The organism is Amycolatopsis sp. NPDC004772, from assembly GCF_053601215.1.
This window is the reverse complement of sequence record NZ_JBSGBK010000012.1, coordinates 1-113,158: the sequence shown is the minus strand read 5'-3', so window position 1 is coordinate 113,158 and position 113,158 is coordinate 1. Positions and strand designations below refer to the sequence as shown.

The following is a 113,158-nucleotide window of genomic DNA, read 5'->3' as shown; positions in this document are numbered from 1 at the left end:
GGCCGTACGAACGATCGACTTGCGCAATGGCCCACGACTGTCCTGCACGTGGCAACGACGGCTGAACCGGCTGCCGACGTTCAACGAGCGAATCCCACAGCCGACGCAGCTCTACAGTCTGATCACCCTGACGTTCGTACTGCACGAGCCAGATCCCGCCACGGGTGATTGCGCCTGCTGCGAGTCGGCATGGCCATGCGAGACCGTTCGGCTGGCCTACCGACTGCGCGAAGGCTTCTAGAGATCGTGACCGCCGTCTTCACCAGTTTCAGCGGTTCTGGCACTTCCTCAAAGAGCGCGGTCTCGCCGCGACGCCGGCCGAGACATTACGACCGGTGCCTGGCTACATCCGCTCGCCGGAACCGGAGCCGAGGTATGACGATGATGACAGGACTCTCACTTGAGGACCTCTTCACCGAGCTACGCCGCCGCAAGTGGACGCTCTACCTCTTCGGCCGACCGGACGCGCCGGACCTGTACGCCGCGACGTTCCGTTGGCCGACCTGCGCCAATGTCCTCATCATCCGCGACGAGCACGGTGCCACCGCGTACCGGACACCGAGCTTCCCCGGGGACGGACGTCTTCCGCCCGTCGGTGGTCTTCTGGCAGTACGGCGCGGACCCGCTGTGGACCCTGCGGGCCGTGCTCACGATCGGAGCGCCAGGCCACGCCGACGCCCCCTTCCAAGTTCTTGCCCCCGCATTGGGCTCCGGGGTTCCCCCCGAACTCGGTCGGCCGGTCACGATCCGACCAGTCGGCCTCATCCAAGACCCCACGCCGAACACGACGTGGCGATAGCGAAACGGAGAAGTAGAGCATGACGACCCGTATGTCACTCACCGACGCGGACGAGCGTTTTGGACTCGGAGTCCTCCGGGGATTTGTTCCGACGGCCGAGCCCGTCTCGGACACGGAGAGCACCCCATTCGGTCTGACGCTGCGGACCGCCCCCGCCTCTCGCAACGTCGTGGTCCTGCGCACTGGAACCGGTGCCACGATGGCCACCGAGAGCGTGACCGAACAGTCCACCGACGGCCAGGACGAGGGCGACACCCGCTACGACGTCGCCAACGACATCTGACGCCACCGACGAAAGACGAAGAAGGACTCGCTAACACCATGAACCCCAAATCAGACCCCGCCACCGGCACCGTGCTGGTACTGACGGAGCCGACAGATACGTCAGCCGATCTCGTCGTCCGAGAGCTGGAGCGCCGGAACGCACCAGTATTCCGGGCGGACACCGGCGACTTCCCGCTCTCGCTGAGCGTGAGTGCCTGGTTTGACGGCTCCTGGGACGGCGAGATCCGCAGTCCGGACGGCTCGGTCGGCCTGCGCGACATCCGCAGTGTGTATGTCCGCAGGCCGACGGCATTCACCTTTCCGCCGTCGATGAACGACGCCGAGCAACGATTCGCTGCGCGAGAAGCCCGGCGAGCAGTGGGCGGGCTACTCATGAGCCTGCCCTCTTGCTCGTGGGTGAACCATCCGTCAAAGGCGGCAGACGCGGAGTACAAGCCGCTGCAGCTCGCCACTGCCACGACGTGCGGGTTGGCCGTACCGCGCACCGCCATCACGAACGTTCCCGGTGATGCCGCTGACCTCAGCGATCGCCTGGGCGGCCCGGTCGTCTACAAGACGCTCTCGGGCGCCTCGGTTCCCGATGGCGAGCGAGTGTCACTCGTCTACGCGACACCGGTCACGGTCGCGGACATGTCCGATGACCGGGTTGCGCTCACGGCGCACCAGTTCCAGGAGCGCGTACCGAAGGTCCGAGACGTGCGGGCGACGGTGGTCGGCAAGCGCGTGTTCGCGGCAAACATCCTCGTGGACGACGGGACCGCCGACGAATTGCTCGACTGGCGCGCGGACTATCAGGCACTGCGCTACGAACCGGTGAGCCTTCCGGAAGGCGTCGAGTCGGCGCTCTTGAAGATGACTGAGCAACTCGGGCTGACCTTCGCCGCGGCCGACTTCGTCGTCACCGCCGACGACACCCACTACTTCGTCGACTTGAACCCCAGCGGACAGTGGGGCTGGATAGAGGACGCGACGGCCCTCCCCATCGCGGACGCGATCGCCGCCCTACTCACAGGAGAAGATCAGTGACCAACGTGATCGAGCAGGACAGCGGCCTCAGTGAGCTGGCCGTCAGCCTCAACCACGCCCTCATCGAGCGCCTCACGGCCTCCGAAAAGCTTGTCACGCGCGCATGGAGGACGGCGTTCGAGGACGTTCCTCGCCACCTGTTCGCGCCGCGGTTCACCCTGCCGGACAACCTGGGCGGTCACGCCCTGGACATCGCCGACAGCGCCCACCGGATGGAGTGGCTGCGCGCGGTCTATCACGATGAGGCGCTCCTGACGATCTTCGACGAGTGCGACATGGCGACGACGTCGTGTTCGGCGCCATCAGTCGTGGCGATCATGCTGGAGGCCAGCCAGGCGACCGAAGGGGACGCCGTGCTGGAGATCGGTACCGGAACGGGCTGGACTGCAGGCATGCTTTCCCACCGTCTCGGGTCGGATGCCGTCACCTCCGTCGATATCGACCCGCGGTGCGTCGCCGAGGCCCGGGAACGCCTGGATCACCTCGGCTTGAACCCGACGCTCGCGGTCGCGGATGGCTACCTCGGCTACCCGACACGCGCGGACTACGACCGGATTATCGCCACAGCGTCCCTGCGGAGGGTGCCCCCAACCTGGCTGCGCCAGGTCCGGCCCGGCGGCACGATCCTGACCGATCTGCGCGGCGACTTCGCCGGCAACCTCGCCCGCCTCACCGCGAACGAGGACGGGTCCGCGAGTGGCCGCTTTCTGCCGGAGCGGGCAAACTTCATGCCGCTTCGCAGCGACGAGGAGCACCTCGACGAGCTGCCCGGCCTGGCATCTCGCGCCGTCAGCGCTCCGGGCGCACCTCGGCGGACCGACCTCGGCCCTGCCGCCCTCCGAAAATGGGAGTTCGCCTTCCTGGCACAGCTGTCGATGCCCGGAGCGCGAGCTGGCCGGATCAGGATCAAGGGCGGCCCGATGTACTTCTGCCTGACAGACCCGCGCAGCGAGTCATGGGCGCGCGTTGATGTAGATGCCGACGAAGCCGAGCGCGAAGTCACACAGGGTGGAGACCGACGCCTCTGAGACGAGCTGGAGACCGCATACGAACTTTGGGCCCGTCTGGATCAGCCAAGTCCCGTGGACTTCACGATCAAGATCTCGCCGGACGGTAGCCAGACCGTGACCCTCCCTGCCACCGATAAGCAGTGGTCTCTGCCCTTGTAGCCGCTCTGGCTCGAAGCAGCGTAGAACGCGCCATAGCCGTTGGGCTTGAATCCTGCAGGTCAGCGGCGCGCAGGGCCGCCAGACATCGATGCCCCGCACAACTCGCAGCCGATTACTCCACACGACCAAGCCAGGTGAGCATGCAGATTCCCACAAGCAAACTGGCGCTGCTCGGTGGTCCACCGACCATATCGGCACCTGGCCCTAACTTCAGCTGGCCGCCGCTCGACGAGCGGACCGACCTGCGCGTTCTGGCGCAGTTGCGGCGTTCCATCTCGATCGACGACGGATCCGGCGTCATCGCCGAACTAGAGACGGCGCTGCAGGACTACTTCGGCGTCCGGCATGCCGTGCTAACCAGCTCCGGGACGGCCGCGCTGCACTCGACGTATGCGGCAGCCGGCATCGGACCGGGTGACGAAGTCATCGTGCCCGCCTACACCGTCCCCTCGACGGTAACGCTGTTGCTTCACCGCGACACCATCCCCGTACTGGTTGATTGCGACGAGACGGGCAATCTGTCGGTGAGCGACGTCGCCGCCCGGATCACGCCGAAGACGGTAGCGATCATGGTGACGCACCTCTGGGGCATCCCCACCGACCTGACCGCGCTACGTGCGCTCGCCAACGAACACAACCTCCTACTCATCGAGGATGGCTCGCACGCTCACGGCGCTGAGGTTGCTGGCCGCAAGGTCGGCAGCGTCGGCGACATCGCGGCCTTCTCCATGAACGGCCCGAATCCCCTTTCGGCGGGCGAAGGCGGATTTGTGCTGACCAACAGCGACAAGGTCTACTACCGGCTCCTGCTCCAGAGCCACTGCAACAAGCGCTGCAAGACCGAGATACCGCCGAGTCATCCTTTGCACCGCTTCGCGGACACCGGCATGGGTCTGAAGTTCGCGATCCACCCGTTGGCGGCGGCCATCGCGCTGGAGCAACTTGAGCGGTTGGACAGCTACCTGATCGGACGCGCGGACGTTGCGAGTGTCCTATCGGAAGAGCTATCCGACCTGGACGGCGTCGCCGTGCCACTGGTCTCCGAAGACGTTCGCCCAGCTTGGCACAACTATCCGCTGACCATCGCCCTCGACAGGCTCGGCGGCGTTCCCATCGAACGCTTCAAGGAAGCGCTCGTCGCTGAAGGGCTGGTCGAAGTCGACCGACCCGGCTCAACCTGCCCGCTGAATCTCCTTCCGCTGTTCAAGGATCCGCGGCCGCTGTTCCCTCACCATCCGTACTTTGACCAGATCAGCTACAGACCGGGTCAATACCCCGTCGCCGAACAGCTCCACGCCCGGATGTTGACGTTGCCGGTCGGGCACCTGCCGCAGGACATGACGCTCGCCCGTCAATACGCCGCTGGCATCCGTAAGGTGGTCGAACTCCACCACGAGCTCGAAGGATGAGCATGGCTGACTCGACACTCCTGGCACATCTCGTCGCCGACGCCACCGAAGAGGGCATCCAGCAGTTCGTCGTCGGCGCCGCGGTGCGTTCGCAAGACGAGATTCTTCTGCTACATCGACCGAGCGACAAAGCGGCAAGGTCGAACCCGGCGAGGATCTCGACGAGGCGCTTCGCCGGGAGGTGAGTGAGGAGACCGGACTCAGAGTCACGGCCATCCAGCGCTACCTCGGTCACTTCGACTACACGTCAGGCAGCGGCAAGGCCAGCCGGCAGTTCAACTTCGCCGTGGACGTCGAGGCGACGAAGCCAATCGAGCTCCAAGAGCACGATGTCTACCAGTGGGCCCGCCTCGATGACGATGTGCCCGTGACCGAGGCCGTCAAGACGGTCATCAAGGCGTACCCGGCACTCGGCGAGGTCGACGAATGGTCTGCTCACGCAGAGCAGCAAGGTTCGCACCAGTCAGGGGAAAGCCCGGACGCCGACGGCGGTGTTCAGGCCAAGCCCACAGGGGTTCAATAGCCACCGCAAGGGGCGTGAGCCGGGCGGGTTCCGGGGCTGCTTCTTTCAGCCCCGGAACCCGCCCTCCTTGTTCGTTCCTGCTTGGATCAGATGAGCCGCGCCCGACCCGCCTGGTAGCGGCTCAATCGCAGCAGCCCGATGAGGCCAACGAGTGCGGTGCCAGTGGCCGCCAGCGCGACCGAACCAGCCAGCAAGATGCCGCAAATGACGATCCCCAGGACCGCCAGCAGCACCACGGATCGCCAGGCGTGTCGGGGCTCGCCGAGCAGGATCTGGCACAGCAGGGCCCAACCCGGATGCAGTCGACCATGCTGCGCGTTGTGCGGCGTGTTCCGGCATGCCAGCTCCAGCACGAAGCCTGGTGTTGCCAGCTCACTGACCGGCTCGGCCGTGGCGTCGAAGAGCTCGTCGAAGCCGACGCAGTCATGATCTTTGCTGAATGTGAGCCGATCGGGGGATCGTCGCTCTGGCATGTCGCCACCCCGCGGCGGTAGCGTCGACATGTTCGTTGCCCTTCTCGATCTATGCGTGTCGGGTGGTGCTCGGGCTACTAAGCGGCTCCCAGTGACAGCTGGGGGCCGCGTCTCACGTCATAGGGGATGCCCCGATGACGCTCTCGCCATCTTGGCGAAGGTCTCGAAGTTACGGCTCGGTAGGCAGCCGATTTTCGCGATTATTCGCCGACAGGTATTTCCCGAACGACGAACGATCCGCGACGTCATCCTGCGTGACTTTGCGCTGGTCAACTACCGCATCAGAGTACGGATCGCCAACCTTTAGAGCTATTTGACGCTCGACAGATAGGTTGTTTTGAGAATAAGTTTGAGCCTAAAACTCTTTCGAGTGAACACTGATGGGAAGCTCCGTACCCCGAGCGGGGCGGCCAGTAATCAGGAAGTGCGGATGCTCGTGCAGGTGCAGCGGCAACTGCACGGACCCGGCACGTAGAGGAAGCTCCTCGCGGCGCGGCCCGCATCTCGAAGCGCCGCCGTTAGACACCGAAGCACTGCCACTGCGCTTGCAGAGGCTTGAGCCAGGCGGCCACCGCGGTGGGCTCGCACGAGGACAGATCGCGATCTGGCTGTTCTCCGACCGCCGGACGCAGCAACGCTGCCGATGGCACTCCGGGCTCGTTCTCGGACAGACTCGAGCAGATGCGTGAACAGACGCCAACTACGACATACGGGTGATCCAGCATGGTGCCGGACCACCGGCCACCGGCGGCGGCCGGGAAGGGCCGTTAGGCTTCCTGCCCGCACCCAACTGACGCACCTGGGGGATGTCGTTCGTGGAAGCCAACACGTTGACGCCGCAGAAACTGTTCGAGCCGCAGGTCCGCTACGTCATTCCGGTCTTCCAGCGTCCATACGTCTGGGACATCGAGAAGCAGTGGGAACCCTTGTGGGACGACGTGCGGGCAGTTGCCGAAGAGCTGCTTGAATCCAGCCAACAGACGAAGCCCTCCGAGGTGACCGCCCACTTCCTCGGCGCCGTCGTGCTTGACCAGCAGCCCAACCCCGCTGGCTTCATCCAGGTCAGGCATGTCATCGACGGCCAACAGCGGCTCATCACGCTGCAGCTGCTACTCAACGCCACGCGTCAGGTCGCGACCAAGCACGGTCGACAACGAGATGCTGCCCTGCTCACCACGCTGGTGCGGAACCCGGAGCACATCGTCGACAGCGATGACGAGATCCTCAAGGTCTGGCCGATCAACGCCGACCGCCCGGCGTTCCAGGCGGCTATGGACGACGATGAGGCCAACGACCAGACTGAGCACCGCGTCAGCCAGGCGATCGTGTTCCTGCGCGAACGCATCAGCAGCTGGGCGCACGACGCCTCGACGGGCGACGGCAGCTCGCCGTCGGATCGGCTACGCGCACTCACCATGGCGCTCGCGCTCAACCTCAAGCTGGTGGTCATCAATCTGGAGCCAACGGATAACGCCCAGGCGATCTTCGAAGCCCTCAATGACCGCGGTGCGCCGCTGCTCGCGGCGGACCTGGTCAAGAACGCCGTCTTCCAGGCTGCGGAACGACAGAACGTGGACGTCGACAAGCTGGATCGCGACTACTGGGACATGCTGTCTGGCGACTTCTGGCGCGAAGAGCAACGGCAAGGCCGGCTGAATCGGCCGCGGATCGATATCTTCTTGAACTACTGGCTGACCATGCGTCGGGCGCACGTCGTGCCGTCCGACAGGATCTTCACCGACTTCCGCGACCATGTGCTGCAACCGGCCGACGACGTACTGACCGTGATGACCGAGTTGCGAGCCGATGCGCAGACGTATCGCCACCTCGCCGACTTCCCGCCCCATTCGGTCCCCGGCACCTTCTACTACCGCGTCATCCAGGTCATGGACATCGCTGCCACCGTGCCGCTGCTGCTGTGGCTGGCCCGTCCAGCGTCAGGCGTTCCGGATGTTGCCCGCGACCAGGCTCTAGCCGCGATTGAGAGCTGGCTCGTCCGCCGCATGCTCTGCCGAGTCAGCATCGCCGACACCACTAACTTAGTCGTCGAGCTCCTCCGCCGGTTGCGTACAGCGAACTCGGCTGAAGTCGGCAAGATTACCGTTGCGTTCCTGACCGAGCAGACGGCCGACACTCGTCGCTGGCCAACCGACGAGGAGGTCATCGACTCACTGCAGCGGATCCGCTTCTACAACGCCATGACCCCCACGCCGCCGCGCCCGCATGATCCTCGAGGCACTGGAAGACAGCTAGCGGTCGCCGAAGACCGAGGAAGCCCACTGCCGCCGCGGCGATCTTACAATCGAGCACCTCATGCCGCAGAGCTGGCAGGAACACTGGAGCAACGGCTACTCCACCGATCCTGCTGCCATCCAGGAGCGCAACCATCGAGTCCAGACGCTCGGCAATCTGACGCTCGTGACGGCGAGGCTTAACCCAGTCATCTCGAACAGCCCTTGGCCACCGACCGCCGGCGCTCCGAGCCCCGAGGGCAAGCGGGTTGGCATTAATGCCCACAGCGTCTTGCTCCTGAACAAGCGGCTCGTCGATGAGCACCCCGACGAGTGGACCGACCAGGCGATCGACGAGCGCACGCTTGTGCTGGGCGAGCGGATCACTGAGATTTGGCGACGCCAAAGCTGACGCTGCCCCACTGCGGCGTCACCCGTCGATCGGCCAGCCGTGATCTATTTTGCGCTGTGGCACCACTTCAGCTGCGCCCGACGAATCAAGGCCCGAACGGTCAGCGATCGCTTGAAGTACCAAACCCCAGGTCAAGCCCGTCAATCTGCATGGCAACAGCTTGGCCGCCCTCGCCAGAACGCTCTGCACCAACCGCGTGCTCGTGAGGCTGCGTGATGCCGCCCCGCGAGATTAGGTCAGTTCGACAGATCCTTCCAAGAGAAGTAATCAAAGGTGCAAGCTGCCGTGTGATCGGGCCCGTTGAGATCTGGTCCACCGAGGACCACCAGATCTAGCACTTCGGCCGGAGCAGGAACCGTGGCTTGTGAAGGAGCACGACCCCCGGTCGATGATCCACCGACAGATACCGGAGCCGACCGAGAGGCATCGATCGCCAACTGATCCTTCAAAACGACTCGATCGTTTACTAAAAAAGTGACTAAGTTACCTGATCGATATACGCCCAACTTGGTCCAGTAGTCATAGTCCCAGCCAGCCATCGACGATCGGCCAACAAAAGGGTACTTCAACGTAGCCTTCGGACTCCAGAGGAAATACCCGGATATCGATTCGTATTTGACGCCGTAGTTGAGTCCATCCCGCAGGAGACCGCCTCCGTTATCGTCTCAGACTGGAGTGATCCCAAAAATGCCACGCTCCTTTAAGGAGCCGAACTCTATCCCGCATGCACCCATGGAAGAACCCGCTTCGGCATGAAACCGAGTTTCGGCATAGTACACTTTTGGCCTATATTCCTGGTGCTTGTCCGCGACTACCGGAAGAGGGTAGTGCACGACACTGGTCCGGTCAGACGAAGACGCCATATAGAGACTTCCCGCGTGGACTTCACAACGACTCGGCTCGGCGAAGCTGCTCGCAAGCGGATCCATAGCCCCATAGTCAGTGCAAGGGCCATCACCGAAGTTAACATCGAGAACACCTTCAGCACCTTGCCGCCAATCATCCAAGCTCGCCGAACTGAGTCGTGGAGTGGCTTTACGAGATTCGTCGATCAAGCGGCCATACCCGGTCTTAGTCAAGAAGAAAAATACTAACAAACAGGCGACAAAGAACCACAAGATGCGCCAAACAGGCCGCCAATAAAAGGCCAATAAGCCCGCCGAGACAAGTACCGACGTTACCGTCAATGCGATCGTCCATGGATTTCGAACGGGCGACCATGTTTGAAACGAAAATACCAGGGGAGAGAATACGACAGTCAGGTACGCCACGAGGACACTGACGCCAGTCACCAGACCAAATGCTAAAGCCCGCGTGACCCGTCTACTTCCCCCCTTGCGCCGCTGCTCCACATCGGTCGGATCATCCGCCGGCGAACTCTCCACAACCTCTGACGCGGACGCCCCAGAGAGCAGCGTGTCGTCAACCGAGCCCGTGCCCGCCAGGTCGCCAACAAGTGGACACTCAGGTAGAGGCGGAGCCCAGTTGACCAGTCCCCAACTCCTTGAAAATTCGTGCTCTGATCCCTCTTCGACCCTCGCCGTCGAGGTAGAACTTCCTTCATCAACCTCGTCTTCTGCCCAATTATCGCCGCCCTCTTCGTGCGCGATCGCCGACGTTGAATCGGACTCGATTGCCTCCAACAGTTCACGGCGTACTTCTTCATCGCGTAGGTGAGCGACAACAGCGTCCACGAGTGCCGCAAACCATACACCTTGATTTCGCTGAGACGTTTTCTCTGAAATGTCACCGAGCCAGTACGCGGCGCGGCGTCGGCGGATCAATAGTTTTGGATGTCCGGCGATGGCGTTCGCAGCCTCATCGTCAAGCTTCTGCTTTTTGATTTCCTCGTATATTTCATCACGTCGCAGACGCATCTCGTTGAACGCATCCGGCTCCGTCAGACCTAAGAGCTCGCACGCCGCTACCGCTAAAAAGATGGGATGCGTCGCCTCGTCCACCGAACCACGCCCCAAATGCGCAAGCGTCTGAGCTGCGAGGTGGCGTGCAACATCGGCCAAGATCGTTTCAAGCATCTCGCCAGCCCCGGACTCCGAGCACGCGCCGACGCCAAGTTCGCCGGAAACGAGAGCCTTCAGAGCGACGCAGTCCCCCAGCGTCCTTGGCGGAACGCCCTTGCGGATCAGCTGGCCGAGTTCATCAGCTGCCGCCTTACGCGACTCCAGCAGCAGCGTTTCTTCCACCTGGAGCACTCCTTTCGCGGGCAGAGCGTTGCCGGATGGGCAAGTCTACCGAGCGACAAGGACGCAACAGTCCCTCTTGTTCCCGTAGTGATGTCGTTTACTATTGCAAATTTGTTATAATTATGTTATATTTAGTTTGGGTCGACCTCCTTGACTTTGGAGGTCATCATGAGTTATGCCACGATTTACAATGCCGTCTACGGCTCGTTCCATGAGTATGCGATTGATCAACCGACCGAACGCATCCGCGAACTCATTGGTCATGAGCCGAAGTATTTGGCCGACTTCATTGAAGCCTGGTTGCTCAACGGCGGCGGCATGGACGTGTGCCACGGTGACTACACCACGTTCCTGACGGCCACGATCGTGATTGTCAACATCTGGCTGGGCGATCCAGGCGTCACCGACTACGTCAAGCACCCTGAGGACGACGGGCAAACACTCGACGAAGACGACGACACGTTTGAAATTATCGAACGTCGCGTGCAACGCGTCCAGCGAAGTGATGAACTCAGCGGCCCTTTCCTCTTCGATCAGTACTACTTCGAATGCCTCCGGCGCCGCGCCGAGCAAATGAAGAAAAGCTAGCAGAACCATCAACACATCGGTCGACCCACCGTGGCCCGCTTCCCTCGGAAGCGGGCCGGTTCATACCCAGGATATGTACGGCTCAGCGCGGACTGTCGCCTCCTGTCGCGTGCTGTCGTGTCCCTGTGTCCGCATGCTCTGAACTGCGCAGACGTCGAGACGCGCCGGACAAGAGCCGACAGCAGACGACTTTCTTGCGGACCGAGCCAGCCTCTGGTTAGCGTTGCATTGCCGATCGGGAGACACCGAATTAGTTCCCATATTTCCCGGCATTCACCTGCAACCAAATCCGAGCCGGAAGGCATTTCTCGTGCTTGAACTTATCCTGTCCAATCGCGGCGTACTCGAGGCTGCCCGCAACAATCGTGCCGCCCTTGAGCGGGCTCGTGGCCTGCACCAGTACGCAGCGCAATCAGTCATGTACGCAACCGACATCCACCGACGATGCCAGGTTCTCGCCAGGGGCGACGACGAGCTGCGAGCCAAGCTCCAGTTCATCCAGGAGAACTACGTCCTGGATGTCGTGTCGACCGGGCACAACCTCGCGAACGGCTACGTGTGATGGACGACCTCATCGAGCTGCTGGTCAAGGTCTTCGTGGCCATCGCGGTGCCGATCGTCGGCCTCATCATCATCGTCCACTACCTGGGGATCGCGCTGCGCTGGCTGCGCGACTTCCTCGCCGACAACTGGCCGTACCTGCTGGCCGGCGGCAGTGCCATCGCAGTGGCTATCGCCGTTGCTCTGCTGCTCAACCTGTGGGTTCGGCAGCTGCTGGCCGTCTGGGCGGTTCGCCGTATCAACCGCAAGGCGATGCGCACCCTCGACGAGCAGTACCGCGCGGCGGTGCTCGAGGTCGATCGGGTCGCCATGCAGCACACCCGTGTACCACGCCCGCCGGACATCGATGGTGACATCGCGCCTGGTCAGGACCAGATCGAAGGTGGGCAGCCGTGAAATACCGCCTGCCTCGTAACCCGCTCGAAGACGCTCGCAAGAAGGCCATCGGCGTGCTGCTCTTGCTGCCGGCCCTCAACGTGGTCGGGGTGCTCCTGCTGTTCGTGCTTCGGACGCAGAGCCACCTGATCAACCTGTTCGCCTGGATCGCGATCGACCTCTTGCTCCTCCGGCTGCTGGTCGCCCTGGCCCGCCGCTGGTGGGAGCGCCGCCACTAGCGGCCGGAAAGGAAGACAAGGTCATGACCAGGCATAACCTGACCGGCCGTGCTCACCAGCGTCGTTTCACGTCGCTCATGAAGCGCTGGCGTCGGATCTCCGAGGACGCTGCCGAGCAGCCAGCTCGGCAGCGGGCCCTGCGTCGTCGGGTGCTCGACGAACTGCGGGCCCTCGACCGTGAGGCCGGCGACCACTTCTAGACACCTACCGAGTGAGGGTGCTGCGGGATTCGCAGCACCCTCACCTGTTCTGGGCGCCGCTGTAATTTCCACGGCTCGACTTTCGCTCGCGCCAGCTCAATAACCAGAGGAGGGAGCTCATCCGTGTATTCGGCAGTTTCGACCGCTTGCGCTGCTCAAGCCAGCCGTCATCTAACCCATCGAAAGGCTCCCTATGAACGATCCCAACAAGAAAATTCGCGTCGTCGGAGAACCACGCCCTGAGGTTGACATCCATCTACTCGCGCAGGCACTCGTCGCCTTCGCTATGCATCAGGTCGCGGCCGAGACGCCCGACCTGAAGCCGAGCGTCGCAGACGACGAACCTCAGCAGGAGGCGTCGTGAAGGCCGCCGTTCTCGTCGCCTTAGCGATCGTGGCGAGCGCCCTGGTAATCCTGCTGGCCATCCTCGCCGTCCGCTGGATCCACTGGGCGCTCTGGCGAGACCGCCTGGTCGCCTACCGGCTGCGTCTACCTGCGGGTTTGCGCGCGGACCACGTCAGCCAGTGGCTCAGCGTGCTGGCCGCTGACACACACCGCTGGCCCGTGAGCTTCGAGCTCGTCGCCGACCACACCGGTATCTCGCACTACCTGCTGATGTCGTCGTCGCACGCCGCCAGCACGCTGGCCCGCTTGCGCTCGGCATTGCCGGGCGTCCGTACCGACGAAGCACCTGACTACCTCGACGCCACGCCGGCCATCCGCGGCGCGACGGAGTTCCGGCTAACCACCCTCGACCGACCGCTGGCCCACGACCGTGCCGAATCCAGCACCACGGCGCTCCTCGCCAGCCTGTACCCGCTGGCCCGAAACGAGACCGTGCACGTCCAGTGGATTCTGTCCGGAACTCGGGCGCTCAGTCCAAGCCCAGATGCGCCGAGCGAACTGGCCAAGGACATGCGCGCGAAGAACGCCGCGGCGATGTTCAGCGCAGTGGCTCGGGTCGTGGTCAACGCTCGCAGCCGCAAACAGTCAAACGCGCTGCTCACGCGGGTTTGCAGCGCCTTTCGCACCCTGAACACGGCCGGCGTCTCGGTACAGCGAAGGATGTCGTCGAGTTCCACCGTCGCCGGTCGATTCACCGACCGATCGCTCCCGCTGACCATCTGGCCAATGCGGCTCAACACCGACGAACTGACCGGCCTGCTCGGCATCCCGCTTGGCAATGTTCACCTGCCCGGCATCGAACTCGGCCGCGCTCGACAGCTACCGCCACCAGGCGATATGCCGCGACACGGCCTGACGCTGGCGATCAGCAACTTCCCGGGCGCCGCGGACCGGCCATTAGTGCTGCAGACCGAAGACCGACTGCGTCATCTGCACCTCATCGGGCCGACTGGTGTCGGTAAGTCGACATTGATCGCCAACTTGGCCCTCCAAGACGTCGAGCGCGGCGATGGGGTCATGGTCATCGACCCCAAGACCGACCTCGTCCGCGACCTCTTGGCCCGTGTCTCCGAGGACCGGACTGAGGACGTCGTCGTCCTGGACCCGTCCGCCACTGACTACCCCGTTGGCTTCAACGTCCTCCAGGTCGGCCACAACGAGCACGAGCGAGAGCTGGTAGTGGATCATGTTGTCCACGTCTTCTCAGAGTTGTGGCGCTCGTCCTGGGGCCCGAGGACCAGCGATGTCCTCCGTACTTGCCTGCTGACCCTGACCCACACCACCGCGAACGACAGTTCGGCCTTCACGCTGTGCGAAGTCCCCGAGCTGCTGCTCAATCCCGCCTTCCGCCGCTTCGTCACCGCGCAGGCCGACGTGCCGGACACTGTCCGCTCCTTCTGGACGGCCTACGAGAACATGAGTGAGGGCGAGCGCGCCCAAGTCATCGGGCCGAGCCTCAACAAGCTACGCAGCCTGACCACCCGCACGCCACTTCGACTCATGCTCGGCCAGAGCACCGGCATCGATCTGACCGAGCTCTACCGCCAGCGCCGCGTCATCCTGGTGCCACTCAGCAAAGGCACGGTCGGCACCGAGACCGCGCACCTCCTCGGCTCGCTCCTCATAGCCGCGCTCTGGCAGACGACCCTCGCCCGGGCGAGTCAGGCCGCCCAGGGCCGTCGGTCGGCTTGGGCCTACCTCGACGAATTCCAGGACGTGGTGCGACTCGGCACCGATACCGAGCTGGCAGATGCGCTTGCGCAGGCCCGCGGTCTTGGGCTTGGCCTCACCCTGGCTCACCAGTACCTCGACCAGCTGCCTCGCCCCGTCCAGTCGGCGGTGCTCGGCACCGTCCGCTCGCAGCTCGTCTTCCAGCTCGACTTCGACGACGCCCGCACCCTCGAACGGCGGTTCGCGCCTGCCCTGGCGGCTGCCGACCTCATGGGCCTACCCGCTTACGAAGTCGCGCTCCGACCCAGCGTGCATGGCCAGACCAGACCGCCGACTACTGGCACCACCCTGCCGCTCCCGGATGCGCTCCGTGACCCCGACGCACTGGCCGAAGCCTCCCGTCAGCAGTTCGGCACGCCCCGGGCCGACGTGGAAGCAGCGCTCAAGGCCCGGCTCGAGACACCACTCGCCTCCCCTATCGGTCGGAAACGACGCGGAGGCGCGGCATGAGGCGCGCCCGCTGGACTGTTGGTTTCGCCGTTGGCGTCGCTGTTGGTCTCGCTCCGCACCTCGTTTCGCATCGACCGACGTCACAACCCCATGTTTTCCATATAGCGCCAGCGAAACACCCTGTCCTTCAGCATGAGGACAACGCATGACTGCCGCACGGCGCCACGGCAATCGAGCCAGCCGAGTCCGAACTGCACACGTCATGGAGCTTGCTGAGACGCTCAGCCAGCGTGAGTGGCAGATCATGGACAGCGCCAACCGGCTACGCCTTGCAACCGGTCGCCAGCTGGAACGACTGCACTTCAGCGAGCTGACCGGCAAGAGCCGGTCTGTCGTTCGGTGGCGGGTCTTGAAGCGGCTGGTCGAAGCCCGTGTTCTGATGCCGCTGTCGCGACGAGTCGGCGGCAGTCTTCGCGGGTCGGCTCAGCTGGTCTACGCCCTGGACGTCGCCGGGGAACGCCTACTTCAGCTTCGGCGCAACCTACGCCAGGCCGACGAGCGCATCCGCCGGCCTGCACCTATCGGGGATCGCTTCGTGCGCCACACGCTGGCGACCAGCGAGCTGTACGTGCAGCTCGTCGAGCAGTCCCGGGCGCGCGGCTTCCGGCTGACCGATTTCCTGGCCGAACCCGGCTCGTGGTGGCCCGACGGCGTCGGCGGCTGGATGAAACCGGACGCTTATGCCGCGCTGTCCTCGACTCGCGTCGATGATCACTGGTGGATCGAGGTAGACCTGGCCACGGAGGCCGTGCCAACGCTCCGCGGCAAGTTCCTCGCCTACCTCGACTTCGTGCACTCCGGCCAGGCCGGGCCCGGCGAGGTGGTGCCGCGTGTCCTGGTGACGGTGCCATCCGAGGCCCGCTTCGACGTCGTCACTGCCGTCCTCGAGCGACTACCCGCACCAGCTGATCAGCTCTTCGAGGTCGCGTTGCACACCCGAGCTGTCGACCTGCTCGTTGAGGAGCTCTGGCTGGCCCACCAGGACGCCGCCAATGGATAGCTCAGCTCGGCCGCGGGACTGGTGGGTCACGGCGGGGATGACGGTCACCGCGGTCTCAGCGGCGGTCAGCAGCTTCTCGGGGCTACGGTCCTTGGCGGCTGCCACTGGCTGGCCCAGCGCGCTGGCTCCGCCGCTGCCGCTCACAATCGACGCATACGCCATGACCGCCACGCGCGTCTGGCTGTCGGGCAGAACGAGGTCGGCGGAGGCTCGTCACTTCGCCCGCTGGAACGCGATACTGGCGATCGCGCTATCACTCGTCGGCAACGGGGCCTGGCATCTCGTCGCCGATGGGACCGTTCCGCTGGGCGGGCCGATCGTCGTATGCGTCGGCGCCGTCCCGCCAGCCGTTCTCGGTCTGCTTTCGCATCTGGCTGTACTGCGCGGCCAGGACGCCGAGGACGCGACACCACCAGTCTGTCCTGATGAGAACGAGCACCAGGACGACGGCGCCACGGTCGATGAAGATGCACGGCTGCTCGAAGCGGCTCGGGCCGCCGACGCGGCGCACCGCACCGCACACGGCAAGGCCATCACCCGGGACGAACTCCGGAAGGTTCTGCACGTCAGTACCGAGCGGACGAGTCACATCCTGCGGCGGCTTCGGCAGAAGTCGCCATCAACCTCAGACGACAAGTGATTGTTGTAAATTCCACTATTCCCAAAGATCGCATTACAGCCAACAATGGGCACTAGACCACCAAGTCATAACAACGAAAGGGTCCACTGCATGAAGCACGACCAAAACAAACAAGCAGACGACACGCCGGTGACACTCGGAGCACACATACGACAAGCCCGCGAGCGGCAGAGAATAACGGCTCGCAAGCTATCGAGCGATCTACATATGCACGGCTCCTACATATCGCGCGTCGAAACCGGATGCTTCAAACAGCCTTCACCTGAGACGCTCCAGCGAATCGCCGAATACCTACGGCTCGACTTTTCGGATCTGTGCGCACTCGCCGGGTACAGCCTGCCCGGCCTACCCGCGTTCGCACCGTACCTGCGCATTCGCTACGACATGAGCGACAGCGATGCACGTTCACTGACCGAACACTTCGAGCGCCTACGTCAACGACACCACATCACCGAGAAGGTAAAGCCCCAACTCAAAGTAGATCAAGATGACAATGAAACCGAAGAACTAAGAAGCATGCGAGAAAGCATCGACTGGGCTGCCTAAGCGATCGGGCTGCCCCCAAACTATCTTGCAGTGGATGGGACAACCGAAGGAAAATATATGAACCAGAAGTCAATCATTCAAGAAGTCCGAAGCATCATGCCAACATCGACGCTCCATCTCCTGGAACGGCCGCTCACCGAGCGAGAAGCCAGAACTGTTGCCGAGCGGCAAGCGGCCAAGCTGCTTGAGCTATTAGAGATCAGCAAGCCCAGCGTCGCGATCGAGCTCGTTATAGACCTACCCGAGATCGAAGTTGAAGTCGTGGCCGGCCTGCCATGGTCAGGTCATACGACATGGCAGCGCGGCCTGTGGCATGTCCAGATCAACGAGAACGACAGCCTGTGGCGCTCGAGGGCGACACTCGCTCACGAGTTCAAGCACATCCTGGACGATCCGTTCCGCGAGCAGCTCTATCCCGGCTGGTCACGCGATGACAGCACACAGCCACCTGCCATGGCAGAGCGAGTCAGCGACTACTTCGCTGGGTGCGTACTCGTGCCAACACCATGGCTGCATCGCGCCTGGCAACTCGGCATCCGCAGTCCGGCCAAGCTAGCGACCTTGTTCGACGTGTCAACGCGCCTCATTGAGGTTCGCATCAGACAAGTCGGCCTAAGCAAAGCTGCGAAGCCCCCAAAGCTGCTGGGCTACATGCGCCAAGCAGCCCCACCTATCGCGGCTTGATCAGCATAAATAACGAAGATCGGAGAAACCCATGAACACTGCTAGCACGAATCTATCAACCACGGGATCCAAGGCTGGAAGCGACGCGCAAGACGGCCTGCTTACCGTTAAGGAGGCCTGCGACGCGTTGCGCGTCGGCCGATGGACGCTATACACCCTTTATCCACTCTGGCGAGCTCACCACCGTCAAGCTACGAAGCCGACGCCTGATTCCCCGTACTGCGATCCAGGAGCTTATTAGGAAACATCAGATTGAGGCCATAACCTGATGGCTGGTCGCAACGCCAACGGTGAAGGGACCGTGTACAAGCGCAAAGGCGGGCGCTGGGAAGCCGCCGTGTACCTGCCGACGGTCAGCGGCCGGACCAGACGGCTGCGCGTCTACGGTCGCACTCGCAAGGATGCTCATGACAGGCTGACCGCCGCCACGGCTCGCGTTCAGGCCGGTCAGCCCATTGCTGACAAGACATGGCGGCTCGACTGCTACCTCGACCACTGGCTCACGGTTGAAAAACGTCGGCCCTTGACCATGCGCCGGCACGAATCGATGGTGCGGCTGTATTTGAAGCCAAGACTTGGCCGCTTCCAGCTTGAGCAGCTGTCTGTGCAGATAGTGCAGGCCTTCATCAACCAGCTCGAGCACGACGAGGTTCCGCTCCCGACGATCCACCAGGCTCGCAAGGTGCTGAGCAGTGCGCTGACCTACGCGCTTCGGCAGGAGATCATCTTCCGGAACGTAGCGCGACTGGTTGAGATGCCGCGCTACAAGCCGAAGGAAGCGGACCACTGGTCGGCTGACGAGCTGTCGAGGTTCCTCGAGGCGGCGAAGTCCGACCCGCTCTACCCGGCATTTGTGTTGCTCGCCCTCTACGGTCTGCGACGCGGGGAAGTCCTCGGCATCCGGTGGCGTGACGTCGACTTTGATCACGGTGTGCTCCGTATCCGGCAGCAGATCCAGCGCATCGACGGCAAGCTGCAGCAGGTCGAGCTCAAGACCGACACAAGCGTCAGAGACGAACCGCTCCTCGCTGTGGCCCGAACGGCGCTTCTCCAACAGAGCTCAACCCAGACAGCTCATCGAACGGCTGCGGGCGACAGCTGGCGGGGATGCAGCACCGCTGACGAACTCGTGTTTACGACCAGATTCGGCACGCCCGTGGAGTCACGCAACCTATACCGCTCGTTCCTGCGGATCTGCGCGGCCAACGGCCTGCGGATCATCACCATCCACGGACTGCGCCATACCAACGCGACGACACAGAAGAGTCTTCAGGTACACGACCGCGACATCTCAGCGATCCTGGGCCACGGCGATGTACGGACAACCGGGATCTACGAACACGTTGACATGGACAGTAAGCGGACCGCTCTCGAAAAGGTCCAACAGCGATTGTTCGCGGGTGACCTCGGGTACACTCGAGAGCGTAGCCGTCAGACTTCGCCGTCAATCCGTGATTTCGTTGTAAAAAATGCTATAAGTTTCTTTGGTGGCTCCTCCCAGACTCGAACTGGGGACACAAGGCTCTTCAGGGAAGCTGAAGCTACCTTAGAAGAGCAGTTGACCTCTATAGAAGTTGAAGGTCGGCGTCGCATCTTCTTGCAGAAACTCGGCTGCATCGCCGTCCACTTGGCCGTCAAGGATCAGCCGCAAACTGAGCCCGTCGCGTCGTCCTGGCGCGACATCGAGCTGCCAGACCGATCGACGAGGGAGGCGGCATGAACCATCGACGACGCAGCGACCGCGGCCCTCCACGATCCCGGATGCGCTCCCTCCTACCTCCGACTCGAAAGGAGCTGGCCTTGCACCCGCTCAAACCGACCATCCGACTTCCACCAGAGAGGCGACGCCATGCGCATATTCACCGACGTTCTCCAAGGCATCGACCTTGGACAACCGCTCCCGGGCGGGCTGAAGCTCGCCGTCAGCTACCTCAGGGTGTCCACGCCCGAACAGGCCGAGACAGACTACGACGCCGAGGGCTACTCCATCCCAGCGCAGCGTGAGGCACACCAACGTGAGGCTCAGAAGCTTGGTGCGGTCATCGTTGCCGAGTTCGTCGACATTGGTGAGTCAGCGAAGACCGCCGACCGACCCGATCTTCAGAAGATGCTTCAGTTCATCCGCGAGCTTGGCTGCATCAGCTACGTGATCATCCACAAGGTTGACCGCATCGCTCGCAACAGAGAAGAGGACGTCGCGATCAACATCGCGATCCGCCAAGCAGGAGCGCGTCTGGTGTCTTGCATCGAGAACATCGACGACTCACCCTCAGGCAAGCTGCTGCACGGCATCATGGCGACCATCGCCGAGTTCTACTCCTCCAACCTCGCAATGGAGGCGAAGAAGGGTATGCGACAGAAGGCCAAATCAGGCGGTACGCCCGGGCTCGCGCCGCTCGGTTACCTCAACGTCCGCGCCAAAGTGGACGGCCGTGAGATTCGAACAGTGGCTGTCGATCCCGAGCGGGCACCGCTGATCCAGTGGATGTTCGAGGCCTACGCCACGGGCGAATGGACCATGACCCAGCTACGCGACGAGCTCGACCGGCGTGGGCTTCGCATCCCGGCGACACGCAAACGGCCGGCGCGGCCGGTCAGTGTCCAGCACATCGACAAGATGCTCGCCAATCGCTACTACACGGGCTTCGTGAAGTTCGAAGGCATCTGGTACGAGGGCCGCCACAAGCAGCTCATCGACCCCATCGTGTTCGACCAAGTGCAAGCCATCAGCGACGCGCGAGCCGCCTCGCGAGAGAAGCCGCAGAAGCATCCGCACTACCTCAAAGGCTCGGTCTTTTGTGGCCGATGCCGCAGTCGGCTTGGCATCACCTACGCGAAGAACCGGCGAGGCACGATCTACCCGTACTTCTACTGCATCGGCCGCACTCGCCACAACAAGTGTCAGCAGTCCGCCGTCCTCATCACCGACGTCGAAGCGGCCGTGGCCGACTACTGGACGCGCGTATCGATCACCGAAGGACGGATGACCGCTGTCCGGCACGAGGTCATGGGCGAGCTGATGCGCCGACACCGGAGCAACCAAACCGACCTAGAACGACAGGAGAAGCGCAAGAAGGACCTTCAGAACCAGCAGGTCAAGCTCATCGAGATGCGCTACGCCGAGGCCATCACCCTTGAACAACTCAAGTCAGAGCAGGAGCGGATCGCCCGAGAACTGGCCGGCACGGAGCAGCTCATTGAGACCTACTCGATGCGCATCGAGACCGTGCTCGCCGCCGTCGAAGAAGCCCTACTGCTGTGCGCGGATGCGCATCGCCTCTACCTAGCGGCACCGCCCGACGTCCGTCGCCAGCTCAACCAAGCCGTCTTCGAGCGGTTCTGGATCGTCGACAACAAGGTCCACGGCGCCGACCTCACCGAAACGTTTGGTCAGCTCCTAGCCCCGGAACTCGACGATCGGCTGGCCGCCGGTGACGGTAGCGAGCTGACTGTGGGGACGGCTATCGAACGACTACTCGGCCAACGGCCACAAGTGGAGAAGACACCGGACCCAGCCGTTGAAGGCTGGCGTCCGCGGGACTTCATCCAGCGTCCAAACGGCCCACTACCCGAAGAAACAACAAACCCCGATCCTTGTCGGGACCGGGGTTTGAACGTCCATACTCTGGTGGAGCTGAGGGGAATCGAACCCCTGACCTTCTCGATGCGAACGAGACGCGCTACCAACTGCGCTACAGCCCCTTGGTCGTGCTCGTAGAGCTTAGCAGTGCCCCACGAGCACCCCACGCAGGGGGGTCACTCGCCCACCGCACGCCGATATGGCCCGGTCCCAGGCTCGTCCAGCTCCTCGAACGCGGGGTCCTCGTCGTCCAGGTCGACGACCACCGCGCTGCGGCGGACGCGGGATGTCGGGGTCGGGCGGCGCTCGACCACCTCGCGGCGGACCGGCTCCACGACCTCGACGTCCTCGACCTCGGCGCGTTCCTCTTCCACCGGAGCCGAAACCGAAGGAGCTTGAACAGACGGGCGCCGCGGCGCTCGGGTGCCGTTGAAGCGGGCGAGCCGGCGCTGGCGGATCTCCTCCTCGATACGTACCTGGCGGCGCAGGTACACCAGGTACCCGACGAGCACGACGTCGATCACGCCGTGCCCCCACCAGGCCAGCGGGAAGACGAAGCCGGCGACGGCGCCGCTGATCACCGCGATCGCGAGCAGGATGACGACGATGCGCTGCCGGAAGCTGTACTTGGCCCGGGCCGCGATTTCGGCGGCTTCGGGGTCGAAGCCGCCGCGGCCAGGCCGGTAGCCGGGGCGGTCACGCTCGGCCCGGCGGCCGTGGGCCGGCTGCGGGAGCGGCTCAGGCTCGGGCTCCGGCTCCTCGACGTCGTCATCGAGCTCGAGCTCGGCCTCCAGCTCGGCGAGGTCGTCCTCCACCGATGGCCGGGACCTCCCGGGATCGTCGGACATGGCGAATTCCTCCCGGTCTTCGTTGCGTCCACTGCGCACGACCCTGGCCGCGAGCGCCGAGTCGGCCGTCCTCGCGACCTGCTGCCGCCTACGCGCGACCATGGGCACGAGTACGACGAGCCATGCCGCGGCGAGCGCGACGATGATCACGGAGCTGGGCATCTCCCGTCACCTCCCCCGATCCTTCCACCACGAATCACGTTAGTCACAGGAGTAACAGATCAGGCGGAGGCTCGCCGGGTTCGATCACGGAAAAGCCTCACCGGATTAGGTGAAACTCACAGCATGTGGTAACGCGACTACCGACCCGGGTGGGTAATCACGTTCAGGCGTAGTCGGCGCGGCCCGCCGCGACCAGCCGCGACACCAGCCCGGGACCGGTTTCCTCGCGTGTCACGGCGTAGCAGAAGTGGTCCCGCCAGCCGCCCGCGACGTCGAGGTAGCGCTCGAACAGACCCTCCCGCCGATAGCCCGCCTTGGTGAGAACCCGCAGGCTGGCGGCGTTTTCCGGACGCACGGTGGCCTCCAGCCGGTGCAGCCCGGCCGGGCCGAAGGCGTGGTCGGTGACGAGCGCGACGGCGGCCGTCGCCACCCCGCCGCGGACCACTTCGGACGACACCCAATAGCCGATCCAGGCCGATCGGAGCGACGCCCGGATGACGTTACCCACAGTGATCTGTCCGACGAGACGACCGTCCAGGGTGATGGTGAACGGGAGACACTGACCACGGCGAGCGAGCAAACGCAGCGCCGCCCACTGCGACGGCCACGACCAGAAGGCGTTGCGTTCCGGCCACGGGCCGACGCCGGTGGGCTCCCACATTTCGAGGTGCGCGCGGTCCCGGAGCCGGATCCGGCTCCACTCGCCGGCGTCGCGCAGCCGGACCGGCCGGATCGCGACCTCGCCCGCGGGCACCCGCAGCGGGCCGAGCCGCGCCGGCCAGCCCGGGTGCCGGCTCTCCACCGGATAGGACACGCCCGACACGGAGTTCATCAGGCCCGTTGCGCCAGGAAGGTGACTTGGACCTGTTCGCCGGCGGGGACGTCGGTCGCCTCTTCCGGCACGTTGATCAGGCAGTTCGCCTCGGCCAGCGACGCGAGCAGGTGCGCCCCGGACTGGCCGAGCGGCTGGACCAGGTACTCGCCGTTGGCCTCGTCGCGCAGCAGCTGGCCGCGGAGGAAACCGCGCCGGCCCTGGGTCGAGGTGATCGGCGACAGCAGCCGCGCGCCGACGATCCGCCGGTGCGGGTTGCGGGTGCCGCGCGCCGCGCGGATCAGCGGCCGCACCAGCACCTCGAACACCACCAGGGCGCTCATCGGGTTGCCCGGGATCAGGAACGTCGGCACCGAGTCGGGGCCGAGCCGGCCGAACCCCTGGACCGACCCGGGGTGCATCGCCACCCGCGTCATGTCGATCCGGCCGAGGTCGGACAGCGCGGCGTGGACCTCGTCGCCGGTGGCGCCCCCGGCGCCGCCCGCGACCACGACGATCTCCGACATCAGCAGCCGTCCCTCGACGACCTCCCGCAGCCGCTTCGGCTCGCTCGGCACGATGCCGACCCGGCTGACCTCGGCGCCCGCGTCCCGGGCGGCCGCGGCCAGCGCGTAGGAGTTGACGTCGTAGACCTGCCCGACCGACGGCGTCCGGTCGATGTCGACCAGCTCGTCGCCGACGGACACGATCGACACCCGCGGCCGCGGGTAGACCAGGACCTTCGCCCGGCCGACCGCGGCCAGCAGGCCGACCTGGGCCGAGCCGATCGTGTCGCCGCGGCGCACCGCGACGTCGCCGATCTGGACGTCCTCGCCGGCCCGCCGCACGTACCCCGCCGACGGCACCGAGCGGTGCACCGTGACCTTGGCCTGGTGCCCGTCGGTGTAGGCGAGCGGCACGACCGCGTCGGCCAGCGTCGGCAGCGGCGCGCCGGTGTCGACCCGGACGGCCTGGCCGGGCTGGAGCCGCCGCGGCTGGCGCGAACCCGCCGCGATCTCCCCGACGACCGGCAGCTGCACCGGCTCCTGCCCGGCGTTGCGCACGTCGACGCTGCGCACCGCGTACCCGTCGATCGCGGCCTGGTCGAACCCGGGCAGCGCGTGCTCGGCGACCACCTCCTCGGCGCAGAGCAGGCCCTGGGCCTCGGAGATCGCCACGCGCACCGGCTGCGGCCGGACGGCGGCATCCAAGGTCATGGAGATCTGCGCGTCGACCGAGCGCAGCTCGGCCTCGTCCCCGGCCGCCTCGGGCCGTGCCGCGTCGAGGGATTCCGTCATGGGCGCTCTGTCCCGATCCGTTCCGTCAGCCACGCCCGTAAAGATGGACCGTACTCGGGCGTTTCGAGCGCGAAATCGACCGCGGCGCGCAGGAAACCACCCGGATTCCCCAGGTCGTGGCGTCCACCGCGGTGGACGACGACGTGCACCGGGTGCCCCTCGCTGATCAGCAGCGCGACCGCGTCGGTCAGCTGCAGCTCGCCGCCGCTGCCGGGGGTGATCCGCTTGAGCGCGTCGAAGATCGCCCGGTCGAGCAGGTAGCGCCCGGCCGCGGCGTAGGTCGAGGGCGCGTCCTCCGGCTTCGGCTTCTCGACCATCCCGTGCACGCGCTTGACGTCGTCGTCGTCGTCGGTGTCGGTGACGTCGAAGACGCCGTACGGGGAGATCTCGGCCTTCGGGATGTCGAACGCGCAGAGCACGCTGCCGCCGAACTGCGCCCGGACCGCGCTCATCCGCTCGAGCACGCCGGTCGGCAGCACCAGGTCGTCGGGCAGCAGCACGGCGACGGCTTCGTCGTCGGGCTTCAGGTTGGGCTCGGCCTGCGCAACGGCGTGGCCGAGGCCGAGGGCCTGCTCCTGAATGGCGGTTTCGACGGCGAGGAGGTCGGAGCCCCGGCGGACCTTGGCGAGCAGGTCGGTCTTGCCCTTGCTTTCCAGGTTCTGCTCGAGCTCGGGCTGCTTTTCGAAGTACCGGACCACGGCGTCCTTGCCCGGTGAGGTCACGATGACCAGGCGTTCCGCGCCGGCGGCGGCGGCCTCCGCGGCGACCAGCTCGATGCCCGGGGTGTCCACCACCGGCAGGAGCTCCTTGGGCACGGCCTTCGTCGCCGGGAGGAACCGTGTCCCGAGGCCGGCGGCAGGCACGATGGCGGTTCTGAACGTCTGGGTGGTTGCGGCGCCCGTCATGGGCGCAGAGCCTAACGTGAGGTCATGCACGCACTGGGCAATGAGCACCTGAGCAAGACGGAGTGGCGTGACCGGGTGACGCGCGCCCGGGCGGGGCAGGCAGCCGAATCGCACGCCCGGGAGGCTTCGGCGCTGGTCAGTGCGGTGTCGAAGGTCACAGCGGGCACCGTGTGCGCGTACCTGCCGTTCGGCACCGAGCCGGGCACGACGGCGTTCGTCGACGCGCTGGTGGCGGGCGGCGCGCGCGTGCTGCTGCCGGTCATCCGGTCGCGGACGGAACCGCTCGACTGGGCCGAGTACACGGGCGAGGCCGACCTGGTGCCCAGCACGTTCCGGGGCATCCGCGAGCCGGGCGGGAAACGCCTGGGTACCGCCGCTGTGGGCGAGGCGGAGCTGGTCCTGGTGCCCGCGCTGGCCGTGGATCGCCGGGGCGTCCGGCTCGGGCGCGGGGCCGGCCACTACGATCGCTCGCTGGTCTTCGCCGCGGCCGGCGCGGCGCTGCTGGCCGTCGTCCGGGACGAAGAACTGGTCGAACGGCTGCCCGGGGAGCCCCACGACGTGCGCATGACCGGGGCCCTGACACCAGGGCGAGGCGTGGTCGACCTGCCGGTGTGAGCAACCAGGAATTGCCTTCCGGGAAGGTTTTCCCGCACAATCGGGTTAGCACTCAGGTCGGATGAGTGCCAGCAAAGGAGCCGTCAGTGCCTACGTACCAGTACGCCTGCAAAGAATGCGACCACCGGTTCGAAGCCGTGCAGTCGTTCTCGGACCCCAGCCTGACCGTCTGCCCGCAGTGCTCCGGGGTGCTGCGCAAGGTCTTCAGCTCGGTCGGCGTCGTCTTCAAGGGGAGCGGGTTCTACCGCACGGACTCGCGTGACTCCAGCAAGTCGAGCACCGCGGCCGCCCCGGCGAAGACCGAGACCAAGACGGAGTCGAAGTCCGACACGAGCTCGGCATCCTCCTCTTCGACCACGACGAAAACGGCCGCCGCGGCGTCCTGACCCGCAGGTTATCCACAACACCCCGGTTGTCCACAGATGCCGGACGTGGCCCTTCCGGCGGCCCGTCCGGCTTCCCTAACGTCGATCTCGTGCGGCACCCCGCCGCACCCGATCCGGCCGAGGGGGCCCGTGGACATCCTGCCGAAGCTCCGCGCACTTCATCCGACCCGGCTGCCGAGCCGGCGGGCCAGGCTCATCCGCCGCTGGCTCGCCGCCGGCCTGCTCGTCCTGGGCGGCCTTTCGCTCGTTCACCCCGGTTCCGCACGAGGCGCACCGACCGTCCTCGCGGCACACGACCTTCCTTCCGGAGCGGCGCTGAGCGCTGCCGACGTCCGGCTGGCCGACCTGCCCGGCGAAGCCCGTCCGAACGGCGTGCTGAGCACCTTCGAAGCCGTCGAGGGGCGCCTGCTGGCGGGCGCGGTCCGGGCCGGTGAGCCGCTGACCGACGCCCGCCTGGCCACGGCCCCCGCCCGGGGTGATCCCGGCACGGCGACCGTGCCGGTCCGGCTGGCCGACGAGGCCGTCGCGGACCTGCTCCAGCCCGGCCAGCGCGTCGACGTCGTCGCGGCGCCGGAGCAGGCAGTGCCGGCCTCCGTGCTGGCCGCCGGGGCGACGGTCGTGACGGTCGGGCACCGGCAGCCGGCCACCCCCAAGGGGCCGCTGGTGCTGCTCCGGCTTCCGGAAGCGGCCGCGACAACGGTGGCGGCGATTTCACTGGAGCGTCCGGTAACGGTTACTCTCCGCTAGCCCACGCCCGCCGAGACGGGCCGGGCGTCCCCTTCCGGTTCGTGGCTCGTGAGGAGAGCAAGGTGTTCAAAGGCTTCAAGGACTTCCTGATGCGCGGCAACGTCGTCGACCTCGCCGTGGCGGTGGTCATCGGCTCGGCGTTCACGGCGATCGTCACGGCGTTCACCAACGGCCTGATCAAGCCCCTGATCAGCACGATCGGCGGCACCGACGCCGCGAACGGCCTCGGATACCAGATCTTCGACAACAACAAGGCGACGTTCCTGGACTTCGGCAGCGTGATCAACGCGGCGATCAACTTCGTCCTGGTCGCGGCGGTGGTCTACTTCGTGATCGTGCTGCCGGTCAAGAAGGTGCAGGAGCGCCGCAAGCGCGGCCAGGAGCCGGGTCCCTCGGAGCCGACGGACGTGGAGCTGCTGACCGAGATCCGCGACCTGCTGCGCGCCCAGCAGACCAACCAGCGCGGCGCCGACCGCGACTGACGAGGTCAGCGATCGTGGTGCGGTGGCCGGTTCTCCCGGTACCAGTCATCCGGGAGACCGGTGCGCCGCTCGGGATCACGCTCATCGGAGGTCGTCTCGGGCAGAACGTCCCCGAAGATCTCATCAACCCGGCGCCGCTGCTCGCCGGTCTGAGGTTTCCGCTGTTCGCCCGCCATGCCTCGAGTATCCCACGAAGCGCTGTTTGACAACTCCAGAGCGAAGAACCCCTGGCGACTCCACCCGCCGACGCGCCACCGCGGCGCGATCTCAGCCGAGCGCATCGAGCCGCCCCAGCTGCTCAGTACTCAGCACGAGCCCCGCGGCGGCAACGTTCTCCTCCAGGTGCGCAATCCGTCCGGTGCCCGGAATCGGCAGCACCACCGGCGACCGGGCCAGCAGCCAGGCCAACGCCACCTGGGCCGGGGTGGCGCTCACCTCCGCGGCGACAGCGGCAACCACAGCGGCGCCGGACGCAGCCGGCAGAACGGGCCGCCAAGGCAGGAACGCGATGCCCGCCGAGGCGCAGGCCTCGACCACCGGCTCGTGCACACGGTCGAGCACGCTGTACCGGTTCTGGACGCTGGCGATCTCGGCGAGCTCTCGCGCCCGTGCGAGCTCGTCGGCGGTCACTTCGGACAGTCCGAGCAGGCCGACCTTCCCGGCGGACTGCAGCTCGCACAGCGTCCCGAGCTGGTCGGGCAGTGGCGTTTCCGGGTCGATGCGGTGCAGCTGCAGCAGCTCGAGCCGCTCCACCCGGAGCCGGCGCAGGGCTTGGTCGACCTGGTCACGCAGGATTTCGGGCCGGGCGTCGAGCCGCCACTCGCCGCCGGGCCCGGTCCGCGCGACGCCGACCTTGGTGGTGATCAGCAGCTCGTCCGGGTACGGGTACAGGGCCTCGGCAAGCAGTTCCTCGTTGGCCCCACCGCCGTAGAGGTGCGCGGTGTCGATGAGCGTGACACCCAGCTCGACCGCCCGCCGAGCAACGGCGATCGCCCCGGCCCGGACGGCCCCGGCTTCGGTCGGCAGGTGCATCGCCCCGAAACCGAGCCTCCGGACGGTCAGCCTGCCGCCGATCCGGAACTCGAGGGTCACGCCGAAAGCTCGTCGATCAAGAGCGAGGTCAGCGTCGCCATCCCCGAGCGGACCGATGCCCTACCCGACGAGAAAGTCAGCCCGCCACCGATCCGGGACCCGGGCTTCACACCTCTTCGAGGCCCGAAAGCTCGTCGATCACGTGCGGCACGAGCGAGGTCAGCGTCGCCATCCCATCGCGCACCGCGGACCGCGACCCGGCCAGGTTGACCACAAGCGTGCTCCCCGAAACCCCGGCGAGCCCGCGCGAGATCCCGGCGTCGACCGCGCCGGCGGCCAGCCCGGACGCGCGGATGGCCTCGCTGATGCCCGGGATCGGCCGGTCGAGCACACCGGCGGTGGCGTCCGGCGTCCGGTCACGCGGCAGCACCCCGGTGCCGCCGACGGTGATCACCAGGTCGGCGCCACCGATCACGGCGGTGTTGAGCGCGTTGCGGATACCCGCGGTCTCGGCCTCGACCACCACGACACCGTCGACGATGAAGCCCGCTTCTTCGAGCAGCTCCGTGACCAGCGGGCCAGTGGTGTCCTCGTGCTCGCCGTGCGCCACGCGATCGTCCACGATGACCACGAGGGCCCGGCCCAGCCGTTGTGCACTCCGTTCCATGGCGCCCACCGTAGCCGGTTTCGGCGGCCGGGCGCCGGGAGGTTCCGGGTGAGTTCTGACGATTCGGTGACGTGCCGCGGTGAGCGTCGGCGAGCCCCGCCGAAGCCCCCTAGCGTGGCCGGTGTGCGCGTACTGGTCACCGGCGGAGCCGGGTTCATCGGGTCCCACATCGCCGACCTCCTCGCCGACGGCGGCGACAACGTCGTGGTGCTGGACAACCTCCTCCCCACGGCCCACGGTTCCCGCACCCCGCCGCCGTACACGGGCAGGCACCGGTTCCTGCGCGGCGACGTCACGGACACGGAAATCGTCGCGGAGCTGCTGGACGGCGTCGACGCGGTCTGCCACCAGGCGGCAGTGGTCGGCCACGGCATCGACCCGTCCGACGCACCGTCGTACGCCCTGCACAACGACTACGGCACGGCGGTGCTCCTGGCCGGCATGCACGCGGCCGGCGTCGGAAAACTGGTCCTGGCCTCGTCGATGGTCGTCTACGGCGAAGGCCGCTACACGTGTCCCGACCACGGCGTGGTGGCACCCTCGCCACGCCGCCGGTCCGATGTGGACGCGGGCCGGTTCGAGCCGCGCTGCCCGTCCTGCGAAGAGGAGCTGAGCTGGCAGCTGGTGCCCGAGGACGCGCCGCTGAACCCACGCAGCACGTACGCGGCGACGAAGCTGGCCCAGGAACACCTGGCCGGTGCCTGGGCCCGCCAGACGGGCGGCACGGTGTGGGCCATGCGCTACCACAACGTCTACGGCCCACGGATGCCCCAGAACACGCCGTACGCCGGAGTCGCATCGCTCTTCCGATCGGCACTGGCCCGCGGCGAAGCCCCGCAAGTCCTGGAGGACGGCCGCCAGCAGCGCGACTTCGTCCACGTCCACGACGTCGCCAGGGCGAACGTCCTGGCCCTCCGGACACCCGGCCCGAACGACCTCACCCCGCTGAACATCTGCTCCGGCACCCCGCACACGGTGGGTGACCTGGCAACAGAGCTGGCCCGGGCCTGCGACGGCCCGGCACCGAAGGTGATGGGCGGCGCCCGCCCGGCCGACGTCCGCCACGTCGTCGCGGACCCAGCCCGAGCCCGTGAGCTGCTCGGCTTCACCGCGGAAGTCGGCTTCGCCGAGGGCATCGCCGACTTCGCGACGGCCGAACTCCGCGAGCCGGTCTCACCCTGAAACCAGGTCGGCTCCCGCGGCCCCTGAGCCGAACGCCGCGCTGCGTCCGGCTTCGGGCCGCCCGCGCGACCGGACATCACCTGCCGCGGTCCCGGATCACAGCCACAGTCGAGGTATCCCTCGATCCCGGGCCGGCCCGCGCCACGCGGAACCCGGACCAGCCGCGGCCTACGGCATCGCGAGCGGCAGGCGCACCTCGAACCGGCACCCCGGCCCGTGGTTCTGCACCCCGATCCGCCCGCGGTGCGCCTCCACCAGCCCCTTCGCGATGGCCAGCCCGAGCCCGCCCCCACTGGTCGTCCCACCGCGCTCGGGCGTCCGCGCCTGCGTCCCGCGGAAGGCCACGTCGAACACGCGGTTGATCTCGTCGTCCGGGATGCCGCCGCAGGAGTCGTCGACGGCGAGCAGCGCCTCGTCGCCGTCGACGCCGATCTGCACCGCCACCGTCCCGTCGGGCGGGGTGTGCCGGATCGCGTTGGACACCAGGTTCCGCACGATCCGGGCCAGTTCCGGGTCGCTGCCGGTCACCACCGGCCAGGTCGACGCGTTGGCGAGCACCTGGACCCGCTTCCGCAGGGCCACCGGCGCCTGGGCGGCGACGGCGTCGCTCACCACGTCCCGCAGCGGCACCGCGGACATCGTGAGCTCCAGGGCGCCCGCGGTGATCCGCGAGAGCTCGAACAGGTCGCCGACCATCGCGGACAGCCGCCGGGTCTCGCCGCCGATCCGCTGGGCGTAGTCGGCGACCTCGTCGCGTTCGGACACCACGCCGTCGGCCAGCGCTTCGGCCATCGCCTGGATGCCGGCCAGCGGGCTGCGCAGGTCGTGGCTGATCCAGGCGACCAGTTCGCGCCGCGACGCCTCGGCGGCGCGTTCCCGCTCCCGCGCCTCGCGCTCCCACACGCTGCGACGCGCGATCGCCCGGCCGAGGATGATCGCCGCGGGCACGGTGACCAGCGCGACGAGCAGGCAGACCAGCAGCATCGTCGTCAACGCCGGGGTGAACATGAACCCGCTGATGCCCAGGACGCCGGCCAGCGTGGCGAGCACCGGGATCAGCACCAGCACCGTGAGCGTGGTGGCCAGCGAGCCCCGGCGCAGGACGTACAGCGCCACGCCGCCCAGCGCCGCAACCGGCAGCGAGAACAGCAACGCGAACGGCAGGATGTGCCAGAGATGCGTCAGCATCTCCGGCACGGATTCACCCGACCCGATCACGGCTGCTCCCGATCGTAGCGGTAGCCGACACCCCACACGGTCGCCACCCGGGTCGGCTTGGCCGGGTCGCGCTCAATCTTCTCGCGCAACCGTCGCACGTGGACGGTCACTGTGGACTGATCGCCGAAGTCCCAGCTCCACACCTTCTCGAGCAGGTCGGCGCGCGAGTAGGCGACGCCCGGGTGGGCGAGGAAAAACGCGAGCAGGTCGAACTCGCGGGTGGTGAGTGGCAGCTCGCGGCCGCCGAGGGTCGCGGTCCGGGCCTTCATCTGCAGGCGCAGGGCGCCGTCCACGAGCTCGGCGGCGGCCGGCTCCGGGCGGGGCATCCGGGCGCGGCGCAGCACCGAGGCGACACGGAGGGCGAGCTCCTTGGGGCTGAACGGCTTGGTCACGTAGTCGTCGGCGCCGAGCTGAAGCCCGGCGATCCGATTCTCCTCCTCGCCAAGGGCGGTGAGCATGACGATCGGCACCTGGCTCACCTGACGCAGCCGCCGGCACACCTCGAGGCCGTTGATCCCCGGCATCATGACGTCGAGCACGACCAGGTCGGGCTCGTGGGCGGCGAACCGGGCCAGGCCCTCGGCACCGTCGCCGGCCATGTCGACGGTGAACCCGGCCACCTCGAGGTAGCGACGGACGACGTCGCGGACCGTCTCGTCGTCGTCGACCACGAGCACGTGCCCGGTCTGATCGCTCATCACGTCTCCCTCACCAGCCCGTCAGCAGCAGGTGATTGACCGCGAGCGCCGTCGCCGCCTGCGCGGCCAGCCACCACCGGCGACCGGGCCGCGGGAGCAACGCCGTCATCGGCAGCAACCACACCCCGAACGGTAGCCAGATCCGCTCGGTCTCGGCTTTCGACAGGCCCGAAACGTCGGCGAAGAGGATGGCGGCCAGGGCGGCGAGGCCGAGCAGGAGCACCGGGTCGGTGAGCAGGGCCCGGCGCGGGGACGCGACGCCGCGCCGGACGGCGGCCACGACCGCGGGGCCGAGGGCGACGACGACCGCCGCGAGGTCGGCCCACACCCAGTACGAATAGGGCCGGACCAGCGCGACGCCCTGGTAGTAGCGCTCGACGACCAGGTGGTAGCCGTCGAGCCACCAGAAGCCGGCCCAGGCGAACACGCCCACGACGGCGAGCGCCGCGACGATCGCCAGCGCCGCCGACCGCCACTGCCGGCCGAGAACGGCGACCGCCACCGCGAGCACGCCGAGCAGCACCAGGCCGTACGACAGGAAGATCCCGAAGCCGAGCAGCACCCCGGCGGCCAGCCCGGCCGGGACGGCGTACCGGCGGCCGTGGGCGAACCCCGTCGCGGACAGCGCGAGCAGCGCCAGGCCGGTGGCCGTCACGCCGGCGAACAGGCCGTCCGCGGACACGCCGATCCACACCGCGCCGGGGGTGAGGACGGCGAACGGCAGCACCGTGCGGGCCGCCTCGGGCCGGCCGAGCAGCGCGACCGTGGCCGGCACGGCCACCGCAACCAGGCTGCCGGCGAGCACGACGGCCGTGGCCGCCCACGCGCCGCCGTGCAGGCCGAGCCGGTCCAGCCAGACGAAGACGAGCGTCGCGCCCGGTGGGTGGCCCGACACGTGCGTCGTCCACGAATGCGGCTGGAAATCGAGGATGCGGGAGGAGAACTCGCGCAGCATCCGCGGGATGTCGGTGATGCCCGGGACCTCGTGGAGGTACTCCTGCGGAATGGTGAGGTGCCCGGCGAATCCGCGGTCCCAGCCGTCGACCATGGTCAGCGAGAAGATCCAGGCGAGCGAGGCGAGGTAGCCGGCGGCGAGCGCGCGGCGCCACGGCAGCCGGGCGGTCAGCGTGGGGCCGTGCAGGACGACCGCGATCGCGATGAGCACCGCGAACACCGAGCCCGGGCCGACGTGCGGCAGCCAGTCGGCGAACAACGGCGGCGCGGACACGAAGATGATCACGCCGGAGTGCGGCCGGTTGTAGTACAGGCCGACCGCGGTGGCCGTGGCGACGAGCACCGCCGCCGCGGCGACGGCGAGGAGGTCGGCGCGGCGGCCGGTGACCGGGGCTTCGGGTTCGCGGGCAGGCGGCTCGGCGAGCCGGGCTGCCGGGTTCGGCTCGCTCATCGCCGCCCACCCTAGGTCCGCGGCGGCCGGTCCGCGCCCTCGGAGCGGAAGCCGTAACGACGCGGTAAGAACTCACCGGACGTCATGATTCGGTAAGCGCCGCAAGGGTTCTACGCCAATCCCGGACGGACTTACGGTCGGCGGCGTGACTGACTTGGAAGTGGACGTCGTCCTCCCCTGCCTCGACGAAGCGGCAGCGCTGCCCGGCGTGCTGGCCGGCCTGCCACCCGGCTACCGCGCGATCGTGGTCGACAACGGCTCGTCCGACGGCTCACCCGAGGTGGCGGCCTCGCTGGGCGCGAAGGTCCTCCACGAACCGCGTCGCGGCTACGGCGCCGCCGTCCACACGGGGCTGGAAGCCGCCACCGCGGACATCGTGTGCTTCGCCGACGCCGACGGGTCCCTGGACCTCGCCGACCTGCCACAGCTGGTGAGCGCGGTCGGGCACGGCGCGGACCTCGCGGTCGGACGCCGGGTGCCGACCGGTCCCGGGGTGTGGCCGTGGCACGCGCGAGCGGGCAACGTCGTGCTGGCGACGCTGTTGCGCAGCCGTGGGCTGCCGGTGCGGGACATCGCGCCCCTGCGCGCCGCGGACCGGCGGGCGCTGCTCGGCCTCGGTGTCGCCGACCGGGCCTTCGGCTACCCCCTGGAGCTGCTGATCAAGGCCCAGCGAGCCGGGTGGCGGGTCCGCGAGTTCGACGTCCGCTACGGCGAGCGCGCCAAGGGCACGAAGTCGAAGGTGTCCGGGTCGGCACGGGGGACGCTGCGCGCGGTGCGCGACTTCGGGCGGGTGCTGGCCCGATGACGCCGTTCGTCCTGCTGGTCGTGGCCAAGGCGCCGGTCCCCGGATTCGCGAAGACTCGGCTCTGCCCACCCGCGACCCCGGCTCAGGCGGCCGAGATCGCCGCGGCCGCACTGCTCGACACGCTCGACGCCGTCTGCGCGGTCCCCGGCGCCTTGCCCGTCGTCGCGATGACCGGCGACCTCGGCGCCGCGGCCAGGTCCGACGAAATCGGTGCGGCGCTGCGGCCCACGACCGTCATCCCCCAGCGTGGCCGGGATTTCGGGACGCGGCTGGCGAACGCCCACGCCGACGCCGCCGCGGTGCACGCGGGTCTGCCCATCCTCCAGATCGGCATGGACACGCCACAGGTGACGCCGGAGTCCCTCACCGCGGCGGCCGCACCGGTCCGGCACGGCAGCCACGACTCGGTGCTCGGGCCGGCCGAGGACGGTGGCTGGTGGGCGCTGGGACTCGCCGAGCCACGGCATGCGCAGGTTCTCGTGGACGTCCCGATGTCCCGCGACGACACCGGCGAGCGCACGTTGCGCGCCCTCGCCGACCGCGGGTTGCAGACGAGGCAGGCATTCCGCCTGTCCGATGTGGACACCATGGCGGACGCCCGTTCGGTGGCGGCGGCGTGTCCGCGAGGCCGGTTCGCCCACGCCGTCGCGGCCGTCGGCGGACAGGCGGTGGCGTGATGACGGCCCCGGCGAGCGCCGGCCACGAGTTCGACCTCGGCCTGCTCGGGCACCGGTGCTGGCTCGAACTGGCCAGCGGCGAACGGATCGAGCTGGCCGTGGAACGCTGGGCGGAACCGTCCGAGGGCGACGACGTCCTGCTCGACGCGTGTTCCGGCCCCACCATCGACCTCGGGTGCGGGCCCGGGAGGCTGACCGCGGCGCTGGCCGCGCGCGGGGTGGTCGTGCTGGGCGTGGACAGCTCGCGCACAGCCGTCGGGCTGACCCGGCGGCGCGGCGGAAGTGCGTTGCAGCGCAACATCTTCGACCGTCTGCCCGGCGAAGGGCGGTGGCGGCACGCCCTGCTCGCGGACGGCAACATCGGCATCGGCGGCGACCCGGTCACCCTGCTCCGGCGCACGACGCGGCTGATCGCCCCCGACGGCGACGTGCTCGTCGAACTGGAGCCGCCCGGCCGGGGACTCCGGCACGAGCGCGTCCGGCTCCGGCCCGGCCACGCCGACGTCGCCTGGTTCACCTGGGCTTGGGTGGGGGTCGACGCGATCGCCGAAGTCGCCGCGCGGGCCGGGTTGCGCGTCGACCGGACGACCCGGCACGGCCACCGCTGGTTCGCGCGATTGGAGCGATCGTGAAACTCCCGATCCCGGCGGAGGAGCAGTTCCGGGCGCCGGCGCACCACGAGCGGGTGACGTCGAAGATCGGTCTGGCGCTCGCGATCACCTTCACGACGTGCTTCGTGACGGGCTTGCTCAGCCACCTCATCCAGCACCCACCCGGGTGGTTCTCCTGGCCGAGCCGGCCGGTCGGGCTCTACCGCGTCACGCAGGGGTTGCACGTGATCTCGGGCGTGGCTTCGATCCCGTTGCTGCTGGCGAAACTGTGGAGCGTCTACCCGAAGCTGTTCGGCCGGCCGCTCGTCCGCTCGCTGCCGCACGCCCTGGAGCGGCTGTCGATCCTGGTGCTGTCCGGGGCGGCGTTCTTCGAGCTGACGACCGGGCTGCTGAACGTCGCGCAGAACTACCCGTGGGGCTTTTACTTCCCGCAGGTGCACTACGCGGTCGCGTGGCTGGCGATCGGTTCGATCCTGGTGCACGTCGCGGTGAAGCTGCCGATCATCCGCCGTGCCCTGAGCCGGACCACCGTTGAGGAACCACCGGCGGAAGGGCTGTCGCGACGGGGTTTCCTGGTGACCACCGGGCTGGCGACCGGCGTCGCGGTCGTGGCCACCGCGGGCGCGACGGTCCCGTTCCTGCGCGGCGTCTCCGCCCTCTCCTGGAAGACCGGCAAGGGCACTCAGAGCCTCCCGGTCAACCGCACGGCGGCGGCCGCCGGTGTCACGTGGTCGCCGGCCTGGCGGCTCTCCGTGGTGACTGCGCGCGGCACGACGAAGTTCTCGCTCGACGACCTGCGCGCCCTGCCCCAGACGACGGCCGAGCTCCCGATCGCCTGCGTGGAGGGCTGGAGCCAGTCGGCCACCTGGCGTGGAATTTCCCTGCCCACGCTGCTGAAAACCGTCGGCGCGGCCCCGGGCACGGCGGTGCGGGTGTCCTCTTCGGAGCGTGGCGGACTGTACGGCGTCAGCGTCCTCCCCGGCGAGCACACGGCCGACGACCTGACGCTGCTGGCCCTGGAGCTGAACGGCGAGGTTCTCGCCCCCGACCACGGCTTCCCCTGCCGGATCATCGCCCCGAACCGGCCGGGTGTGCTGCAGACGAAGTGGGTCACGAAGCTGGAGGCGCTGTGAAGACCGCCCGCGCGCTCCTCGCGCTGCCCGGCCTCGCGGCGCTGGCCTGGGGCGTGGTGCTGTTCGCCGAGTACGCACTGCCCCTGCGTCCCGATGTCTTCGGCACGGTGGGCTGGATCATCGGCGGCCCGCTCCTCAACGACGCGGTCATCGCCCCGCTGACGGCCCTGCTCGGCTTCGCCCTGTCCCGGCTCCTCCCGCCCCGCTGGCGAACCCCGGTCATCGCGGGCACGGTCATCACGGCCGCACTGGCCATCCTGGCGTTCCCGCTGCTCTGGCGCCCGTACGGAACCCCACCGATGCCCGGCCTCCACGACACCAACCCGGCCCCGGCCCTGGCCATCACCCTGGCCGCAGTCTGGCTCACGGTGGTCCTGACCGCCCTCCGCCACCGTGTCCTCCCCCCAATCACACGTGATGCCCCTCCAATCACGAGTGATACCCCTCCAGACACGCGAGGTGCCCGCCCCGGCACCCCAACCGACCCTCCGGGCACGCGCACCGCCCCTCCCGGCACACCAGCCGACGGCCCGGGCACGCGACCAACCCCAGCCGCTCCTCAAGGCACACCGGCCGCCCCTCCGGACACGCGGCCTACCCCGCCGCGCGACCCGGCCGACCTTCCAGACACGCCAGCCGACCCTCCAGACACGCGGCCCGCCGAGTCCGCCTTCCCGGCCAACCCTCCAGGCACGCAAGCCGACCGCCCCGGCACGCCGGCCGACCGTCCCTGAACCGGGCACAAATGCGGCCACGCGCGACCGGCATCGAGTGCCTGGTCGCGCGTGGCCTTGTGGGTCCGGCCCCGGATACGGGGGTCGAGCCGAAGTTGGTCTCGGCCGCGCCAGGGCGGCCGAGCGTCTGGATCAGCGATCAGTTGGGCTGGACGGGCTGGCCGCCGAAGGTCACCTCGACCGTGCGGCCGTCGGCGAGGGTGAACGTCGCCTTCTCGTCCGGGGCCCGGGTGCGGACCGCCGCGACCAGCGTGTCGGCCGAGTCGATCGGGCGGTCGTCGATCTTGGTGACGACGTCGCCCGCCTTCAGGCCGGCCTTCTCCGCCGGGCTGCCGGCCTTGATCGCGCCGAGCTCGGCGCCGCCCTGCGGGGCGTCCTTGACCTCCGCACCGATGTAGGTCTGCACCGCCTGGCCGGTCTTGATGATCGTGTCCGCCGTGCGGCGGGCCTGGTCGATCGGGATGGCGAAGCCGATGCCGACGTTGCCACCCTCGGACGCGCCCTGGCCCTGGCCACCCGACTGCGGGCTGTAGATCGCCGAGTTGATGCCGATGACCTGGCCGGACATGTTCGCCAGCGGACCACCCGAGTTACCCGGGTTGATCGCCGCGTCGGTCTGGACCGCGTCCATCACCGTGGTCTGGTCGCCGCTGCTGCCGCCCGCCCGCACCGGCCGGTGCAGCGAACTGACGATGCCCGACGTCACCGTGCCGGCCAGCTCGAACGGAGAGCCGATGGCCACCACCGACTGGCCGACGCGCAGGTCGTCGGACCGGCCGAGCTCCACCGGGGTCAGGTTGCCGACGCCGTTGACCTTGACGACCGCGATGTCGGTCGTCGGGTCCCGGCCGACGATCTTGGCGGCGGCCTTCTTGCCGTCCTGGAACACCGCCTGGATCTGGCCGCCGTTCGCGCCGACCTCGACGACGTGGTTGTTCGTCAAGATGTAGCCGTCGGTGCTGATCACGAAGCCGGAGCCTTCGCCGGCCGCCTGCTGGCCGCTGACCTGCAGCTCGACCACGCTGGGCGACAGCTTCTGCGCGACGGACTCGACCGAGCCGGCGGGCGCGTTGCCCGTCTGCTGGGCCGGCTTCGGCGCGTCGAGAGCGTTGCTGGACGCGCCGGACGACCCGCCGGTCAGATACCCGACCGCCCCGCCCGCGACGCCGCCGACCAGCAGCGCGACCAGCGCGACGCCGGCGAGCAGCTTCCCGCCGGAGCGCTTGGGCTCGGGCGGCGCGGCCACCGGGTAACCGCCGGTGGCGGGCTGCCCGTACGGGTTCGGCGGCGGGTAGACGCTCTGCTGGGTTTGGCCGGACGGCATCTGCGCGCCCTGGGCCGACCACGGGTTCGCATTCTGCCCGCCGTACGCCGGATCGGCCCCGGTCACCGCGTGGTAGGACGGCTCCGAGTACTGCGGCGCACCGCCGGACTCGGGCTGGGCCTGCTCACCGTACGGGTTCCCCGCCCAACCGCCCTGCGCCGGCTGCTGGCCGGTCTCGGGGTGCCTCGGCGCCGCGGGGTCGTGTGCGCTGGGGTCGTTCTCGGTCATGTCCTCACCTTGCGCGATGGTCCTGAGAGGTTCCTGAGCCGAACCTGTGCATCGCAGATGAGTATGGCCGCTCAGCCCGCCGCGCGGAGCCGTTCCGCGATCTGCTCCGGCGTCGCGTCGTTGATCCACACCGCCATGCCCGATTCGGACCCCGCCAGGTACTTCAGCTTGTCCTTCGCGCGCAGCACGGAGAACAGTTCCAGGTGGAGCCAGCCGAGCTCGCGGTCGCGGCGCACCGGCGCCTGGTGCCACGCGGCGATGTAGGGCAGCGGCCGGTCGTACAGCGCGTCGCAGCGGCGCAGCACGTCGAGGTAGACGTCGGCGAAGTCGTCGCGCTCGGCGTCGGTCAGCGCGGGGATGTCCGGGACCTGCCGGTGCGGCACGATCTGGACCTGGACCGGCCAGCGCGCCGCCGGCGGCACGTACGCCGTCCAGTGCTCGCCGGAGATCACCACGCGCGCGCCGGACTTGCGTTCGGCCGCGAGCACGTCGCCGAGCACCGGGCGGCCGTGTTCGGCCTGGTAGGCGCGGGCGACGTCGAGCATCCGCTCGGTCTTCGGCGTGACGAACGGGTAGCCATAGATCTGCCCGTGCGGGTGCGACAGCGTGACGCCGATTTCCTCGCCGCGGTTCTCGAACGGGAAGACCTGCTCGACGCCGGGCACCGCGGAAAGCCCGGTCGTGCGGTCCGCCCACGCGTCCACCACGGCCCGCACCTGCTTCGCGCTCAGCTGCGCGAAAGAACCGTCGTGGTTGCTGGTGAAGCAAACCACCTCGCAGCGGCCGCGCCCGGGCCGCACCGGCACCAGCCCGAAACCATCCACAGTGGACGGCTCGCCGACGACGTCCTCGGCGAAGGACGGGAACCGGTTCTCGAAGACGACGACGTCGTAATCGCTTTCCGGGATTTCGCTCGGTTTGCCGGGCTTGCTCGGGCACAGCGGGCACAGGTCGGCCGGCGGCTTGTAGGTCCGCGTCTGGCGGTGCGCGGCCATCGCGACCCACTCACCGGTCAGCGGGTCCCGCCGGATCTCCGACGCGGCCGAAACCGGCGGCAGGTCGCGGGTGTCCTCGGCGACACGGTCGGGCGCGCCGGGCTGGTCGAAGTAGATGATCTCCCGGCCGTCGGCCAGGTGTCGTACGGTGCGCTTCACGCTTCTTGGGCCTCGTCCGTCTCCGCCGTCTCGGCGATCATGAGTTCTCCCGCCCGTTCGGCGAGAATTTCCTTGGCCTCGTCGGGAATCCCGTCATCGGTGACGACGACGTCGGCCTCGTCCAGGTCGGCGATCGTCGAGATCCCGACGGTGCCCCACTTGGTGTGGTCGGCGAGCACGACCAGCTTGCGCCCGGCCTCGACCAGCGCGCGGTCGGTCTCGCTCTCGGTGAGGTTCGGGGTCGTGAAGCCCGGCCCGTCGGCCATCCCGTGCACGCCGAGGAAGACGGCGTCCAGGTGCAGCGACCGCAGGCTGTGCACGGCGACCGGCCCGACCAGCGCGTCCGACGGCGTCCGCACCCCGCCGGTGAGCACGACGGTGCGGTCCGGCTGCGTCGACCCGCGGAGCACGTCGGCGACCTGGATCGAGTTGGTCACGATGGTGAGCCCGGGGATGGCGTCGAGCGCCCGCGCCAGGGTCCACGTCGTGGTGCCGGCGGAGAGGCCGATCGCGGTGCCGGGCCGGACCAGCGTCGCGGCGAGCTCGGCGATGGCTTCCTTCTGCGCCCGCTGGCGCACGGACTTGGCCTCGAAGCCGGGTTCGTCGGTGCTCTTGCCGACGACCGAAGTGGCGCCGCCGTAGACCTTCTCCACGAGCCCACGCCCGGCGAGGACGTCGAGGTCGCGGCGCACCGTCATGTCGGACACGCCCAGCCTGGTCACGAGGTCGCTCACGCGGACCGCACCGGTTCGGCGTGCCTCTTCCAGGATCACCGCCTGTCGCTGACGCGCCAGCACCGTTCACTCCGTCCGTCGAGCCTCAACCACACAAAATCCTACACGATTCAACACGAGATCCGCAGGAGCAGCGTGGGTGAACTTCGAAACAACAGGTCAGGGCAGGCGCGCGCCGACCAGGGTGCACAACACCACCAGAGGGAGCGCGAACAAGCAACAGCCGACCGCCCGCGGGCGGATCTCAGCCGGGCGCCCCCGGCAGCCGGATCGTCATCAACGCGCCGCCTTCGGGCGCCCGCGAGGCGTACACCGCGCCGCCGTGCCGCTCGGCCGCGTGCTTCACGATCGCCAGGCCGAGGCCCGAGCCCGGCAGCGTCCGCGCCTCCGACGAGCGGTAGAAGCGGTCGAACACCTTGGGCAGGTCCTCTTCGGCGATGCCCGGCCCGGCGTCGGCGACCTCGACCACGGCGGTGCCGTCGCCGAGCGGGTACAGCCGCACCCACACCGTCGCGTCGGGCGGCGAGAACTTCACCGCGTTGTCCAGCAGGTTCAGCACCGCGCGCTCAAGCGAGCTGTTGTCGCCGGTGAGCACCCACGGCTGCAGCGAGACGTCGAAGTTGATCTCGCCCGCGCGCCGCCGGGCCCGGTCGAGCGCCCGCTCGACGACCTCCAGCAGCTCGACGCGCTCGAAGCGCTCGCGCGGCTCGTCCTGGCGCGCGAGCTCGACCAGGTCACCGATGAGCTGCGTCAGCTCGTCGAGCTGCCCGCTGATGTCCGCGACGATGTCGACGCGGTCTTCGTCCCGCAACGGCGGCGCGCCCGGCTTGCTGGCGGCGAGCAGCAGTTCGAGGTTGGTACGCAGCGACGTCAACGGCGTCCGCAGCTCGTGGCCGGCGTCGGCGACCAGCTGGCGCTGGCGTTCCTGCGAGTCCGCGACCGTGCCGAGCATGGTGTTGAAGGACTGGGTGAGGCGTGCGAGCTCGTCGTCACCGCTGACCGGGATGGGCCGCAGGTCGCCGGTCTTGGCGACGCGCTCGGCGGCCGACGTCAGCCGGTCGACCGGGCGCAGGCCGGCGCGCGCCACCGCCGTCCCCGCCGCGGCGGCGACCAGGATGCCGGCGCCGCCGATCAGGAAGAGCACCAGCGCGAGCTCGTTCAGCGTGCGCTTGGTCGGGCCCATCGACTGGGCCAGCACGATGGCCTCGCCGTGCCCGGTCGGCAACGCGACCACGCGGCTGTCGGAGCGAAAGTCCGTCCGCAGCGACTCCGCGGAATCGCCGTTCGCGACCGCCAGCTCGTCCTGCCCGAACGGCGGCGGCGAGCTCGACAGCGGGTACGTCATCACCGCGTGCTGGACGTCGGGCGCCGCGTTGAGCTGCCCGATCTGCAGGTCGGCACTGGCGAGGAAGGCGCCGGGGACCTGCCGCAGCTCGGTCTGCACCTGCGGCGAGTCGGCCGCCGCCTGCGCGCGGGCCAGCAGGCTGTCGTCGAGCTGCTGGTACAGGTTGCTGCGCACGACCATGTACGCGCCGATCGACACCAGCGCGACGGCGCCGGCGACACAGGCGGCGGCGAGCAGCGTCACCCGGCCGCGCAGCGAGAACCGGCGGGCTCCCCAGCGCGTGCCGCGGGGATCGCCGGGTTCGGTCACGGCGGGGTTTCCCTCAGGACGTACCCCACTCCCCGCACCGTGTGGATCAGCCTCGGCTCCCCCTCGGCCTCCGTCTTGCGGCGCAAATAACCGACGTAGACCTCCAGCGCGTTGCCCGACGTCGGGAAGTCGTAACCCCATACTTCCTCCAGGATCCGGCCACGCGTGAGGACGTGCTTCGGGTAGGAAAGGAACAGTTCCAGCAGGGCGAATTCGGTCCGGGTCAGGCTGATCTCGCGGCCGCCGCGGCGGACCTCCCGCGTGCCGGGGTCGAGGGTCAGGTCCGCGAAGGACAGGACCTCCGACGCCTGGCCGTTCTGCCCCTCCGGCATGGCGCGGCGCAGCAGCGCCCGCAACCGGGCGAGCAGCTCCTCGAGCGCAAAGGGCTTCGGCAGGTAGTCGTCGGCGCCGGCGTCCAGCCCGGACACCCGGTCGGAGACGGTGTCGCGCGCGGTCAGCACCAGGATCGGCAGGTCGTCACCGGTGCTGCGCAGGCGGCGAGCGACCTCCAGGCCGTCGAGCCGGGGCATCATGACGTCGAGCACCATCGCGTCCGGCCGGTCGGCGATGATCGCCTCCAGGGCCTGCGCACCGTCACTGGCCAGCTGGACCTGGTAGCCGTTGAACTCCAGGGACCGCCGGAGCGACTCACGGACGGCGCGGTCGTCGTCCACCACAAGGATGCGCATGGCGCTAGTTTTACGCAGCGTGCTGAGACCCGCCTAAGAACACACGCAGAACTCACAAAGGATTTCTCACTCGGGACCCCGCGCGACCGGCGCGTTCCAGCGCCGCCAGAGCGCGACCATCCTGACGGAAACCACGACGGCGGCCGCGACGACGGTCACCGGGCCGCCGGGCAGTCGCACAGCGTGACCGACGGCGACGAGCGCCGAGCCGGCCAGCGCGGCCACGGCGTAGATCTCCTTCCGCAGGACGAGCGGGATTTCCCGGAGCAGCAGATCCCGCACGGCCCCGCCACCGATGCCGGTCGTCATCCCGATCAGACACGCGGCGTAGACGGTGGCGCCGGCGTTGAGCGCGATGGTCGTCCCGGCGGTGGCGAAGACACCGAGCCCGAGCGCGTCGGCCAGGAGAACGCCCCGCCGCAGCCGCGCGACCTGCGGGTGGAAGACGAAGACGGCCAGCGCGGTCCCGGCGCAGACGGCGAGGTAGGGCCAGTTCCGCAGCGTCGTGGGCGGGTGGATGCCGAGCAGGACGTCCCGGATGACCCCGCCGCCGAGAGCGGTGGTGAGCCCGACCACGACGACGCCGAAGACATCGAGCCGCGCCCGCACCGCGGCGAGCGCCCCGGACGCGGCGAAGGCGACGAGCCCGACGAACTCCAGCGCCGTGAGCAGCATTTATTGGTCGAGCAGCCCACCGCGGTAGGCCAGCAGAGCGGCCTGCACCCGGTTGGCGGCCCCGATCTTGGAGAGCACGGCGGAGACGTACCCCTTGACGGTGGCCTCCGAGAGGTGCAGCCGCCCCCCGATCTCGGCGTTGGAGAGGCCCTGCCCGATGAGCGCGACGACCTCGCGTTCCCGTTCGGACAGCGACGCGAGCAGCTTCCGGGCGGGCTGAGCAGCGCGTTGTTCGTCCCGGTGGGACTGAACCATCCGCGCGGCCACCCCCGGATCCAGCACGGCGCCCCCGCGCGCAAGGTCCCGGACGGCCCTGAGCAGCGCCGCGGGATCGATGTCCTTGAGGAGGAAGCCGTTGGCCCCGAGCCGCAGAGCGAGACTGACGTACTCGTCGATGTCGAAGGTGGTCAGCATGGCCACGGTGGGCGGATCCGGAAGGGCGAGGATGGCCCGGAGAGCACGAATGCCGTCGTCAGGGGCCCGCATCTTGATGTCGAGCAGGGCAACATCGGGGTGGTACCGCCGGGCGACCTCCACCGCGGATCTGCCATCGCTCGCCTCGCCCACGATCTCGATGTCCTGGGCCCCGGACATCATCGCGCGCAACCCCGAGCGCACCAGTTCCTCGTCGTCGGCGAACATGAGCTTGATCAACGAAGCCCTCCGCAACAGCCGGTGGGAGCGGCTCCCCGCGTCCCGTTAACGAAGGTTACCTACTGTTGTTCAGCAGTTCGAAACCAGACACGACCAGGTGAGGCACTGGTCCGTCCAGGTCAGGTCGGGTCCGCCGTCCGGCTGGGTGTATCCGCGATGTGGGAGACCCGTGAGAACCACTCACCTGGGTGACGACGAGAGTCGGGCGACCTCTTCGAACACTTCGGCCAGTTCGGCGATCCCCACCCGGTCCGGGTGACCCGAAGTGGTGATCGCTTCCGCCAAGTGCGCACGTTCGTCGGCGGGCACCTCGGCCAGCGTCGAAGCCGTCGCTTCCGGCCCGGCCGTCTCCAAGAGAACGAGGAACTGTTCGGTGACGCCGAGCAGCCCCTCACGGGCATCGAGGTCTTCGAGAGCCAGTTCTCCGCGCTCGACCAGCCACTGCGTCGCAATCGGACCCAATGCCGGGTCGACGCGTAGACCGTGGAGCACCGCGTCGCCGTCGTCGGACAGGGAATCGACGAGGATCCGGAGCATGACGGACGCCCGCGTGCGGAACGGGCACCTGCGGACGGCGTCCAGCAGCATCGGCAGTCCCGTGTCCCGGCCACCGTGCGCCGCCAGCCAGCCGTCGATCTCCGCTCCCGCCCAGTCTTCACTGAAGTGCTCCGAGACCCCGCCCAGGATGGCGGCGGGAGAGGCGCCGGCAAGCTCACCCACCAGTGGCGCGAAACGGCCTTCTTGCAGCAGCCGTTCCCGGACCGCCCAGGTCCCCAGCGGAGTGAGGGAGACCATCTCGAGCGAAGGCGCATCGGGAGCGGCCCGCAAGCGAGGCCTCGTGGTCAGCTCGACCGCTCCGAATTCGGCCAGGACGACGAGCAACCGGCGGAACTCGCCCATGAGCCCGTCTCGCCAGATCGCCTCGATCGACGGTTCGAGATCGACATAGACACTTTCGGCACAGGCCAGCCAGACACTCTCGGCGAGCCGGGCCACGGGCATCGGCTCGGGCAGGCCGTAAACCGCGTTGAGCACGTCCGGCAGCACGAAGTCGAGACAGTCGTCGAGCAACAGGGCGTAGTCGGGGCCCCAGCCGCTGTCCTTGACCAGCAGACCCCGGCCGGGAAGCGCGTCGAACGCCGTCCTCCACAGGGCGAGGGCGTTGTGGAGTAGTGGCGCCGCCTTCGCCACGCGGACCAGCTTGCCCTTGACGACCCGCACGATCCGCACGCGCTTCGCGAGTTCGAACAGGATGGCGAGGTTCGGCAGATCGGCACTGCTGCGGACCGGCTGGACCTCGCCACCCAGATCCCACTCGAGCCGATCACCGGTGTCCAGCAGCGGCACGAGCTGGCGCGCATCGGCGAGCTTCAGGGCACCGGTGCCGGTCAGCGCCCGGCCGTCACCCACCCACTCGACGAAGTTCCGCAGCTTGACCACGAGCGAAGAGCGCTCGGCGGCAGCGGCGAGTTCCGCCTCCGCAGGCAACGACACCGGCAGCTGCGGAAGCGCCCGTCCGGTCCGCTCACCGAGGTGCTTGCCGGCAAGCCCGGCGACCAGTTCGGCGTCGTACGGGTGCTGTCCCGCCCGCACCTCGGCGAGAAAGGCATTCATGGCCTCGGAGTCCGCGGGATCGACCCCGTTCCGCATGGCGGTCATCACCCAGTACTTGGCAATGCCGAAGTTGCGTTCATCGGCCATGGCGGCCGGAAACTCGGCCGCTGCCTCCCCGACGGCGTCCTCGAGCTCGGCGAGTGAGTCGCCGGCGGGATCGGCCAGCTCGGTCGCGTGCAGGTACCGGAGGAACAGGCGCAAGGTCTCGGGAAAGAGCACGGCGTCGTCGGCCTCGGCGGACAGAGTGCGCGGAGCGTAGGAGAGGAGGAAGTCCCGAACCAGCGCGGCAGTCCAGTAAGCGAGCCGCCCGTCAACCGAGGTGTGCCGGAACTCCAACGCCGACACGACGGCATACGGATCGACCTCCCACCCCTGCGCGGCCGCCCGGCCGGAGAAGCGCCGGACCAGCAGATCTTGCCCCGACTCGTAACCCTCGTGGTCGTCCTCGTCGTAGTAGGTCCGCACCCCGGCTCCCGTCTTGTCGACCGCCGAACACGGTAGCGCCGAGAACGACCCCGGCCGTGCCGGGATGACTCCCCCCGCCAATCGCCGCACCTCAGTTCACCACAACGAGTAACGCATCGTCACCGATCGCAGTATCGGTCCTGGGAGCTCGGCGCTCGTCCGCAGGCCCCACCACCCGGTGTGGCAACTGTCGGGTAACCTGTCCGAGGTAAGCAGGCCCTCGTAGCTCAGGGGATAGAGCACCGCTCTCCTAAAGCGGGTGTCGCAGGTTCGAATCCTGCCGGGGGCACAACAGCAACGACACAGGCTCTACTTTCAAGGTACACGTGTGCGTCCTACGCCCGTACGACAAACCGGACGGGCCTCAGCAGTAGCTCACGAGCCGCGTCAAGGTCCGCCAGCCGGGTTGCCAGCGTGGCCATCGCCAGGCGATGCGGCAGCGCATCGGAGAACTTCAGGCCGGCCAGTGCCCGCTCATCCACATCGGGCAAGCAGATGCGGTCGAGCGTCTCTTGTATGCCCGCGTTCCAGGATTCACGAGTCAAGTCCGCGCGCCCCTTGGGCCAAGGCGAAGCTGTCCCCGCTGACGCCCGGTGTCAACCAACGCGCTCGGCCGCCCCCATCAGTCCCCTCAACAAAACAGCGGCGACGCTTCCAATCGATCCAAGTCACTTTCCAACTCCGACCCCCAACAAGAGCAAACGGGGTCCATCCACATTTTCGGTTAGCAACCGCGCCTGAACTTGCGTTCGGTCCTCTGGGCCGATGAACATCAGATGTCCGTCGCGCTCGATGAATTCTTCGTCCAGAAGATGACGAAGAATAGGCTCGTTGCGCCGATCGAACGGCACATGGCTGTTCCACGCCTGCCCCCATTCGTCCCCGATCGCATGCTCCTGCAGGCACAGGGCGAAGAGCTGCTGAGCGACGAACACCCGGACGCCTCACGCATAGTCGCCAATGCCTGCTGTCACATTACGTAGTTACCTGCCGCGGTGCTGCGAGCCGCTCGGTGGCGACAGTGATCACCTGAATTCGGCCGCGCTGATCAGATGCCTGCCCGGTCGATGCGCTCGATGAGGCTGGGTTTGCGCGCGTGTGTCTGCCGCAGTGCGTTGACGCGGGAGGCGAACACGTCGTCGCGGTCCTCGCGCTCGGCGAGCGCTTGGAGATCGGTGAGCAGAGTGATCGCGGCGTCGTAATCGGCCGGTTTGCGGGTGGCGATCAGCGCGTCGACACGCGACCACGCGGCGTCTCCTTCGTCGGCAAGCCTGTCGAGTCGTCGCTCGCGAGCCCGGGACCGGGCTTGTTCCCGGTGTGCCTCTTCGTCGGCACGTTCGAGGGCCAGGCGACGCTCGCGGTCGGCCCGCCGGCGCGCTGTGGCGTCGAGCAGGTCGGCCACGGTCCGGCGGACCGGGCGGGTGATGGCCGGAGCGGTGTCATCGCGGTAGCGGCGCAGCACCTCCATCCGCACCCGCCTGGCCTCTCCCAGCACGACCCGGGCCAGGAGCCGGTCCTTTTCGGCGGCAGGCAGACGGCTCACCCAGCCGGCGAGATCATCGGGATTTTCGGTGGTGTCCTCCAGCGGCGGAGACGCCTCGGCCACTGTGGCGAGGAGGTCGTCGTCGACGCGCAGGAAGTCCGCGAGCGCTCGCTGCGACGCAGTGAGAGTGCTCAACCCGGCCGGAACCGGCGGTTCGAGATCGTCGTCGGCGTCGCGGTCGAAAACGTCCTCGTCGCGCTCCCAAGCGCCGTAGGCCGCCAGCCAGGCGAGGTAGAGCGGCCGGAGGTCACCCGCGGCGAGTTCCGCGCGAACTCCGACGATCCCCGATAGCAAGCTCTCGGGGTCGTAGTCGAAGTCGAACTCACCGACGTCGTCCTCGCTCGTGAAGTCGAGCACGATGAACTCGCCCGTGACCCAGGCGCTCGCCGCGTGGCCGACGCAGTAGTCCTCGACGACGTCCGGGTCAAGCAGATCACGGGGCAGGCGGAACATCACGTGGTGGGTACCCCAGTTCGCGACGTACAGATGCGCGTCGTAGTACCGCTCCATCAGACGGCGCGGGTCACCCTTGAAGTCGCCCCAGTGGTACTCGTTCACGAAGCTGGTGGCGCTGATCCTCGCCCGAGTGGACAGGGACCTGACCTCGGCTTGCTCGCCGTCGTCCAGTGGCCGGTCGATCGCCAGGAACTCGTAGTACTGATATTCGCTCACGGCTCGTCCAGTTCCTCGGCGCCGGTGAACGGCTTCGCCCGGAAACTCGAATCGTCGCCCAAGTGGAAAAACAGATGTCCCTCGATCGTGTCGTCGTCGACCAGGACCGCCCAGCCGCGGCCGCTGACCTGGTCGCCCTCGTCGACGCCTTCCCAGGAGAACTCGACGCCGGGCAGGCCGCCCCGCTCGACCGTGCGGCAGTCCAGCCAACCTTCGACAGCGATGAAGCCGAGCCGACCTGTACCGTCACGGGCGAATTCGATGAGACCCGGCTCGACCAGGTCGATCGCGTCACGATCCCAGCCGCTCATGCTGATGATGCGCCACCGGCCGAGCAGCCCGGCCGGGGGTTTCCGGACATTGCGTGCCACGAGGCGGCAGGGTAACGACCGCGGCTAGCATCGCCGACGAGCCCCACGACCTCCGAGAGCCGATGGATTTCGACGACCTTGACTTCCTGCGCCGCAACGACCCGGCGTGGCGGTTGCTGCGCGCCGACAACGCGCCGCTGGTGCTCGGGTTCCTCCGAAAGGTCTTCGTCGACGACAATGTCCGGTCGATTTCGGCCACCGAGCTGGCAGGCCGTCTCGACGACGAGCTGTACGCGCTCAACGAGCGGCTCGGCGAAGGCACCTTTCCCAAGGCGGCCAAGGCCTACCTGGACGACTGGGCGGCATCGGCGAACGGGTGGTTGCGCAAGTACTACCCGACCGGTTCCGATGAGGTGCACTTCGATGCGACTCCGGCGGTGGAGAAGGCGCTGGCCTGGGTCGATTCGCTCCAAGCGCGCTCATTCGTGGGTACCGAGTCGCGCCTGAACACGATCTTCGAGCTGCTGCGCCAGATGGCCTTCGGGGCGGAGACCGATCCGGATGTCCGGTTGGCGGAGCTGCGCCGGCGGCGCGCCGAGGTCGATACCGAGATCAATCGGGTGGCTGGCGGTGACTTCACTGTCCTCGACGGCTCGGCCCAGCGGGACCGCTACCAGCAGTTCGCCGCGACCGCGCGGGAGCTGCTGGCCGACTTCCGCGAGGTCGAGGCCAACTTCCGCGGGCTCGACCGGGAGCTTCGGGCACGCATCGCCGGCTGGGAGGGCAGCAAGGGGCAGCTGCTCGACGAGGTGGTCGGCAACCGGACCACCATCGCCGACTCGGACCAGGGACGCAGCTTTCAGGCGTTCTACGACTTCCTCCTGTCGCACGAGCGGCAAATCGAGCTCACCGAACTGCTCGAGAAGGTGCAGTCGCTGGACGCCGTCGGCGAACCCGACCCGCGCATGCGGCACATCCACTACGACTGGCTCGACGCGGCCGAACGCACCCAGGCGACCGTGCGATTGCTGTCGGAACAGCTGCGGCGGTTCCTCGACGACCAGGTGTGGCTGGAGAACCGCCGGGTGATGGACATCCTGCGCAGCATCGAGTCGTCGGCGCTCAAGCTCCGCGAGCACCCCGCGCCGGACCTCACCTGCGAACTCGACGGTACGGCCCCGGTCATCGCGTTGCCGATGGAACGTCCGCTCTACACCCCGAAGGAGAAGGTTCCGCTGGACAGCGCCGGCATCGCCGCGGCCGACGAGGACCTCGACGCCTCCGCGCTCTTCGAACAGGTGTACGTCGACCGTGAGCGACTGTGCGGCATCGTGCGTGGGGAACTGCGCGAACGTGCCCAGGTCGGGCTGGGCGACGTCCTGCGGCGGCGACCGCTCGAACAGGGCATGGCCGAGCTGGTCGGCTACCTTTCCTTGAGCGACCCGATCTTCCAAGTCGTCTTCGACGAGAAGACCCGTGAACAGGTGCGCTGGACCGACGACGCCGGCGTGGAGCGGGTCGCGACCATACCGAGGGTGACGTACACCCGCACCGCGAGCGGCAACGGTTCTGTCGGTGGGCGCCTTTAGCATGGGCGGCGTGTCCACATCGTTGCGCCGGGACGAGCTCGACCTGCCGCTGGTCATCACGCACCTCATGAAGGGGGTGGTCTACGCGGACAGCCACGAAAAAGCGTGGCGCCACCTGTTGCCCCTGCAAGCCCAGGTGCGTGATTACGTCGGTGTGATGGGCCTGACCGTCATCATCGATGAAGCGGAGGGTTACGCCTTCCTGCGCTCGAAGCCGGACGACGAGGAGGAAGACGGGAAACTACCGCGACTGATCCCGCGGCGCGCGCTGTCCTTCCACGTGAGCCTCATGCTGGCCCTGCTGAGGAAGAAACTCGCGGAGTTCGACGCGTCCGGCGCCGACACGCGACTGATCCTCACCCGGGAGCAGCTCGTCGAGATGGTGCGGATGTTCCTGCCCGAGAGCAGCAACGAGGCACGTCTGGTGGACCAGATCGACGCCCAGCTCACCAAGATCGTCGAGCTCGGTTTCCTGCGCCGGATCACCGGTCAGGAGGCCGCGTACGAGGTGCGGCGCATTCTCAAGGCGTTCGTGGACGGGCAGTGGCTGGCCGAGTTCGACCAGCGGCTCGCCGAGTACGCCGGGCAACTCGGCGGCAGAGAGGATCAAGACTGATGGGCGGCCTCTTCAGCGCGGCCGGACTCGACACCGAGGCGGCCGAGCTCGCCGGTTACCGGCTGGAGCGCCTCGAGGTCTACAACAACTGGGGCACCTTCGACCAACGGGTGTGGACGTTCCATCCCGCGGGGCGCAACAGCCTGCTGACCGGCGACATCGGCTCGGGCAAGTCCACCATCGTCGACGCGATCACCACGTTGCTCCTGCCCGCCCATCGCATCTCCTACAACAAGGCGGCAGGGGCCGAGGCGAAGGAGCGGCACCTCCGCTCGTACGTCCTCGGTTACTACAAATCCGAGCGCAACGAGGCGACCGGCGCCTCGCGACCGGTCGGACTGCGAGACCGCCGGTCGTTCTCGGTCATCCTCGGTTCGTTCACCAACCGCGGCTACGACTCGACGGTCACCTTGGCCCAGGTGTTCTGGTTTCGCGACGCGTCCGTCGGTCAGCCGGACCGGTTCTACGCGACCGCCGACCGGGACTTGACGATCGCGGGCGACTTCGCCGGCTTCGGCGGGGACATCGCGGTGCTCAAGCGGAGGCTGCGCAAACAAGAAGTCCGCGTCCACGACCACTTTCCCGCTTACAGCAAGGACTTCTGCCGACGGCTCGGCATCGACTCCGAGCAGGCGATGGAACTGTTCCACCAGACCGTTTCGATGAAGTCGGTCGGCAACCTGAACGATTTCGTCCGCTCCCACATGCTGGAGCCGTTCGACGCCGCCGACTGGACCAATCGGCTGGTCGACCACTTCGAAGACCTGACCAAGGCGCACGAAGCGGTCCTCAAGGCACGTACCCAGCTCACCCTGCTGGAACCGCTGCTCGCCGAGTGTGACGCTTACGACGAGCTCGACGCGCGGATCACGGCCGGCAAGGCCGCGCGCGAAGCCCTTCGGTTCTACTGCGCGGATCGCAAGGCGGCCTTGCTCGGCGACCGGCTGACCGCGCTCGGCGATCAGATCAGTGCACAGCAGAATGCTCTCGCGGGCGCGGAGATCGAACTGGACCGGCTGCGCCGGAAGGAGCGGGACCTTGAGATCCAGCGCGCCGGCCGCGGTGGCGACCGGATCAGCCAGCTCGAAGCCGAGATCGCCGCCGAGGAGAAGGAACGCGACCGGCGGAAGGAACAGGACGACCGCTATCGAGCACTCCTGACCGCAGCCCGCCTGCCCGCGGTCGCCGACCCTGCGCAGTTCACCGCCCGGCAGCGTGCCGTTGCCGAAATGCGGGGTTCTCTCGACCAGGAACAGGCCGATCTGCAGAACCAGCTCACGGACCTCACCGTCGAACGCCGCGATCTCGATGCCGAAGCCGCGGAGCTCAACACGGAGCTGCTGAGCTTGCGGGAGCGGCGCAGCAACATTCCCAAACGCAGCCTGGACGTGCGGGAGGCACTGTGCGCCGCCCTGCGGGTCGACTCTGCCGAGCTGCCCTTCGCCGGCGAGCTCATCCAGGTGCGCGCGGACTGCGCCGCCTGGGAAGGCGCCGCCGAGCGCCTGCTGCACAGCTTCGGGTTGTCGATGCTGGTCTCCAGCGAGCACTACGACGCCGTTTCCGAGTGGATCAATGACCGGCACCTCGGTATCAAGCTCGTCTACTACCGGGTGCCCGAACGGCTGGGACAAACTCCGTCCCCGCCGCTGTCGGAGCAATCATTGTTCACCAAGCTGGAGATCAAGGACTCGCCGTTTTCGGCGTGGCTGGATCGTGAGCTGACCCACCGCGCCGACTACGAGTGCGTGGACACCATGACCGGCTTCCGGCGGGCCGCGAAGGCCATCACCCGGGCCGGGCAGGTCAAGGGTGCTCGCGGCAGGCACGAAAAGGACGACGCCCGCCGGATCGACGACCGCCGGCACTACGTACTGGGCTGGGACAACCAGGCCAAGATCGACGCGCTGCTCGACCAGGCGAATCGTCTTCAGCTTCAGCTGCGTGGCCTGGACGGCCGGACGCAGACGGTCAAAACCGAGCTGAGCGCCAAGGGCAAACTCGCCACCACGCTGACCATGCTGGAACAGTTCGGCGGGTTCACCGAGATCGACTGGCAGGCGTCGGTGAACCGCATTGCCGAACTCGCCGGCGAAAAGAGCCGCCTGGAACAGCAGTCGGACGAGCTGAAACGGCTGACCGCCGAACTGGAAGCCGCCGGCAGGCAGATCAAGGCGGCAGAAGAGGCCAAAGGGGCGGCCCAGACAGAGCTCGGAAATCTTGGTGGCCAGCGCAAAGCCGCGGAAAAGCAGCTACGCGAAACGAAGACCATGCTGGACGAGCCGGCGGCTGCGACCACGCGAGCGTCTTTTCCTCTCGTTGCCCAGCGCGTCGGTTCCAGAAGCCTGGCCACTCCGGAAGACTGCGACGCGTGCCGCATCGAGGTGAACGACGAGATCACCACGGAGATCGATCGGCTCACCGGCAGGCAGAACAAGGTCGCGGCGCGGATCGTCGGAAAGATGAGCGACTTCCGCAAGGCGTACCCGCTGGAAACCGAGGAGTTCGACAACTCGATTCAGTCCGTGGGCGAATACCGCGCGCTGCACGACCGGATAGCGTCCGACGACCTGCCCCGGTTCGAGGCCGAGTTCAAGACCTACCTCAACACCAACACCATCCGCGACATCGCGGGATTCCATTCGCAGCTGACCAAGCAGGCCGAGCTGATCAAGCAGCGGATCGAGACCATCAACGACTCGCTGGTCGACATCGACTACAACCCCGGCCGGTTCATCCGGCTCGAGCCGCATCCCACGGTGAACGTCGAAATCCGTGACTTTCGGAAGGATCTTCGGGAGTGCACCAGCGGATCGCTCGGCGGCGACGACTCGAACCAGTACTCCGAGCAGAAGTTCCTCCAGGTGAAGTCCCTGATCGAACGGTTCCGCGGGCGCGAAGGGCAAACCGAACCGGACCGGCAGTGGACCCGCCGGGTCACCGACGTGCGCAATTGGTTCACGTTCTCTGCCTCCGAGCGGTGGCGCGCCGACGACACCGAGCACGAGAACTACACCGACTCAGGCGGCAAGTCGGGCGGCCAGAAGGAGAAACTCGCCTACACGATCCTCGCTGCCTCGCTGGCCTACCAGTTCAAGCTCGACTGGGGCGTGAGCAAGTCGAAGACGTTCCGGTTCGTCGTCATCGACGAGGCGTTCGGCCGCGGTTCCGACGAGTCGACCCGCTTCGCGCTCGGCCTCTTCCAGCGGCTCGGGCTGCAACTGCTGATCGTGACGCCGTTGCAGAAGATCCACGTCATCGAGCCGTACGTCGCCGCGGTCGGGTTCGTGGACAACAAGACCGGTGACAGCTCGCGGTTGCAGACCCTGACCATCGAGGAATACCAGCAACGCCAGCTCGCGCACGCTCTCGGCGCCGCATCCGATCAGGGCGCGTGACGCGGTGCCGACCGGCTGGACCACGCCCGGTGACGTGCTGGGGAAACTGCGGCGACGATGGGATCGCGGCGAGTTCCTGGCCCAGCTCGCCGCAGGAAACCCATGGGAACCGCTGGCGATCGGATTGCGGGGTCCGAGCGCTCAGGACACCGCTGAGCACCTCGACCGCGCACGCGCTTGGATAGACCAGTGGCAGCGGCTCAGGCACCTTCGTGTCGAGACGAGAACGGTCGGCGGCCGGGTCGCCGGAACGAACGAGATCCCCAGCCGGATCTGGGTCGACTCCTACGAACAGCTGTGGGCTTTTCTCGGCGTGCGGCCGGACGTGCGCGCGTTCACCACCCTCCTGGAAGCGACGCGGTCCCGGGCCCCGGTCGTCGCGGACTGGATGTCCGCCAAGCCGATGGAAGTGCTCAAGCACCGGGATGAGTGGCCCCGGCTGGTCGACACCGCGTTGTGGATCGAGGCTCATGCACGTCCTGACATGTACGTCCGGCAGGTCGACGTGCCCGGCGTCGACACCAAGTTCATCGAGCGGCTCCGCACTATTCTGGCTGCGCTCCTGGACTGCCTGCTCCCGGAACACCGCATCGACCGCACGTGCCCACCGTCGGACTTCGCCGGCCGGTACCTTTTCCGCAAGAAGCCCGCGTACGTCCGGTTCCGCCGCTTGTCCGCCGGTCACGGATTCAGCGAGGTGGCCGTGCGGGTGCCCGAACTGGCCGCGGCGCCGCCCGCGGAACGCACGGTGTTCGTCGTGGAGAACGAAATCACCTACCTGGCGTTCCCACCCGTCGAGAACGCGATCGTGATCTTCGGCGAGGGATATGCGGCTTCCCGGCTGCAGCCACTCGAGTGGCTGGCCGGCAAGAATCTCATCTACTGGGGTGACATCGACACCCACGGCTTCGCGATCTTGAACCGGGTTCGCCGCTCGTTCGAAGACACCCGGTCCATGCTCATGGACCGGGCCACGCTCCTAGCCCATGAGGGACAATGGGTCAGCGAACCCAATCCCACCAGCGAACACCTCGAAGCGCTCTTGCCGGATGAGGCAAGCCTCTACACCGATCTCGTGGAAGATGTGCTGGGCAGATCCGTGCGGTTGGAGCAGGAACGCGTCTCGTACGCAGCCATCCAAGGTGCCTACCGTTGTTACACTGAGTAACTCTTCGGCATGCTCGGCCAGCCACCTCACTACATGCAATCAATTCTGGGACGCTCTGGACCATACCCATCGATCGGCGCCGGGCCGTCGATGCCGTGATCGCTGCGCTCACCGCAGTAGGGATTACGGCTGCAACGTGGACGGTTTCACCTGCTCGCCGCCGATCGGATTGTGGCGGCCGCCCGCGAAGTGCTCCGCGAGCAAGGCTGGAGCTGGCTCGATCTCCGTGGCCATCTGCACCTTTCCGGCCCAGGTGTCCTCGTCGATACCGCAGTCCCTGCAGCACCTGACTTCCCACGCCCGGTCGACCTGTTCGCCGGCAAGGTCACACTAGAAGTTGTCTGCGCCCTGCTTCTCAACCCGAAACATCCAGGTTGCGTCCGCCAACTCGCACGGGAACTCCGCCGGTCACCCAGTTCGGTCTCTGCTGCGATGAACTCTCTACGAGAGGCTCAGCTCATCGATTCCGACAGTCTTCCGGTCACTCCGGAGCTGTTCTGGGAGACGGCGAGCGCCTGGCGACCAGCACGAACAACGGTGGCGCGTGTGGCGCTCCTTGACGACCCCACGATCGCAAGTGCGTTGCACACTGGCTGGGATGAGCCGACGACCGGCGTCGGCTGGGCCTTGACAGACACGATGGCTGCTGCCGCCTTCGGCGCTCCCGCTGGCGTCCGGACCGACTATCCGTCAGACTTCTATGTCCCCGACGCGACGACGGCCCACCGGGCCGAAGCCCTCTTGGGCGTGCCGACATCGGAAGCCGCTCGCGGGGCGACCATCCGGATCGCGCCGGTGCCTCAGGTGTGTTCCTTGAGGTTTCCAGCATCGCCAGACGGGCCACCGTGGCCGCTGGCACATCCACTTTTCGTGGCTCTCGATCTGGCCGCCGACCCCGGCCGCGGCCGGGAGATCCTCGAAGGCTGGAACCCACCGCAAGAGGTAGCGCGTGTCTGGTGACCAACCCCGGGTAACGGACCTCTTCGGTCCGGTCACGACGTCGCTGGTCGAGGCGCTCCCGGAGATCGAGCGGCGACTCGATCGGAGAATCACCCGTGGTCGGCGGCCTCGCCGTCCTGTCCCGTCTCGGTTCCGCCGCGCATCGGGTGACCAGTGATGTCGACACGGTCAACCGACGGCTCGGCGGCGAACCAGGCCAGCTCGATCTCCTGCTCGCCACCGGGGCGACCGCAATCGACGAATCGGGCGCAATGGTCACCACGCATCCATTACTACCAACTTCACGGCGACTATCAAGCGCGCGTCAGCCAGAAACAGACAATCCAACCACGGGGATTTCTCCGGCCGTGGTGGGCTGTCGCTGGGGCAGCTCACCACGGTTGGTCTTGAACGAGGACCGGGCCACAAAGCCCTACCTCGCTGATCGGCGACCACCCTGCCGGCGACGTTCAGCAAAGTGGGGCCCGGGCCAGGTCTATTCCCACCCTTCGCCAGTCCCGCGGAGCTCGAATGGTTCTCCGCATTCCCGCGCCCTCAGATCGAGTCGAAGAAGCTAGTGTGCACGGTGACCTGCTCGACCAGTTCGGTGGAGATGCCCAGTTTGTGCTCGCGAAGGAGCTCCACCAGTTCCTCGCCGTCGATGAGGTCGAGCGGTGGAGCGCCGTCGCGGGTGGCTTCTGCACGAGCCGCCGAGGTGAACGTTCCGGTGGTGATGAGCAAGCCCTTCTCGCCTCGGCCGATCATTGCTCCGCGGAAGTCGCGGACCTGTGAAGATCCGACCGAACCGACATAGCGCTTGCATTGGAAGAAGACGGGGAACGAGACCAGCGACATGCGGTAGGTCCCCACGCCGTCGATCCCGCCGTCGCCGGTGCGGCCGGTGACGGCGACGTTGATGAATCCGGCTTGGCGCAGGAGGCGTTGGCATAGCCGCTCGAAAGCGTCCGGCTTCATCGCTTGGAGCGCGGCCAGCGCCGTAGCCTGCCAGGCGTGTTCGGCATCGTCGTCGCCATCGAGAACGGCCTCGACCTCGTCGGCTGTGTCGGCGGAGAAGGACGCGCCCTCCGGCACGGCGCTCTTCTTACGATCACGCGCGTGCATCACGCGGCGGCGCTTGACCTCCGCCTCGTCGACTTCCTTGCCGTCCTTGGTCAGCGCCCACACGCCACGGCTGACGGTTTCGACCAGACCGCGTTTCTTCGCCATCGTGCGAGCCCAGCGCAACCGGTACGGAAGCTCCAGCCCGTTGCGACCGTCCAATTGCTGCTGTTCATCGGTGAAGCCTTCGAGCTCGGCGACCTTGTCGTCTATCTCGTCGATCCGCCCCGAGCCGCCCAGCTCTCGCAGCGCGCACACGACCGGCCAGACCAGCGAGCGCGCCGACGGAATCTCCACGTCTGTACCTGCGATGGTCACCGATCAAGCTTCCCGGTTCCTCGATCCTCCAGTGCGGTCGTCCATCGTCGCACGGGTGCTCACCGGTCCTCCGCCCACCGGGCCCCGTACACCAGCCCGGGGGTGAGGTGGCGGAACTGCAGGTGGACCTCCCCCGCCGCGTCCACCTGCAGCTTTCGTCCCCGGTAGCCCGGGTCCTGGACGTCCCTCTCGAACGCTCCGTCCAGTGCCAGTACCTCCGGTGGGGCCTTCTTTCCGAACCGCAGGCGCAGATCGAATACTTCGCACCGGTGCCGGGGGACGAAGACCATCCGGGACGGCGGCTCCACCGGGAACACCGCCGCGAACTCCCACGAGCCGCCGCGGGGTAGGGGTGCTGGTAGGTCCATTGTTCCCGAAGAAGACAGCTTTCCGCCGTACAGCACCATGCCCTCCGTCGAAGGAACCGCCAGGTCGAACGTCCGGAGTCCGTCCTGGTCGGCCACCACTCGGTGTTGCTCGAACACGCACGGTTCCTCGATCACCAGCGCCAGCGTCAACGATGCCGTGTGCCAGCGGCCCGGGGCCGGCGGGGACAGCGGTGTGGCCAGCTCGGCCAGCAACTCGATCGCCTCGTCCACGCGGCGGCGGACCGTGCGCGGGTCCCGGTCGACGCGCTCTGCCGCCCACTTGACTCTTTCCTGGTACAGCGGCTGGCGGGCCTCCGGTGTGATCGCGAAGGCCGCCAACGCCGCCAAGCGGAGGTCCTCCGGCAACTGCTCCGCCAGCTCCGACAGCCTGCCGGACACCTTGGCGCGGATCGCCACCATTCCGTCCGCTTCCACCACTCCGCACGCCGCCCGCAGGCACGGGCCCACCCGGTCGTGGAGCCTGCTCGCCTGCAAGCCGCGGCCCTTCCGCACCGTCTTCAGCTCCGCCACCAGCTCAGCGCGCTCCACCGGCTTCTCCTTCAGTGCGTTTCCATGGCAACCCCTTTGCGCGCCCCCGTGCCGACAGGGTGCGGTCGGCCGGTGGACGGGAAGTGGACAGAACGTGCATCACCGAGGCGATCAGCGCCGTGCCCATGCGGACGCCGTCGCGGCTCAAATACGTGCGGAACGTTCCGATGCGGCCCAGCGCCTCCTCGTCCGCGTCGCCCAGGCCGAACGTCACCACCCGGGGACACCGCGGCCACGCCGGGTCCGCCAGCGACGCGTACGCCGACGGCCAGGTCACCGGGTCCGTCGGCTGGCCGTCGGACAGGAAGAACACCAGGGGGCGGTGGACGCGGACGCGGTGGCGGCGCAACACCGAGACCTCGCGGTCGATCTCGGCGCGCAGGAAGGTGAACACCGGCCCGAAGTTGCTGCCCGCGCACGGACCGGGTTCCGGCAGCTCAGCGAGGTCGTCCATCGGCAGCAGCGACTGGACCACCCGCGGCCGCTCGCCGAACCCCACCACGCTGCAGAACACGCGGCCGGCCACCGACGCGTCCGCGTGGACGGCGCCGCGGAACTCGCGCAACCCCGCGTTGAGCTCGTCGATGTGGTCGGTCATCGACAGCGAAACGTCGCAGGCCACGTAACACGGCAACACGTCGGACCCCATATTCGTTTCTCCTTCACCCCTGGTCGACCGGCGGAGTGTGCCAACGCCTTGTGCACCGAACGTGGAAGAAATGCGGATTCGCGAAACCCGGACGGCCGATTGCGCGACATCAAAAGAGGACAGCAAGCTGACGCCGGGGAGGCCGCGTGGAGTTTCGGATGCTCGGCCCGCTGGAGGCGTGGCACGACGGCGTGCCGGTGCCGCTGGGCGACCAGCAGCAGCGGTTCGTCCTCGTCGTGCTCCTCCTGCACGCCAACAAGCCCGTCACGCCCGCCCGGCTCGCCGAGATCGTCTGGGCCGATCGCGAAGCCAAACCCACCCTGGTGCGCAGCTACATCAAGCGGCTGCGGGACGTCGTCGGGGACGCGACCATCGAGACCACCCCGACCGGCTACCTGCTGCGGATCGCCGACGACCAGCTCGACACCGCCCGCTTCAACCGGCTGCGCGCCGAAGCCGCGGACGTCCGCGCCGACGACCCCCGCCGGGCGATCGCGCTGCTGCGCGAGGCCGCCGGGCTGTGGCGTGGGAAGTTCCTCGAAGACATCGACATCGACCGCGTCGGCGGGCCCGAGGTCATCTCGCCGGACGAGAGCTACCCGGACGTCGTCGGTGACCTGGCCGAACTCGAGCTCGAATCCGGCGACCACCGCTCGGCGCGCGACCGGCTGCGGCCGCTCGTCCAGGCCGATCCGGCCAGCCAGAAGCACGCCGAACTGCTGATGCGCGCGCTGCTCGCCGGCGGCGACCGGGTCGCGGCGCTGCGCGTCTTCCACGGCACCCGCGACGCCCTCACCGCGCTGCGGATGGCGCCCGGGCCGGTGCTGCGCAAGCTCGCCGCGCGCGCCGAACAGGGCGATCCGCCCAGTTCGCTGCCGTCGCGGCCCGGCGGGTTCACCGGCCGGACCGGCGAAATCGCCGCGATCGAGGCGGCTGCCGCGGCCGGGCGGCGCGCGGTCTGGGTCAGCGGTGCGCCCGGCGTCGGCAAGACCGGGCTGGTCGTCGAGGCGGCCCACCGGCTCCGCCGCCGGTTCCCCGACGGCCAGCTGCTCGCCCGGCTGAACGGGTTCACCCCCGGTGTCGAGCCGGCCGACGTCGGCGACGCCCTCACCGAGCTGCTGGTCGAACTCGGCGTCCCCGCCGAGCAGATCCCGGCCACCGTGGGCCGGAAAGTGACGCTCTACCAGGCGACGCTGTGGGGCACGCGCACGCTCGTCGTGCTGGACAACGCCGCGTCGCCGGAGCAGATCCGGCCGCTGCTGCCGGAGGCGGACGGCTGCCTGGCCGTCATCACCAGCCGGCGGATGGGCGACGCCGACACCGGCGAGCCTCTCCGGCTCTCGCCGTTGCCCCCGGAGGAGGCCGCCGAGCTGTTCCACGTGCTCGCCGGGCCGTCGCGGCTGCGCGGCCGGGCCGCCGACGTCGACGCGGTGGTCCGGCGGTGCGGCTGCCTGCCGATGCCGATCCGCGTGGCGGCCGCGCTGTTCCGGCGGCACGACCGGTGGCCGCTGGAGCACCTGCTGCGCCTGCTCGAGGAGAACGGGCCGTGGGGTGAGGCCGACGGCATCGCCGCCGTCCGGGTGTCCTACCGGCAGCTCGGCGAGCCGCAGCGCACCTTGTTCCGGCTGCTCGGCAGCCTGCCCGGCCCGGACGTGGACGTCGCGGGCGGCGCCGCGCTGGCCGGCTGCGGCGTCGCCGAGGCGCGAGCGCTGCTCGACGACCTCCACGAGGTCAGCTTGCTGGAGGAGGCCGCGACCGAGCGCTACCAGATGCTCGACCCGCTCAAGGAGTTCGCCGCCGAAGAGCCGGCCCCCGAGCCCGCGCTGGTGCGGCTGCTCGACTACTACCTCGTCACGCTGGCGGCCGCGGTCCGCGCCGCCTACCCCTTCGACCGGGCTCAGCTGCCGTCGACGACGGACCGGTCCTGCGCGGTGACGCCGGGCTTCGCCGACGCCGATGCCGGGCTACGGTGGATCGTCGCCGAACGCGACAACCTCGTGGCCGCCATCCGCTACGCCGCCGCGCACGCGCTGCCCGAGCACACCTGGCGGCTGGCCGTGCTGCTGTGGCGGTACTTCAACACGACGAACCAGTTCGAAGACTGGATCGGCACGCTCGAACTCGCCTGGAAGATCGTCGCCTCCGACGCGGGCAACGACTACGGCCAGGCGCACGTCCTGCTGCGGCTGGCCACCGCGCACGACCGGCGCGGGCAGCTCGCCGAGGCGCTGGAACTCGCCGCCCAGGCGCTACCCAAGTGGCGCCGCCTCGGCGACCCGCGCGGCGAGGCGGCGACGCTGTGCGCGCTCGCCATCCCCACCATGGAACTGGGCCGGCACGACCAGGCGATCGCCCACCTCGAGGCCGCGCTGGCCAAGTACGAGCAGACCGAGGACCGCCGCGGCGAAGCCCACGCGCTGGGCATGCTCGGCTACCTCAACGAGCTCCACGGCAACCTCCAGGTCGCGTTGCGCCAGCACGAATCCGCCGCGCGGATGCTGCGCGAGATCGGCCACGTCCAGGGCCTGGCGCACACGCTGAACAACCTCGGCTCGGTGCAGGAACGGCTCGGTCTGCTCACCGAAGCGCTGGCCAGTTACACGGAGGCGCACGGGCACGCCGCCGAAGTCGGCGATCACTGCGTCGAGGCGTACGCGCTGAACAACCTCGGGAACGTGCACCGGCAGCGCGGCCGGTACGCCGAAGCCGTCCGCTACCACGACAAGGCCCGCGAAGTGGCGGCGAACGTCCCGGACGCGGACCTGCGCACCCAGCTGTACCTCGACCGCGGCGCGACGGCGCTGGCCCGCGGCGCCCGGCAGGAAGCCCTCACCGCCGGCAAGTCCGCTCTGGACCTGGCCGACGGCAGCGGCAACCGCGCCTACCGGGCCCGCGCCCACCGCGGCGTCGCCGAAACGCTGCACGCGATGGGCGACCACGAAAGCGCCGTCACGCACTGGGCCGCGGCCGAGGACGAGTTCGCCGAGCTCGAGCTGCCGGAAGCCGGCGAAGTGCGCGAAGTGCGTTCGGCGTTGAGCTGCGCCTGCGCGCCGCGGTGAGCCGTGAGTGGCGGCGCCACTCACGGCCGCGGGTTCCTCAACCGTGCCAGGGGTTGCCGTCGGTGGTGGGGGTCGGCGTCGGCGTGACGACCGGGGCGGCCGGCGCCCCGCCGTCGTCCGCGGACGCGGTGGTGGCGCCGATCAGCGGCAGCGCGGCGAGCGCGCAGACGGCGAGCACCGGACCGGCGATTTTGACCAGCTTTTTGGACATGGCGAATCCCTCCTCGGGAATGGTGATTTGATCCGGGCGCTTCGGAGAATTCCGCGCCCACCACCGAGGATTCGCGCCGCCGCATTCAGCGACAAGGGGTTTCCTGTTTCATAAACGAACAGGAAACAGCGAGCGCTCCGGCCAAGAGCACGCCCGCGGCCGTGAACAGCGCGATCGACGTCGTCGTCGCGGCCGACAACGCACCCAGGATCGCCACCCCGAGGGCCGCGCCGGTCTGGCGGGAGGCGTTCAACGCGCCGCCCGCGATGCCGGTCAGCTCGGGCGGGGCCGCCGTGACCACCATGGCCAGCAACGACGGGATGGCCAACGAGACGCCGAAGCCCAGCAGGGCCAGCGCGGCCACCGACAGCGCCGCCGACGTCGTGGCCGCCTGGAGCAGCGCGCCTCCGGACATCAGGGCGAAGCCCGAAACCGCCGGGATCCGCGGGCCGGAACGGGCCACCAGCCGGCCGGTGAAAATCGGGTTGAACGCCGTCGGGATCGTCAGCGGCAGGAAGGCCAGCCCGGTTGTCGACGGCGGATATCCGCGGGTTTTCTGGAAATACAGCGACAGCACGAACAGCACCCCGGACAACCCGAAGTTCACGATCGCGCCGGCCGCCAGCCCGAGCGGGAACGCGCGGACGCGGAACAGGCGGGCCGGGAGCATCGCCTCCGGGTGACGCTGGGACCGCACGAACACCGCGGCCGCGGCGACGGCGAGCACCAGGGCACCCCACGACCGCTCGATCAGCGCGTATGTCAGCGTCGACAAGGAGACGACCGCCGACACCTGGCTCACCACGTCGAACCAACCCGGTCTCGCCGGGGTCGACGGTGCCGAGCGGGACAGCGCCAGAGCGACCAGCGCCACCGGGACGTTGACCAGGAAGATCGCCCGCCAGCCGAACGCCTCCGTCAGGACGCCGCCCAGCACCGGGCCCGCCACCAGGCCGGTTCCGCTCACCGCGGCCCACACCCCCATCGCCTTCGCCCGCGCGGACGGTACCGGGTTGGCCACCGCGATCAGCGACAGCGACGAAGGAACCAGCAAGGCGCCCGCGACGCCGAGCAGCGCCCGCAGCGCGATCAGCATCGGTGCCGAAACCGACAGCGCCGACAAGCCGGACAGCGCCGCGAACGAGGTGAGACCGAGGAAGAACACCCGGCGGGCGCCGAACCGGTCCGACCACGCTCCCGCGGTGAGGAGGAACGCCGCGAACGTCAGCGTGTAGCCGTTCGAAATCCATTGCTGCGCCGGCAAAGACGGTGAGAGGGCCGGCAGGGCGACCGTCACGATCGTCGTGTCCAGCATGACCAGGAAGTAACCCAGCGATAAGCCGGTGAGGAGTCTTGCCACACCGGAAGCCTGGACGCTCGGTGACCTCGGCGGAAGCAGGGAGTTACGATGGCGGGTATCGGGAACGCCGATGGGGGATGCCATGGAACTGCGCCACCTGCGCACCTTCCGCGTCGTCGCGCGGACGCTCAACTTCACCCGCGCCGCGGCCGAGCTGCACTACGCGCAGTCCAGCGTCACCGAGCAGATCCAGGCCCTGGAAGCGGAACTCGGCTCGAAGCTGTTCGAACGCGGGCGCCGGCTGCGGCTCACCGCTGCCGGGGAACGGCTCGTCGGCTACGCGGACCAGGTGCTCGAGCTCGTCGAGGAGGCCCGGGCCGCGGTCGACGAGGAGCGCGGCGAACCGGAAGGCGACCTGACCATCGGCGCCTTGGAAACGTTGTGCGCACAGCGAATCCCGGCCCTCTTCGGCGAATACCGGGCGAAGTGGCCGCGCGTGCGGCTCGCCCTCCGGGAGGGCAGCCGCGGGGAGCTCTACCAGGCCGTGCAACGGTCCGAAATGGACGTTTGCTTCACGTTCGGCGACGCACCCGCCGACCCGGCGCTCGCCAGCGCGTCGCTGGGCACCGAGCCGCTCGTCGTCCTCGTCCCGCCGGCACATCCGCTGGCGCAGCGGGAAGAACTCCGGCCGGGCGATCTCGACGGCGTCGGCTTCCTCGCGACGCCGCGGGGGTGTGGCTTCCGCGAGATGCTGGACCGGATCGACGGACCGGTCGTCGAGGCGGAGGTCGGCAGCCTCGCCGCCCTCGCGCGGTGCGTGGCCGCCGGGCTGGGGTGCGGGCTCGTGCCCGCGCTCGTCGAGCACCGAGGTGCCGTCGCCGTCCCCCTGGCCGGAGCGGCCACCGACGTCACCATGACGTGGCGGCGGCGCGACGAGCACAAGCCGAGTGTCGCCGCGCTGCTCGCCGCCGCCTACGCGTTGTCCAATACGGACAGCAGCTCGTCCGGCAGCTCCAACGTGAACGCCGGGGCGATCGACTCGTAGTGCTCCCACGTGCGCGGCCCGATCAGCGGGATGACGCCGTGGTGCAGCAACCACGCCAGGGCCACCTGGTTGCCCGACGCGCCCAGTGCCGACGCCACCTTCGCCACCGCGGCGAGGCGGGCTTCCGAATCCGGGCCCGCGTAGGACCGCCAGACCGGAGTGGACTCACGGTACGCGGCGTCGTCGTAGATTCCGCGCAGCAGTGAGGAATACGCCGCCAGGGAGACGTCCGGGTGCAGGGACAGCCAGTCCAGGAGCTCGGCGCCCGCGATCGACGGGACGTCGGCGCCGGTGGGGCGCAGGTACGAGTGCTGGACCTGGACCGCCGCCGGGGCGGCCCAGCCGTTGGCCAGCGCCAGGGACCTGATGCGTTCCAGGCGCCACGTGCGGACGTTGCTCCAGCCGATGTACCGCACCTTGCCCGCCCGGACCAGACCGTCCAATGCGGACAGTGTCTCCTCCAGCGGGACGCGGCGGTCGTCGACGTGGATGTAGTAGAGGTCGATGTGGCCGGTGCCCAGCCGCCGGAGGCTGTGGTCCACCTCGCGCTCGATCACCGCCGCGCCCGCTCCCTCGAACGTGCGCTCCACCCCGGCCCAGTCCACCGTGCCGTCCGGATGCCGGGCGGCGCGGGCCGCCGGGAGGTCCGTGATGCCCGCCGACACCTTCGTCGCCAGGAACACGCGGTCGCGGCGGCCCTTCAGGAGGCGGCCGAGGAGGGACTCGCTTTCGCCGCCCGTCGCGTCCGGGGCCCACCAGGCGTAGCAGTTCGCCGTGTCCAGGAAGTCGCCGCCCGCGTCGAGGTAGGCGTCCAGGATGCGCTTCGACGTCGGTTCGTCCGTCGACGTGCCCATCGTCATGCAGCCCAGCGACACCTGGCTGACGTGCTGACCGGTCAGGCCCAGTTCCACCTTCTTCATACGACCACGCTAAGGCCGGATCGGTCCGGTACTACAGTCCAATATCGTGGCGGGATCACAGACCGATTGGGGTGTGCTGCTGGAGCCGGCCGGGCCGGGCCCGAAGCACGAACAGCTGGCCAGGGCGTTGCGCAAGGCGATCCGGGACGGCGTTCTGACCGGCGCCGTCCCGCCCAGCCGCCGGCTCGCCGCCGATCTCGGGTGCTCGCGGTGGGTCGTCACGCAGGCCTACGCCCAGCTCGTCGCCGAGGGGTACCTCGCGGGGCGCACCGGGTCGGCCACCCGGGTCCGGCCGGTGGGTGACGCGGTGGCGCCGCCCGAGCCGGCGCGGGTGCCGGCACCGCGGTACGACCTCGCTCCCGGCCTGCCCGACCTGCGCAACTTCCCCCGCCGGGCCTGGGCCGAAGCGGTCCGCGAAGTGCTCGCGAACGCGCCGCACCCGGACTTCGGGCTGCCCGAGCCGGGCGGGCACCCCCGGCTGCGCCAGGTCCTGGGCGAGTACCTCCGGCGCGTCCGCGGCGCCGCGCCCGGCACCGTGCTGGTCTGCGGCGGCGTCACCGACGGCGTGGCCGGCGTCTGCCGCGCGCTGGTCGAGCGCGGCAACACGCGGCTCGCCGTCGAAGATCCTGGGTGGACGCGGTTGCGGCGGACGGCCGAAGACGCCGGGATGACCGTCCACCCGGTGCCCGTCGACGGCGAAGGCATCGACGTCGGGCGGATTCCGGCGGGCGTGCGCGCCGTGCTCGTCACGCCCGCGCACCAGTTCCCCACCGGCTCGGTCCTTTCGCCGCGGCGGCGCGCCGAGCTGCTGGCCTGGGCGCGGGACGTCGACGGCCTGATCCTCGAGGACGACTACGACGCCGAGTTCCGCTACGACCGGCGGCCCGTCGGCACCGTCCAGGGCACCGATCCGGGGCGGGTCGCGCACTTCGGTTCGGTCAGCAAGACACTCAGTCCCGCGCTCGGACTCGGCTGGGTCGTCGTTCCTCCACAGTGGACAGTTCGAGCGCATCCGCCGCCCGTGCTCGACCAGCTCGCGCTGGCGGGCTTCATCACCAGCGGCGGCTACGACCGGCACCTGCGGGCGGCCCGGCTGCGCTACCGCGCGCGGCGCGACAAGCTCGTCGACGCGCTCGGGCCGGCGCGGCTCTCCGGGGTCGCCGCCGGGCTGCACCTCGTGCTCCACCTCGACCAGGACGCCGCGGCCGTCGTCCGGAAGGCGAGGGCGGCCGGGGTCAAGGTGACCGATCTCGACGGCTACCGGACGACGCCGGGCGAGCCCGCGCTCGTCCTCGGCTACGGCAACCTCGCCGACACCGGCGTCGAGGCCGCCGCGCGGCTGCTCCGGCAGGCCATGACAACGGTTTGACCTGGTTGCCGCCTTCTCAAATGTTCGCGGATGTGAAAAGCTGCCAGACAGTCCGCTTCTGACAACGTTGTCACCTGGGAGGTGCGCGCCCCATGGGGTCGCCAAGCAGACAACTGATCGCCGCGGCGGCCGCCGCGCTCGTGGTCGCCGCCACGACCCAGGCCACCGCCCACGCCGCCGCGCCGGTCGATCCGGTGGGCCTGGTCAACCCGTTCGTCGGCACACAGAACTTCGGGAACACCTTCCCCGGCGCGAGTGCGCCCTTCGGAATGGTGCAGGTCAGCCCGGACACCGGCGGCCAGGGCGGCTACGACTACCTGCAGAACGCGATCTACGGCTTCAGCCAGACGCACCTGTCCGGCGTCGGCTGCGGCGTGATGGGCGAGCTGCCGATCATGCCCACGACCGGCGCGGTGGACAACGTTGACAAGGACGCCTACAAGTCCGGGTACAGCCACGACGACGAGCACGCCGAGCCCGGCTACTACCGCGTCGGCCTGAAGAAGTACGGCATCAACGCCGAACTGACGGCGACCGCGCGCACCGGCTGGCAGCGCTACACGTTCCCCTCGACCGGGCAGGCGAACGTCCTGTTCAACACCGGCCAGGCCAACCAGTCGGTCAAGGACTCCGAGATCCACGTCATCGGCGACCGGACGCTCGAAGGGCGGGTCAAGGCCGGCGGGTTCTGCGCCGGCCACGACGAGCACACCGTCTATTTCACCGCCACCTTCGACCGGCCGTTCAGCTCGTTCGGCACCTGGCGCGGCTCGACGCGCACGCCGGGCGGCCGCGACGCCGCGGGCACCGGCGGCAACGGCGCCTGGGCCGGCTTCGACGCGAGCACCGACCACGACGTCGTGCTCAAGGTCGGCCTGTCCTACACCGGTCTCGACGGCGCCCGGAAGAACCTGGCTGCCGAAACCAAGGACTACGACTTCGACGCCACGCGGGCCGCGCTGCACCAGCAGTGGGCCGACCGGCTCGGCGCGATCAAGATCGCGGGCGGCACGACCGAGCGGCAGACTGCGTTCTACACCGCGCTCTACCACGCGCAGCTGCATCCGAACCTGGCCGGCGACACCGACGGCGCGTACACCGGCTTCGACGGCAAGGTGCACACCGCGAGCGGCTACACGCCGTACCAGAACTTCTCGCTGTGGGACACCTACCGGCCGCAAAACCAGCTTCTGGAGATGCTGGAACCGCAGGTCGCGCGGGACGTCGCGCTGTCGGTCGTCGCCATCGGCCGCGACGGCGGGTGGCTGCCGCGCTGGGCGCTCGCCGAGAGCGAAACGAACATCATGACCGGCGACCCGGTGACGCCGTTCCTCGTCGAAGCGTGGTCGAAGGGCCTGCTCGCCGGGCACGAAGAAGAGGCGTACGCGCTGCTCAAGAAGAACGCGACGAGCACGCCGCCCGCCGATTCGCCGTACAACGGCCGCTCGGGCGTCAACTACTACAACGAGCGCGGGTACCTCCCGAGCGGGCTCGAACTCGGCACGGACTGCGCGGCCAAGGGCGGTGACAACGACTGCGAGCACCCGGCGTCGGCGACCATGGAGTACGCCGCCGCGGACGCGTCCCTCGCGCTGATGGCCCGCGGCCTGGGCCACCAGGCGGACGCGCGGATGTTCGCCGACCGCGGCCAGTGGTACCGCAACCTGTGGGACTCGTCGATCCAGCAGTTCCGCCCGCGCACGGCCGAGGGCACGTTCGTGACGCCGTACAACCCGGTCGACGCCGGCCACCAGTTCCACGAAGGCGGCGCCTACCAGTACCAGTGGCTCGTGCCGCAGGACCCGGCCGGGCTCGTTTCCCTGATGGGCGGCCGGACGGCGACCGAGAAGCGCCTGGACTCCTTCTTCGCCTACGGCAACCTCCTGAAGGACCCGGCCGGCACCGCGCGGAAGGACTGGATCGCCAGCCCGTACGACTACTACGGCAAGGCGACCTACAACCCGAACAACGAGCCCGACCTGCTCGCGCCCTACATGTACAACTGGGTCGGCGCCCCGGCGAAGACGGCGACCGTCGTCCGCGCGGCGATGACGCTGTTCACCACCGGCCCCGACGGCATGACCGGCAACGACGACCTCGGCACCATGTCGGCCTGGTACGTCTTCTCCTCGCTCGGCCTGTACCCGACGATGAGCGGTGCCAACTTCCTCGCGCTGTCGAGCCCGCAGTTCGAGTCGGCGACCGTCCGCATCGGACAGTACGGGTCCGCCCAGGGCGGGACGCTCACCGTGTCGGCGCCGGGCGCGAGCGACGCGAACCGGTACATCCAGAGCGTGTCGCTCAACGGCCGGGACGTCCGGAAGACGTCCCTGGACTGGGCTTCGCTGGCGCACGGCGGGACGCTGTCGCACAAGCTCGGCTCGAAGCCGTCTTCGTGGGGGACGTCGTCGTCCGCGGCGCCGCCTTCGGTGAACAACGCGACCGGCGACCAGCGGCGGCACGTCGACGCCTCCCTGCGGCAGACGTCGGTGGTGATCCCGTCGGGGGCGGCCCGGCAGGTGCACCTCGACCTGGACGTGGTGGCCCAGAACCCGGGCCTGCAGCCGGTGACGGTTTCGGTCACTTCGCCGTGGAGGTCCCGGGTCCAGCCGCTGCTCCTGCCCTGGTCCGGACGGCTGCCGGTGCAGCAGACCGTGCCGATCACGGTGACCGTGCCGGCGGGCGCGGCGCTCGGGACGTACCCGGTGGAGGTCAAGGTCACCGGGCTGGGCGCGAACACGGTGACGCGCTCGGCGACGGTCGAGGTCCGGACGCCGTCGGCGTGCGTGACGACCGGCCCGCAGTGCGCGGTCGACCTGACCCGCGACCGCAACCACGACGGCACGGCCACGGTGGCCGCGTCCGACCAGGGCAACTTCGACGGCGGCGGCTGGAGCTACGACGCCGACCTGCTCCCGGCGGCCGGACCGGTGGTCTGGGACGGCGTCACCTACGCGGCGCCGGACGCTTCGGGCACTTCGCCCAACTTCGTGGAGGCCCGCGGGCAGTCGCTGTTGCTCCCGGCCGGTCAGCACACGGCGGTGAAGCTGGTCGGGGCGTCGCACAACGGCCCGGTGTCGACGTCGGTGACGGCGCACTACACCGACGGGACCAGCGCCGATCTGGCGGTGACCTTCGGCGACTGGGCGGGGTCCGGGAGTCCGGTGCTGCTCGAGATGCCGCACCGGATCAAGGCCGGCAGCGGGGTCGACGGACCGCCGGTCCGGCTGTTCGGGATCGCGGCCGCCCTGGACGGCGGGAAGACCGTGCAGTCGGTGAGCCTGCCGAACGACCCGCGGGTGGAGATCTACGCGCTGACCCTGGCGTGACGCGTCAGCCGCGGGCTTCGGGCGCCTGAGGCGGGCGGTCGAGCTTGCGGAATTCGACCCACTGGCGGCTGGTTTCGTCCCAGACGACCTGGTGCTTGGCGAAGAATTCCGCAAGCCGGCCGCGGCTCAGCTCGACCGCGGGGGTGGTGACGATGTAGTAGTCCAGCTCGTCGCGGAGGCGGTTGAAGCGGTAGCGCGTCTCCGTCATCAGCACCCAGCGCGAGCGCCAGTTGAAGAACGTCTCGAGGCCGCCGAGCACGGTGACCAGCGCGACCATCGGCAGCGCGATCGACGCGCGGGCCGGGATCTCCTGGATGCCGAGCACCACGGTCGACGCCGCGGTGAGCAGCAGAGCGCTCACCCGCACGATCGACGCGTGGCGGCGGAACTGGCTCTTGCGGCTGTCCACCCAGGCCATGTCGGCCGAGATCAGGTCGCGGAACCCGAGGAACTGGTCGCGCAGCGGGCGGTCGGGATCCCGGCCGGCGACTTCGAGGAAGCCGCGTTCGGAATCCAGGTGGCCGGGTCGCTGCGACGGGGACGCCATCGGGCCAGGGTCGTGGAATCCCCGCACCCCGGCAAGGGGGTCAGGCGACGATCCGCGGTTCGGACGCCAGCCGCGACAGGACGTGCGTCAGCCGCCGGGCGGCCACGTCCCACTCCTCCAGCGCGCTGCCCCGGCCGAGCGCCGCCGTGCGCAGGGAGCGGCGCAGTTCCGGGTCCGCGTACCAGCGGTGCAGTGCGTCCGCCAGTGCGTACGGGTCGTCCGGCGCCACCAGCAGGCCCGGCATCTCGCCGTCGGCGTCGACGCCCAGTGCGTCGTACACCCCGCCCACCTCGGTGGCCAGGACCGGGATGCCGCGGGCCAGTGCCTGGGCCACGAACATGCCGGACGTCGCCGCGCGGGCCGGGATGACCAGCAGGTCCGCCGCGTTGTAGGCCGCGCCGAGGTCGACCGCGTCGCCCGCGAGCGTGATCCGGTTGCCGAGACCGAGCCGCTCGATCGACCAGCCGAGCTCGCCGACGAACGCCGGGTCCGCCTCCAGCGAGCCGGCGAACACGCACGACAGCGCCAGGTGGTCGACCTCGCCGAGGGCCTGGACCAGCACGTCGTGGCCGTTGCGGCGGGTCACGTCCCCCACGCAGAGCAGGCGGGACACGCCGTCCGCGCCCGCCGCGAGCGGGGCCGCGTCGGTGCCGGGCTTGGCGACGTAGACGCGGGCCGGGTCCAGGTCGTGGCGGTCGATCAGCAGCCGGGCGAGCCAGGGGCTGGTCGCGACGACCATGCCGGCCATCCGCAGCGTCTCGCGCTCGCACGCGTCGAGCTCCGCGGCGTGCGCCGGGGCGAGGCCGGGCTCGTCGGCCAGCGCCTGGTGCACCAGCACGGCCAGCCGCAGCCGCCGCGCGTGCGGGACGACGATCTCGGGCACGCCGGAGGCGATCATGCCGTCGAGCAGCACGACCGTCCGGTCCGGCAGCGCGGCGAGGGACCGCGCCAGTCTCCGTCTCGACGTCGCGTCCGGCTCCGGCCAGTCGCCGGCGATCGGCAGCTCCAGCACCGGCTGGCCGACGGCGGGCAGGTTCTGGCACATCCGCTTGTCGTAGGTGTCGCTGCCCGGCGGCGCGGCCGGGAGGATGAACACCATCGGGTCGGCGGGCCTCATCGCGCGCGCCGGAGCAGGCGGGGTTCGGAAACAGACACGGCTACCTCCAGCGTGGGTCGACGGCGGTGACGGCTCATACGTCACACGCACCCCGCGCCGGAACGGTTCAGCTCTGTGCGTCGATCATCCAGACGCCGTTCTGCTGGACGAGCGTGAAGGTGTCGTTCTCGGCGTTCCCGCCGTCGTAGGTGACCCGCGCGGTAACGCGGCCCGGCCCGACCTCCCGGGGGTTGCTCACCTGGACCGACTTGTACCGGCCCCAGAAGTTCTTGTACGTCTCGTACGTCTGGTTGCGCGAGGCCTTGAAGTGCGGCGTCAGCAGGTTCCACGCGGCCGCCGGGTTGCTCGGCAGCAGCCCGTAGTAGGCGGTGAGGGCGTCGACGGCCGTCTTCGAGGAGGCCACCGTCGAGACCGTCGGCGAAGTCGGGGCGGTCGACGGCGCCGACGTCGGCGGCGAAGAGGGCGCGGGCGTAGACGGCGGGGTCGAGGGGGCCGCGGACGCCGAGGTGGACGGCGTCGGCGACGGCGGTGCGGCGACGTTGTCCTGCGGCGGCTTCTGCCGCACGACCAGCAGGATCGCCACGACGACGGCCACGCACAGCAGCGCCGCGCCCGCCCCGACGGCGATCAGGCCCTTGCGCGCCCCCGGCGACACCGCGGTGACCTCGCCCGCGGGCACGGTGACGGCGGCCGGCACGACCGGCACCGCCGGGGGCTCGGTCTCGGGGACCGTCGCCGCGAGCACCGAGTCGCCGGGCTCCGCGTCCGGCAGCAACGCCAGCAGCTCCTGCTCGACCTCGTCCATCGACGGGCGCTCGGCCGGTTCGGAGGCGAGCATCCGCACCAGCAGCGGGGTCAGCCGGCCGGCCTTCTCCGGCGGCACGATCTCGCCACTGGAGGCCTTGTAGAGCAAGGCGATCGGGTTGTCGGCGGTGCCGTACGGCGACTGCCCCTCGACGGCGGCGTACAGCGTGGCGCCGAGCGAGAAGACGTCGGCGGCGAAGTCCGCGTCCTCGCCGCGGGCCACTTCGGGCGCGAGGTACGCGGGCGTGCCGGCGATCTCGCCGGTGGCCGTCAGCTTGACGTCACCGATCGCGCGCGAGATGCCGAAGTCGGTGATCTTCGCCGTGCCATCCTCGGAGACCAGGATGTTGGCCGGCTTCACGTCGCGGTGCACGACCCCGGCGCGGTGCGCGCCCGCGAGCGCCGAACTGATCTGCACGCCGACGCGGATGGCGTCGTCCACCGTGGCCGGCTCCTCGCCGAGCACGAGGGCCAAGCTCTTCGACGGCAGGTACTCCATCACCAGCCACGGCCGGTCCTCCTCCTCGAGGACGGCGAACACGGTGATCGCGTGGGAATGCTGCAACCGGGCGGCGATCCGCGCCTCGCGCATCGCGCGGTTCTTCGCCTCCTGGGTGCGTTGCTCGTCGTGGTCGTGCGGGAGCAGGAGTTCCTTGATCGCCACGGTGCGGTCGAGCTTCTCGTCCTGGGCCCGCCACACCGTGCCCATCGCGCCGCCGCCGATCGGCTCGACCAGCCGGTACCGATCGCGGATCCGGCGACTTTCCACGAGCATCCACCATTCTCCGAAGTGGCCGACGAGATCCGGTCAGCATGCCAGGCTGGGCGGCCGACCGGTACCAACGTAACCGAAAACCTTGCGCGGACAGCGCAAACGAGCGCTGTGGCGCCGCCCACGGTGTACCCCGGAATCCTAACGAACAACCCCGTACGCGCGATCAAGTGCGTCCACGATCTCCTTGCGCAGCCCGGCGCCGACGGCGATCGTCGCCGCGGAACCGACCGTGTGCTCGGTGCCGTCGCGGTCGACGACGACGCCGCCGGCCTCGCGCACGAGGAGCACGCCGGCCATGGTGTCCCACGGGTTGTTGGACAGGATCAGTGCGGCGTCGAGCTTTCCGTCCGCCACCCAGGCGAGGTCGATGGCCGCCGTGCCGAGCATCCGGATCTTCTGCGCCCGCGCGCCGAGATCCGACAGCAGGGTCAGCCGCGCACGGTTCTTCTCTTCGGCGAGCTCGCCGATCGCGAAGTCCCCGACGGCGATCATCGCGTCGGAGATTTCCGTGGCGGTGGAAGCGCCGACGCGCTCTCCGTTCGCGAAAGCACCTTCACCGCGCGCGGCGGTGTAGGTGACTCCGAGGTACGGCAGCGTGATCGCGGCGACCGTGCTGTGTTCGCCGTCCACGAGCGCCAGGGAAATCCCGCACAGTGGAATTCCGCGCGCGAAGTTCGCCGTCCCGTCGATGGGGTCGAGCGCCCACCAGCGGCCACCGCCGTCCCCGCTGCGGCCGCGCTCCTCCCCGAGGATCCCGATCTCCGGCGTCTCGGCGGTGAGGAACGCCCGCAGCGCGTCCTCGACCGCGGTGTCGACGTCGGTCACCAGGTCGCGATCGCCTTTCGCGGAAACCGAAAAACTCGGGCGCGACCGGACGATCTCCGTCGCCTTCGCCACGGCCTCGCGCGCGATGTCCAGTAGTGCGGCATGCTCGGTCATGCCACCAACCTAGTGAAGGGCCGCGGAGATGACCGACCTGTTCCCGCTCGCCACCACCGCCGACGAGCAGCAACGGCGGGCGTCGGTCGCGGTGCTGCCGATCGGCAGCTTCGAGCAGCACGGCGCCCACCTGCCCCTGGCGACCGACACGGTGATCGCGGCCACCCTGGCCCGCGCGGTCGCCGCCGCGTACCCCGTCCTCCACCTGCCGCCGATCACGATCTCGTGCTCGCACGAGCACGCGGGGTGGGCGGGCACGGTGAGCATTTCGGCGCGCACGCTGCACGCGGTGGTCACCGATGTGGCCGCGTCGCTGAAGGCGTCCGGGGTGGAGCGGCTCGTGCTGGTCAACGGGCACGGCGGCAACTACGTACTGTCCAATGTGGTCCAGGAAGCGGCGGGCGCGATGGCGCTCTTCCCCGGCGTCGCGGACTGGCAGGCGGCGCACACCGCGGCCGGCCTGCGGACGTCCCTGGACGACGACATGCACGCGGGCGAGCTGGAGACGTCGATCCTGCTGCACGCCCACCCGCACCTGGTCCGGCCCGGACACGAAACGGCCGACCACGTCACCGACCGGGAGCACCTGCTGACGCTGGGCCTGCGGGCGTACACGGAGTCGGGCGTGGTCGGCCGTCCTTCGCTGGCGAGTGCGGCGAAGGGGCACGTCGTGCTGGACACGCTGGTGCAGCGCTTCGCCAACGTCCTCGAGGTGCTCACCTTGTCGTGAGTGGTAAGGAGGGTTCTAACCCTCCTTACCACTCACGAGCCGGCGAGGGCCTGGTCCAGGTGCGGCAGCAGGTGGGCCATCCGCTCGGCCTTCGTGCGCAGGTACCGCAGGTTCTCCGGATTCGGCGGAACCAGCAGCGGAACCTGCTCACTGATCCGGATTCCGTAGTGCGTCAGCTGTTCGACCTTCTTCGGGTTGTTCGACAGCAGCCGCACCGAGCGGATGCCGAGGTCGGTCAGGATGCCCGCCGCCGCGTGGTAGTCGCGGGCGTCGACCGGCAGGCCCTGCGCCACGTTCGCGTCGACCGTGTCGAGGCCTTCGTCCTGCTGCAGCCGCATCGCTTCGAGCTTCGCGAGCAGGCCGATCCCGCGGCCTTCGTGGCCCTGGACGTAGACGAGCACGCCCGAGCCTTCCTCGACGATCCGGTCCAGCGCCGCCGCCAGCTGGTCGCCGCACTCGCAGTGCGTCGAGCCGAAGACGTCGCCGGTCAGGCACTCGCTGTGCACCCGGGTCAGCGCCCCGAGCGGGGAGACGTCGCCGTAGACCAGCGCGACCTGCTCGGTGCCGGTGCGGTCGAGGTAGCCGACCGCGCGAAACGTCCCGTGCCGGGTCGGCAGCCGGGTCTCGACGACTCGTTCGACCACGGCCCGGCGCGGCAGATCCCCGACGACCTCACTTACGGTCATGACTGTAACCCCACTTCCGATTCGATCCCGGTGCCGGCCGCGACGCGCGGAGCGGGCACGGCACCGGTGTGCGGAGCGCGGGTCACGCGGAACCCGGCGACACTCCGGACGAGCAGGACACCGGCGCCGGGCAGGCTCGCGACCAGCGTGAGCACGCCGTAGACGACAGCGACGGTGACACCTTGGGCGGCCCCCAGACCGGCCGCGCCGAAGAGCAGGGCGCAGACGCCCTCGCGCGGGCCGAAGCCGCCGACGTTGAGGGGCAGGCCCATCGCGAGCAGCGCGAGGACCATCAGGGGCACGAGCTGCCACACCGGCGCGGCCACCCCGGCGACGCGGGCGGCGACGACGAACAGCGCCAGGTGCCCGGCCAGGGTCGCGACCGACAGGAAGCCCACGCTGGGCCAGGTCTCGCGGGTCAGCAGGCCGAGGCGGACGTCGGCGAGGGTGACGGCGAAGCCGCGGCGCCACTTCGACGGGCTGTGGATCCAGCGCCCGCCCAGCAGGCGGCCCACCACCAGCGCGGCGACGGCGGCCAGCACGACGACCACCCCGGCCACCACGACGACCTCGCGGAACGCCGCGGGCACGACCGACGGCGACGCGAGCACCACGGTGACCGCGGAGGCGATCAGCACGACCTGGCCCGCGGTGCGTTCCAGGACGACGGCCCGCACGCCGCGCGGCACGTCCCCGCTGTCGCGGCCGTGCTGCACCGCGCGGTGGACGTCGCCGAGGACGCCGGCGGGCAGCACGCCGTTGAGGAACAGCGCGCGGTAGTAGTCGCCGACCGCGGCGCGCAGCGAAAGCCGCAGGCCGAGCCGGGTGGCGACGATCTGCCAGCGGCCCGCGCTGAACACCGTCGTCGCGAAGCCGATGGCGAGGGCGGCCAGCACGCCGGGCGCGCTGATCCGGCCGAGTCCGTCGAGGAAGGCAGCGCTGCCGAGCTGCCAGACGAGGACGGCCAGGATGCCGACGGCACCGAGGATCCGCAGCCAGGCCAGCGCCCGCTTCACGCCGCCACCTCCAGGCTCGGCGGCAGGACCAGCAGGTCGCCGTGGTGGATGACCGCGTGCAGCTCGCCGGCCGCCGCCATCTCGAGCCGCCGCTGCAGGTAGACGTCGGCGACCGGGCGCAGCTCGGGCAGCTGCTCGACGGCGGCGCCGACCCAGCCCTCGAGCCACTGCCGCTGCAGTTCCGCCTGGTCCGGGCCGAGCCGCCAGGCGCTGTCCGCGCGGACGACGGTGGCACCGAGCCTGCCGAACGCGGTCGCGGCGACGTCCACGGCGTTCGGGCCGAGCAGCCGCCGGCCGTCTTCGGTGACCCGCCGCTGGTGGGCGTTGAACGCGGCGGCGAGCGCGGGGTCGAGCGGGTCGGCGGGCGAGAGCTCCACCTTGCCGGTGACCGACAGCATCAGCAGCGCCGCGCAGCCCGCTTCGACGACCGCCGTGGCGAGCGCGGTGATCTCGTCCCGGGTCAGCAGGTCGAGCAGGGCGGACGCGGTGACCAGCGACGTCCCGGCGAGGTCGGCGGCCCGCAGCGCGGTGATGTCGCGCCGCTCGGCGACGACGTCGACCGGGCTGCCGTCGAGCGCGGTGCCCGGGAGGCTCGCCTGCGCGTGGGTGAGCAGCGCGGTGTCGTGGTCGTGGAGGATCCAGTGCTGGGTGCCGGGCAGCCGGGCGGCCAGCCAGCGGCCGAGCGAGCCGGTGCCGCAGCCGAGGTCGCGGACGACGAAGTCCTCCGGCAGGAAGTCGCGGAGCGGGTCGACGAGTTCGGTCGCGCGAGCCGCGGCGTCCGCGGGTTCGCGTAGGTAGAGCCAGTCCGGCTCGAACGCGCTCATGCCGCCGCCTCCTGCCGGAGGAGGATGTCGGCGATCCGGCGGGCGGTGTCGTCCCAGCCGCTCAGGGTCTCGCGGCGCAGCTTGGCCGACGCCCGGAGCCGGGCGCGCAACGCCGGTTCGGTGAGCCAGCGGCGCAGGGCGGCGCCCAGCGCTTCGACGTCGTCGCCGGGGACGAGCATCCCGGGCACCGAGCCGTCCGGCGCGACGCCGACCGTGTCGGGCAGCGCGTCGACGTCGGTGGTCAGCACCGGCACGCCCCGGGCGAGGGCCTCGGTGACGACCATGCCGAAGGTCTCGGCGCGCGAAGGCAGCACGAGCAGGTCGGCGGTGTGGTAGGTCGCCTCGAGCGCCCGGCCGGTGCGCGGGCCGGTGAGGGTGAAGCGGGCGCCGAGCCGGTGCTCGCGCAGCCGCTCGACGTACTTGGTCTCGCGGCGGATCCCGCCGACGCATTCGCACGTCCAGCGCAGGTCGGCGACCGTCTCGAGGGCCTGGGCGAGCACGCCCTGGCCCTTGCGCGGGGTCACGTTGGCCACGCAGACCAGCCGGGAGACGCCGTCGGTGCCCACGGCGAGCGGCGCCGGGTCGACGCCCGGCGTCACCGAGTGCACGCGGTGCGGGGCGAGGCCGTGGTGGTCGATCAGCCGGCGTGCGGCCCACTCGCTGGTCGCGACGACCGAGCCGACCGCCCGCAGCGTCTCGCGCTCCAGCGCGTCGAGCTCGGCGGCGAGCGCGGGCGGCAGGCCGGTCTCGTCGGCCAGCGGCAGGTGCACCAGCACCGACACCGACAGCCGCCGCGCCGCCGGGACGACGACCTCGGGCACGCCGCAGGCGACCAGGCCGTCGAGCAGCACGGCCGAGCCGGTGGGCAGCGCGGCGAGCAGGTGGCCGAGGACCGCGCGGGCCTCGGTGTCCGGCCGTGGCCAGGTGCCGGCGACGGCGATCTCGTGCACGTCGAAGCCCGCGGCGGCGAGCCGGTCGCACATCCGCCGGTCGTAGGTGTTGCCGCCACTGGGGACGGACGAGTCGTCGACGTCTCCGGGGAGGATCACGTAAAGGGAGTTCACAGTGCACGCTCGTAACTCGCCCACGCGACGTGCGATTCGTGCAGCGAGACGGCGATCCCTTCGAGGCCGCGCGCGCCTTCGCCGAGGCGTCCGGCGTGGACGGCGTCGGCCAGGCGGTCGGCGATGACCTTCGCGAGGAACTCGGTCGAGGTGTTGACGCCCTTGAACTCCGGCTCGTCGTCGAGGTTGCGGTAGTTCAGGTCGCTCAGCACCGCCTTGAGCTCTTCCGTGGCCTTGCCGATGTCGACGACGATGTTGTCCTCGTCGAGCTCGGTGCGGCGGAAAGTCGCATCCACCAGGAAAGTCGCGCCGTGCAGGCGTTGCGCGGGACCGAAGACTTCCCCGCGGAAGCTGTGGGCGACCATCACGTGGTCACGGACGGTGATGCTGAACACCAAGACCTCCGATGCGTTCGGGTGGACGTGGTCACTGCGGCTGATACATGACACGGAGGCACAGGGCGGAAAGTTCATTTGCCGCCAGCCGGGGTAACACGGAAGGAAGATCTTCAAACATGCACTCGGCGCTGACCAGGGCTTCGAACGCCGGATCGGCCAGGAGTTCGAGTGCGACGCCGAGGCGCTCGGCGTAGTCGCGGTCCGGTCGCGCGACCGTCCCGACCTGGCTGCTGCGGATCACCAGGCGTCGCGAATGGAAGTTCTCCCCGAGCGGGACGCTGATCCGGCGGTCGCCGTACCAGGACAGCTCGACGACTTCCCCTTCCGGCGCGAGCAGGTCCAGGGCCTTGGCCAGGCCGGCCTCGGACGCGCTGGCGTGCACCACGAGATCGCAGTCGCCCAGTGCTTCTTCGGGAGTCGAGAAGTCGACACCGAGCGCCACCGCGATGTCCGCTTTGGCCGGATCGACGTCGACCAGCTGCACTCTCGCCGCCGGGAAGCCACTGAGGAGCTTGGCGACGCTCGCGCCGACCATCCCGGCCCCGATGACGGCGATCCGGTCACCGAGCCGCGGGCGCGCGTCCCACACGGCGTTCACCGCGGTCTCGACCGTGCCGGCGAGGATCGCGCGACCGGGCGGGACGTTTTCGGGCACCGGTGTCACCGCGCTCGCCGGGACGACGTACGCGGTCTGGTGCGGGTAGAGGCAGAACACGGTCTTGCCCCGGAGGTGCTCCGGCCCGTGTTCGACGACGCCGACGTTGAGGTAGCCGTACTTGACCGGGCCGGGGAACTCACCTTCCTGGAAGGGGGCGCGCATGACGTCGTGCTGGCTCGCCGGGACACCGCCGCGGAAGACGAGGGTTTCGGTGCCGCGGCTGACGCCGGAGCACATCGTGCGGACGAGCACGTCGTCCGGTCCGGGGTCGGGCAGCCGCTCCTCGCGCAGCTGTCCCGCGCCGGGACTTTGAACCCAGAAAGCCTGTTCCACGTGTTTCTCCTCAGCGGGCGACCGGAGGCTGGTGTCGCCACCCTATGAGCAATTCGCGGAGTCGACGATGATCAAACAGGACCTTCTCCTGCGTGCGGTGATCCCGGCGCCGGTGCTCGCCGCGGGGGTCTTCGCGGGCGGTTCCGCCCCGCTGGCCTGGGCGACCGGAGCCGTCTACGGCCTCGCGCTGGTGCTGCTGACCGAGTGGGGGCTGCGCCGCAGCGGCCGCCCCGCCTTCGGGCCGGCGGACTGGATCACCTTCGCCCGCGCGATCCTCGTCGGCTGCGCCGCGCAGCTGATCGCCTCGGGCGATTTCTCCCTCGGCTGGCTGGTCGGCCTGGTCGGCGTCGCGCTGCTCCTGGACGGCCTCGACGGTCAGGTGGCCCGCCGCACGGGAACGACGTCGGAGTTCGGCGCGCGGTTCGACATGGAGGTCGACGCGTTCCTCATCCTGCTGCTGTGCATCCAGGTGTCCCGCACGCTGGGGCTGTGGGTGCTGGCGATCGGCCTGATGCGGTACGTGTTCGTCGCGGCGTCGTGGGCGATGCCGTGGCTGACCTCGCCGCTGTACCCGAGCATGGCGCGCAAGACGGTGGCCGCGGTGCAGGGCGTGGTCCTGGTGGTCGCGGTCTCGGGCCTGTTGCCGGGTGTCCTGACGTACGCCGCGGTGGCGGTCGCGCTGGCTTCGCTGGCGTGGTCGTTCGGCCGGGACGTCGTCTGGCTGGCCCGCCACCGCGTCGAGCAGCCGCCGGCCCGCATCGTGACGTTCACCCGGGCGACCCTGCGCCGCCCCCTGGGCTACGGCCACAACCAGGCCGCCTGACCCGCTACGAACTCGCCTCACGAGCCGCCCGGGCGCGGCGTTTCCCCTCGTGCATCGCCACCACGCGGGCGATCGGGATGGTGTGCCCCTCCTCGACCAGGTCCGCGGGCAGCACGAACGGCTCCGGCATCTCCTCCGTCCACGGGTCACCGTCGCCCAGCAGGGCCGGGACCGTGTGCACCGTGAAGTCGCCCGGCTTGACGTCGGCGACGTCGGCCCAGCGGACCGGGTACGACACCGGGGCGCCCGGGCGGTGGCGCGGGCTGTACACCGAAACGACCGTTGCGCCGCCGGCCCGTGTGGAGTCCAGGAACACCTTGCCCTCCCGGCGCTCGACCACGAACTCCGTCGTGCCCAGGGCCGGGTCGATCCGCTCGGCGCGGGCCGCCACCGCGCGGGTCGCCGCCGCGATGTCCTCCGTCGACTGTCCGGGCGCGAGCGGCACGAAGACGTGGACGCCCTTCGAACCGCTGGTCTTCACCGCGCCGTCGAGACCGTCCTTGCGCAACGCCTCCCGCACCAGCTCGGCCGCTCCCACGGCCAGCGAGAAGGGTGCGTCCGCGGGCGGGTCGAGGTCGAGGATCAGGTGCGTCGGCCCGCTCGCGGGATCGCCCCGGAACAGCGTCGTGTGGTACTCGATCGCGCGCTGGTTGCCGAACCACAGCAGCGTGCGCAGGTCGTTGCAGAGCGCGTAGGTGACTTCGCGCCGCGAGCGGTCGGCCCACAGCGCCCGGCGCTCGACCCACTCCGGCGTGTACTTCGGCAGGTTCTTCTGCATGAACGGCTCCTGGCCGCGCAGCACCCGCACCACGCTCAGCAGCCGGTCGTGCAGCTCCGGCAGCATCCGGCCGGACACCGCCTCGAGGTAGTCGAGCAGCTCCCGCTTGGTGACCCCCGCGTCCGGGAAGACCTCCTGGTCGAGACTGCTCAGCTTGACGCCGTGGCGCACCTCATCACCGCTCATGGGCCCACCCTCGCGCCCCCGCGGGAGGCGGTCAACTCCCCACGAGCGGGCGGCCGGTCCGCAACCGCCACCGCAGATCCACCAGGCAGAGGTTGAACGGGAACCGCCGCAGCGGCCCGGGCAGGACGCGGACGACCCGGCCGAGCGCGGCGAGGAGCGCGGCGAACCGGCGCTGGTCGGCGGCGGTCCAGGGCAGCCGCATCTCGTCGCGGAAGCGCTGCGGGAGGAACCCCGTGGTCACGAACCGGTGGAACCGCCGTCCCGGCACGGCGAACACCGGCGGCAGGAACTCCAGGTCGACGATCCGGGTCAGGTACCGGCGCACGGTGTCGTCGACGCCGATCGCGGCCAGCCCGCCGGCCCAGTACTCCTCGAAGGCCGCCCGGTCGCCGGGCCACATCTCCGGACGCACCTGCAGCGTGGTCCCGAGCGCGGCGGCCTCGGCGTAGAACCGCTCCGGCTCGCCGCCGACGAACGCCAGGTAGACGTCCTCGAAGCCCTTGTACAGGCAGGCCGCGACCCACAGCTGGAGGTCGGTGTCGAAGGCGTCGTACGCGACCGGGCTCGACGCGGTCGAGTGCACCTGAGCGTGTGCCCGGTTGACGCCCTGCCGGTACGCCGCGCGCTCGGCGTCGGTGCCCATCGTCGCGACCGCCAGGTAGGTCAGCGTGGTGCGCGTCCGCTTCGCCGGGTGGCGGAAGAGGTTGCCGCTGTCGACCCGGCTCTCCAGGACGCCGTGGCCGACGGGTGCGCGGGACAGCTGCATGATCACGTTCGCGCTGCCGGCCAGCAGCCCGGCGCCGATGACGGCGTCGCGAAGGGCGGTCTCGGTCATCACCTGAGGGAACGCTCCTGTTGACGACCTGTCAAGAATGCTGAGCCGCCCGGGCGAACGCGATCAACGCCCGCGCGGCGGGACTCAGCGGCCCCTCCGTCCGCCACGCCAGCGCGAGCATGCCCCGCAGCCCCGGCCCGCGGAGCCCGACGACCTGCAGCTCCGCCTGGTGGTACCGAGCCAGCGACGCCGGCACGATCGCCACCCCCAGCCCCCGCGTCGCCAGCTGCACCAGGAAGTTCGGATCGGCCGCCTCGAACGCGATCCGCGGTGTCAGCCCCGCCCGGGCGAAGGCCGCGTCCAACGCCGTGCGCAGGCCCGTCCCCTTGGGCAGCGCCATCAGCGGCAGGCCGTCGAGGTCGGGGATCGCCACCTCGTCCCGCCCGGCCAGCGGACCGGACGGCGCGGTGACGGCCAGGAACGGCTCTTCGAGCAGCACTTGCGTCGCGATGCCGGGCGGCGGAGCCGTCGAGATGCCGACGACGGCGAGGTCGAGCCGCCCCTCGCGCAGCGCCGCCAGCATCGTGTCGGAGTCGGCCTCCGAGAGCGTGATCTCGACCGCCGGGTACCGCTCGTGGAAGCCGGCCAGCAGGTCGGGCAGCCCGATCGGGCCCACCGACGTCACCATGCCGATCGCGACCTGCCCACGGACCAGCCCGGCCAGCTCCTCGACGGCTTCGCGCACCCCCTGCACCGCCGCGAGCGCGGCCCGGGCGTGCGGCAGGGCCGCCGCGCCGACGTCGGTGAGCCGGACCGTCCGGCCGGAGCGGTCCAGCAGCTCCTGCCCCAGCTCCCGCTCCAGGCGTTTGACCTGCGCACTCACCCCGGGTTGAGCCACGTGCAGGCGCTCGGCCGCGCGGGTGAAGTTGCCTTCTTCCGCGACGGCGACGAAGTAGGCGAGCTGATGCAGTTCCATAAGCACCGATTCTAGTCAGCAGAAAAACCAGATCTTGGACTTCTGATCGGGCTCGCCCGAAGCTGGAGGCATGAACCTCCTCCAGCCCGGCCAGGACGGGTACACCGAAGAAATCGCCGGATTCCAGACGGCGGTGCCGACGTCACCCGCGGCCGTCGTCGCCGCCGAGAGCGCCGAAGACGTCGTCGCCGCGGTGCGCTACGCCGCCGAGCACCGGCTGCCCGTCGCGGTCCAGGCCACCGGGCACGGCCTGACGGCCGGCACCGACGGCGTCCTGATCAGCACCCGCCGGATGACCGGCGTCGAGATCGACGCCACGGCCCGGACCGCCCGGGTCGAGGCGGGTGTCCGGTGGGAAGCGGTCATCGAAGCCGCCGGCGCGCACGGCCTGGCGCCGTTGAGCGGCTCGTCGCCGGACGTCAGCGTCGTCGGCTACACGCTCAGCGGCGGCTTCGGGCTGATGGCCCGCCGGTACGGCCGGGCCGCCGACCACGTCCGTGCCCTCGACGTCGTGACCGCCGACGGCGAGCTCCGGCGCGTCGAGCCGGGCTCGGACCTGTTCTGGGCCCTGCGCGGTGGCCGCGACGGCTTCGGCGTCGTGACGGCGATCGAGTTCTCCCTCCTGCCGGTCGCCGAGCTCTACGGCGGCAGCCTCACCTTCGACGGCGCCGACGTGCCGGCCGTGCTGCGCGCCTGGCGGACGTGGTCGGCGGCCGCGCCGGACACGCTGACGACGTCACTGGCCATGATCCAGTACCCCGACCTGCCGGTGGTGCCCGCGCCGGTGCGTGGCCGGCACGTCGCCCAGGTCCGGATCGCGTACCTCGGCGAGGACGGCGACGACGTCGTCGCGCCGCTGCGGGCCGTCGCCCCCGCGCTGGCGGACACGCTGCGGCGCATGCCGTTCACCGAGTCGGGGTCGATCGCGGCCGAGCCGCGGCAGCCGCACGGCTACCACGGCACCAACGCGACCGTTTCCCAGCTGAACGAGGCCATGCTCGACGCGATCGTCGAGCACGCGGGCCCGGGCGCGGCCGCGCCGCCGGTGCTGATCATCGACCGGCTCGGCGGTGAGCTCGCCCGGACCCCGGAGGTGCCGGGCGTGGGCTGGGACTCGGCGGCCGAGTTCGTCGTCCGGGCGTTGACGGTGGTCGGCGACGACGGCGTCGCGGCAGCCCGGCGCGTGCACGCGAAGCTGTTCGACGCGCTGGCGCCGTGGACGACCGGCCGGCTGCTGCCGTTCGTCTACGGCGAGCACGCGCCGGACGAGGTCGCGGAGAGCGTCTTTTCCGGCGCCGACCTGCGGCGGCTGCGGGAGCTGAAGCGCCGGTACGACGCCGGGAACGTCTTCCGGGCCGGGTGAGGCGGGCAGAAGGCCGGGGATCGGGGGCCATATACTCGGCCGGCCTGATCACACCGATAGGGGAACCGTCTTGCGCACGATGAGTCACGAGGACTACCTCGGCATGCGGCGGTTCCCCGGGCTCGACGGCCTGCGCGCGCTCGCCGCGACGATGGTCATCTTCTTCCACTTCGGCGGGCCGAACTGGACGTGGCTGTCGGGCTGGGTCGGCGTCTACCTCTTCTTCGTGCTGTCCGGGTTCCTGATCACCACGCTGCTGCTGCGCGAGCAGGACCGCAACGGCCGGATCTCGCTGTCGAACTTCTACATCCGGCGCGTGTTCCGGATCCTGCCGCCGTACCTGGTGATCCTCGGCGGGATCGTGGCGTTCGTGATCCTGCGCGGCGAGTTCTACTCGCGCGACTTCCCGCAGGCGCTGAAGTACTACCTGACGTTCCTCAACGAGTTCCTGCCGGCGGCCACCACCGGCACGGACAACTTCTTCAGCGGCTCGTGGACGCTCGGGATCGAGGAGAAGTTCTACCTGGTCTGGCCGTTCCTGCTGGTCGCGATCGGGATCGGCGCGGCGAAGCGCAAGTTCCTGCTGGTCGGCACGGCGATGATCGCGCTGCTGGCCCTGGTCCCGCTGACCACCGGCGGCTTCGTCCTGAACGAATCGCAGACGGCGATCTACCGCTCGACGATCCACTACTTCATCCTGGCGGGCGGCTGCCTGCTGGCGATCCTGCTGCACTACCGCCGCGGGTACGCGCTGCTGAAGCCGCTGACCCACCCCCTGGCGGCGATCCCGATCGTCGCGGCGTTCGCGCTGCTGCACACGAACTTCGACGACCTGTGGCACGAGACCCGCAACAACCTGTGGCTGCTGGTGGCGTACGCGGGGCTGACGATGCTCCTGCTGATCGTCCTGGTGAGCCCGGGCCCGCTGCGCTGGCTGCTGAGCACGGCCCCGATGCGGTTCGTCGGTGAGCGCTCGTACTCGCTGTACCTGCTGCAGGGGCCGGTGCACTTCGCGGTGGTCCAGGCGGTGCCGGGGCTCGCACCGCACCGGACGGTCTCGGCGCTGACGGTGTTCATCGTCGGCCTGGCGATCGCGGACCTCATCCACCGCTGGGTCGAGAAGCCCCTCATCGACGTCGGCAAGCGCCTGATCACCCGCAAGGACACCCGGCGCGCGGAACAGCAGGAGGCAGACCGCCCCGCCGCAACGCGCGCCGAGCCCGAGCCGGCGCCGATCGGTTCCTAGCGCTCGTCGGTTCCCGGCCGCGGGGCGCCTTCGGCACCGGTGGCGCGGAGCCACGAAGCCCCCCGCAGCCAACAGCGCCGGCGTCAGCCGCCGGAACCGCGCGCGAGAGTCTTCGTACGGAGCCCGCGCCGATCGACCCGGACCGCTCTGAACCGAGGAGTTGTGGCGGCGCTACACCGCGCGCCTGGCGCAGGCCGGCACCGGCCCGAACCGGCGCCGATCGGTTCCTAGCGCTCGTCGGTTCCCGGCCGCGGGGCGCCTTCGGCACCGGTGGCGCGAAGCCACGAAGGCCCCCGCAGCGACCAGCGCCGGCGTCAGCCGCCGGAACCGCGCGCGGGAGTCTTCGTACGGAGCCCGCGCCGATCGGCCCGGCGCGACGCGCGCCGGCGCCGATCGGTTCCTAGCGCTCCAGGACCACGATCGGGATGACCCGGGTGGTCTTCGTCTCGTACTCCGCGAAGCCCTCCGCGTGCGCGACCATGCCCGCGTACAGGCGGTCGCGCTCGGCGCGGTCGGCGATCACGGTGGCCGTCGCCTCGAACTTCTCGGTGCCGACCTCGACCGTGACCTTCGGGTTGGCGACCAGGTTGTGGTACCAAGCCGGGTTCTTCGGCGCGCCGCCCATCGACGCAGCGACGACGTAGCGGTCGCCGTCCTTCGTGTAGACGAGCGGGGACAGGCGCTCCGCGCCGCTCTTCGCGCCGGTGGTGGTGAGCAAGAGCACGTTCTTGCCCTCGAAGTAGTTGCCGACCTTGCCCTCGTTGGCCCGGAATTCCTCGACGACCTGCTTGTTGAAGTCGTTCATCTCGGCTGGCGTGGTCATGGGATCCCCTTGTTTCTGGCCGGTACGCTCAAGCGGGCGCGAGGTACGCTCGGGCGAAGAGTTTGTTTTGCAAGCAAAGCTACCGACGGGAGGTGAGCGGTGTCAACGGAGGCCGGACCGAGTGTCGAGGACGGCGTGCGGCAGCTCCTGCTGCTCATGCCCCGGCTGGTCGGCCGCGCGAAGCGCACCCCGGTGCCGGCCGAGCTCGACGGCTGCGCGCTGGCGCCGCGGCACCTTTCGCTGCTGTCTTACCTGCTCTTCGACGGCCCGATGACGGTCACCGAACTCGCCACCCGCCTCCAGGTGGCCCCGACGACGGCCAGCCTGATGGTCGGCGACCTCAGCCGCCAGGGCGTCCTGAACCGCGACGAAGACCCGGCCGACCGCCGCCGCACGATCGTCAGCATCACCGACGACAAGCGCCCGGCCGTCGACGCCTGGCTCGCCCGCGGCGCCAAGGCCTGGAGCGACGCCCTGACCCCGCTCACCCCGGCCGAGCGCCGCCTGGTCATCACGACCCTGGAAGCCTACGAACGCGGCACCTGCGAAGGCCCCACCTGCTGACCCCCGTGATCAGAGGGGTCGACACGGCGTTATTCGTCGCCGCGCTTTTCGCGGGCCAGCTTGCGCTGGGCTTCCGCGCGTTCCCGGCACTTGCGGAGGAATTCCTCGTCGTCTTCCGGGCTCGTGGCCGCGAAGCGGCCCGGGCGGTCGTACTCCGGGAACGCCGGCGCCTGGCGCTCGTACGGGCCGCGCGCCCGCGCCACCTGCTGCGGACGGCCCGCCACCAGCCAGATGATCGAGCCGACCAGCGGCACCACCAGCACGAGCAGCAGCCACAACCCCTTCGGCAGGTTGCGGCAGGACCCCTCGTCCGTGGTGATCACGTCGACCAGGCAGAAGATCCACAACCCGAACGTGACGACGCCGAGCAGGCCGTTGAAATACAGCAATTCCCCGCCTTCCCCCAAAGGATGAACGCGGTAAGTCTTAGCAGAAGCCCCGGGCCGTTCAGCCGCGGGTCACCCGCAGGCGAACGGGCATCCGGAGATTCGGCGACGAAACCCAGGAGACTTCCGCTTCTGTCAGGCGGAATCCACGCAACGCCCCGAGAACGCCGGCCGCGAGAGCGTGCGCTTGCCGCGCGCCCGGGCACGCGCGCTGCCCCGCCCCGAACGGCGTCCCGGCGAGGGACACCGTCACGTCGGCGCCGTCGACCCGGCGGCGCGTGGCGAGCACCGGCTGTTCGGCCGGTTTTCCGGTCAGGGCCGCGAAAAGCTCGTTCCCGATGAGCCCCGCCGTGGCGTCGCAGGCCTGGACGAGCAGGCCGATCCGCGCCGCCGCGAGTTCCGTCGGCCCGCCGCACACCTCGACCAGCCGCGCCAACGCCGCTTCCGCGTCCGCGCCCGGCGTCACGTGCGGGTGGTAAGCCGCCGCGAGCGGGACGACGTCGGCCGAGACGTCCGGCAGGCCCAGCGCTTCGGCGAGCACCCCCACCGGCACCGGCCGCGCGATCCGCGCCATCACGTCGACGACTTCGACACCCGCCACGATCGCCGAAGTACGCGAGAAAGCGTTGTCCTGCAACAACTCTACGTCAAGATCACCCAGCAGATCCACGGCGAGCGCCCGCCGCCGGACGTGGTCGGCGCCGTTGCTGAAGCGGGCGACGGACGCCCGCAGCCACGCGACACTCCCCGGAGCACCATCGACGGGCACGGGCGGAACCGGAGCGGAAAGCGAAGTCATAGCGCGAAGTTAGCCGCGGAAAACGTCGGCGAGCGCCGAAGTTTCACAGCACCGGAGCAGCCGGGAACCACGTCGCCTGCGGCCCACCGCACCGCGTCGGGCGCGGGACGTCGTGCTGGAACCACCACGCCTCGGTGACGCGGCCGTCCGGCAGCCGGTACGTCGGCGGGCCGCCCACCCGGCCGAGCCCGGCCGCCTGCAGCGACCGCGCGCTGGCGACGTTGCCGACCTCCGCGCCGGCCCGCACCCGCGTCAGGCCGAGGTGGTCGTGCGCCAGCGTCAGCCCGGCCGCGAAGAGCACGCGCCCGAACCCGCGGCCGCGGTACGCCGGCGCGAGGTAGCCGCCGGTCTCCGGGCCGCCGTCCTCGCCCGTGTGCACGCTCACCAGGCCGACGCAGCGGTTGGCCTCGACGTCGATCATCACCAGGTCGACGGACTGCGGATCGGGGGACGCCCAGTCCGGCCCGGTGCCGGGCACGACCCGCAGCGCGTCCGCCCGCGCCGGCTCGGCGACGATCGAGTCGCGCTGCCAGCCGAGCCACCGCTGCGCGGCCGGATCACTGCCCCCGGCCACGGCGGCGGCGTACTCCCACGCGGTCGGCGTGCGGAAGAGGAAGCGCCCGCCGCGCAGCACGTGGCCCTGCCGGTCGCAGGTCCGCTTGGTCATCAGGCGGCCCCGGCGGGTGAGCCGGTCGAAGATCCCCTTGGTGGCTGGCAGCATCGCGGCGAAATCGTAGCGGAGCGATCCGGCCGGGAGTTGCTATCGTGGCGCGATGACGGCCGTACCCGAGGCAACCGAACTGGACGGCTCCGGCCGGTCCGCCCAGCCTCGCCAGCTCATCGTGACGGTGTACGGCCTCTACTCGCGCACCGAAGGCGGCTGGCTCTCGGTCGCCTCGCTGATCGACCTGCTGGCCGCGGTCGGCGTCGACGAGCCCGCGGTGCGCTCGTCGATCTCCCGGCTGAAGCGGCGCGGGATCCTCGAAGCGGTCCGCCGCGACGCGACGGCGGGTTACGAGCTGTCCGACGAAGCCCGCGAAATCCTGCGCGAGGGCGACGAGCGGATCTTCCGCCGCGGCCGCGCGACCCCGGCCGACGGCTGGCTGCTCGCGGTGTTCTCGGTGCCCGAGACCGAACGCCACAAGCGCCACCTCCTGCGCACCCAGCTCGCCCGGATGGGCTTCGGCACGGCGGCCTCCGGCGTCTGGATCGCCCCGGCCCACCTGCACGCGGCGACCGAGGAAGCGCTCACCCGGCTCGGCCTGGCCGGGTACGCCGACCTGTTCCGCGCCGACCACCTGGCCTTCGGCGACGTCGCGGCGAAGGTCCGCGACTGGTGGGACCTCGACCGGCTGGACGAGCTGTACACGACCTTCCTCGACGAGCACGGGCCGGCGCTGCGGCGCAAGTCCGTGACGGAGGAGCAGGCGTTCGCCGACTACGTCCGGGTGCTGACCGGCTGGCGGCGGATGCCCTACCTCGACCCGGGCCTGCCCGCGGAGTTCCTGCCGGCCGGCTGGTCGGGGATCCGCGCGGCCGAGCTGTTCTTCCAGCTGCACGCGCAACTGGAGACGCCGGCCCGCGCGTACGTCGCGAAGGCGATCAACCTCGGCTGAGCACCGCGAAGCCCTGGACCTCGACCAGCGCCTCCTCGTCCCACAGCCGGGACACGCCGATGCCCGCCATCGCCGGGTACTCCGTGTCCGCGAGGCGCTTCCACACCCGGCCGATCTCGCGCGCGTGGGCGCGGTAATCGGCCATGTCGACGATGTAGACCGTCACGCTGCACAGATCCGCCGGGGAGCCGCCGGCCGCGCGCAGCGACGCCAGGAGGTTGCCGAGCGCGCGCTCGAACTGCTCGACCACGCCGTCGCCGACGATCTTGTTCGACGCGTCCAGCGCGGTCTGCCCGGCGAGGAAGACCACCCGGCCCTCGGCCACCACTGCGTGCGAGAACCCGGACGGCCGGCCCAGCTCCGGCGGGTTGATGCGTTCCATGCGGGACACGGTACGCCATCTTTCGCGTTATTGACGGTCGTAGTCACCACGACATACCCTGGACGGCGTGCGAATCGCGGTCATCGGTGGCGGCCCGGCGGGTCTGTACTTCGCCGCGCTCGCGAAGCAGCTCGGTCCCGGCCACGAAATCACCGTCTGGGAGCGCAACGCACCCGACGACACCTTCGGCTTCGGCGTCGTGTTCTCCGACGAGACGCTCGGCGGCATCGAGCACGCCGACGCGGCGGTGCACGAGGCGATGAAGGCCGAATTCGCTCGCTGGGACGACATCGACGTCCACTACCGCGGCACGGTCACCACCTCGGGCGGCCACGGCTTCGCCGCGATGAGCCGCAAGCGCCTGCTCGGCATCCTGCAGAGCCGCTGCGGCGAACTCGGCGTCGGCATGCACTTCCGGGAAGAAGCACCCACCGACCTCAGCGGCTACGACCTGGTCATCGCGGCCGACGGCGTCAACTCGGCCGTGCGCGCGCGGTACGCCGAGACGTTCCGGCCGAGCGTCGAGACCCGCCGGTGCCGGTACATCTGGCTGGGCACGGACCTGGTGTTCGACGCCTTCAAGTTCTACGTCCTGGAAACGCCGGCCGGGATCATGCAGATCCACGGCTACCCGTACGGCCGCGACGGCAGCACGTTCATCCTCGAGGTGCAGGAAGACGTCTGGCAGCGGACGTTCGGGCCGATCGCGGCGACGTCGCTCAAGCCCGGCGAGAGCGACGAGAAGTCGATCGCGCTGATCCGCGAGCTGTGCGCCGACGTCCTCGACGGCCACCAGGTCATGGCGAACAACTCGAAGTGGGTCTCGTTCGGCACGGTCCGCTGCGAGACGTGGGTGCATGAGAACGTCGTCCTCCTCGGCGACGCCGCGCACACCGCGCACTTCTCGATCGGCTCGGGCACGAAACTGGCGATGGAGGACGCGCTCGCGCTGGCCGCGTGCCTGCACGAAAACGACGGCGTCGCAGCTGCTTTGAAGGCCTACGAGCTGGAACGGCGGCCGGTCGTCACGTCGACGCAGCGGGCCGCGCAGGCCAGCCTGGAGTGGTTCGAGAACATCGCGCAGTACGCCCACCAGGAGCCGCCGCAGTTCGCGTTCAACATCCTCACGCGCAGCCGCCGCGTCACCTACGACAACCTCCGCCTGCGCGACCCCGAATTCGCCGCCGAACTGGACACCTGGTTCGCGCGCACGCTCGGGACGACGTCGCGGCCGCCGATGTTCCAGCCGTTCAAGTTGGGTGAACTGGAACTGCCCAACCGGATCGTCGTGTCCCCGATGGACATGTACTCCGCGGTGGACGGCGTGCCGGGCGACTTCCACCTGGTGCACCTGGGCAGCAAGGCCCTCGGTGGTGCCGGGCTGGTGATGACCGAGATGGTCTGCGTCTCCCCCGAAGGCCGGATCACGCCCGGCTGCGGCGGACTGTACACAGCGGACCAGGAAGCGGCGTGGAAGCGGGTCGTCGATTTCGTCCACACGCAGACGCCGGCGCGCATCGGCGTCCAATTGGGACACTCCGGGCGCAAGGGCTCGACGAAACTCATGTGGGACGGCATCGACGAGCCGCTGCCGTCCGACAACTGGGAGATTTGCGCACCTTCACCACTGCCCTATTCGGACCGCAACCAAGTCCCGCGTGCACTGTCCACAACGGACCTCGTAGAGATCCGTGAGCAGTTCGTCGCCTGCGCTCGGGCCGCGGCGCGCGCCGGGTTCGACGTCCTCGAGCTGCACTGCGCACACGGCTACCTGCTGTCGTCGTTCCTCTCGCCGCTGACCAACCGTCGGAGTGACGAGTACGGCGGCTCGCTCGAAAACCGGCTGCGGTTTCCCCTGGAGGTCTTCGATGCCGTCCGCGCGGTGTGGCCCGCCGAGCGGCCGATGACGGTCCGGATTTCGGCGACCGACTGGTGCGAGGGCGGCCTCGACGCCGACGACGCCGTCGAGATCGCGCGGGCGTTCGCCGCCCACGGCGCCGCGGGCATCGACGTCTCGACCGGCCAGGTCGTCAGCGACGAGCGTCCGCAGTACGGCCGCAGCTACCAGACCCCGTACGCCGACCGGATCCGCAACGAGATCGGCGAGGAGTACGGGATCGCGGTGATCGCGGTCGGTGCGATCTCGTCCTACGACGACGTCAACTCGCTGATCCTGGCCGGGCGCGCGGACCTGTGCGCCCTGGGCCGGACCCACCTCTACGATCCACAGTGGACGTTGCACGCGGCGGCCGAACAGGATTACCCGATGCCGTGGCCGAAGCCGTTCGCCGCGGGCCGCCGCAAGCCGCAGACGGGCCGCTCCGACGGGCCGGAGCCGCGCCTCGACCTCGTCCGGTCCGGTCCCACCGGCACCGCTCACGCCCGCTGGCGACCGGGAGCGTCCACATGACCTTCACCCTGGATCCGGAGCAACGCGCGTTCGCCGAGGAAGTCCGGCGGGTGGCGACCGAGCAGCTGCTCCCCCTCGCCGAGTCCGGAGTGGAGGGTGCGGTCAACCGCCCGCTGCTCAAGGCGATGGGTGCGCTCGGCCTGCTCGCCCGGCTCTTCCCCGGGGTCGCTTCGGGCACGCCGTCCAGGCAGGCGGCCGCGACGGACCTGTGCATCCTGCGCGAGAACCTCGCCACGATCAGCACCGAGGCCGAGACCGCACTGGCGTTGCAGGGCCTGGGAAGTTACCCCGTGCTCCAGTCCGGAAGGGACGAACAGGTCGCGAAGTGGCTGCCCGCGGTGGCGGCCGGCGACGCGGTGGCGGCGTTCGCGCTCACCGAACCGGACGCGGGCTCGGACGCGGCGGCGCTGGCCCTCGCGGCGGAGCCCGACGGCGACGGCTGGCGCCTGACCGGCGAAAAGATGTGGATCTCCAACGCCCCCGAAGCCGACTTCTACACCGTTTTCGCGCGTACGACACCGGGAGCGGGCGCACGCGGGGTGAGCGCGTTCGTCGTCCCCGCCGACCGGCCGGGCCTCGGCGGCGAGCACCTCGACCTGGTCAGCCCGCACCCGATCGGCACGCTGACGTTCGACGGCGTTTCGGTGCAGCGTGAGGAATTGCTCGGCGAAGAGAACCACGGCTTCGCCGTGGCGATGCGGACGCTGGACCTGTTCCGCCCGAGCGTCGGCGCGTTCGCCGTCGGGATGGCACAAGCCGCGCTGGACGCCACTGTGGACCACACCGGCGAGCGGGAAGCCTTCGGTGGCCCGCTGCTCAAGCAGCAGGCGGTGGCGCACACCCTCGCCGAGATGGCCACCCGCACCGAAGCCGCCCGGCTCCTGGTCTACGCGGCGGCGGGGGCGTACGACGCGGGCGAGCCGAACCTCGGCGGCCGCGCGGCGATGGCGAAGCTGTTCGCCACCGAGGCGGCGCAGTTCGTCGTCGACTCGGCGGTCCAGCTCCACGGTGCCCGCGCGCTGCGGCGCGGGCACCTGCTGGAGCACCTGTACCGGGAGGTCCGGGCGCCCCGGATCTACGAAGGCGCGTCGGAGATCCAGCGGACGATCATCGCGCGCTGGCTGGCTTCGGGTGCCGGTCGAGCCACCACTGGCTGAGCAGCAGCAGCGTCAGGATGCTCAACGCGGCCGACACCGTGGCGGCGCTGAGGATCATCGTTTCCTTGTCCCCGCCCCGCGGCATGACCACCAGAAAGCCGATCGGGGACAGCGCGCGGGTCATCAGCGTGTTCATGCACATGGCGAAGCTGCGGATCATCCACTTCCGGTGCTCGGCGAACCGGCGCTGCCGCACGGCCCGCCACCCGGCCACGGTGAAGCCGAGCCACAGCAGAGCGGCCACGACGTTGAGCGCGGCGACGACCGGCCCGAACGGGCTCACCGCCCCGATCGTCGCCGCCAGCACGGCGGAGGGAATGGCGCCGGCGAAGACGTAGACGCGCCCGATCCGCCGGTGCGCGATCGGGTGCTCCCGGCGCAGCCACGGCCAGATCTGCAGGATGACGCCGACGATGGCCACGCTGCCGAACGCGATGTGCGCCACGAGGAACCAGTAGTGCGCGGCGAACCCGGCGGGCGCGGGAACGCGCGACTGCGCGGGATCGAGCGTGAGGTAGGGCGGCACTGAATAGGCGAGGAAGACGGCGACGACCAGGGCGAGCGGCGCCACCCAGGGCCGTCGCCACCACTTCGGCGGCGCAGCGGCAGGTACGGGTGTGACATCGGTCCGGACGGTCATGGCTTCCCCCGGGGTCGGCTTTTCTTCCAACGTTACGGAAAGTCCCGAGGGGAAGCCATGGGGTGAGCCACCGCCACCGTGGTGGGGCCCACCCCACCGCCGTTCAGCGGCCGCGGACCCGCCGGACGGTGTCGCGGTAGAAGTACCCGCTCTGCTTGATCGTCCGCTCCTGCGTCTCGTAGTCCACCCGGATCAACCCGAACCGCTTCGCGTACCCGTACGCCCACTCGAAGTTGTCCAACAGCGACCACGCGAAGTACCCGCGCACGTCCGCCCCGGCCTGACGGGCCGCCGCCACCGCCGCGATGTGCGAGGCCAGGTACGCCGTACGTCCGTCGTCACGCACGAACCCCGAAGAGTCCGGGTCGTCGTCGAAGGCCGAGCCGTTCTCCGTGATGTACATCGGCAGGCCCGGGTAGTCGCGGCCCAGGCGGGTCAGCAGCTCCGTGAACTTCCCCGGCAGGATCTCCCAGCCCATCGCCGTCGTCGGCTCGCCGAACGGGATCACCCGGGACGCCGGGACACCGTCCGCGTCGACCGCGGACCCGGCATCGTCCACGCCCGAGAACTGCTGGCCGAAGTAGTAGTTCACGCCCAGGAAGTCCAGCGGCGTCGAGATCACCGAGAGGTCGCCGTCCTGGATCGGGAGGCGGACGTTGCGCGCCGCCAGGTCCTCGACCACGTCCTCCGGGTACCGGCCGTGGACCAGCGGGTCCAGGTAGATGCGGACGCCGAGGCCGTCGGCCTGGCGGGCCGCGCGGACGTCCTCCGGGGAGTCGGTCGCCGGGTCGGCCGTGCACATGTTGAGCGTGATGCCGAACTGCGTGTCCGCCGGCGCCGCCTCGCGCATCCGCTGCACCGCCAGCCCGTGGCCCAGCAGCAGGTGGTGCACCGCGTGCAACCCCGCCGCGTAGTCGCGGCGGCCCGGCGCCATCACGCCGTGCACGTACCCGTGCATCGCCGAGCACCACGGCTCGTTCAGCGTCGTCCAGTGGCGGACCCGATCCTTCAGCCGGTCGAACACCAGCATCGCGTAGTCGGCGAACCGGTACGCCGTGTCACGAGCCGGCCAGCCGCCCGCGTCCTCGAGCTCCTGCGGGAGGTCCCAGTGGTACAGCGTCAGCCACGGCGTGATGCCCCGGCTCAGCGTCTCGTCGACGAGCCGGTCGTAGAACCCGATGCCCGCCTCGTTGACGCCGCCGCGGCCGTGCGGCTGGACCCGGGGCCACGCCACGGAAAACCGGTAGGTGTCCGCCCCGAGCTCGGTGACGAGCCCGATGTCGGACGGCATCCGGTGGTAGTGGTCGCAGGCGATGTCACCGTTGTCATTGTTGTCGATCGCCCACGGCACCCGGCAGAACGTGTCCCAAATGGACGGTGTGCGCCCGTCCTCGGAGACCGCGCCTTCGATCTGGTACGCGGCGGTCGCCACGCCCCAGCGGAAGTCCGGCGGCAGGGTGTCGATCAGCGCCTGCTGCTCGGCGGTCGCGGCTGTGGTCTCGGTCAAGGCGGCTCTCCTCCAGGGGTATCGGACACCGGCGTTCAGGAAGTGACGGGGTGCAGCCAGCACGCCACTTCGCGCGCCGGGTCGCCGGGCGTGCCCAGCAGCGGCACGCGGTCGGGGCACGGCTCGAAAGCCTTGGGGCACCGCGGGTGGAACGCGCAGCCGGACGGCATCCCGCGCGTGTCCGGCGGCGATCCGGGAATCCCGGACAGTTCGCGCCGCGGCCCCCGCAGGGCGGGGAACGAGTTGAGCAGGCCGTGGCTGTACGGGTGCAGCGCGTCCCGGTAGAGGTCCGCCGCCGGCGCCTGCTCGACGATCCGGCCGCCGTACATGATCGCGATCCGGTCCGAGAACTCCACCAGCAGCGACAGGTCGTGCGTGATGAACAGGACCGAGAACCCCAGCCGTTCGCGCAGTTCCACGAGCTGGCCGAGGATCTGCCGTTGCATCACGACGTCGAGCGCGGTCGTCGGCTCGTCCATGATGACGATCCGCGGTTCCAGCGCGAGCGCCATCGCGATCATCACCCGCTGCCGCATCCCGCCGGACAGCTGGTGCGGGTACGCCTCCAGCCGGTCGGCCGAAATCCCCACCAGCTTCAGCAGGTCGCGAGCCCGCGCGATCCGGCCCGCGCGGGTCGTGCCCGGCTCGTGCGCCTTGATGACGTCGACGAGCTGCGTGACCACCTTGTGCACCGGGTTCAGCGAGTTCATCGCACCTTGGAACACAATGGACGTTTCCGCCCACCGGAAGTCCCGCAGCTGCTTGTGCGTCAGGCGGAGGACGTCGTACGGCTCGCCGTCGGCGGGGTGGTAGATCACCTCGCCGCCACGGATGACGCCCGGCGGCGCGAGCAGCCGGGTCAGCCCGTAGGCCAAAGTGGACTTGCCGCTGCCGCTTTCCCCGGCCAGGCCGAGGACTTCGCCGCGGTGCAGCGTCAGGTGCACGTCCCGGACCGCGCGCACGGCCTCGTCGCCGACGCCGTAGTCGACGTCCAGGCCCTTGATCTCCAGCACCGGGTCCATCATGGTCGTTCCTCCCGCCCGAGCACGGGCGTGAAGCCCACCCGCATGCGATGCGTCTTCCCGTCGGCGCCGCGCACGCGGGCCTTGCCGCTGCCGCGCAACCGCGGGCTGACGAACTCGTCGATGCCGAAGTTGAGCAGGGACAACGCGGTGCCGAGGATGGCGATCGCCAGCCCGGCGGGCACGAACCACCACCACGCGCCCTGCGCGAGCGCCTGCTGGCTCTGGGCCCAGAACAGGATGGTGCCCCAGTTCCAGTTGGACAGTCCCGAGACGCCGACGAAGGCCAGGGTGATCTCCGACATCACGGCGAAGATCACCGTGCCGACGAAGCTGGACGCGATCACCGCGGTCAGGTTCGGCAGGATCTCGAAGAAGATGATCCGCCAGGTCGACTCGCCGGTCGCCCGGGCCGCTTCGACGTACTCCCGGCCGCGCAACGACAGCGTCTGCGCCCGGAGCACCCGCGCGCCCCACGCCCACGACGTGCAGCCGATGATCACCGCCACCAGGATGTCGCCACCGCCCGGCACCGCGCTGCCGATGATGATGATCAGCGGCAGCGCCGGGATCACCAGGAACACATTGGACAGCGCGGAGAGCCCCTCGCCGGGCGTGCCGCCGAGGTAGCCGGACGTCACGCCGACGATCACCGCGAGGATGGTCGCCACGATCCCGGCGGCCAGCCCGACCAGCATGACGCTGCGCGTGCCGACCACGACCTGGCTGAAGATGTCCTGGCCGAGGTGGGTGGTGCCGAACCAGTGCCGTCCCGACGGCGACTCCAGCAGGTCACTGCTGCGGGCCGACGGGTCGTACGGTGCGATCCACTCCCCGATGATCGCGATGACCACGAAGAAGACGATGACGGCGAGGCCGGTGGCGGTCTTGCCGCCGGTGAGGAACCGGAAGCGGCGCCGGCGGGCGACCGCTTCGAGTGGGAGGGCCTGGGCGGCCTTGACGTCCGCCGCGGGTACGGCCATGTCAGCCCTCCTTCCGAGTGCGCGGGTCGAGTGCGAGGTAGGCGACGTCGGCGAGCAGGTTGGCCACCAGCACCGAGAGCGTGATGATCAGGAAGATGCCCTGCATCAGCGGGTAGTCCTGCGAGCCGACCGCCTGGAACAGCTGGTAGCCGACACCCGGGTAGGAGAAGACGATCTCCACCAGCAGCGTCCCGCCGACGATGAACCCGAGCGCCAGCGCGAAGCCGGACACGCTGGGCAGCAGCGCGTTGCGCGCCGCGTACCCGACCATCACCCGGCGTTCCGGCAGGCCCTTGGCGTGCGCGACGGTGACGTAGTCCTCCGACGCGACGGTGACCATCATGTTGCGCATGCCCAGGATCCAGCTGCCCATCGAGCTGATCAGGATGGTCAGCGCGGGCAGCAGGCTGTGCTGGATCGCGCTGCCGATGAACTCGCCGTCCCAGCCCGGGACGGTACCCGGGTCGTAGCCGCCGGACGACGGGAAGAAGCTGCCCGGGCCGGCCAGGATCGTCAGCGCGATCAGGCCGAGCCAGAAGTACGGGATCGACGAGAGGAACGTCGTCACCGGCAGCAGGCCGTCGACCCACGAGCCGCGCTTCCAGCCGGCGACCACGCCGAGCCCGGTGCCGAGCGCGAAGCCGACGACCGTGGTGATGCCGACCAGGATGATCGTCCACGGCAGGCTGTCGGTGAGCAGGTCGGAGACCGGCGTCGGGAAGAACGTGAACGAGATCCCGAGGTCACCGCGGAAGAGCTGGCCCCAGTAGTCGAAGTACTGGGAGATCAGGCTTTCGTTCTTGTCGAGTCCGAAGAGGACGTACAGCGACTCGATGGCGTCCGCGCTGATCATGCCCTGGTTCTTCGCGATCAGCGACTGCACCGGGTCGCCGGGGATCATCCGCGGGATGAAGAAGTTGATGGTGACGGCGGCCCACGCGGTGAAGAGGTAGAAGCCGAGCCGCTGCAGCAGGTACCTCATCGGGCGGCCCCGTCGTAGAGCCAGCAGGCGGTCCAGTGCCCCGGCGCGTCGCCGACGTCGAACCGCGGCGGCAGCTCGGTCTCGCACCGGGCCAGGGCCACCGGGCAGCGCGGGTGGAACCGGCAGCCCGGCGGCGGGTCGATCAGGCTCGGCGGTTCGCCGGAGCCGCGTTCGGCCGGCGTCTCCGCGGGGTCGCCGCCGTCCGCGATCCGGTCCGGGTCGGGCGCGGATTCGATGAGCAGCCGGGTGTACGGGTGCGCCGGCCGCTGCGTGATGGTCTCGCTGTCGCCGCCTTCGACCATCCGGCCCGCGTACATCACCATCGTGTCGTCGGCGAAGTAGCGCGCGGACGCGATGTCGTGCGTGATGTACAGGATGGCCAGGTGCAGGCGTTCCTTGAGGTCCCGCAGCAGGTTCAGCACGCCGAGCCGGATGGAGACGTCCAGCATGGACACCGGCTCGTCGGCCAGCAGGGCCTCCGGGTCGGCGCCGAGCGCCCGCGCGATCGCGACGCGCTGGCGCTGGCCGCCGGACAGCTCGTGCGGGAACTTGTCGATGTACCGCTCGGGCGGGGTCAGCTGGACGCGCGCGAGCAGCTCGTGCAGCGACTGCTCGAGGTCGTCGCCGGCCCGGCCGTGGATCTTCAGGGCCCGCGTCAGGTGGTAGCGCACGGTGTGCACCGGGTTCAGCGACGCGAACGGGTCCTGGAAGATCATCTGGACGCGGCGGGCGTAGGCGCGGAACGCCTTGCCGCGCTTGACGTCGATGCTGTCGCCGTGCAGCCGGATGTCGCCGCCGGTGCGCGGGTAGAGGCCGGCGAGCAGCCGCGCGACCGTCGACTTGCCCGAGCCGGACTCGCCGACCAGCGCGGTGACGCGGCCACGCCGGAGCGTCAGGCTCACGTCGTCGACGGCCTGGATGCTGCGGCGTGGCCCGGTCAGGGCGGCCCGGCCTTTGCGGCGGACCGGGAAGTGCTTGGTGAGGCCCGCGGCCTCGAGGACCACGGGGAGGTCCCCCTCCGACCCGACGGCGACGGGGTCGGAGGGGGACTGCTCGGTCGTCACGGCTGAATCCGCCATCGTCAGGCCGCGGGCTTGAGGTGCAGGACGATGTCGAGCGCGTTGCGCAGCGTCGGCTGGGCCGGCGCGTACGGGTTGGCGTCGTCGGGCCAGCCGACCCAGTTCTTCGTGCTGTACTCGCCGCCGGAGTTGGCCGCCGACGTGGGGATCATCGGCTGCTGCTCGATCATGATCTTCTGCAGCGTCGCCATGGCCGCGGTGCGGGCGGCGTCGTCCTCGGCGTTGGCGTAGGTTTCCAGGGCCTTGGTCGCCTCGTCGTTCTTGTAGCGGCCGTAGTTGCCGTTGATGCCGCCCTGGCCGGTCGGCTTGTAGCGGTTGCCGTCCATGACGTCGCGGTACATGTCGTACGGCGTCGACCCGTCGTTGGTCCAGTGCATCAGGCCCTCGAAGTCACCGGTGTCGACCGACTTCATCCAGGCGTCCTGGTTCATCTTCTCGACCGTGGCGGTGATGCCGATCTGCGCCAGGTTGTCCTTGATGATCTCCAGGTCGGTGATGTAGTCCGACCAGCCGGACGGGACGGTCAGCTTGATCGTGACCGGCTTGCCGCTCGGGTCGGCCAGCTTGTCGCCGGTGAACTTGTAGCCCGCGCCGGTCAGCAGCGACTTCGCGCCCGGGACGTCGACCTGGACCGTCTGGCCCTTGTACTGCGGCGCGATGAACGGGTCGCCCGCCGGGGTCGGGATGCCGGTGACCTGGTCGTTCTTCGGGTAGAAGTAGCCGGCCTCGCCCTGGTTGAAGATGTCGTCGCGGTTGATCACCTTGTTGATCGCCTGGCGCAGCTTCGCGTCGTTCCAGGGCGCCTTCTCGGTGTTGAACCACAGGCCGTGCACGGCCAGCTGCGCGGGGAACCACAGCTTGTAGTGCTGCGGGTCCTTGTTGGTGTAGACGGCCTTGTAGTTCGGGATGAACACGAAGCTCCACTCGGCCGCACCGTTGACCAGCGCATTGACCTGCGCGTTGTTGTCGGTGTAGGAGGTGTAGCGGATCTCCTTGACCTTCGGCGCCTCCTGCCAGTAGCCGCTGTCGCGCCGCACGACGATCATCGTCTGCGGGGTGGCCGACTTGAGCGTGTACGGGCCGGTGCCGATCGGGTTCTTGACGAGGTCGAGCGCCGGGTCCTTGACGTCCTTCCAGACGTGCTTCGGCACGACGAGCGTCTGCAGGATCTTCACCTGGTTGACGAACTGCGAGTTGTCGAAGGCCAGGGTGACCTGGTTGCCGGCCGCGGTGATGTCCTTGTACGGCACGGCGTCGACGTTCAGCGCCTTGTTGTCGCGCAGCAGCTGGAAGGTGTAGGCGACGTCCTCGGCGGTCATCGGCTGGCCGTCGGAGAACTTGACGTTGTCACGGACGGTCAGGACCAGCTTCTTGTAGTTGTCCGACCAGTCCCACTTCGTGGCCAGCCACGGCTTGCCCGGTTCCTGCGGCTTGACGCGGTTGAGCATGACGAGGGGCTCGTAGATCATCCACCGGTAGCCCATGTTCGACAGGGCGGACGTCTCCAGGAACGGGTTGTTGTTCTCCGCCTGCGGGCCGTCCGGCTTGCCGACGTTGAGCACGGCGTCGGGATTGCTCTGGGCGGCGTTCGAACTGCCGCCGCTGCACGCGGTCAGGCCTCCGACGGCCATCACGGCTACGAGCGCTGCGACGATGGAGCGCTTGACTCGCATCGGTTCCTCCTGGTCATCGACGACTACTTGCTGTCGACTGGTAGCGAGCCCCGACCGCCGGCGACCGAACGACGCCCCGAAGTCAACCCGGGTGACTCGGGTCACGTCAATAACACGGCGGTAACGTTTTGTACCTAAGTTTAAGTACTGAAAGAACAGCCGGTCTGGACCTATTGGTCGGACGACTCCTTGCAAGGCAAGGGTTTTAGCCGGTCCGGCCGCCGTTCGCCAGCAGCTGGGCGATCGGCAGGGTGGCCGCGCCGAGCGCGACCGCCTCCGGCCCGAGCCGGCCCAAGACGACCTCGGTGCGCTCGGCCAGGTAGTCCAGGGCGTGCCGGCCGACGGCGTCCCGGACCGCCGGCAGGATCGCCGGTCCCATGATCGCCCCCGCCGAGCCGGAAAGCACCACCCGATCGGGGCTGAGGAGGTTGATCAGATTCGCGATGCCGATGCCCAGGTACTCGCCGGTTTCGGCGAGCACGTCGGCAGCTGGGCCGCCCCGTGGGGCTTCGGCCACGATCCGCGCCAGTTCGACGTCGCTTTCGTCCCCGATGACCGGTTCCTTGCCGACGCGGGCGGCGTAGTGGCGGACGACCGCCTCGGTGCCGACGTAGGCCTCCAGGCAGCCGTGCGAGCCGCACCGGCAGGCCGCGCCGGCCGCCTTGACGACGGTGTGACCCCACTCGCTGGTCGTGATGCCGGGGTGCGAGCGCCCGGCCGTCGCGACGGCCGCCCCGACGCCGACGCCGAGCAGGGCGACGATGGCGCGTTCGGCACCCCGGCCGGCCCCCCGCCAGGTCTCCGCCTGGCCGAGGGTGCGGGCGCGGTTGTCGAGGTGGAGGGGCGCCTGGATGTAGGGGTGGATCAGCTCGGCGAAGTCCACCCCGCGCCAGCCGAGGGTGGGCGCGTGCACGATCCCGCCGTCGCGGACCGCGCCCGGCACGCCGATGCCGACGCCGAACACCGCGTCCGGATCGCCGCCTTCGAGCACTTCGGCGATGCCGGTGCGCACCAGCCCGGCCACTTCGTCCGGGTCGAGCCGGGTGCCGACCAGCGGGTGGCGCACGGTGCCGAGGGTGCCGAGCGCGCAGTCGAACAGGCCGACTTCGACGTGCGTCTCGCTGACGTCGACGCCCACGACCTGCCCGAAGTCCGGCCGCACCGCCAGCAGCGTCCGCGGCCGCCCACCGTCCGATTCGACCGATCCGGCTTCGGCGACGACGCCGTCCGCGATGAGCTCGGAAACGACGTTGGTAACGGTGGCGGCCGACAGTCCCGATTCAGCTACCAGTTCCAGTCTGCTGACGGGACCGCGGAGGTAGAGCGAGGAGAGCAGCGCCGCGCGGTTGTGCCGCCTGAGGTCACGGGTCGTCTGGCGCACCACCTGGGTCACCGGGAGGATTCTGCCAGACCGCGGCCCTGCCACCATGGGTTCGGGACTTAGTTCACCACTTAATACATAGCCACAACTTACGGTGATCAGGCATCCTGTCAGTGAGCCGGTAAGAGTCCAGATGGGTTGCCCATGGCGAGCAAGCGCACCACCGTCCGCGATCTGCGGCGGCACAACCGATCCCTGCTGCTGTCGAAACTGTACTTCGACGGCCCGCTGTCGAGGCACGAACTCAGCCAGCTCACCGGATTGAGTGCCGCCACGGTCAGCAACGTGACCGCCGAACTGGGCGAAGAACGCCTGATCACCGAAGCCGGACAGGTCGAATCGGACGGCGGCCGCCCCCGGGTGCTCCTGCGCGTGGACCCGGCGTACGGGCACGTCGCGGGCGTCGACATCGGCGAGACGGGCGTCAAGGTCGAGCTGTTCGACCTGGCGATGAACCGCCTGGCGACGGTCGAACACCCCCTCCCGAAGGCCCCGGACCCGGCAACGGCGGTCGAGCAGGTGACGTCCGGGCTGCGCGAGGTGTTCGCGAGCACGGGCATCGACGAGTCGGGCGTGCTCGGCGTCGGCATCGGCGTGCCGGGAACGGTCGAGCAGGGAGCGGAGGTGCTGGTCCACGCCCCGACGGTCGGCTGGGACGCGGTGCCGTTCGCCTCGCTGCTGGTCGACGCCGGCGTGGGCTTGCCGCTGTTCATCGACAACGGAGCGAAGACCCAGGGCCAGGCGGAGATGTGGTTCGGCGCGGGCCGCGGGGCGCGCCACGCGGTGATCGCCCTGCTCGGTTCGGGCGTCGGAGCGGCGGTGGTGACGGACGGAACGACGTACCGAGGCTCGACGAGCAGCGCGGGAGAGTGGGGCCACACAACGATCGCGTACGGCGGTCAGGAGTGCCGCTGCGGTTCACGCGGGTGTCTGGAGGCGTACATCGGCGCAGGAGCGGTCCTGGCGAGGTACCGCAGAGCACGCGGAAAGGACATATCGGGCGAGGACGAGCAGGCCCAGTTCTCGGCGTTGCTGGCGGCGGCCCCGAAGTCCAAGACGGCGGCCCGCGTACTCGACGAGACGGCGGGTTACTTGGGAGCGGGCATCGCAAACTTGATCAACTTGTTCAACCCGGAGCGCATAGTGATCGGCGGCTGGGCAGGCTTGGCATTGGGAGACCAGCTCCTACCGCGCATCCGCGAGGCGGCGGGCGAGCACGCGCTGAGGCACCCGTTCAGCCAGACATCGATCCAGCTGGGGTCGCTGGGCTTGGACGCGGTGGCGACGGGAGCGGCGACACTGCCGGTGGCGGATTTGCTGGAGCAAGGGGCGACATCGAGGATCGCCAAGCCGGGAGCCCCGAAGTCCGACGCGGCGTGATGCTCAGCGCCGGGCTCTGAACCAGGCGAGGAGGAAGGTCACGCCGAGGAAGCCGGCGCAGAGGAAGAGGACTATCCCGCAGACGAGGTCGAGCGTGCTGGTGTGCGCCAGCGCCATCCACGCCCCGCCGACGGCGCCGAGCAGCATGACCACGGCAATGCCGAACGAGCCCCGCGGCATCGGCGGCTTTTCCTCGGTCACGTTCTCCCCCTCGTTCTTCGGACGTCCGACGAAGCCCTGGCACGGCCCACCCGGCAGCCCGCCCACCCGGCAGCCCGCCCACCCGGCAGCCCGCCCACCCGGCAGCCCGCCCACCCGGCAGCCCGCCCACCCGGCAGCCCACCCACCCGGCAGCCCACCCACCCAGGGGGTCCATCCCCGCTCCAGCGTATCGCCACCGCCCGACAGAAAGCGCGCAAAAGCCCCACCCGGCCCGCCTTGTCCACACCCCGCCCCAGTTGTGGACAAGGCGGCGACCGACCAAACCCGGCGCCGCCGAACCCCGCACCGCCGAACCCCGCACCGCCCGAACCCCGCACCGCCCGAGCCATCGCAACTCGACCACAGGACCGTGCCCCACTCACCGGGAACCACCCTCACCAGCACCGCAACAAGCGCCCCGCCACGAACCCACCCTTAATTCGGGTTGAAAAAAAATGACCGCCCGACGGTTGCCCGGCTTGTCTGGACCATGCATACTTTGTTGCCAGACACAACAAAGCGCCCGCCGAGGCCCCGCGAGTCCGAGCCTGCTCAGGACCGCGAGCACCGGCTGATCGGTCGCGCCTGCCGCCGCCCCGGCATGCGGGACCCTCCCCTCCCCGCGTTCCGTGCTGCGCGCGGAACGCCGTTCCCCCACGGTGAAAGAGGCGACAACGATGTCCACCTCCAAAAAGAACCGCTGGGCGGCACTCCTCGCCGCCTCCGCGCTGCTGTTCCTCGGGCAGCAAGCCCTCACGATGACCCCCGCCGCCGCGGCGGCCACCTTCACCGACGACTTCAACGGCCCCGCGGGCGCCGGCGTCGACGGGTCGAAGTGGCAGCTCGAAACCGGCGACAACGTCAACAACCACGAGCGGCAGTACTACACCTCCGGCACCAACAACGCCCAGCTCGACGGGCAGGGCCACCTCGTCATCACCGCCAAGAAGGAAAACCCCGGCAACTACAACTGCTGGTACGGCCGCTGCGAGTACACCTCCGCCCGCCTCAACACCGCCGGCAAGTTCAGCCAGGCCTACGGCCACTTCGAGACGCGCATGAAACTGCCGCGCGGGCAGGGCATGTGGCCGGCCTTCTGGATGCTCGGCGGCGGGAACTGGCCGACCGACGGCGAAATCGACATCATGGAGAACGTCGGGTTCGAGCCGAACACCGTGCACGGCACCATCCACGGCCCCGGCTACTCCGGCTCCGGCGGCATCGGCGCGGCCTACAACGGCCCGAACTTCTCCGACGACTTCCACACCTACGCCATCGACTGGGCACCCAACCAGATCAAGTGGTACGTCGACGGCAACCTCTACCAGACGCGCACGCCGTCGGACCTGAACGGCAACCGCTGGGTCTACGACCACAACTTCTTCATCATCCTCAACCTGGCCGTCGGCGGGTACTGGCCCGGCGACCCCAACAGCAGCACGCAGTTCCCGCAGCAGCTGATCGTCGACTACGTGCACGTCACCAACTCCTCGAGCCAGGGCGGCGGCCGGACCGGCACGATCACCGGCATCGGCGGCAAGTGCGTCGACGTCGCCGGCGCGAACTCCGCCAACGGCACGCCGATCCAGATCACCGACTGCAACGGCAACGCCGCGCAGAACTGGACCGTCGGCACCGACGGCACCATCCGCGCCCTCGGCAAGTGCATGGACGTGAGCGCGGCGGGCACCGCGGACGGCACCCCGGTGCAGCTCTACGACTGCAACGGAACCGGCGCCCAGCAATGGGTCGTGACCGGCGCGAAGGACATCGTGAACCCCAACGCCAACAAGTGCCTCGACGCCACCGGGAACTCGAGCGCGAACGGCACCCGTCTGCAGATCTGGACCTGCGGCGGCGGCGCGAACCAGAAGTGGACCACTCCCTGAGCTCGACCCCATAAGGAGATTCCAGTGCGGCGAATCCTCGTCGCGCTAATGGGGTGCGCCCTGTTAGCGCTTTCCTTCCTGACGACCGGGTCCGCTCAGGCCGCGGTCGACGCGGGCCCGTCGGCGAGCCAGCTGCTCGCGAAAACCCAATCCTGTCAACAGATCTCGAACGGCAAGTATTCCTTCGACGAAGGCGGCGCGGCCACCGTGCCCGTCTGCCAGGCGAACGGCGCGGTGTTCTTCAAGGCCGACATGGACATCGACTGCGACGGCGTCCGCACGACGCAGTGCAACGAGAACACCGACTGCTGCTTCTACCCCGACACCGCGTTCCACACTTCGACCGACCAACCGCTCAACGCGGCGCAGCTGCCATACATCGTCCTGCCCCAGCCGACGTCCACCTGGGACTACCGCAACTACGGCATCGACGGCGGTTCGGTCGTGGCGGTGATCTACAACAACCAGGTCACCTACGCCGTGGTCGGCGACACCGGCCCGACGAGCATCATCGGTGAGGCGTCCTACGCCACCGCCGTCAGCCTCGGCATCAACCCCGACCCGAAGAACGGCGGCACCGAAGGACCGGTGACGTACATCGTCTTCCCGAACACGCACGTCAATCCGATCGAGAACCACGCCAACGCGGTCAGCCTCGGCGAGCAGGTCGCGACGCAGTTCGCCGGCGGCACCACGCCGCCGCCCACGCAGAACGCCGGCCCGATCACCGGCATCGGCGGCAAGTGCGCCGACGTCGCCGGGGCGAACAACGCCAACGGCACCGCCGTCCAGCTCTACGACTGCAACGGCACGAACGCTCAACAGTGGACAGTCGGCAGCGACGGGACCGTGCAGGCACTGGGCAAGTGCCTCGACGTCACCAGCGCCGGCACCGCGAACGGCACGCCGACCCAGCTCTGGGACTGCAACGGCTCGAACGCCCAGAAGTGGACGGCCAACGCGGCCGGCAACCTCGTGAACACCGGCTCCGGCAAGTGCCTCGACGCTACCGGCAACTCCAGCGCCAACGGCACCCGGCTCCAGATCTGGACCTGCGGGTCCGGCGCGAACCAGAAGTGGACGCTCCCATGAGAAAACGCTCTCTCGCCGCACTGGCCGGGGTGACGGCGATCGCCGCCGCCACCTTCGCCGCGCCCGCGCAAGCCGCGGGTGAAACGGTCAACATCTGGCTCACCACGACCAGCGACGCCGGCGGCCGCCAGGTCACCCGCGGCCTCCAGCAGCAGACGCCGGTGACGTTCGCCGCCGGCACCGGCAGCGGTGGCGTGACCATCAACGTCAACGAAAACACCACTTACCAGCAGTTCGAGGGTGGTGGAGCGTCCTTTACGGACACCGCGGCCTGGCTGATGAACTCCAGCGGCGCGCTTTCCCAAGCCACCCGCGACGACACGATGCGGAAGCTGTTCGACCCGAACAACGGCATCGGGCTGAGCTTCATCCGCAACCCGCTCGGCGCGTCCGACCTGGCCCGCTATAGCTACACCTTCGACGACATGCCGGCCGGCCAGACCGACCCGAACCTGACGCATTTCTCGATCGCCCACGACCAGGCCGACGTGCTGCCGCTGACCAAGCAGGCCAAGCAGCTCAACCCGCAGGCCAAGGTGATGGCGTCGCCGTGGAGCGCGCCGCCGTGGATGAAGGACAACGACAGCTACCTGCTCGGCTGGGTCGAATCGCAGTACTACCCGGCCTACGCGCAGTACTTCGTCAAGTACCTCCAGGCCTACCGGGCCGCGGGCGTGCCGATCGACTACGTCTCGATGCAGAACGAGCCCACCTGCTGCGCGAGCTACCCGTCGACCAACTGGAACGGCGCCGGCCTGGCGTACTTCGCGAAGAACAACCTGCTGCCCGCGCTCCAGAACGCCGGTCTGTCCACAAAGGTCCTCGCTCTCGACTGGAACTGGGACACCTACGCCTCCTACGGCGCGCCCACATTGGACGATGCGGCGATCCGCAACCACCCGAACTTCGGGGGCGTGGCCTGGCACGGCTACGGCGGCGACATCGCCCAGCAGACGACGACGCACAACCAGTACCCCAACGTCAACGCCTACTCGACCGAGCACTCCGGCGGCACCTGGATCTCGAACCAGCAGGCCGAGGACATGAACAACATCGTCGACTACACCCGCAACTGGTCGAAGAGCGTGACCAAGTGGAGTCTCGCCGTCGACCAGAACATGGGCCCGCACAACGGCGGCTGCGGCACCTGCACCGGCCTGATCACCGTCCACAACGGAGACTCCCGCAGCGGGCAGGTCGACTACACCGTCGAGTACTACACCATGGGCCACTTGACGAAGTTTGTGAAGCCGGGCGCCTACCGGATCGACTCGAACGACAGCTCGGCCGTCCGCAACGTCGCCTGGAAGAACCCCGACGGCTCCAAGGCGCTGGTCGCGTACAACTCCGGCACCGGAAACCAGAGCGTGCGGGTGAACTGGGGCAACTCGTCGTTCACCTACACCCTGCCCGGCCGCACCTCGGCGACGTTCACCTGGAGCGGCAACCAGGGCAACGGCGGCGGTACCGGCAAGACCGGCCCGATCACCGGCCTCGGCGGCAAGTGCATCGACGTCGCCGGCGCGAGCAACGCCAACGGCACCGCGGTCCAGCTCTACGACTGCAACGGCTCAGGCGCTCAACAGTGGACAGTCGGCACCGACGGAACCCTGAAGGCGCTCGGCAAGTGCCTCGACGTCACCGGACAGTCCACAGCGGACGGAGCCCAGCTCCAGCTGTGGGACTGCGGCGGCACGGCCAACCAGCGGTGGGCGGCCACCGCGGCCCGGGACCTCGTCGGCGCGGGCTCGAACAAGTGCGTCGACGCGACCGGCAACTCCAGCGCCAACGGCACCCGGCTGCAGATCTGGACCTGCACCGGTGCCGCCAACCAGAAGTGGAACGTGCCCGCATGAAGAAGACAGCAGTATTCGGCGCCCTGATCGCCGCCTCGGCGCTGGTGTTCGCACCGGGCGTCGCCCAAGCGGCGACCGGGCCGATCACCGGCATCGCCGGCAAGTGCGTCGACGTCAACGCGGCGAGCAACGCCAACGGAACCGCCGTCCAGCTCTACGACTGCAACGGCACGAACGCTCAACAGTGGACAGTCGGCAGCGACGGTTCCCTGCAGGCACTGGGCAAGTGCCTCGACGTCACCAGCGCCGGCACCGCCAACGGCACGACGATCCAGCTCTGGGACTGCAACGGCTCCGCCGCCCAGAAGTGGACGGCCAACGCGGCGAAGAACCTGGTCAACACCGGGTCCGGCAAGTGCCTCGACGCCACCGGCAACTCCAGCGCCAACGGCACCCGCCTGCAGATCTGGACCTGCGCGAGCACGGCCAACCAGCAGTGGACGCTGCCGAGCGGCGGCACCACTCCGCCGCCCGGACCGGGCGTGATGGCCGTCGCGCCGTACCTCTACAACGGCTGGGGCGACCCGCCCAACCCGGCGACGATCCAGAACGCCACCGGCGTCAAGTGGTTCACGCTGGCGTTCATCCTCTCCAACGGCTACTGCAACCCGCAGTGGGACGGCGGCCGGGCGCTCACCGGCGGCGTCGACCAGAACACGATCAACACCGTCCGCGCGGGCGGCGGCGACGTCATCCCGTCGTTCGGCGGCTACTCCGGCAACAAGCTGGAGTCGTCGTGCGGCAGCGCGGGCGAGCTGGCGGCGGGCTACCAGAAGGTGATCAACGCCTACGGCCTCAAGGCGATCGACATCGACATCGAGGCCGACGCCTACAGCAACCCGACCGTGCAGCAGCGCACGGTCGACGCGCTGAAGACGGTTCGGGCGAACAACCCGGGCATCAAGCTCTACGTCACCTTCGGCACCGGCCAGTCCGGACCGGACAACAGCCTGGTCAACCGGGCGGCGCAGTCCGGCCTCACGGTCGACGGCTGGGTGATCATGCCGTTCGACTTCGGCGGCGCGGGCCAGAACATGGGCACGTTGACGCAGCGGGCGGCCGAGGGCCTGAAGAACGTCGTCAAGAGCGCGTACGGCTACGACGACGACACGGCCTACCGGCACATGGGCATCTCGTCGATGAACGGCATCACCGACAACAACGAGACGGTCACGCTCAACGACTTCAGCACGATCCTGGCCTACGCGAACTCCCACCACCTGGCCCGGCTGACGTTCTGGTCGGCGAACCGGGACCGCCCGTGCCCGGGCGGCTACCCGAACAACGACACCTGTTCCGGGGTTTCCCAGCAGGCGTGGGACTTCACGAGGATCTTCGCCCGCTACGCCGGCTGACGGCGGCACCACGAAGGCCCGGCCGGGAACCCCGGCCGGGCCTTCTCGCGTAGGGCTGCCGGGCCGCGGCCCTGGGGAAGCGGCGACCCGGCAGCGTGGGGTCCCGCCGGCCGCTGGGGGTATCCGGCGGCGGGACCGCCACCGAGGTTATCGACCGCACGTCGCACGCGGCTCGTGCTCGGGTCGTCCGGACGTCAAACCCTGCCCAAACGCCCCAATGTGGCGTTGGGTGCATCCAACGCACCCAATGTGGCGTGGGGGGGGGGGGGGGGCCCCCACCACCCAAAATTGGGGGGGTTGGTCTGACCCGCCGAAGGCCCGCGGGCGGCCCCGGGGC

Annotated in this window: 108 protein-coding genes, 2 tRNA genes and 2 pseudogenes; 53 read left to right on the top strand and 59 right to left on the bottom strand. The window is 69.4% G+C overall.

Annotation, left to right across the window (positions count from 1 at the left end; all coding sequences use genetic code 11):
• Nucleotides 1-818 precede the first annotated feature (818 nt).
• From ACWEF6_RS10620 to ACWEF6_RS10595, 6 genes are all read left to right on the top strand, one after another.
• Nucleotides 819-1,082 carry a hypothetical protein gene (locus ACWEF6_RS10620; RefSeq protein WP_449682685.1) on the top strand — a complete coding sequence of 88 codons (264 nt, stop codon included), beginning with the start codon at nt 819-821 and terminating at the stop codon, nt 1,080-1,082.
• Nucleotides 1,083-1,120: 38 nt separating this feature from the next.
• Nucleotides 1,121-2,110 (top strand): ATP-grasp ribosomal peptide maturase, encoded by a 990-nt coding sequence (gene tgmB, locus ACWEF6_RS10615; protein ID WP_449682684.1) that lies wholly within the window; start codon nt 1,121-1,123, stop codon nt 2,108-2,110.
• The gene (locus ACWEF6_RS10610) at nt 2,107-3,138 is read left to right on the top strand and encodes a methyltransferase domain-containing protein (RefSeq protein WP_449682683.1); all 1,032 of its coding nucleotides are present in this window, start codon (nt 2,107-2,109) and stop codon (nt 3,136-3,138) included. Before tgmB ends, ACWEF6_RS10610 begins: the two co-directional genes overlap by 4 nt.
• A 281-nt stretch (nt 3,139-3,419) precedes the next feature.
• Nucleotides 3,420-4,688: a DegT/DnrJ/EryC1/StrS family aminotransferase gene (locus tag ACWEF6_RS10605; RefSeq protein ID WP_449682722.1), complete on the top strand. Its 1,269-nt coding sequence runs from the start codon at nt 3,420-3,422 to the stop codon at nt 4,686-4,688.
• 2 nt (nt 4,689-4,690) lie between these two features.
• Nucleotides 4,691-4,873, top strand: coding sequence for a hypothetical protein (locus tag ACWEF6_RS10600; protein ID WP_449682682.1), 183 nt, complete (start codon nt 4,691-4,693; stop codon nt 4,871-4,873).
• Nucleotides 4,870-5,211, top strand: coding sequence for an NUDIX hydrolase (locus tag ACWEF6_RS10595; RefSeq protein ID WP_449682681.1), 342 nt, complete (start codon nt 4,870-4,872; stop codon nt 5,209-5,211). Before ACWEF6_RS10600 ends, ACWEF6_RS10595 begins: the two co-directional genes overlap by 4 nt.
• A gap of 86 nt (nt 5,212-5,297) precedes the next feature.
• Here the strand turns inward: ACWEF6_RS10595 and ACWEF6_RS10590 are convergent, their stop codons facing one another.
• Complete coding sequence (locus tag ACWEF6_RS10590) at nt 5,298-5,684, bottom strand: hypothetical protein (protein WP_449682680.1); 387 nt, start codon at nt 5,682-5,684, stop codon at nt 5,298-5,300.
• Nucleotides 5,685-6,490: 806 nt separating this feature from the next.
• Between ACWEF6_RS10590 and ACWEF6_RS10585 the strand changes: the two are divergent.
• Together ACWEF6_RS10585 and ACWEF6_RS10580 are read left to right on the top strand one after the other, a co-directional pair.
• Nucleotides 6,491-7,222: pseudogene (locus ACWEF6_RS10585) on the top strand (DUF262 domain-containing protein); the annotation flags it as partial.
• Nucleotides 7,223-7,997: 775 nt separating this feature from the next.
• Complete coding sequence (locus ACWEF6_RS10580; RefSeq protein WP_449682679.1) at nt 7,998-8,327, top strand: HNH endonuclease family protein; 330 nt, start codon at nt 7,998-8,000, stop codon at nt 8,325-8,327.
• Nucleotides 8,328-8,992: 665 nt separating this feature from the next.
• Here the strand turns inward: ACWEF6_RS10580 and ACWEF6_RS10575 are convergent.
• Nucleotides 8,993-10,531: a hypothetical protein gene (locus tag ACWEF6_RS10575; RefSeq protein WP_449682678.1), complete on the bottom strand. Its 1,539-nt coding sequence runs from the start codon at nt 10,529-10,531 to the stop codon at nt 8,993-8,995.
• Between the two features lie 168 nt (nt 10,532-10,699).
• On the opposite strand from ACWEF6_RS10575, the gene ACWEF6_RS10570 reads away from it, so the two are divergent.
• The 13 genes and pseudogenes from ACWEF6_RS10570 to ACWEF6_RS10510 form a co-directional block, all read left to right on the top strand.
• On the top strand, nt 10,700-11,119 hold the full coding sequence (locus ACWEF6_RS10570; protein WP_449682677.1) for a hypothetical protein: 420 nt from the start codon (nt 10,700-10,702) through the stop codon (nt 11,117-11,119).
• 418 nt (nt 11,120-11,537) lie between these two features.
• On the top strand, nt 11,538-11,681 hold the full coding sequence (locus ACWEF6_RS10565; RefSeq protein WP_449682676.1) for a hypothetical protein: 144 nt from the start codon (nt 11,538-11,540) through the stop codon (nt 11,679-11,681).
• Complete coding sequence (locus tag ACWEF6_RS10560; protein WP_449682675.1) at nt 11,681-12,076, top strand: hypothetical protein; 396 nt, start codon at nt 11,681-11,683, stop codon at nt 12,074-12,076. Before ACWEF6_RS10565 ends, ACWEF6_RS10560 begins: the two co-directional genes overlap by 1 nt.
• Nucleotides 12,073-12,294 carry a hypothetical protein gene (locus ACWEF6_RS10555; protein WP_449682674.1) on the top strand — a complete coding sequence of 74 codons (222 nt, stop codon included), beginning with the start codon at nt 12,073-12,075 and terminating at the stop codon, nt 12,292-12,294. Before ACWEF6_RS10560 ends, ACWEF6_RS10555 begins: the two co-directional genes overlap by 4 nt.
• Before the next feature lie 77 nt (nt 12,295-12,371).
• On the top strand, nt 12,372-12,494 hold the full coding sequence (locus ACWEF6_RS10550) for a hypothetical protein (RefSeq protein ID WP_449682673.1): 123 nt from the start codon (nt 12,372-12,374) through the stop codon (nt 12,492-12,494).
• A 193-nt stretch (nt 12,495-12,687) separates the two neighbouring features.
• Nucleotides 12,688-12,858, top strand: coding sequence for a hypothetical protein (locus tag ACWEF6_RS10545; protein WP_449682672.1), 171 nt, complete (start codon nt 12,688-12,690; stop codon nt 12,856-12,858).
• Nucleotides 12,855-15,080: a type IV secretory system conjugative DNA transfer family protein gene (locus ACWEF6_RS10540; protein WP_449682671.1), complete on the top strand. Its 2,226-nt coding sequence runs from the start codon at nt 12,855-12,857 to the stop codon at nt 15,078-15,080. Before ACWEF6_RS10545 ends, ACWEF6_RS10540 begins: the two co-directional genes overlap by 4 nt.
• Nucleotides 15,081-15,225: 145 nt before the next feature.
• Nucleotides 15,226-16,080: a replication-relaxation family protein gene (locus tag ACWEF6_RS10535; protein ID WP_449682670.1), complete on the top strand. Its 855-nt coding sequence runs from the start codon at nt 15,226-15,228 to the stop codon at nt 16,078-16,080.
• A 37-nt stretch (nt 16,081-16,117) separates the two neighbouring features.
• Nucleotides 16,118-16,720, top strand: a complete 603-nt coding sequence (locus tag ACWEF6_RS10530) for a DUF2637 domain-containing protein (protein ID WP_449682669.1) — start codon at nt 16,118-16,120, stop codon at nt 16,718-16,720.
• Nucleotides 16,721-16,810: 90 nt separating this feature from the next.
• Nucleotides 16,811-17,266 carry a helix-turn-helix domain-containing protein gene (locus tag ACWEF6_RS10525; RefSeq protein ID WP_449682668.1) on the top strand — a complete coding sequence of 152 codons (456 nt, stop codon included), beginning with the start codon at nt 16,811-16,813 and terminating at the stop codon, nt 17,264-17,266.
• Nucleotides 17,267-17,323: 57 nt separating this feature from the next.
• A complete protein-coding gene (locus ACWEF6_RS10520) occupies nt 17,324-17,950 on the top strand; it encodes an ImmA/IrrE family metallo-endopeptidase (protein ID WP_449682667.1) in 627 nt (208 codons plus the stop codon).
• A 301-nt stretch (nt 17,951-18,251) separates the two neighbouring features.
• The gene (locus tag ACWEF6_RS10515) at nt 18,252-19,670 is read left to right on the top strand and encodes a tyrosine-type recombinase/integrase (RefSeq protein WP_449682666.1); all 1,419 of its coding nucleotides are present in this window, start codon (nt 18,252-18,254) and stop codon (nt 19,668-19,670) included.
• Between the two features lie 129 nt (nt 19,671-19,799).
• Nucleotides 19,800-20,843 (top strand): annotated as a pseudogene (locus tag ACWEF6_RS10510) (recombinase family protein); the annotation flags it as partial.
• Between the two features lie 733 nt (nt 20,844-21,576).
• Here the strand turns inward: ACWEF6_RS10510 and ACWEF6_RS10505 are convergent.
• The 5 genes from ACWEF6_RS10505 to ACWEF6_RS10485 form a co-directional block, all read right to left on the bottom strand.
• A tRNA-Ala gene (locus ACWEF6_RS10505) sits at nt 21,577-21,652 on the bottom strand.
• A 54-nt stretch (nt 21,653-21,706) separates the two neighbouring features.
• The gene (sepX, locus tag ACWEF6_RS10500) at nt 21,707-22,540 is read right to left on the bottom strand and encodes a divisome protein SepX/GlpR (protein WP_449682665.1); all 834 of its coding nucleotides are present in this window, start codon (nt 22,538-22,540) and stop codon (nt 21,707-21,709) included.
• A 163-nt stretch (nt 22,541-22,703) separates the two neighbouring features.
• On the bottom strand, nt 22,704-23,372 hold the full coding sequence (locus ACWEF6_RS10495) for a GNAT family N-acetyltransferase (RefSeq protein ID WP_449682664.1): 669 nt from the start codon (nt 23,370-23,372) through the stop codon (nt 22,704-22,706).
• The gene (gene glp / locus ACWEF6_RS10490) at nt 23,372-24,649 is read right to left on the bottom strand and encodes a molybdotransferase-like divisome protein Glp (RefSeq protein WP_449682663.1); all 1,278 of its coding nucleotides are present in this window, start codon (nt 24,647-24,649) and stop codon (nt 23,372-23,374) included. Before glp ends, ACWEF6_RS10495 begins: the two co-directional genes overlap by 1 nt.
• Nucleotides 24,646-25,554, bottom strand: a complete 909-nt coding sequence (locus ACWEF6_RS10485) for a UTP--glucose-1-phosphate uridylyltransferase (protein WP_449682662.1) — start codon at nt 25,552-25,554, stop codon at nt 24,646-24,648. Before ACWEF6_RS10485 ends, glp begins: the two co-directional genes overlap by 4 nt.
• 24 nt (nt 25,555-25,578) lie before the next feature.
• Here ACWEF6_RS10485 and ACWEF6_RS10480 point away from each other — a divergent pair, with 24 nt between their 5' ends.
• From ACWEF6_RS10480 to mscL, 4 genes are all read left to right on the top strand, one after another.
• Nucleotides 25,579-26,169, top strand: a complete 591-nt coding sequence (locus ACWEF6_RS10480) for a 5-formyltetrahydrofolate cyclo-ligase (RefSeq protein ID WP_449682661.1) — start codon at nt 25,579-25,581, stop codon at nt 26,167-26,169.
• Between the two features lie 86 nt (nt 26,170-26,255).
• Complete coding sequence (locus tag ACWEF6_RS10475; protein WP_449682660.1) at nt 26,256-26,555, top strand: FmdB family zinc ribbon protein; 300 nt, start codon at nt 26,256-26,258, stop codon at nt 26,553-26,555.
• A 129-nt stretch (nt 26,556-26,684) separates the two neighbouring features.
• A complete protein-coding gene (locus ACWEF6_RS10470; protein WP_449682659.1) occupies nt 26,685-27,302 on the top strand; it encodes an SAF domain-containing protein in 618 nt (205 codons plus the stop codon).
• Between the two features lie 62 nt (nt 27,303-27,364).
• Nucleotides 27,365-27,784 (top strand): large-conductance mechanosensitive channel protein MscL, encoded by a 420-nt coding sequence (gene mscL, locus ACWEF6_RS10465; RefSeq protein WP_449682658.1) that lies wholly within the window; start codon nt 27,365-27,367, stop codon nt 27,782-27,784.
• Nucleotides 27,785-27,789: 5 nt separating this feature from the next.
• Here the strand turns inward: mscL and ACWEF6_RS10460 are convergent, their stop codons facing one another.
• From ACWEF6_RS10460 to ACWEF6_RS10450, 3 genes are all read right to left on the bottom strand, one after another.
• Nucleotides 27,790-27,960: a hypothetical protein gene (locus ACWEF6_RS10460; protein ID WP_449682657.1), complete on the bottom strand. Its 171-nt coding sequence runs from the start codon at nt 27,958-27,960 to the stop codon at nt 27,790-27,792.
• A 91-nt stretch (nt 27,961-28,051) separates the two neighbouring features.
• On the bottom strand, nt 28,052-28,876 hold the full coding sequence (locus tag ACWEF6_RS10455; protein ID WP_449682656.1) for an aldo/keto reductase: 825 nt from the start codon (nt 28,874-28,876) through the stop codon (nt 28,052-28,054).
• A gap of 106 nt (nt 28,877-28,982) precedes the next feature.
• The gene (locus ACWEF6_RS10450; RefSeq protein ID WP_013230045.1) at nt 28,983-29,483 is read right to left on the bottom strand and encodes a MogA/MoaB family molybdenum cofactor biosynthesis protein; all 501 of its coding nucleotides are present in this window, start codon (nt 29,481-29,483) and stop codon (nt 28,983-28,985) included.
• A gap of 123 nt (nt 29,484-29,606) precedes the next feature.
• Here ACWEF6_RS10450 and ACWEF6_RS10445 point away from each other — a divergent pair, with 123 nt between their 5' ends.
• The gene (locus ACWEF6_RS10445) at nt 29,607-30,665 is read left to right on the top strand and encodes an NAD-dependent epimerase/dehydratase family protein (protein WP_449682655.1); all 1,059 of its coding nucleotides are present in this window, start codon (nt 29,607-29,609) and stop codon (nt 30,663-30,665) included.
• Between the two features lie 168 nt (nt 30,666-30,833).
• Here ACWEF6_RS10445 and ACWEF6_RS10440 read toward each other — a convergent pair whose 3' ends face one another.
• The 3 genes from ACWEF6_RS10440 to ACWEF6_RS10430 are packed head-to-tail and all read right to left on the bottom strand — an operon-like array spanning nt 30,834 to nt 33,986.
• Entirely contained in the window at nt 30,834-31,883 is a 1,050-nt protein-coding gene (locus ACWEF6_RS10440; protein WP_449682654.1) for a sensor histidine kinase, read from the bottom strand.
• Entirely contained in the window at nt 31,880-32,581 is a 702-nt protein-coding gene (locus ACWEF6_RS10435; RefSeq protein WP_449682653.1) for a response regulator transcription factor, read from the bottom strand. The genes ACWEF6_RS10440 and ACWEF6_RS10435 overlap by 4 nt, the downstream gene beginning before the upstream one ends.
• A gap of 10 nt (nt 32,582-32,591) precedes the next feature.
• Complete coding sequence (locus ACWEF6_RS10430) at nt 32,592-33,986, bottom strand: hypothetical protein (protein WP_449682652.1); 1,395 nt, start codon at nt 33,984-33,986, stop codon at nt 32,592-32,594.
• A 160-nt stretch (nt 33,987-34,146) separates the two neighbouring features.
• On the opposite strand from ACWEF6_RS10430, the gene ACWEF6_RS10425 reads away from it, so the two are divergent.
• From ACWEF6_RS10425 to ACWEF6_RS10405, 5 genes are read left to right on the top strand one after another with little or no spacing between them, the layout of a single operon-like run.
• Nucleotides 34,147-34,791 (top strand): glycosyltransferase family 2 protein, encoded by a 645-nt coding sequence (locus ACWEF6_RS10425; protein WP_449682721.1) that lies wholly within the window; start codon nt 34,147-34,149, stop codon nt 34,789-34,791.
• On the top strand, nt 34,788-35,468 hold the full coding sequence (locus tag ACWEF6_RS10420) for a TIGR04282 family arsenosugar biosynthesis glycosyltransferase (RefSeq protein WP_449682651.1): 681 nt from the start codon (nt 34,788-34,790) through the stop codon (nt 35,466-35,468). The genes ACWEF6_RS10425 and ACWEF6_RS10420 overlap by 4 nt, the downstream gene beginning before the upstream one ends.
• On the top strand, nt 35,468-36,100 hold the full coding sequence (locus ACWEF6_RS10415; protein ID WP_449682650.1) for a methyltransferase domain-containing protein: 633 nt from the start codon (nt 35,468-35,470) through the stop codon (nt 36,098-36,100). The genes ACWEF6_RS10420 and ACWEF6_RS10415 overlap by 1 nt, the downstream gene beginning before the upstream one ends.
• On the top strand, nt 36,097-37,212 hold the full coding sequence (locus tag ACWEF6_RS10410) for a molybdopterin-dependent oxidoreductase (protein WP_449682649.1): 1,116 nt from the start codon (nt 36,097-36,099) through the stop codon (nt 37,210-37,212). The genes ACWEF6_RS10415 and ACWEF6_RS10410 overlap by 4 nt, the downstream gene beginning before the upstream one ends.
• The gene (locus ACWEF6_RS10405) at nt 37,209-37,946 is read left to right on the top strand and encodes a hypothetical protein (protein WP_449682648.1); all 738 of its coding nucleotides are present in this window, start codon (nt 37,209-37,211) and stop codon (nt 37,944-37,946) included. The genes ACWEF6_RS10410 and ACWEF6_RS10405 overlap by 4 nt, the downstream gene beginning before the upstream one ends.
• Before the next feature lie 139 nt (nt 37,947-38,085).
• Here ACWEF6_RS10405 and ACWEF6_RS10400 read toward each other — a convergent pair whose 3' ends face one another.
• From ACWEF6_RS10400 to ACWEF6_RS10365, 8 genes are all read right to left on the bottom strand, one after another.
• A complete protein-coding gene (locus tag ACWEF6_RS10400) occupies nt 38,086-39,498 on the bottom strand; it encodes a trypsin-like peptidase domain-containing protein (RefSeq protein WP_449682647.1) in 1,413 nt (470 codons plus the stop codon).
• 71 nt (nt 39,499-39,569) lie between these two features.
• On the bottom strand, nt 39,570-40,652 hold the full coding sequence (gene galT, locus ACWEF6_RS10395) for a galactose-1-phosphate uridylyltransferase (RefSeq protein WP_449682646.1): 1,083 nt from the start codon (nt 40,650-40,652) through the stop codon (nt 39,570-39,572).
• Complete coding sequence (locus ACWEF6_RS10390) at nt 40,649-41,449, bottom strand: DeoR/GlpR family DNA-binding transcription regulator (RefSeq protein ID WP_449682645.1); 801 nt, start codon at nt 41,447-41,449, stop codon at nt 40,649-40,651. The genes galT and ACWEF6_RS10390 overlap by 4 nt, the downstream gene beginning before the upstream one ends.
• A gap of 181 nt (nt 41,450-41,630) precedes the next feature.
• A complete protein-coding gene (locus ACWEF6_RS10385; RefSeq protein ID WP_449682644.1) occupies nt 41,631-43,040 on the bottom strand; it encodes a HAMP domain-containing sensor histidine kinase in 1,410 nt (469 codons plus the stop codon).
• Entirely contained in the window at nt 43,037-43,729 is a 693-nt protein-coding gene (locus ACWEF6_RS10380; RefSeq protein ID WP_176174720.1) for a response regulator transcription factor, read from the bottom strand. The genes ACWEF6_RS10385 and ACWEF6_RS10380 overlap by 4 nt, the downstream gene beginning before the upstream one ends.
• 66 nt (nt 43,730-43,795) lie before the next feature.
• The gene (locus ACWEF6_RS10375) at nt 43,796-44,404 is read right to left on the bottom strand and encodes a trimeric intracellular cation channel family protein (protein WP_449682643.1); all 609 of its coding nucleotides are present in this window, start codon (nt 44,402-44,404) and stop codon (nt 43,796-43,798) included.
• Complete coding sequence (locus ACWEF6_RS10370) at nt 44,405-45,058, bottom strand: response regulator (protein ID WP_003087851.1); 654 nt, start codon at nt 45,056-45,058, stop codon at nt 44,405-44,407.
• Nucleotides 45,059-45,238: 180 nt separating this feature from the next.
• Nucleotides 45,239-47,137, bottom strand: coding sequence for a hypothetical protein (locus ACWEF6_RS10365; RefSeq protein ID WP_449682642.1), 1,899 nt, complete (start codon nt 47,135-47,137; stop codon nt 45,239-45,241).
• Nucleotides 47,138-47,353: 216 nt separating this feature from the next.
• Here ACWEF6_RS10365 and ACWEF6_RS10360 point away from each other — a divergent pair.
• Nucleotides 47,354-47,426: transfer RNA gene (locus ACWEF6_RS10360), tRNA-Arg, on the top strand.
• A gap of 46 nt (nt 47,427-47,472) precedes the next feature.
• Here the strand turns inward: ACWEF6_RS10360 and ACWEF6_RS10355 are convergent.
• The 4 genes from ACWEF6_RS10355 to ACWEF6_RS10340 form a co-directional block, all read right to left on the bottom strand.
• A complete protein-coding gene (locus ACWEF6_RS10355; RefSeq protein ID WP_449682641.1) occupies nt 47,473-47,682 on the bottom strand; it encodes a hypothetical protein in 210 nt (69 codons plus the stop codon).
• Nucleotides 47,683-47,805: 123 nt separating this feature from the next.
• Nucleotides 47,806-48,072 carry a hypothetical protein gene (locus ACWEF6_RS10350; RefSeq protein WP_449682640.1) on the bottom strand — a complete coding sequence of 89 codons (267 nt, stop codon included), beginning with the start codon at nt 48,070-48,072 and terminating at the stop codon, nt 47,806-47,808.
• A 113-nt stretch (nt 48,073-48,185) separates the two neighbouring features.
• Entirely contained in the window at nt 48,186-49,352 is a 1,167-nt protein-coding gene (locus ACWEF6_RS10345) for a hypothetical protein (protein ID WP_449682639.1), read from the bottom strand.
• Entirely contained in the window at nt 49,349-49,723 is a 375-nt protein-coding gene (locus ACWEF6_RS10340; protein ID WP_449682638.1) for a hypothetical protein, read from the bottom strand. The genes ACWEF6_RS10345 and ACWEF6_RS10340 overlap by 4 nt, the downstream gene beginning before the upstream one ends.
• Nucleotides 49,724-49,785: 62 nt before the next feature.
• Between ACWEF6_RS10340 and ACWEF6_RS10335 the strand changes: the two genes are divergently transcribed.
• The 4 genes from ACWEF6_RS10335 to ACWEF6_RS10320 are packed head-to-tail and all read left to right on the top strand — an operon-like array spanning nt 49,786 to nt 56,431.
• Nucleotides 49,786-51,252, top strand: coding sequence for a DUF3375 domain-containing protein (locus tag ACWEF6_RS10335; RefSeq protein WP_449682637.1), 1,467 nt, complete (start codon nt 49,786-49,788; stop codon nt 51,250-51,252).
• 10 nt (nt 51,253-51,262) lie between these two features.
• Nucleotides 51,263-51,868, top strand: a complete 606-nt coding sequence (locus ACWEF6_RS10330; protein WP_449682636.1) for a DUF4194 domain-containing protein — start codon at nt 51,263-51,265, stop codon at nt 51,866-51,868.
• Nucleotides 51,868-55,263 (top strand): ATP-binding protein, encoded by a 3,396-nt coding sequence (locus tag ACWEF6_RS10325; RefSeq protein WP_449682635.1) that lies wholly within the window; start codon nt 51,868-51,870, stop codon nt 55,261-55,263. Before ACWEF6_RS10330 ends, ACWEF6_RS10325 begins: the two co-directional genes overlap by 1 nt.
• Before the next feature lie 4 nt (nt 55,264-55,267).
• Complete coding sequence (locus tag ACWEF6_RS10320; protein WP_449682634.1) at nt 55,268-56,431, top strand: DUF3322 domain-containing protein; 1,164 nt, start codon at nt 55,268-55,270, stop codon at nt 56,429-56,431.
• A gap of 1,049 nt (nt 56,432-57,480) precedes the next feature.
• Here the strand turns inward: ACWEF6_RS10320 and ACWEF6_RS10315 are convergent.
• From ACWEF6_RS10315 to ACWEF6_RS10300, 4 genes are all read right to left on the bottom strand, one after another.
• Entirely contained in the window at nt 57,481-57,657 is a 177-nt protein-coding gene (locus ACWEF6_RS10315) for a hypothetical protein (RefSeq protein ID WP_449682633.1), read from the bottom strand.
• A 268-nt stretch (nt 57,658-57,925) separates the two neighbouring features.
• Nucleotides 57,926-58,807: a restriction endonuclease gene (locus ACWEF6_RS10310; RefSeq protein WP_449682631.1), complete on the bottom strand. Its 882-nt coding sequence runs from the start codon at nt 58,805-58,807 to the stop codon at nt 57,926-57,928.
• A 59-nt stretch (nt 58,808-58,866) separates the two neighbouring features.
• Entirely contained in the window at nt 58,867-59,724 is an 858-nt protein-coding gene (locus tag ACWEF6_RS10305; protein WP_449682630.1) for a hypothetical protein, read from the bottom strand.
• Nucleotides 59,711-60,373, bottom strand: coding sequence for a vWA domain-containing protein (locus tag ACWEF6_RS10300; protein WP_449682629.1), 663 nt, complete (start codon nt 60,371-60,373; stop codon nt 59,711-59,713). The genes ACWEF6_RS10305 and ACWEF6_RS10300 overlap by 14 nt, the downstream gene beginning before the upstream one ends.
• A 146-nt stretch (nt 60,374-60,519) precedes the next feature.
• Between ACWEF6_RS10300 and ACWEF6_RS10295 the strand changes: the two genes are divergently transcribed.
• A complete protein-coding gene (locus ACWEF6_RS10295; RefSeq protein ID WP_449682628.1) occupies nt 60,520-63,432 on the top strand; it encodes a tetratricopeptide repeat protein in 2,913 nt (970 codons plus the stop codon).
• Nucleotides 63,433-63,469: 37 nt separating this feature from the next.
• Here the strand turns inward: ACWEF6_RS10295 and ACWEF6_RS10290 are convergent, their stop codons facing one another.
• Both ACWEF6_RS10290 and ACWEF6_RS10285 read right to left on the bottom strand, forming a co-directional pair.
• Nucleotides 63,470-63,643, bottom strand: a complete 174-nt coding sequence (locus tag ACWEF6_RS10290) for a hypothetical protein (protein WP_449682627.1) — start codon at nt 63,641-63,643, stop codon at nt 63,470-63,472.
• An 85-nt stretch (nt 63,644-63,728) separates the two neighbouring features.
• Nucleotides 63,729-65,003: an MFS transporter gene (locus ACWEF6_RS10285; RefSeq protein ID WP_449682626.1), complete on the bottom strand. Its 1,275-nt coding sequence runs from the start codon at nt 65,001-65,003 to the stop codon at nt 63,729-63,731.
• A gap of 82 nt (nt 65,004-65,085) precedes the next feature.
• On the opposite strand from ACWEF6_RS10285, the gene ACWEF6_RS10280 reads away from it, so the two are divergent.
• Nucleotides 65,086-65,988, top strand: a complete 903-nt coding sequence (locus tag ACWEF6_RS10280) for a LysR family transcriptional regulator (RefSeq protein WP_449682625.1) — start codon at nt 65,086-65,088, stop codon at nt 65,986-65,988.
• Here ACWEF6_RS10280 and ACWEF6_RS10275 read toward each other — a convergent pair.
• Nucleotides 65,916-66,908 (bottom strand): aldo/keto reductase, encoded by a 993-nt coding sequence (locus ACWEF6_RS10275; protein WP_449682624.1) that lies wholly within the window; start codon nt 66,906-66,908, stop codon nt 65,916-65,918. The genes ACWEF6_RS10280 and ACWEF6_RS10275 overlap by 73 nt on opposite strands.
• A gap of 46 nt (nt 66,909-66,954) precedes the next feature.
• Between ACWEF6_RS10275 and pdxR the strand changes: the two genes are divergently transcribed.
• Nucleotides 66,955-68,277, top strand: coding sequence for a MocR-like pyridoxine biosynthesis transcription factor PdxR (gene pdxR / locus ACWEF6_RS10270; protein ID WP_449682623.1), 1,323 nt, complete (start codon nt 66,955-66,957; stop codon nt 68,275-68,277).
• A gap of 92 nt (nt 68,278-68,369) precedes the next feature.
• A complete protein-coding gene (locus tag ACWEF6_RS10265; protein ID WP_449682622.1) occupies nt 68,370-71,606 on the top strand; it encodes a GH92 family glycosyl hydrolase in 3,237 nt (1,078 codons plus the stop codon).
• Nucleotides 71,607-71,610: 4 nt separating this feature from the next.
• On the opposite strand, the gene ACWEF6_RS10260 is transcribed toward ACWEF6_RS10265, so the two are convergent.
• The 4 genes from ACWEF6_RS10260 to ACWEF6_RS10245 form a co-directional block, all read right to left on the bottom strand.
• The gene (locus ACWEF6_RS10260) at nt 71,611-72,153 is read right to left on the bottom strand and encodes an SLATT domain-containing protein (protein WP_449682621.1); all 543 of its coding nucleotides are present in this window, start codon (nt 72,151-72,153) and stop codon (nt 71,611-71,613) included.
• Nucleotides 72,154-72,193: 40 nt separating this feature from the next.
• Complete coding sequence (locus tag ACWEF6_RS10255; RefSeq protein ID WP_449682720.1) at nt 72,194-73,252, bottom strand: glycosyltransferase family 4 protein; 1,059 nt, start codon at nt 73,250-73,252, stop codon at nt 72,194-72,196.
• 124 nt (nt 73,253-73,376) lie between these two features.
• Nucleotides 73,377-74,849, bottom strand: a complete 1,473-nt coding sequence (locus ACWEF6_RS10250; protein ID WP_449682620.1) for a serine/threonine-protein kinase — start codon at nt 74,847-74,849, stop codon at nt 73,377-73,379.
• Nucleotides 74,850-74,987: 138 nt separating this feature from the next.
• Nucleotides 74,988-75,788, bottom strand: coding sequence for an inositol monophosphatase family protein (locus tag ACWEF6_RS10245; protein WP_449682619.1), 801 nt, complete (start codon nt 75,786-75,788; stop codon nt 74,988-74,990).
• A 28-nt stretch (nt 75,789-75,816) separates the two neighbouring features.
• Between ACWEF6_RS10245 and ACWEF6_RS10240 the strand changes: the two genes are divergently transcribed.
• The gene (locus ACWEF6_RS10240; RefSeq protein WP_449682618.1) at nt 75,817-76,518 is read left to right on the top strand and encodes a creatininase family protein; all 702 of its coding nucleotides are present in this window, start codon (nt 75,817-75,819) and stop codon (nt 76,516-76,518) included.
• Nucleotides 76,519-76,550: 32 nt separating this feature from the next.
• Here the strand turns inward: ACWEF6_RS10240 and ribA are convergent, their stop codons facing one another.
• The 6 genes from ribA to ACWEF6_RS10210 are packed head-to-tail and all read right to left on the bottom strand — an operon-like array spanning nt 76,551 to nt 81,497.
• Nucleotides 76,551-77,204, bottom strand: coding sequence for a GTP cyclohydrolase II (gene ribA, locus ACWEF6_RS10235; protein ID WP_449682617.1), 654 nt, complete (start codon nt 77,202-77,204; stop codon nt 76,551-76,553).
• Nucleotides 77,201-78,220, bottom strand: coding sequence for a lysylphosphatidylglycerol synthase transmembrane domain-containing protein (locus ACWEF6_RS10230; protein WP_449682616.1), 1,020 nt, complete (start codon nt 78,218-78,220; stop codon nt 77,201-77,203). The genes ribA and ACWEF6_RS10230 overlap by 4 nt, the downstream gene beginning before the upstream one ends.
• On the bottom strand, nt 78,217-79,044 hold the full coding sequence (locus tag ACWEF6_RS10225; RefSeq protein WP_449682615.1) for an SAM-dependent methyltransferase: 828 nt from the start codon (nt 79,042-79,044) through the stop codon (nt 78,217-78,219). The genes ACWEF6_RS10230 and ACWEF6_RS10225 overlap by 4 nt, the downstream gene beginning before the upstream one ends.
• Nucleotides 79,041-80,108 (bottom strand): glycosyltransferase family 4 protein, encoded by a 1,068-nt coding sequence (locus tag ACWEF6_RS10220; RefSeq protein WP_449682614.1) that lies wholly within the window; start codon nt 80,106-80,108, stop codon nt 79,041-79,043. Before ACWEF6_RS10220 ends, ACWEF6_RS10225 begins: the two co-directional genes overlap by 4 nt.
• Nucleotides 80,105-80,503 (bottom strand): 6-pyruvoyl trahydropterin synthase family protein, encoded by a 399-nt coding sequence (locus ACWEF6_RS10215; RefSeq protein WP_449682613.1) that lies wholly within the window; start codon nt 80,501-80,503, stop codon nt 80,105-80,107. Before ACWEF6_RS10215 ends, ACWEF6_RS10220 begins: the two co-directional genes overlap by 4 nt.
• A 31-nt stretch (nt 80,504-80,534) precedes the next feature.
• Complete coding sequence (locus tag ACWEF6_RS10210) at nt 80,535-81,497, bottom strand: zinc-dependent alcohol dehydrogenase (protein ID WP_449682612.1); 963 nt, start codon at nt 81,495-81,497, stop codon at nt 80,535-80,537.
• Between the two features lie 67 nt (nt 81,498-81,564).
• On the opposite strand from ACWEF6_RS10210, the gene ACWEF6_RS10205 reads away from it, so the two are divergent.
• A complete protein-coding gene (locus ACWEF6_RS10205; RefSeq protein ID WP_449682611.1) occupies nt 81,565-82,320 on the top strand; it encodes a CDP-alcohol phosphatidyltransferase family protein in 756 nt (251 codons plus the stop codon).
• A gap of 4 nt (nt 82,321-82,324) precedes the next feature.
• Here ACWEF6_RS10205 and ACWEF6_RS10200 read toward each other — a convergent pair whose 3' ends face one another.
• Genes ACWEF6_RS10200 through ACWEF6_RS10190 form a run of 3 tightly spaced genes read right to left on the bottom strand, consistent with a single transcriptional unit; the run spans nt 82,325 to nt 85,035 of the window.
• On the bottom strand, nt 82,325-83,284 hold the full coding sequence (locus tag ACWEF6_RS10200; protein WP_449682610.1) for a DNA polymerase domain-containing protein: 960 nt from the start codon (nt 83,282-83,284) through the stop codon (nt 82,325-82,327).
• Nucleotides 83,285-83,315: 31 nt separating this feature from the next.
• Nucleotides 83,316-84,119 (bottom strand): oxygenase MpaB family protein, encoded by an 804-nt coding sequence (locus ACWEF6_RS10195; protein ID WP_449682609.1) that lies wholly within the window; start codon nt 84,117-84,119, stop codon nt 83,316-83,318.
• A gap of 31 nt (nt 84,120-84,150) precedes the next feature.
• A complete protein-coding gene (locus tag ACWEF6_RS10190) occupies nt 84,151-85,035 on the bottom strand; it encodes a LysR family transcriptional regulator (protein WP_449682608.1) in 885 nt (294 codons plus the stop codon).
• Nucleotides 85,036-85,105: 70 nt separating this feature from the next.
• Between ACWEF6_RS10190 and ACWEF6_RS10185 the strand changes: the two genes are divergently transcribed.
• A complete protein-coding gene (locus ACWEF6_RS10185; protein ID WP_449682607.1) occupies nt 85,106-86,398 on the top strand; it encodes an FAD-binding oxidoreductase in 1,293 nt (430 codons plus the stop codon).
• Nucleotides 86,399-86,477: 79 nt separating this feature from the next.
• The gene (locus ACWEF6_RS10180; RefSeq protein WP_449682719.1) at nt 86,478-87,644 is read left to right on the top strand and encodes an acyltransferase family protein; all 1,167 of its coding nucleotides are present in this window, start codon (nt 86,478-86,480) and stop codon (nt 87,642-87,644) included.
• Nucleotides 87,645-88,044: 400 nt separating this feature from the next.
• Here the strand turns inward: ACWEF6_RS10180 and ACWEF6_RS10175 are convergent, their stop codons facing one another.
• Nucleotides 88,045-88,467 carry a nitroreductase family deazaflavin-dependent oxidoreductase gene (locus tag ACWEF6_RS10175; RefSeq protein ID WP_449682606.1) on the bottom strand — a complete coding sequence of 141 codons (423 nt, stop codon included), beginning with the start codon at nt 88,465-88,467 and terminating at the stop codon, nt 88,045-88,047.
• A gap of 99 nt (nt 88,468-88,566) precedes the next feature.
• Here ACWEF6_RS10175 and ACWEF6_RS10170 point away from each other — a divergent pair, with 99 nt between their 5' ends.
• Nucleotides 88,567-89,031, top strand: coding sequence for a MarR family winged helix-turn-helix transcriptional regulator (locus tag ACWEF6_RS10170; protein WP_449682605.1), 465 nt, complete (start codon nt 88,567-88,569; stop codon nt 89,029-89,031).
• A gap of 29 nt (nt 89,032-89,060) precedes the next feature.
• Here ACWEF6_RS10170 and ACWEF6_RS10165 read toward each other — a convergent pair whose 3' ends face one another.
• The 3 genes from ACWEF6_RS10165 to ACWEF6_RS10155 are packed head-to-tail and all read right to left on the bottom strand — an operon-like array spanning nt 89,061 to nt 90,937.
• On the bottom strand, nt 89,061-89,420 hold the full coding sequence (locus tag ACWEF6_RS10165) for a PLDc N-terminal domain-containing protein (RefSeq protein ID WP_449682604.1): 360 nt from the start codon (nt 89,418-89,420) through the stop codon (nt 89,061-89,063).
• Between the two features lie 58 nt (nt 89,421-89,478).
• A complete protein-coding gene (locus ACWEF6_RS10160; RefSeq protein WP_449682603.1) occupies nt 89,479-90,216 on the bottom strand; it encodes a hypothetical protein in 738 nt (245 codons plus the stop codon).
• 43 nt (nt 90,217-90,259) lie between these two features.
• Nucleotides 90,260-90,937, bottom strand: coding sequence for a GNAT family N-acetyltransferase (locus tag ACWEF6_RS10155; RefSeq protein WP_449682602.1), 678 nt, complete (start codon nt 90,935-90,937; stop codon nt 90,260-90,262).
• A 52-nt stretch (nt 90,938-90,989) separates the two neighbouring features.
• Here ACWEF6_RS10155 and ACWEF6_RS10150 point away from each other — a divergent pair, with 52 nt between their 5' ends.
• Entirely contained in the window at nt 90,990-91,832 is an 843-nt protein-coding gene (locus tag ACWEF6_RS10150; protein ID WP_449682601.1) for a PaaX family transcriptional regulator, read from the top strand.
• Here the strand turns inward: ACWEF6_RS10150 and ACWEF6_RS10145 are convergent.
• The gene (locus ACWEF6_RS10145) at nt 91,819-92,214 is read right to left on the bottom strand and encodes a RidA family protein (protein WP_449682600.1); all 396 of its coding nucleotides are present in this window, start codon (nt 92,212-92,214) and stop codon (nt 91,819-91,821) included. The two genes, ACWEF6_RS10150 and ACWEF6_RS10145, sit on opposite strands and share 14 nt — an antisense overlap.
• A 67-nt stretch (nt 92,215-92,281) precedes the next feature.
• Between ACWEF6_RS10145 and ACWEF6_RS10140 the strand changes: the two genes are divergently transcribed.
• Complete coding sequence (locus ACWEF6_RS10140) at nt 92,282-94,624, top strand: bifunctional salicylyl-CoA 5-hydroxylase/oxidoreductase (RefSeq protein WP_449682599.1); 2,343 nt, start codon at nt 92,282-92,284, stop codon at nt 94,622-94,624.
• Nucleotides 94,621-95,781 (top strand): acyl-CoA dehydrogenase family protein, encoded by a 1,161-nt coding sequence (locus tag ACWEF6_RS10135; protein WP_449682598.1) that lies wholly within the window; start codon nt 94,621-94,623, stop codon nt 95,779-95,781. The genes ACWEF6_RS10140 and ACWEF6_RS10135 overlap by 4 nt, the downstream gene beginning before the upstream one ends.
• Here the strand turns inward: ACWEF6_RS10135 and ACWEF6_RS10130 are convergent.
• From ACWEF6_RS10130 to ACWEF6_RS10095, 8 genes are all read right to left on the bottom strand, one after another.
• Nucleotides 95,732-96,352, bottom strand: coding sequence for a DUF2306 domain-containing protein (locus ACWEF6_RS10130; RefSeq protein ID WP_449682597.1), 621 nt, complete (start codon nt 96,350-96,352; stop codon nt 95,732-95,734). The two genes, ACWEF6_RS10135 and ACWEF6_RS10130, sit on opposite strands and share 50 nt — an antisense overlap.
• Nucleotides 96,353-96,524: 172 nt before the next feature.
• Nucleotides 96,525-97,928, bottom strand: coding sequence for a GH1 family beta-glucosidase (locus ACWEF6_RS10125; protein WP_449682596.1), 1,404 nt, complete (start codon nt 97,926-97,928; stop codon nt 96,525-96,527).
• 35 nt (nt 97,929-97,963) lie between these two features.
• Nucleotides 97,964-98,953, bottom strand: coding sequence for an ABC transporter ATP-binding protein (locus ACWEF6_RS10120; RefSeq protein WP_449682595.1), 990 nt, complete (start codon nt 98,951-98,953; stop codon nt 97,964-97,966).
• A complete protein-coding gene (locus ACWEF6_RS10115; protein ID WP_310968600.1) occupies nt 98,950-99,933 on the bottom strand; it encodes an ABC transporter permease in 984 nt (327 codons plus the stop codon). Before ACWEF6_RS10115 ends, ACWEF6_RS10120 begins: the two co-directional genes overlap by 4 nt.
• Before the next feature lies 1 nt (nt 99,934).
• Nucleotides 99,935-100,915, bottom strand: a complete 981-nt coding sequence (locus ACWEF6_RS10110) for an ABC transporter permease (RefSeq protein WP_449682594.1) — start codon at nt 100,913-100,915, stop codon at nt 99,935-99,937.
• Nucleotides 100,912-101,979 (bottom strand): ABC transporter ATP-binding protein, encoded by a 1,068-nt coding sequence (locus ACWEF6_RS10105; RefSeq protein ID WP_449682593.1) that lies wholly within the window; start codon nt 101,977-101,979, stop codon nt 100,912-100,914. The genes ACWEF6_RS10110 and ACWEF6_RS10105 overlap by 4 nt, the downstream gene beginning before the upstream one ends.
• A gap of 17 nt (nt 101,980-101,996) precedes the next feature.
• Nucleotides 101,997-103,667 carry an ABC transporter substrate-binding protein gene (locus ACWEF6_RS10100; protein ID WP_449682592.1) on the bottom strand — a complete coding sequence of 557 codons (1,671 nt, stop codon included), beginning with the start codon at nt 103,665-103,667 and terminating at the stop codon, nt 101,997-101,999.
• A gap of 205 nt (nt 103,668-103,872) precedes the next feature.
• Nucleotides 103,873-105,060, bottom strand: a complete 1,188-nt coding sequence (locus ACWEF6_RS10095) for an ROK family transcriptional regulator (protein ID WP_449682591.1) — start codon at nt 105,058-105,060, stop codon at nt 103,873-103,875.
• A gap of 132 nt (nt 105,061-105,192) precedes the next feature.
• Here ACWEF6_RS10095 and ACWEF6_RS10090 point away from each other — a divergent pair, with 132 nt between their 5' ends.
• The gene (locus ACWEF6_RS10090; RefSeq protein ID WP_449682590.1) at nt 105,193-106,428 is read left to right on the top strand and encodes an ROK family transcriptional regulator; all 1,236 of its coding nucleotides are present in this window, start codon (nt 105,193-105,195) and stop codon (nt 106,426-106,428) included.
• Nucleotides 106,429-106,431: 3 nt separating this feature from the next.
• Here the strand turns inward: ACWEF6_RS10090 and ACWEF6_RS10085 are convergent, their stop codons facing one another.
• Nucleotides 106,432-106,629: a hypothetical protein gene (locus ACWEF6_RS10085; protein ID WP_449682589.1), complete on the bottom strand. Its 198-nt coding sequence runs from the start codon at nt 106,627-106,629 to the stop codon at nt 106,432-106,434.
• Between the two features lie 677 nt (nt 106,630-107,306).
• Here ACWEF6_RS10085 and ACWEF6_RS10080 point away from each other — a divergent pair.
• The 4 genes from ACWEF6_RS10080 to ACWEF6_RS10065 are packed head-to-tail and all read left to right on the top strand — an operon-like array spanning nt 107,307 to nt 112,821.
• On the top strand, nt 107,307-108,518 hold the full coding sequence (locus tag ACWEF6_RS10080; protein ID WP_449682588.1) for a family 16 glycosylhydrolase: 1,212 nt from the start codon (nt 107,307-107,309) through the stop codon (nt 108,516-108,518).
• Nucleotides 108,519-108,542: 24 nt separating this feature from the next.
• Complete coding sequence (locus tag ACWEF6_RS10075) at nt 108,543-109,610, top strand: ricin-type beta-trefoil lectin domain protein (protein WP_449682587.1); 1,068 nt, start codon at nt 108,543-108,545, stop codon at nt 109,608-109,610.
• Nucleotides 109,607-111,466: a ricin-type beta-trefoil lectin domain protein gene (locus tag ACWEF6_RS10070; RefSeq protein ID WP_449682586.1), complete on the top strand. Its 1,860-nt coding sequence runs from the start codon at nt 109,607-109,609 to the stop codon at nt 111,464-111,466. The genes ACWEF6_RS10075 and ACWEF6_RS10070 overlap by 4 nt, the downstream gene beginning before the upstream one ends.
• Nucleotides 111,463-112,821: a ricin-type beta-trefoil lectin domain protein gene (locus ACWEF6_RS10065; protein WP_449682585.1), complete on the top strand. Its 1,359-nt coding sequence runs from the start codon at nt 111,463-111,465 to the stop codon at nt 112,819-112,821. Before ACWEF6_RS10070 ends, ACWEF6_RS10065 begins: the two co-directional genes overlap by 4 nt.
• The last annotated feature ends 337 nt before the right edge of the window (nt 112,822-113,158 follow it).

Excerpts from the sequence above, each read along its gene's own strand:
- ACWEF6_RS10530 (WP_449682669.1), top strand. The coding sequence starts at position 16,118 with ATGACGGTCACCGCGGTCTCAGCGGCGGTCAGCAGCTTCTCGGGGCTA.
- ACWEF6_RS10225 (WP_449682615.1), bottom strand. The coding sequence starts at position 79,044 with ATGAGCGCGTTCGAGCCGGACTGGCTCTACCTACGCGAACCCGCGGAC.
- ACWEF6_RS10145 (WP_449682600.1), bottom strand. The coding sequence starts at position 92,214 with ATGGAACGCATCAACCCGCCGGAGCTGGGCCGGCCGTCCGGGTTCTCG.
- ACWEF6_RS10480 (WP_449682661.1), top strand. The coding sequence starts at position 25,579 with ATGCACGCACTGGGCAATGAGCACCTGAGCAAGACGGAGTGGCGTGAC.
- ACWEF6_RS10190 (WP_449682608.1), bottom strand. The coding sequence starts at position 85,035 with ATGGAACTGCATCAGCTCGCCTACTTCGTCGCCGTCGCGGAAGAAGGC.
- ACWEF6_RS10160 (WP_449682603.1), bottom strand. The coding sequence starts at position 90,216 with ATGACTTCGCTTTCCGCTCCGGTTCCGCCCGTGCCCGTCGATGGTGCT.
- ACWEF6_RS10550 (WP_449682673.1), top strand. The coding sequence starts at position 12,372 with ATGAAGCGCTGGCGTCGGATCTCCGAGGACGCTGCCGAGCAGCCAGCT.
- glp (WP_449682663.1), bottom strand. The coding sequence starts at position 24,649 with ATGACGGAATCCCTCGACGCGGCACGGCCCGAGGCGGCCGGGGACGAG.
- ACWEF6_RS10420 (WP_449682651.1), top strand. The coding sequence starts at position 34,788 with ATGACGCCGTTCGTCCTGCTGGTCGTGGCCAAGGCGCCGGTCCCCGGA.
- ACWEF6_RS10275 (WP_449682624.1), bottom strand. The coding sequence starts at position 66,908 with ATGAAGAAGGTGGAACTGGGCCTGACCGGTCAGCACGTCAGCCAGGTG.
- ACWEF6_RS10485 (WP_449682662.1), bottom strand. The coding sequence starts at position 25,554 with ATGACGGGCGCCGCAACCACCCAGACGTTCAGAACCGCCATCGTGCCT.
- tgmB (WP_449682684.1), top strand. The coding sequence starts at position 1,121 with ATGAACCCCAAATCAGACCCCGCCACCGGCACCGTGCTGGTACTGACG.
- ACWEF6_RS10435 (WP_449682653.1), bottom strand. The coding sequence starts at position 32,581 with ATGAGCGATCAGACCGGGCACGTGCTCGTGGTCGACGACGACGAGACG.
- ACWEF6_RS10115 (WP_310968600.1), bottom strand. The coding sequence starts at position 99,933 with ATGGCCGTACCCGCGGCGGACGTCAAGGCCGCCCAGGCCCTCCCACTC.
- ACWEF6_RS10590 (WP_449682680.1), bottom strand. The coding sequence starts at position 5,684 with ATGCCAGAGCGACGATCCCCCGATCGGCTCACATTCAGCAAAGATCAT.
- ACWEF6_RS10570 (WP_449682677.1), top strand. The coding sequence starts at position 10,700 with ATGAGTTATGCCACGATTTACAATGCCGTCTACGGCTCGTTCCATGAG.
- ACWEF6_RS10250 (WP_449682620.1), bottom strand. The coding sequence starts at position 74,849 with ATGCTCGTGGAAAGTCGCCGGATCCGCGATCGGTACCGGCTGGTCGAG.
- ACWEF6_RS10375 (WP_449682643.1), bottom strand. The coding sequence starts at position 44,404 with ATGCTGCTCACGGCGCTGGAGTTCGTCGGGCTCGTCGCCTTCGCCGCG.
- ACWEF6_RS10605 (WP_449682722.1), top strand. The coding sequence starts at position 3,420 with ATGCAGATTCCCACAAGCAAACTGGCGCTGCTCGGTGGTCCACCGACC.
- ACWEF6_RS10280 (WP_449682625.1), top strand. The coding sequence starts at position 65,086 with ATGGAACTGCGCCACCTGCGCACCTTCCGCGTCGTCGCGCGGACGCTC.
- ACWEF6_RS10380 (WP_176174720.1), bottom strand. The coding sequence starts at position 43,729 with ATGCGCATCCTTGTGGTGGACGACGACCGCGCCGTCCGTGAGTCGCTC.
- ACWEF6_RS10155 (WP_449682602.1), bottom strand. The coding sequence starts at position 90,937 with ATGCTGCCAGCCACCAAGGGGATCTTCGACCGGCTCACCCGCCGGGGC.
- ACWEF6_RS10325 (WP_449682635.1), top strand. The coding sequence starts at position 51,868 with ATGGGCGGCCTCTTCAGCGCGGCCGGACTCGACACCGAGGCGGCCGAG.
- ACWEF6_RS10335 (WP_449682637.1), top strand. The coding sequence starts at position 49,786 with ATGGATTTCGACGACCTTGACTTCCTGCGCCGCAACGACCCGGCGTGG.
- ACWEF6_RS10070 (WP_449682586.1), top strand. The coding sequence starts at position 109,607 with ATGAGAAAACGCTCTCTCGCCGCACTGGCCGGGGTGACGGCGATCGCC.
- ACWEF6_RS10430 (WP_449682652.1), bottom strand. The coding sequence starts at position 33,986 with ATGAGCGAGCCGAACCCGGCAGCCCGGCTCGCCGAGCCGCCTGCCCGC.
- ACWEF6_RS10255 (WP_449682720.1), bottom strand. The coding sequence starts at position 73,252 with ATGGTGTTCATCCTCCCGGCCGCGCCGCCGGGCAGCGACACCTACGAC.
- ACWEF6_RS10450 (WP_013230045.1), bottom strand. The coding sequence starts at position 29,483 with ATGGAACGGAGTGCACAACGGCTGGGCCGGGCCCTCGTGGTCATCGTG.
- ACWEF6_RS10065 (WP_449682585.1), top strand. The coding sequence starts at position 111,463 with ATGAAGAAGACAGCAGTATTCGGCGCCCTGATCGCCGCCTCGGCGCTG.
- ACWEF6_RS10100 (WP_449682592.1), bottom strand. The coding sequence starts at position 103,667 with ATGCGAGTCAAGCGCTCCATCGTCGCAGCGCTCGTAGCCGTGATGGCC.
- ACWEF6_RS10240 (WP_449682618.1), top strand. The coding sequence starts at position 75,817 with ATGACCGACCTGTTCCCGCTCGCCACCACCGCCGACGAGCAGCAACGG.
- ACWEF6_RS10175 (WP_449682606.1), bottom strand. The coding sequence starts at position 88,467 with ATGACCACGCCAGCCGAGATGAACGACTTCAACAAGCAGGTCGTCGAG.
- ACWEF6_RS10400 (WP_449682647.1), bottom strand. The coding sequence starts at position 39,498 with ATGACCGAGAACGACCCCAGCGCACACGACCCCGCGGCGCCGAGGCAC.
- ACWEF6_RS10110 (WP_449682594.1), bottom strand. The coding sequence starts at position 100,915 with ATGAGGTACCTGCTGCAGCGGCTCGGCTTCTACCTCTTCACCGCGTGG.
- ACWEF6_RS10545 (WP_449682672.1), top strand. The coding sequence starts at position 12,688 with ATGAACGATCCCAACAAGAAAATTCGCGTCGTCGGAGAACCACGCCCT.
- ACWEF6_RS10080 (WP_449682588.1), top strand. The coding sequence starts at position 107,307 with ATGTCCACCTCCAAAAAGAACCGCTGGGCGGCACTCCTCGCCGCCTCC.
- ACWEF6_RS10150 (WP_449682601.1), top strand. The coding sequence starts at position 90,990 with ATGACGGCCGTACCCGAGGCAACCGAACTGGACGGCTCCGGCCGGTCC.
- sepX (WP_449682665.1), bottom strand. The coding sequence starts at position 22,540 with ATGCCCAGCTCCGTGATCATCGTCGCGCTCGCCGCGGCATGGCTCGTC.
- ACWEF6_RS10600 (WP_449682682.1), top strand. The coding sequence starts at position 4,691 with ATGGCTGACTCGACACTCCTGGCACATCTCGTCGCCGACGCCACCGAA.
- ACWEF6_RS10135 (WP_449682598.1), top strand. The coding sequence starts at position 94,621 with ATGACCTTCACCCTGGATCCGGAGCAACGCGCGTTCGCCGAGGAAGTC.
- ACWEF6_RS10300 (WP_449682629.1), bottom strand. The coding sequence starts at position 60,373 with ATGGGGTCCGACGTGTTGCCGTGTTACGTGGCCTGCGACGTTTCGCTG.
- ACWEF6_RS10185 (WP_449682607.1), top strand. The coding sequence starts at position 85,106 with ATGAACCTCCTCCAGCCCGGCCAGGACGGGTACACCGAAGAAATCGCC.
- ACWEF6_RS10180 (WP_449682719.1), top strand. The coding sequence starts at position 86,478 with ATGAGTCACGAGGACTACCTCGGCATGCGGCGGTTCCCCGGGCTCGAC.
- ACWEF6_RS10525 (WP_449682668.1), top strand. The coding sequence starts at position 16,811 with ATGAAGCACGACCAAAACAAACAAGCAGACGACACGCCGGTGACACTC.
- ACWEF6_RS10620 (WP_449682685.1), top strand. The coding sequence starts at position 819 with ATGACGACCCGTATGTCACTCACCGACGCGGACGAGCGTTTTGGACTC.
- ACWEF6_RS10265 (WP_449682622.1), top strand. The coding sequence starts at position 68,370 with ATGGGGTCGCCAAGCAGACAACTGATCGCCGCGGCGGCCGCCGCGCTC.
- ACWEF6_RS10195 (WP_449682609.1), bottom strand. The coding sequence starts at position 84,119 with ATGACCGAGACCGCCCTTCGCGACGCCGTCATCGGCGCCGGGCTGCTG.
- ACWEF6_RS10290 (WP_449682627.1), bottom strand. The coding sequence starts at position 63,643 with ATGTCCAAAAAGCTGGTCAAAATCGCCGGTCCGGTGCTCGCCGTCTGC.
- ACWEF6_RS10495 (WP_449682664.1), bottom strand. The coding sequence starts at position 23,372 with ATGAACTCCGTGTCGGGCGTGTCCTATCCGGTGGAGAGCCGGCACCCG.
- ACWEF6_RS10565 (WP_449682676.1), top strand. The coding sequence starts at position 11,538 with ATGTACGCAACCGACATCCACCGACGATGCCAGGTTCTCGCCAGGGGC.
- ACWEF6_RS10090 (WP_449682590.1), top strand. The coding sequence starts at position 105,193 with ATGGCGAGCAAGCGCACCACCGTCCGCGATCTGCGGCGGCACAACCGA.
- ACWEF6_RS10560 (WP_449682675.1), top strand. The coding sequence starts at position 11,681 with ATGGACGACCTCATCGAGCTGCTGGTCAAGGTCTTCGTGGCCATCGCG.
- ACWEF6_RS10205 (WP_449682611.1), top strand. The coding sequence starts at position 81,565 with ATGATCAAACAGGACCTTCTCCTGCGTGCGGTGATCCCGGCGCCGGTG.
- ACWEF6_RS10580 (WP_449682679.1), top strand. The coding sequence starts at position 7,998 with ATGCCGCAGAGCTGGCAGGAACACTGGAGCAACGGCTACTCCACCGAT.
- ribA (WP_449682617.1), bottom strand. The coding sequence starts at position 77,204 with ATGACCGTAAGTGAGGTCGTCGGGGATCTGCCGCGCCGGGCCGTGGTC.
- ACWEF6_RS10315 (WP_449682633.1), bottom strand. The coding sequence starts at position 57,657 with ATGCGTGGTGACCATTGCGCCCGATTCGTCGATTGCGGTCGCCCCGGT.
- ACWEF6_RS10520 (WP_449682667.1), top strand. The coding sequence starts at position 17,324 with ATGAACCAGAAGTCAATCATTCAAGAAGTCCGAAGCATCATGCCAACA.
- ACWEF6_RS10415 (WP_449682650.1), top strand. The coding sequence starts at position 35,468 with ATGACGGCCCCGGCGAGCGCCGGCCACGAGTTCGACCTCGGCCTGCTC.
- ACWEF6_RS10260 (WP_449682621.1), bottom strand. The coding sequence starts at position 72,153 with ATGGCGTCCCCGTCGCAGCGACCCGGCCACCTGGATTCCGAACGCGGC.
- ACWEF6_RS10460 (WP_449682657.1), bottom strand. The coding sequence starts at position 27,960 with ATGGCGGGCGAACAGCGGAAACCTCAGACCGGCGAGCAGCGGCGCCGG.
- ACWEF6_RS10120 (WP_449682595.1), bottom strand. The coding sequence starts at position 98,953 with ATGATGGACCCGGTGCTGGAGATCAAGGGCCTGGACGTCGACTACGGC.
- ACWEF6_RS10535 (WP_449682670.1), top strand. The coding sequence starts at position 15,226 with ATGACTGCCGCACGGCGCCACGGCAATCGAGCCAGCCGAGTCCGAACT.
- ACWEF6_RS10245 (WP_449682619.1), bottom strand. The coding sequence starts at position 75,788 with ATGACCGAGCATGCCGCACTACTGGACATCGCGCGCGAGGCCGTGGCG.
- ACWEF6_RS10200 (WP_449682610.1), bottom strand. The coding sequence starts at position 83,284 with ATGAGCGGTGATGAGGTGCGCCACGGCGTCAAGCTGAGCAGTCTCGAC.